The sequence below is a fragment of the Enterococcus sp. BWT-B8 genome, assembly GCF_020567625.1.
Taxonomy (GTDB): domain Bacteria; phylum Bacillota; class Bacilli; order Lactobacillales; family Enterococcaceae; genus Enterococcus_L.
In genome coordinates this window covers 311596-426938 of the sequence record NZ_JAJDJV010000001.1, presented here as the reverse complement: position 1 = coordinate 426938, position 115343 = coordinate 311596, and the positions used below count along the sequence as shown (strand labels likewise).

The window sequence follows — 115343 nt, the reverse complement described above, 5'->3', positions numbered from 1 at the left end:
CTCCGATTGGAACGGTTTCTCCACCACTGATTACAGCGAGTGTCTTTGGTCAAAAAAATTATCCCGAAGCCTTCGGTCTGGTTAGCAGTGTAGGAACTCTCGGGACAGCTATCGGTTCAGTGTTTGTTGCCAGGATTTTAGATATGACAGGTTCTTACAGTACAGCATGGCTGTTTATGATTGTTTTCACTGCATTAACACTATTTGGTTGGATTGGTTCTTATGTTACTTCACGTAGATATTTTGATGGTGCTCAAAAAGCTGACAGCGTAAATGCTGTGGAGTAGAGGGAGGAAAAAACATGAGTTTAAAAGAACAGTTATTTGAAAAATTACGTGAAAAAGAAAGCAGAATGATTGAAATTCGCAGATACTTGCATCAACATCCTGAGCTGTCTTTTTACGAAACAGAAACCGCAAAATATATTGCTGATTTTTATGAAGGTAAGGGTTTGGATGTTCAAGTTGAGACAAATATTGGTGGAGAACATGGCGTGATTGTAACCATTGATTCAGGAAAACCCGGGAAGACGTTAGCTATTCGAGCAGACTTTGATGCTCTCCCAATCAAAGAAGAAACCGGACTGTCCTTTGCTTCTGAAAATGAGGGTGTTATGCATGCGTGTGGTCATGACGTTCATACTGCCTACATGCTTGTATTGGCAGAAACTTTGGCTGAAATGAAAGATCAGCTGAATGGAAAGATCAAAGTGCTTCATCAGCCTGCGGAAGAAACTCCTCCTGGAGGTGCTGTGGGCATGATCAAAGCAGGATGCCTTGAAGGCGTTGACAATGTGGTCGGGATACATGTGATGAGTACGTTTCCATTTGGTAAGATTCTTTATAGAGAAGGCGAAGTTCAGTCTGCCCGTTCCTTCTTCAAGCTGACAATTGAGGGCAAAGGGGGGCATGGCTCTTCTCCGCATGAAGCAAATGATGCAATTGTTGCCGGCAGTTATTTTGTGACAATGCTGCAAACCGTTATCAGCCGTCGAATCAATCCTTTTGATATGGGTGTTGTGACAGTTGGTTCCTTTGATGCTAAAGGAATGTTCAATGTCATTAAGGATAAAGTTGTTTTGGATGGAGATGTACGGGCGATGAGTGAGGGTGCACGGAGTATCATTGATGCAGAAATCAAAAAAATCTGTGAGGGACTGGAAGCAGCATTCAGTGTAAACTGTGTACTGGAATATACAACAGACTATCCTGTTTTATATAACGATCCGGCATTTACAAGACAGGTTGCGGAAATCTTGAAGAACAGTCAGATGGATAATGTTGATAGTGTCGAAGTGACTCCGCCGTTACCGCCTTCAGAAGATTTTGCTTATTATGCTGAAAAAGTGCCAAGTACATTTATTTATGTGGGGGCTCAGGTAGAAGGAAAGCCAGCTTACCCACATCACCATCCTAAGTTCGATATCAATGAAAAGTCATTGCTGGTTTGTGCGGAAGCAATGGGCAGTATTGTTGTTGATTACTTGAATAAAGGATGAGTGGTTCAGAACATTTTAAAATTTTCTATTGCTGGACATTATTTATAAACTATCTTTTATTATAATTTATAATTTGGTCAGATCAGCAGTTATCTATCTTGTTTAAAAGATTATGTTGAAGTTTCCTGTTAAGGAAAGGTCTTCAATATAATCTTTTTTTGTGCAGAAATTTATAGTTTATTAATTTTTTCCTTCGAATTCACCCATTTTTCACTAAAAACCCTATTACATCAGTGGTTACATAAGCTGTTTTCTAAACAAATAGAATACGCTTCGGGAGACTGTTCGCTCAATGATTTTCTATATTGGTTTCTAAAATTTGAGGTAAATTCAAAATTTTTTCCATCTTTTATTATTTCTGGGAGTACGATAGAATAAAGGATAGTATTACAAAAAAAGGATTTTATTTGTTAAAATGAAGGGGTTTACGCAATGGAGAAAGAGTATTATATTTTGGAACCATCTTTAGCTTCTGCTGCAACAAAGCAAGAAAATATTGAAATGTGGCTGAAAGCAAAAGAAACAGATTTTTATAAAGCTCAGATTGAACAGGAAAGAGATTATTGTTTTTGGTGTTATATTACTGAGACTGCGAAACAAACATCGCTGGAAAGCCATACATCAATGGCGTATACATTGAATGATCCGCAAACTTTGAATGTTGCTGCTAAAACGAATTTTATTCTGAACAAGGATGAGGTTCTCTATATTCACACATTATCTGTAGTCCGAGACGGTCAAGTTATAGATAAACTGGATGATATTAATGTAAAAGTTCTGGATCATATACAGGAAGGCAATAATGGAAGTTTTTCAGATCAAAAAAATATAACGATTCTTATTCGGGATCTGCATTTAAATGATGTTTTTATTATTGAGACAACGATCAAATGCAAATACAGTGAAGACAGTCTTCGTAATCAATTTTTCCGCTATAGCTATTCCTATCCTGGGCCTTATTGGGCATATAGTGAATATCGGTTTCAGTTAAAAAATGAAAGCGGACAAGCCCTTGAAGGAAATTATCATTATTTTCGTGATGAATCAGGAAAGATTATCGAGAAGGAAAAAGTTGTTATTGCAGATCAGGGAACATTCGTAATTGAGGAAAAGCTGTTTAACGGAAAGGAAATAAAAGAAGGAGAGATTGAGCCATTTATTGATTTTTCCACTCAAAAAAATTTTACTGAGATTACTGAGGTATTGGCAGAACTATATCAAAAATTTTATCAGGCAGATGTGAATACTTTTGCTGCTGAGTTAATAAAAGAATTAGAACTGCTTCCTTCTTTGGAAAATAAAATCAGATATGCTATAGACTTTGTTCAAAAGCAAATCTATTATTTATATAATGCTTCTGAGATGGATGGACATGAGCCTCAGGCAGCAGATAGTACATTTAAAACAAAACAGGGGGATTGTAAGGCAAAGACAGTGCTTTTAAAAGTGCTTCTTGATTATTTAGGTATTCATTCCGAGATTGTGCTGGTAAATTATGAACGGGATATCTTTTTGCCGGTGTATACGCCATCTCCATTTATTTTCAATCATGCCATTCTAAAAATATATTATGAAGATAAAATTTATTTTGTAGATGCAACGGTGGAAAATGATCAGGGGGTGCTAGGCAAACGTCGAAAAGACAGTTTTATGTATTATTTGGAAATAAAGGCAGGGACTGAGCTGCAGAAACAGATGCCTTTTCAGGAGCAGCCGCCGGTTATTGAAGAGATCATTACCTGTAATGTAAAAGAAGATGCAGCAGATTTTAGCTTAAAAGGTACTTTGCGCGGAAGAGTTGCGAATACAACCAGAGATATGTTTAAAAACCAGACCAATAAAGATATTATAAAGACATTTAATGGTTCAATTTATAATAACATGGCCTTGCACAACAAATATGAAGCTGAAGAGATTGATAAGTACTTCAGTGATACATCTATTCAGATAGTTAATGATAATAAAGAACAAAATGAAATACAGGTACTCTATAAAGCTCGTATTTCCAGCCCTTATCTAAAAGAAGGGAATAAACGCTTTTTGCATTACTGGGATCGAACTTATTTTGTGGATGACGGAGCTAAAAATTTTCATCACCGAGATTTTCCATTTTGGATTGACCGCAATTCAGTGAAAATGGAAATTCATTTAACCACTGATTGTGCTATTGATCAGCAGGAGAAATTTACACGACAGGAATGCGATATCCAATCTGTCTGGCTGCAGCATCGGACGACTAAAAAGATTTCTGAACATGGTGTATCTTGCTATTTAGAGTATCATCCGTATCGCAACTTAGCTATTTCAGGAAAAGAGCTGGAAGAATATATTAAAGTGAATGATCAAATTAGAAACAGCAATTTGGGTGTAGGGATTGATATTGTTGAGGATACATTTTTCAAGAAAATCAGTCGACTGTTCAAAGGGAAATAAGTCCTTTTTATTGTATTCTTTGGAATAGGCCAAGTCAGAAGAATGATTTTATATCAGAAAATAGTTTATTAAGATAAAAAAACAAAAAAGATCAGTTTATGTAGTTAGAGGAAAAACGAACCTCTCAGGGGGACAAACTACGTAGACTGATCTTTTATGAAATTAAAATGACGACTGCATAAGGAAGAGTATAACAACATAAATATGCAAAACTAAAAATGTTTGATTAGCTGTTGTATTAATACGAATTGTTCAGTTTTGAGCTTTTTGGTATAATAAGCTATGTTTTCATATTGAATTAGCTGTTTTATATGAAAACTTCCCGGCATTATTGTTTTGCAGACTAAGTAGTGTCGGGATTGGAAAGAGTTGTTGATTTGTATAGCAGTTTTAAACTAAAAAGTAATATGTTTTTCGTACTTTTCCAATATAAAGGTCATTTTAATTTTAAGGAAGTAACCCCTCTGTTGGTAAATGTTATCAGACATTAAAGAAACGATAAAGTACATTTGAAGCGTTTTGATAAAACCGCACTAAAAAGTACTTTTTGTAAGCAAAAAAGATGAAAAAGCTTATTTATTTCTTTAATGTGTGTGTTATTGACACGAAATGGAGGAGATTTTTTGGAAATTGGAGAGACATTAAGATTTATTCGAAAAAAGAAAAAGTTCACTCAACAGGAGATTTCGAAAAGCTATCTGGATCGCACAGCTTATTCAAGAATTGAAGGAGATGAACGACCAGTTAGAATGAACGATTTAAGTGGGATTCTGGATGGTTTGTCTGTAAATGTGCATGAATTTTTTTCCTATATTATGTTTGATTACGATCAGCAATCTTTTAGAGAATTACTTCATAATTGCCTAGACCAATCCAACAATCATCACGACAAAGAAAAGCTGATCAGTTATTTTAAAAGATTAAATAACAAGACGAATAAAAACTTAAGAGAATTTTCCAACTATTTAGCAATTAAGCACTGCTTTCAAAATTTATGGAATGAAATCCCTCCGATTAATAAAAATGATGTTGAGATCGCTTATAGAAACGTAGCGGATAAAGATTATTATTTCCAATATGATTACGCAATAATCATGAATATTATTCCTTATTTTTCAACTGAACGGGCTGATTCGATTATAAAGCAGGTAATTCCAATCAAAGATGAGGCTAAGAGAGACAGTACAACAAAGAATTTTGCCTACAGTATTTTGATAAACTTAATTAATCTTAGAATTCATGACAATAATTTAAGTTCTGCAAAGGATTATCTTGAACTGGCAAAAAAGCAACCTAGTCTTTTTAGAAATTATAGTCACAGACTGGATTTAAATTATTTGGACAGTCTAATAGAATTTCTATCTAATGGAGATCCTTCTGCTTATACTAAGCTTTTAACTTTTGTAAATATGACCAGAGATATCGGAGATTATGAAAAAGCAGAGACAATGAAAGCAGAACTAAAGACATTGACACAAAAGAAATTTGATGAAAAATATAAAGAAAAGAGAACACATCTTCCAATCAACCTCATAAAAGAGGGATAATTTATAGGAAAGCAAGAAAGATACTGAGACAGCTGGAATTCTGTTTTCAGTAATTTTTATGTGCGCCCTGCATGGGTAACGACTAGTGTCTTGTTCTGAGATTATTCTTCTATAGAACGCAACTGCAAGAATCATCATGGTCAAGTATTTGGACAGTGGACTTCAAGCAAATCGTCTGTGAAAAATGGCTGCTCGACTCCATCGCTGAATCAAATCCAATCAGCTGTAATTAGCCTTGTAAAACAGCTCTGATTCCCGATTTTCCTTTGACACTGCGGAGATTTTTGACCAGTCGATCTTTTTGCTTTTCATTGACTAAAATGTAACTCCTATTATTTCTTGCTAGGAAAACTTTCTCTTACCAGACTGTACTTATTTAACAGTAATAGAGCGGGTCAATGTCCGGACAAGATAATAGGCGGTGAAAGTCTGCTACAGGTTTGGCAGTAGGAACTGTTGGATGGCAAGGCGACAATCGTGATGTTGTGGCTGAAGCTGGGCGCAAACTCCTGAACTGACGAACAATAAGGCTGAAGCAGGTCGGATGAGTCTGCATAACAAGACAAAATCTACTACTGATCGAAACCCATACAGTAAATTCAGCAGTTGCAATGAAAGAGAATTTCCTCTGGTAATTGTCCAGTATACTAAAATTTAAGTACCTCCGATGAATGATGTAGTAAGAAGTGTTTGTCTAAACGGAAGAAACAGACGATTTAAGCTATGAGTATTAGTATAATGAACACAAAAAGTTTTTTATCTGGGAATTGAAAATATTTGGACAAAAATTCACACTGGAATTCCTATGGTTTGTCAGCTTTTTAAATTACTTGATATCTATGAGGAGTAAGGCTCAGCGATAGTTGTGTATAGATGAAGAGGGTTTATGGAATAGTATGAAAACTTGAAAAGGATAGGGCTATGGGGATTCAATTAACATTAATCACAAATAAAGAACAGCTTAGTGAAGTACAAAACATATACCAAAAATCGTTTAGCGAACTGCTTGAGAAATATCAGGACGTAGAGACCAATCCGGCAATGGAAGAATTGGATAGTCTAAAAAGTAAATTTTTGCGTTCGAACACTTCGTTTTTCTTTATAGAATATACTGGCAAAAAAATTGGCGTTATCCGCGTATTGGTGGAACAGCCAATTGGACGTATTGCACCCATTGCGATACTACCGGAAGCGCAGGGACATGGTTTGGGCTATATGTCGATGCTGAAAGTAGAAAAACAGTTTCCAGAGGTGACCTGCTGGCAGCTGGACACGATTAAGCAGGAAGAAAAACTCATCTGTCTTTATGAAAAATTGGGCTATGCTCAAACAGGATTAGAAGTAAAAGTAACAGACAAGATGGATATCGTCTATATGGAGAAAAACATTTCTGTTCTTGGAATGTGAAGTAGCATTTTCAGACAATTATCTTCGACCTGAACCAAAAGTCAATACATAAAGACTCTTCTATTGACTCTTTTTCAGAAAATGACTATAGTCAGTAAGTACGAAAAAAATTAGAAATTAGGGATAGAATGAGTGGAAAGATTTTATGGGAGTTAGGAGAAATTTATACAGCGCCATTAAATTTCTTTCTGATTCTGTTGGGTATGTCGTTTGCAAAAGTAGAATATGGTGTTTTTTATAATTGGCGAGTTTTGGTTTTTACGATTACATTATTGTTTATTCATATCGCAGTCAATATTTTTAATAACTACATGGACTATCAAAATGCAGAGGATTTGAAGTATAAAGAAGTGACGAATATTATTGGCAGAGAACACCTATCACTTAAAACGGTTCGTTCTTCGTTCTTATTGATCCTGCTTTTATCTTTTTTTACAGGGGCATTTTTGACTTGGCATTCAGATATTTTTGTTTTTATTTTAGGAGTCTTTGGATATTATGTAGGACTGGGGTATTCAACCGGAAAGCATCCGATAAACAGTCTGCCGATTGCAGAAAGCATTCCCGCCCTTTTAAGCGGGTATATGATTCCAATGATGAGTGCATACTTAACAAGCTTTCAGTATCAGCAGGAATCAAAGGGCTTTTTATTAAAGACATTTATCGTCTGCATGCCTATGGTTTTCTGTATGTTTAATAATTTACTGGCGAATAATACCTGTGATTTGGAAGAAGATATTAAAAATAATCGAAAAACGCTTGTTTATTATATAGGGAAAAAGATGAGTGTTCGTTTGTTGCTTGTATTAACGGCAGTGCAGGCTGTTTCTATTGCAGCTTCAGTTTATTTGAAATTAGCTTCTCCGTTTCTGCTTCTTTCATTATTATTTTTACCAGTCATTTTCTTTATGTTGAGGCCTTATGTAAAACGACAAATCAAAAAAGAAACATTCCCAATTGTTTTGAAAGCCATGTCTTTGATGATGGTTGGTTATCCGTTAATTTATTTAATCACAGCATTTTTATAGTAAGTTTCGATTAGTATTAAAATTTAAATAAAGTTCAAGAGGCGGTCGGTACAAAAGCGATCAGCTCCGAGAATTAAGAAGGAATATCCAAAAATTGTCAAGGAACACTATTCATAGAATGAATAGCTGTGAATAGATACCTTCATGGAGCTTCTTATATTTTCAGAATCGTTCGGCTTAATTCCGAAGGAGTTACTTTTGTACCGCCGTTTATTCGGGGTTAGATACGAAGAGCGTTTGAAACTTTATTTTTGTCTTGCTCTCTTCTTGTTGCTTCTATGTAAAATCTGCAACAGCAATTTTTTTTATAAGCGTAGATTGATTGAATGACCATCAAGAAAATCATAAAAGTACTGATAGGCTTTGTTAGTATTTGTTGTGATTCTTTTATGAATATAACCATCATTTTCAGCATACTCAATTTCCTATTGCCCCTTTTCAAAAATACTCTGAATAAAATGATTTATTTCATTATTTGATAATGTAAAAAAATTGAAATTATCCAGAGTATGCTCCTCAAACACATAATCCAATGTTTTTTATTGACATTATGGAAATAGTCTCTTCCTTAAATGGATTGTAATTCATGTGATAGGGAAAAGTAAAAGTAGTTTTAATTCTCTTTTTTATTATGATAATTTGAAGTATATTCACTTAAAACCCCAAAAATACTTGACATACAAGGATTCATCCCCTGCTTTTCTCCACCTTATAATAATTTATTTAATAGGTTGTCTTAGGTCGCAAAGCGATCACCTATCTTTAATTTGGAGCCGCTGTTCATTTATATTGGTACATGTTTTATGGTCATGTAAGAACTTGCTTCTACGAATGCTTGTCATCTATCCAGTAGTCTTATATGTAAGACTACTGGATAGATGCACATTTCTTGGATTAGAAGCATAACTTAGGTTTAATCCGGTTAATATGCTAGCATTATTTTGTCAGAAAGATTAAGGTTAGGCGGATAAATTTTTAGCAGGATAATCAAACAGCTTGTTTTTAGAAACTTTTTTTAATGGAAACGATGAATTTTTGTGTTCTCTAGGCAGCAGCCCATATCTTTTAATTGACAATTTATGATAGGATAAGGAAAAGTATTAATGGATATGGAGGCATCAGTAATGATTATTCCGAAAAAATTAAAAAAGGGAGATCATATCCGAGTGATTTCTCCTTCGAGCAGTATGGTAAGAATCGGTGGAGCAGCAGGAAATCAGGAGGCAGAAAAAGTCTTGGGGAAATTAGGATTAACTGTCAGCTTCAGTAAAAACAGTATGGAAAACGATCAAATGGGCTCTTCATCTATTGAATCCAGAGTAGAAGATCTCCATGAAGCATTTCTAGATCCGCAGGTTCAGGGAATCTTAACTTCTATAGGTGGTTTCAACAGTAATGAACTGCTTCCCTATTTGGATTATGAACTTATTGGAGCGAATCCTAAAATATTTTGCGGGTATAGTGATATTACTGCTTTGAATAATGCAATTTATACGAAATCTGATTTAGTAACGTATAGTGGTCCGCATTATTCAAGCTTTAAAATGAAAATGCTTCAGGAGTATCAAACAGCTTCTTTTGAGGATGTGTTAATGAAGTTCGGACAGCATCAATTAACTGCTTCAGAGCAGTGGAGTGATGATCCTTGGTTTCTAGATGAATATAAACCGAATATTAGTTCAAATGGCTGGAAAGTCTATTCTGAAGGGACAGCAGAAGGTGTTAGTTTGGGAGGAAACATAGGGACATTCAATTTACTTTCAGGGACTGTTTATCAGCCTTTAATTGATCATCCTGTTATCTTTATGGAAATGGAAGAAGAAGGGGATTTTAGAGATTTTGCCCGTGACATGGCTTCAATCCTGCAAGTTTATCGGAAACCGGCTGCTTTAGTAATTGGCAGATTTTCTGCTGCAACAGAGATGACGGAAGAGCGCTTGATCATGCTATTGGATAAACATCCTGTAGCAAAAACGATTCCTGTTCTGTACAATGTCAATTTTGGACATACACAACCAATATTTACTTTTCCTGTTGGTCAAAAGATGACAATAAATACAGCAAACCAAGAAATTTCTTTCATGGACCATGAGGAAAATTGATTGCTTTCATTTACCATGAATAGGTATAATATAGAATGTTACTGTGTAAAGGAAAAAAGTTCTAATTAAGCCAGTGATTGACTGTGTAATGGCAAACTAGCGTTCTGCTCAAATTACGATAAAAGATAGTCTGTAGATGATGTCCAATGATAGAAAATAGTAACTTGTACGCTTCAATGACAAGAACGAACAGCTATAAAAGCAGCTGGAGAATCGTCAGTCCCACTGTTACAGGAACATCTAGTAGAATGGTATGTGAACCGATAATCTGATGAATTAGCAATAATTTATTCCTGTGTTAAAAGCTTGCTTCTACGCTTCTACGAATGATCGTCACATGTCTGAGGGTCATGCAAGACTTGCTTCTACGAATGATCGTCGCATGTCTTAAGGTCATGCAAGAACTTGCTTCTACGCTTCTGGTATATGCTGTACGTTTCTTGGACTAGAAGTATTACTTAGTTTTAATTTGGTCTATACATTAGGAAACTAAAATGACAATAATTCAATCTTTATAAATGATGAGGGAGTCTGCTGTATGTATAAATTTTATTTACTTGAAGAACATGAATTTGGAAAATTTACTGATGAAGCTGAGAATGGAAATTATCTCCAAACGAAAGAGATGGCTTCGCTGAAAAAATCAAGAGGAGCAGAGGTCTTTTTCCCAGGAGTCAAGGATGAATCTGATAATACCGTGATGTCAGCATTAATGACCAAAACGAAATTGGGCGTAGGTTTTGTTTTTGATATTGACGGACTTGAAATACCTAAAAATAATACAGCGTTGCTTTCTTACTTTCTGGAAAATTTAAAAGAGTATGTAAAAAAAGAAGGATGTTTGTATCTAACAATTAGTCCAAATTGTGCTTATGGTATGTATGATTACTATGGAAAATTGTTGAATGATAAAGATAAGTCAGTGATTCAGCAGTTTTCAAAAGAAGGATATATTCACGAAGGGTTTACAAGCGGCTATGCTACAGATGGGAATCCGCAATGGATTTACAAAAAATCACTTGAAGGTTTTACTGAGCCAGAGCTTCTGAAATCTTATGGTAAAGATGCAAAATACAGTTTAAATAAAGCAAAAAGCTTTGGAATAACAACAAAAGAATTGAGGTACGAAGAGCTTCCGCAGTTCAAAGAAATTACTGAACGTACAAGTATTCGAAGAAACTTCAAGGATAAATCACTGGATTATTATCAAGCTGTTTACAAAGCATACGGCGATCGGGCGAAATTTGTTGTTGCTGAAATAAATTTTAGAACCTATTTGGAGAGTCTGGTACAGCAGAAAGAGCAGCTGCAGAAAAAATTGGATGAAGTAGCAGCATTTTTGGCGATCAATCCTAATAGTCGAAAGAAAAACAACCAAAAACGTGAATTTTCAGATGAACTTTCAACATATGAAAAGCGCATTGAAGAAGGAAAGAAAATGCTTGAAACACATGGAGATGAAGTTGCATTAGCCTGTGCACTGTTCCTGAGCTGTCCCCATGAAACAGTTTACCTCTTTTCAGGAACAGAAGAAGAGTTTAAAAAGCTTTATGCGCCATTTTTAATTCAAGATAAAATGCTAAGATATTCAGTGGAAAAAAATATTCCTTTATACAATTTTTATGGAATTGAGGGTATTTTTGACGGCTCAGATGGTATTCTGAAATTTAAGCAGTCTTTTAATGGCTACGCAGAAGAAAAGATTGGTACCTTTAAAACAATTATTAATCCTGGTAAGTATAAAGCATATATGATACTGAAGCATGTTCGCGAGTTCGTTAATAAACTCAGAGGTAGAGGGTAGAATAAGGCGCCTACTATCAGTTTGTTGGTTTATACTTAGAGTGATGGGACTATGACAAACACTTTATCCTTGGTTTTTTTGAGGAATATTTCGTCTTTTTCTTTAAAAAATGTTTTTTGATACAGAAAAAACCTTTAAAGTTAAGTACTTATATCAGTTTTCTTGCTGATATAACATACAAAAGAACAGTTTTTCTCTCATTTTAGTTTTTTTTGTATTTTTTGAGATTATTTATGCAAAATTTGCAAAAAATAAGTGTATGTCTTTATTTCTTCATATTTGTTTGTTATTCTTTACTTAAGAAAATGGATGTTTGTAAACATGTTTTTTCTTAATTTGAGAAAGGGAGGCCGGAATGATAAAATTGCTCATGCAATATTGTCTAATACTGCTGCTTGTGAAATAATACAGTAGTCTAATGATTTACTTCAAATTACAACAGACTTTAAAGAACTATAAAGTGCAGACCAGATTAAGTTCAATTTTCAATTTAGAAAGTGCAAAAGTAAGCTATGGTGCCTGGGGAGGTGCTATAGCTTGTTTTTTATTTAGAAACCAGCTTATAGAGAATGAGAGATCAAGAGGTGCCGATGCCAAAGACAATTCATTTAGTGAAGAGGGTGCGTGGGATGGATATAGTTTTTAACCAAAAACGTATAAAATGGATACAAAGGATTTTAGAATACAAAAAAGGTATCAGATCTATTTATAGTCCTGATACCTTTTCTATTCCGTAGTGTTACTACTCAACTCGTCCATTGAACTGTTTTACTCCTTACTTTAAGCAGTTAATTTTAGTTGTTGTATAGCTTTTTCAATTGTGACACCATAGGCAACTTTGTTATGATCATTCGCATCATAGACCATAAAAATGTTTTTCTTTGTGTCTAGAGCTACACGGTAGTCAATGTTTCTTGTTTTGTATGTCATAGAAATCATACTCCTTTCATAATTGTTTCTTGAAAGGCAACGATAATATGATAACGAAATCCTAAATACATCATATCATTTTTTTCCTCTATTTACAATTGTTATTATTTAGATTATTTATTTTGTTTCTTTTCTTAAATGTTGGATTATTTTGCCTTTTCCACATTTCATAGTAAAATAGAACTATAAAGGGAGGGATTCATCATGGAACAAACATATCGAAATATCTTAGTAGCAGTTGACGGTTCAGCTCAGGCAGAACAAGCGTTTGAGAAAGCACTTGAAATTGCGAAACGAAATCAGGCAAAGCTTCATATTGTTTATGTTATTGAGGAAATCGGTAATTATTTTGGGGAGCTTACGGTTTCGGTAACCAATGCGATGGAAGTCCTTAGAAAAAGAGAAGAAGAAAAAATGCAGCAGAGAGCAGACTTGGCTCATGCAGGCGGGTTGGATAATGTGGCAACCTATGTTCTTTATGGTTATCCTAAAACATTGCTTTCTGATTTTTCTGAATCTGAAGAGCCGATTGATTTAGTTGTGATTGGTAAAACTGGGTTGAATGCATTGCAGCGTGTACTTGTAGGCTCAACAACCTCGTATGTGGTCAATCACTCTGACAGTGATGTATTGGTTGTTGCAGGGAAAGAATAGGTACTTAGGAGAAGTGAAAATAGTGAGGAGGATTCGCTTATTTTCACTTCTTTTTCTGTTATGGAAGTGATATTTTTTCTCAAAGCTTGTTTTCAAATCTTCTTAAAGATGTTAAGTTATTTATAACAGTAAAAAAAGAGGGAGTGAAAAGATGCTTTCCGAAGAGCCAATTGCTGTTTTGGAAAAGAAGAAGCTGCAGCTGTAATTGTCAGAGGCACAGAAGAAGCGCTGGTATGGAAAGAAAGTGCGGTGCTTAATTGAGATTGAACGCCCTGAGACGATTGATCCTATGCAACTGGATTGTCAAAACTGGATGACTGGCTGATTAGAGAGTATCGCTGATATCACAACTGCTGGAAATACTGAGGACTATAGAAATGTCTGCTTAACTAAATAAAGAGTTAGCTGTAGAAAAAATAACATTTCAACAACTGGTTTGAATTTCTGCAGTTTTTTTGTTAAAATGTATTTTATGTGAATGAATATAATGGTTGGGCGGAAGCTTCAAGGATCAGGTTCTTCAAGGGGTGAGAAGAACGACTTTTGAGTTCGGCCTCTTTTGTGTGTTCATTGAGAGGAATAATCCGTTTCCTTGTAAACAATCTTTAATTTTTATGCTATTTAGAAAATTGACAAAATTGACGAATGTTGGAGGTGAGAGGATGGTATTCAATGCATTGGAACAGATCAGACTGGCGGAAGAGCGTGTACAGGAAATGAAAAAGGATGTACAGCGTGAAATGGTTGAGTATGAAGCGAAAATGGAACAGGAACTGCTCCTTCTTCAAACGAAAAACCAGAAAGAAGTAGAAGAACTGCTGAAGGAGACAACAAAAATTCAACAGCAGCAGCTTCAAAATGAAAAAGAACTATTATTGAAAGAAGCAGAGGAACAGAAGGATCTTTTTAAGGAGAAATATGATAGAAATAAAGATGAAATGATTGATTATGTCATTGAAAGGGTGAATGTACTTTATGGCAGTCAATAAAATGGAGAAAGTAACGATTATAGCCGCGGCAGATCAGGAGGAGACGATCCTTCAGGCAATTCAGGGACTGCAGGCAGTAGAAATCAAAGATTTCTATCATTCCAGTGTGGACCAGTCCTATATTGATCACTATTTTTCTTTAGATCAGACAGCAAGCAACAGGCAGAGGAAAAAATTCTACGAAGAAATGCTGCTGAGGATTCATGATGTACTCCTGTTTATTGATTATTTTTCAAGTAAAGAAGGACATAAAAATGGTTTTAAGAGGAGAGTACAGTCATTGGATTCTCTGGAATCATCTTTTAATCAGGAGAAAATCCTAGGTTATCTGAGTGCTGTTGAAAGTTTAAAAAGGCGTCTGGATTATGTGAACAGTCAACGGAAAAAGCTTCTTACAGAAGAAGATTGGCTGACAAGGTGGCAGGCACTTGATGTTGTACCTCAGCAAGTGATACTGACCGAGGCTTCTCTGGTATCAGGTTCGATTAATGCAGCGAACAATGAAGAGTTTCAAGCAGCTTTAAAGAATATCCCTTCGATTTATTATGAAGAGTTGTATTATAGTACAAATCATGTTTACTACAGCCTGATTTATTTGAAAGAAAATGAAGATGAGATTGGCGGACTGTTAAACCGTTTCAGCTTTGAGCGAATGAATTATCCTTATGATGTTGTACCGAGCAAAGCCTATGAAAATACAAAAAAAGAACTGGTAGAGCTTGTTGATGAAGAGAAAACAATTAAGAAGGAACTTGGGGTATACAGAGATCATCTTGAGGAACTGTATCTTGCAGAAGAAATGATTTATGCTCTGATTTATCGGGAGCAGGCAAAGGACCATTTGTTAAATACACACTATTTCTGTCTGATGCAGGGGTGGATTCCTGAGGAAGAAAAAAATAATTTTTTGTCAGTCCTAAATAAAGCAGTCCCTGAAACCGAGGTATATCTGACATTCGAACAGCCGACTGCTGAAGAAATTCAGATGGATATTCCTGTTAAGTTAAAAAATAATAAAGTTGCAGCACCCTTTGAAATGCTGACAGAAATGTACAGTTTACCGAAATATGATGAAATTGATCCTACACCGGTGATGACTCCTTTTTATATGGTATTTTTTGGGATGATGGTTGCAGATCTGGGTTATGGACTGTTAATGTTTCTTATAACAATAGTTGTAAGAAAAAATATAGTTTTGAATAGAGTTAAAAAACGTTTTGTTGATTTTTTCTTTATCCTGTCATTTCCGACAATTGTTTGGGGAATTATCTACGGTTCATTTTTTGGTGTTGATTTTCCAAAAACACTGTTTAGTATACATCTGCCGTTTCCAATTCTTTCAACAACTGAAGATGTGAATACGATTTTGCTTCTGTCAGTGGCGTTTGGTTTTATTCAGCTGATGACCGGTTTGATTATTAATGGAATTGAATTGATGAAAAGGAAGCAGTATCTCACAAGTATTGGCGACAGCTTTGCCTGGCAGGGATTGCTAACAGGTATTCTGATTGCTGTTCTGGGAATGCTGGTAATGAACAACAATGGCTTTTTCATTGTCGGAATCACAGCAGCTGTAATTTCTGCCCTGTCAATTGTGGCAGTACCTGTGATTCAATCCAAATCCAAAGTAAAAGGGATTGCTAAAGGACTTTATGAACTGTACAATTTAACGGGTTATATTGGTGATTTGGTTAGTTATACACGTTTAATGGCACTGGGAATTTCAGGCGGAAGCATTGCTGCAGCTTTTAATATGCTTGTTGCATTCATGCCGCCGATTGCCAGATTTACTGTCGGAATTTTGCTGATTATCGCTTTGCATACGTTAAACTTGTTCCTGAGTTTGCTGGGTGCTTATGTTCACGGTGCACGTTTGCAATATGTAGAGTTTTTCGGAAAATTTTATTCAGGAGGCGGAAGAGCTTTTCAACCGCTGAAAGCAGAAGAGAAACATCTGAATATCGAAAAGACGAAATTGAAGAAATAAGTGGAGGAATGTAGAGATGATTGATTATTTAATTAATGAAAATGGCGGAATACTTTTTGCAGTTTTAGGAATGGCCATGGCAACAATTTTATCTGGTATTGGGTCTGCCAAAGGTGTTGGATTCACAGGAGAAGCAGCAGCAGCACTGACAACCGAACAGCCTGAGAAATTCGGACAAGCTCTGATCCTGCAGCTGCTTCCCGGAACACAGGGATTATATGGATTCGTTATCGCGTTCCTTATCTTTATCGACCTTGATAATAGTATGACAATGGTTCAGGGACTGAATTATTTTGTTGCATCATTACCAATTGCATTTGCAGGATTATTCTCAGGTATCTCGCAGGGACGTGTTGCTGCGGCAGGTATCCAAATTCTTGCTAAAAAGCCTGAACATGCAACAAAGGGAATCATTTATGCTGCAATGATAGAAACCTATGCAATTTTGGGCTTTGTAATTTCCTTCTTACTTGTGCTGAATGTGAAGTAAGGGAGGTTGACTATGGATGCAATTGAAAAGATTGTTGAGCAGATTCTCGAAAAAGGAACCTGCGAAGCAGAAGCAGTCAAAAAGAGCGAAGTAAACCGTATTGAAAGTAACTTTTATGAACAGATTGCTGCTTTGGACATTCAAAAAAAGCAACAAATCACTAAAAATGCGGAGCTGAGTAAAAAGATATTTAGGCAAAAACAAAATCGACAGCAGCTGGAAGTAAAGCAGGCGACATTAAACAGCAAGCAGGAGCTTCTCGGTCAATTGTTTAAAGAAACGACTGAAAAAATGAAGCAATGGGATACAGAAACCTTTCAGCAGTTTGCATCTGGAATGTTATCCAAGCTGGATTTATCCGGTGAAGTTGTATTCAACGCAGGAGAATACTCAAAAGATAAAATAAGTCAGACCTGGCTTGATCAATTTACAACAGATAAGCTGACATTACAGTTGTCTGAGAAAATCATCCCAAAAGAAAGCGGCTTTGTGCTTGCAAAGGATGGAATTGAATATAATTTCCTGTTTTCTACGTTGGTTCAGGAAGTACAAACGACGGAAATCTATAAAATAGCGGAGATGCTATTTGGTTAGGAGAGGATAGCGTTGAAAGAAACAGCATACAATCAAATCAATCCTTTAATTCGTCTTAAAGAAATGGAGCTGCTGACAGCATCCCAATATGAGCAGCTATTGAAGGCAGCAGATATGGAGGAGCTTCGTGATATTTTAAGAAATACTGTTTATGGAGAATATTTAAAAACAGATTTTGAGGAAAATTTTGAGTATATTTATTCAAAAGAACAGGGCAAGTTATTTGAATGGCTCTATCAGATGGCGCCTGAGCCTGAAATTATTGCTATCTATACTTCTCGTTTTACTTTTCATAATTTAAAGGTTCTGACAAAAGCAGAGGTCACAAATCAACATTTGGACCACCTATTTATTGAGGACGGGCGATATTCTCTATCAACTATGAAAAGTGCGGTTCATACAAAAATATCCAGTGAACTGCCGGAAGAGCTGCTGAGTACCATCAGAGAGGTATTTGATTATCTTCAGGAATCAACACTGCTTCAGGCGATTGACGTCATCTATGATCGGCTGTTTTTAACCTTTCAAAAACAACTGGCGGATAAATTGGGATACCCAGATATTATTGCAGAGGTTACAGCGTTTATTGATCTGACAAACATTGCTGTTATGGCAAGAGGGATTATTCAGAGGCAAACGAGAACTTTTTTATCCACTATCCTTTCTAGTTCGGGCAGTATTGCAAAGCAAGACCATTTGCCATATGCAAAAGAATCGTTGGAAGCATATACCTCATTTATTTTATCAACGAAATATGGTGATATGCTTTCTTCAATCGTGAATCCGGAAACGCATGTTTTGGATTTAACTGCCTTTGAAAAAAAGAAAGATGATTATTTAACAAACCTTTTTGTTAAAGGGCGTGTGACTGCATTTGGCCCGTTACCTTTGCTTGCGTATCTAAATGCAAAGGAAGTAGAGTGGAAAAACCTCCGTTTGCTTGTTGTTGGAAAGAAAAATCATTTTCCGACAGAACGACTGAAAGAAAGGATGCGGATAGTCCATGGCTCATAAAATTGGCGTTATCGGGGATAAATATTCTGTTATGCCCTTCAAACTGTTTGGCTTTGATGTTTGTTATGGGATGTCTGCTCGTCAAATTAGAGACAGCATTGAACAAATGGCTGCTGAAGATTATGGTGTAATCTTTATTACAGAGGAAGCTTCTGAACAGGTCTCAGAAACAATCAACCGTTACAGAAGCAGAATCCAGCCGGCCATCATACTAATTCCTAGTAATGCAGGATCAAAGGGGATTGGAAAAAAGGCTGTGCAGAAAAATGTTGAAAAGGCAATTGGACAAAATATTTTATAGAATTTATCTGTTGAATTCAAGAAGGATGAAGCTGAAGAAACTTTTTAACACTATGGAAATTTAGAGCCTAAAATAATAATAGAACAAATTACTTACGAGTATCATATGAATTCCGGAAATTTTGAGTTAAGCAGATGAAAACCCAATCTGACTTTGAATGGGAGGGGTTCGCAGTGCTGCTTTTAATGGAAAGCTGTAATGCGGTTAATGCCCTCTGATAAATTTTCAGTGAAAGCTCGGAACAGGAGGAATGATAGTGCAAAAAGGAAGAATTGTTAAAGTATCCGGTCCGCTGATTATGGCAGATAACATGTCCGATGCAAGTGTGCAGGACATCTGTTATGTAGGCGATTTGGGAGTAATAGGAGAAATTATTGAGATGCGCGGTGATGTCGCATCCATTCAAGTATATGAAGAAACAACTGGAATCGGTCCGGGTGAACCGGTGGCAACCACAGGAGAAGCTCTGTCAGTGGAGCTTGCTCCGGGACTCATCTCTGAAATGTTTGATGGGATTCAACGTCCATTGGATACCTTTGCAGAAGTGACTGCCAGTAATTTTCTCAGCAGAGGTGTAAAAATCCCTTCATTGAATCGAGAAAAGAAATGGCTGTTTGTTCCTGTCGCAGTGGCTGGTGAAGAAGTTTCAGCAGGTGACATCATCGGTACGGTTGAAGAAACGGAAGCTATTCAGCATCGTATTATGGTGCCAGTTGGTGTATCAGGTAGAATTACGGAAATAAAATCCGGCAAATTCACAATTGAAGAAGTTGTTTATGTTCTTGAGACAGAACAAGGTAGCAAAGAATTCACCATGATGCAGAAATGGCCGGTTCGAAGAGGACGTCCAATTTCTCAGAAAATGAATCCTGTTGCACCGATGATTACCGGTCAGCGAGTGGTTGATACCTTTTTCCCGGTAATCAAGGGGGGAGCAGCAGCTGTTCCGGGTCCGTTTGGTGCAGGTAAAACAGTAGTTCAACACCAAATTGCCAAGTGGGCAGATGTTGATTTGGTTGTTTATGTGGGCTGCGGCGAGCGTGGAAATGAAATGACGGATGTACTAAATGAGTTTCCTAAACTAATTGATCCAAATACAGGCAAATCATTAATGGAACGGACAGTATTGATCGCAAATACGTCCAATATGCCTGTAGCTGCCCGGGAAGCATCGATTTATACAGGAATTACTATTGCAGAATACTTTCGTGATATGGGCTATTCAGTGGCAATTATGGCAGATTCAACATCCCGCTGGGCAGAAGCACTTAGAGAAATGAGCGGGCGTCTGGAAGAAATGCCGGGTGACGAAGGCTATCCTGCTTATCTCGGCAGCCGACTGGCAGAATATTACGAACGTGCAGGTTATGTCGTTGCATTAGGAAAAGATCATCGGGAAGGCAGCATTACAGCTATCAGTGCTGTTTCACCATCAGGAGGAGATATTTCTGAACCAGTGACACAAAATACTCTGCGTGTGGTGAAGGTATTCTGGGGGCTGGATTCGGCATTGGCTCAGAAACGACATTTTCCATCAATTAACTGGCTTCAGAGTTATTCATTGTATAGTACAGAAGTCGGCAAATATTTGGATCAGCAGCTGCAGCAGGATTGGTCTGCAATGGTAGCAGACGGAATGAGAATTTTGCAGGAAGAATCACAGCTGGAAGAAATTGTACGACTGGTTGGAATTGATTCTTTATCTGATAAAGACCGTCTAACTTTAGAAACTGCTAAATCGCTTAGAGAAGATTATTTGCAGCAAAATGCATTTGATGATGTGGATACATTTACTTCAAGAGAAAAACAGTTTAAGATGATGCGTCTGATTCTGACATTCTTTGAAGAAGGAAAGAAAGCCATTGAATTAAATGCTTACTTTTCTGAAATTATGAAGGGAACGGAAGCGATTCGAGATAAAATAGCCCGAAGCAAATATGTTCCGGAAGCAAAGATTTATCAGATGGATGAATTGGCAGGCGAAATTAAAACAACGATGAAGCAAATTGTGGCAGATGGAGGGATGACCAATGATTAAAGAATATCGTACGATCAATGAAGTTGTCGGTCCCTTGATGATTGTTGAAAAAGTTGAAGGTGTAAAGTATGAGGAACTGATCGAAGTTCGCATGCAGAATGGTGAAATTAGAAGAGGTCAGGTACTTGAGGTTAATGGAGATAAAGCGATGGTTCAGATTTTTGAAGGAACCAGCGGCATTAATATTCGTGATTCGAAAGTTCGATTTTTAGGTCATCCTCTTGAACTGGGTGTTTCAGAAGATATGGTTGGTCGTATTTTTGATGGACTTGGACGTCTCAAGGATAATGGTGTGGCTATTCTTCCTGAAAAACAGGTGGATATCAATGGGGAAGTAATCAATCCATTTAATCGTGATTATCCAGATGAATTTATTCAGACTGGAATTTCTGCAATAGATCATTTAAATACATTAGTCCGTGGTCAGAAGCTCCCTGTATTTTCAGGATCAGGGCTGCCGCACAAAGAGTTGGCGGCACAAATTGCCAGACAGGCAAATGTGTTGAACAGTGAGGATGATTTTGCGGTTGTATTCGCAGCAATTGGAATTACCTTTGAGGAAGCAGAATTTTTCATGGAGGATTTTCGTCAGACCGGTGCAATTGACCGTTCTGTTTTATTCATGAATCTGGCCAACGATCCTGCGATTGAACGGATTGCTACGCCAAGAATGGCATTGACCGCTGCTGAATATCTGGCTTATGAAAAAGGCATGCATGTGCTGGTAATCATGACCGATATGACAAATTATTGTGAAGCACTGCGTGAAATATCAGCAGCTCGACGTGAGGTTCCTGGTCGCCGCGGGTATCCGGGATACTTGTATACGAATTTGGCAACATTGTATGAACGTGCCGGACGAATCAGAGGTCTAAAAGGCTCAGTGACTCAAATTCCAATTTTAACCATGCCGGAAGATGACAAGACGCATCCGATTCCTGATTTGACAGGCTACATTACGGAAGGTCAGATTATTTTATCCAGAGAGTTGTATAAGAAGGGGATTCAGCCGCCGATTGATGTATTGCCGTCGCTTTCTCGTTTGAAGGATAAAGGAACAGGCGAAGGGAAAACAAGAATTGATCATGCGCCGACAATGAATCAGCTGTTTGCTGCCTATGCACAGGGAAAACAGTCAAAAGAACTGGCTGTGGTTCTTGGAGAATCAGCACTTTCTGATGTTGATAAAATCTACGCGAAATTTGCAGATCGATTTGAAAATGAGTATGTCAATCAGGGCTTCTCTGAAAATCGTTCAATTCAGGAAACGCTTGATCTTGGCTGGGAACTGCTGTCCATCCTGCCGCGAACTGAATTAAAGCGAATAAAAGATGATATGCTGGATGAATATTTGACTGTGGGAGAGTGATTTTATGGTACGCTTGAATGTAAATCCTACCCGCATGGAGCTTACCCGATTAAAAAAACTGTTGGGAACTGCTGCCAGAGGGCATAAATTATTAAAGGATAAGCAGGATGAGTTAATTCGCCAATTTATTCTCCTGATCAGAAAAAACAATCAGCTGAGAATTGATGTGGAAGAAGAATTGAATGGTGCGCTGTCAAGTTTTGTTCTGGCAAGCAGTACCTTGAATGAAGCCTTTATTGAAGGGCTGGTTTCCATTCCTGCAAGTGAAGTAACGATGGATATCATCGAAAAAAACGTAATGAGTGTAACCGTTCCAATTATGAACTTTCATTATGATGAAGAAATCGTGGATTCGCCTTTAGATTACGGGTATTTAAACTCCAACGCAGAGTTGGATCGTTCATTTGATAAAATATCCTCAATCCTGCCTAAAATGCTTGAATTGGCAGAGGTTGAAAAAACTTGTCAGCTGATGGCAGAAGAAATTGAAAAGACACGCAGGCGTGTTAATGCATTGAAGTACTTGACGATTCCGCAGTTGGAAGAAACGATTTATTATATTAAGATGAAGCTGGAAGAAAACGAGCGTGGGGAAATCACCCGTTTAATCAAGATTAAAGATATGGGGAGTTAGATAATACAATCAGAGATCCGAGGAATCAGAGTTATTCCATCGGGTCTTCCTGTTGATCAAAGCTGAATGATAAGGATGCAGGGTTGTTCTTTTTAGCAGCAGAGGCCATAACTTGAAGAAATATTCTGCCCTTCGTTGTCAGTACCGGCTGGTTTGTGTGAGAAATATAGTAAATAGAAAAACCAATTTGTTTTTCGAGCGACTGAATTGTTTTAAGCAGAGAAGGTGTCAATGAAGAATTCATCCATTCTTTCGGATTGTCCATGTTCAAATATTCAAACTGTTTGAGAATTACATTAAATTCTTCCAAGAAAACATCTCCTTTCTTTTTTTGGACAGCGCTTACATTTATATGTAAGATATCACAAGATGATAAATATGTAAATGAATTCTATTTAAAAATAAAAAATTTATTTACTATAAGAATGCTATATTGATCAATAAATGTAACATCCCATTTTTGAATGAAAGAGACATTCATCTTTTCTGCAGGGAAATACAACATTTTTTTCTGATTAAAGGACTATTTAGATAGAGTGCTTATATTATTTGCAGCTGGGATTCAAGGGCTCTTTAAGTAACTCATACTGAATAAAACAGAAAATATATCTAATCTAAAGTGTTTATCCCAATTTTGTAAAATAAGTACACGATTTTGCTGTTAATTAAAATAAAAACTGTGCACTTTTTATAAATAAATCCTTATTTTATACACTAATCGTTTTCTAAAAAGTGTAAATAATTTCTGGAAAATATTTTTTATCAGAGATTAGCTAACTTTTTTTGCTTAACAATTAATTTATGCAGTATTTTTGAGTTATTCAGCAGGTATTAAGTAAGAGAAATCTAAATGCTGATTCTGTAAAAAGCAGATAGTTCTATACTTTTTTTGAAGTTTTGTGTATTCTTAGAGATATCTAAGGAGGTTGCTGTATTTTCATGAATAATTTGTCAATTGATAAAATGATAAAAAAATATTTGATTATAGGGACGATCATTGTCCTGGGGCTTTTAAATTTTCAGACGATACTGAAATGGGGGCAGAATCTTTTAGGTGCTTTTTCCAATATCATTTTTGCTATCCTGCTGGCTTATGTAATTAATCTGATTATGTCCCGAATTGAGAAGCTGTTTGAAAAAGTGAAGGAAAAGAAAATCTATCGCTTTAAACGAGCGTTGAGTTTGTTGGCATCGCTAATTCTGCTCATAATAATTATTGCAACATTTTTTGGATTGGTTTTTCCGACAATTTTTGAATCAATTAATATGCTGCTGGCTTCTTTGCCTAAGACGTTTAATCAGATTCAGGAATTTCTGACAGCAATCTTTAAAAATAATCCGGAAATTGAAAAAAATCTGAAATTACTTGAACTGGACTGGAAGTCTTTCCTTCAAAATATTTTTAGTTTTGTTGGGGGCGGTGTGGCGAATACTGTTGATATACTGATTAATTTAATCAGTACATTAATTGGGAGTCTGTTTAATTTTTTACTGATTTTTGTTTTTGCTATCTATTTGCTAGTTGATAAAGAAAGATTCATACATTTGTATAAACGCTTGTCCAAGCTTTATTTTCCAAAGAAAATTCAGCAGCGGACGAATCTGGTTTTGTTAATTATTCATCAGACATTCAGCGCATTTATAACAGGACAGTGTCTGGAAGCAGTGATTCTGGGGACACTCTGTGCAACAGGCATGTTTCTTTTCAATATGCCATATCCGGTACTGGTAGGGACTTTAGTGGGGGTTATCAATATTATTCCGATTGTCGGGGCATATGTAGGCGGAGCCATTGGTATGTTTCTGGTATTTACGGTTAATCCTGTATTGTCACTGTGGTTTCTGGTTTATCTAGTTATTCTGCAGCAATTCGAGAGCAATTTCATCTATCCGCGTGTGGTAGGCAATTCTGTTGGCTTGCCGGGTATCTATGTACTTGGTTCAGTCATAGTTTTTGGTCCGCTGGCTGGGATTCCAGGTATGTTTTTGGGTATTCCTTTTACTGCCAGTATCTATAAGCTGGGAAAAATATATATTCAAAGAGAAGAGACCCAAAAAAAGCAGGAAAAGGTATCTGAGTTGAATCTTTGAGATGTTAATGAGTCAGATGAAGACAAGCAACTATTGTTGGAGGCTGTCTTACAACCTTTTTGATTTGTTTAAATTTCGCAAATTTTAGTAAATAATCTTTAAAGAAAAACGTTGTTATTTCCCTTATTTGATAAATTCCGCTATGATAGAAATGTGCAACTATATCTTTCAAAGTAAGGTGGAGGGTCAAAATGAAATTTAGAAAACTAACAGCTGCAGTGACAGCTGCTTTATTAATGGTTGGTGGAATCAGTACAATGATGCCTTCCTTAAGTGAAGCGAGTGCCTCGGATACAGTGATTAATGAACGTTGGGGAAAACCAACATTTGTAGCAGGCGCAGGATTATCAGATGCCCAACGGGAAGAAACAATGAAAATACTTGGTATCAGTGCAGATCAGGTGAATATCCAAACTGCTACAGGCGCAGATTTAATTAAATATCTGGGCTCAGGAAGTGGTGATGATGCAGCAATGCTAAGTTCAGTCGTGGTAAACAGAGAAAATGAAGGTAAAGGAATCACTGTTGATATTGTGACACCTGAAAATATTACGTTGATTACAGCAGATCAGTACAAAAATCCGCTTGTTACAGCAGGTATCAGTGATGCAACAATCAAAGTAGGAAGTGTGGTCAAGGTAACTGGCGAAAGTGCATTGACCGGTGTTTACAAAGCTTTTGAAGCAAATGGAGAAGCAGTGGATTCAGATCGTGCACAGTTGGCGCAGGAAGAGTTAACAACTACAACCGATGTTGCCAATGATATTACGAACGAGGCAGTCAGGAACAATTCGAATATGACAGATGAAGAAAAACAGGCAGCGAATAAAGCTTATCAGACTCAGCTGAATCAGGCGCTGGTTGACATAAAAAGGGAACTTGCTGATTTGAAAAATCAGAAAGGGGATGCAGTCACTGTCGAAGAAGTGGAAACGGTTGTCAATAATGCCATTGAAAAAAATGATTTATCACAGTATATTTCTCAGGACAGCATCAACAGACTAATTGCACTGGCACAACAGTATCTTTCAATAGATGGGGTACTTTCTGCAGAATCTATTGCACAGCTTGATAAAATCAGTGAAGGCTTCCAGAATACTTTAAAAGATCTTGGCAACAGATTTGGTGATCTGACTGGTGCTTTAAAAGCTAATGAAGGTTTTTTTGCAGGCTTGTGGCAGTCAGTCAAAGATTTCTTCAGCGGACTGTTTAATTAGCAGCTGCTTTTATAGGCTCATTGTCAAATGGAACTGCTAACTGAAATACGTATGTTGGTTATTGAAAGTGGAAGATTTTCGATAACCAACTTTTTTGTATGTTATGAAAGGGCTTGTGATAAAAAGTCCATAATAAAATCCCAATGAAAGAACTGGAAAGGGTTCATTTCATTGGGATTTTTGAGTACAATAAAAGTGTTTGTCACAGGCTCTTTTCTGCATAAATTAATAAAAATCGCTCGTGATGCTTATGAAAACAGCCAGTAGCTCATCAGCAAGATACCAAGTACAATGCGATACCAGCCAAATGCAGTGAAATCGTGTCTTCGAATGTAGTTTAACAAGAATTTAATCACCATTACTGATACAAGAAAAGCAACAACTGCACCTACCAGTAAGATAAACAGCTCAGAAAAATTAAACGAATTACCTTTCATCAGATACTTCGCAATTTTAAGAAAGCTTGCACCAAACATTACAGGAATTCCTAAAAAGAAGGAAAACTCAGCTGCCACATAACGGGAAGCACCTATCATGATTGCTCCTAAAATTGTAGCTCCAGAACGGGAAGTCCCTGGTATTAATGATAAAACCTGGAAAAAACCGACAATCACTGCTGCTTTATACGTAAAGTTTTTCAAATTCGTACATTTGGGCTGTTTATTTTTATTCTGTTTTTCAATAACAATAAAGCCAATCCCATAAACAATCAGCATAATGGATACAGTGACAAAGTTATGAAAACGTGCGTCTAACCAGTCGTCCAAGAATATTCCGATTATACCAGCAGGAACACAGGCGACCAGCACCTTTTTCCACAATTCCCAGGTTTCCCTTTTTTCTCCCTCTGACTTACTGTTGGAGAAGGGATTAAGCTTGTGAAAATAGAGAACAACGACAGCCATAATCGCGCCTAATTGTATAACAACATTAAACATTTCCATGAAATCTGCACTTAAATTCATTTTTATGAATTCATCGGTCAGAATTAAATGCCCGGTACTGCTGATAGGAAGCCATTCCGTAATACCTTCAATAATACCAAGGATAATTGCTTTCCATAAATTAGATAACATAGGTTCATTCCTTTCTATGATAAATACATATAAAAATGCATATAACCTAGTATACCTTTAAGTCGAGAAAAAACCAACCAGTGATAGAAAACCAGATAAAAATTTTAGAGAATTATATGGTTTATTTGGTGTACACTTTATCCACTCTTTTATCCATTGAAAAAATTAAATAATAAGAAAAATGTTCTATATTTCTCTTGACTAATCGTAGGAAAGGGTCTGTGACATTAATATATCCTAAATCTTTAAAGCCGGATAAACGGTGTTCCAGTCTTTGTATGGTTCGAGCATTCGTAAGAAGCGTAGGAGCCAAGCCCCTCCATGCTTCGAGGATCGGAACGAAGTCCTTCAATTCTTAGCGGCTCTGCCGTTTAGAAAGTGATGAGATCAAAATGATGTGTAGTGTAGTGAGAACTGCAGACGCAGAATAACGGATACAGCGTAATGTTTTGTCTCAAGAATCGTTAGACTCGTAGAGACAACAGCTCTTCTACGCTCTGCTCCGTATAAAGTTCTACTACATCAAGTAAGCTAGTTTCATTCAAGGAATACTTATCGAAACTACACATACTATTCTGCTAAAGTACGAATATAAGCAGAAGTGGCAAAGTAGAACTAGTACTTGTCGGTCCTAATCTGTGACGAGTAATCGCAGGCAACATCTCGGAAATAAGCCGAAATTCACTAAAAATTTGTGGAGTACCAATTAGGAATCAATCAATATCGGAATGAAACATTCCGTGTTTCTTGTCATTTTCGGAATTTTCTGCTTATTGCTTGAAGCTGGGAACTTCTGCTCCTGCGGTTACTCGTCGCAGTTAAGGGCGTGCAAGTGCTCCTGCGATTACTCGTCGCAGTTAAGGACGTGCAAGTGCTCCTGCGATTACTCGTCGCAGTTAAGGACGTGCAAGTGCTCCTGCGATTACTCGTCGCAGTTAGGGACGTGCACAAGTGCTCTTGCGATTACTCGTCGCAGTTAGGGACGTGCAAGTACTCCTGCGATTACTCGTCGCAATTAAGGGCGTGCAAGTGCTCCTGCGATTACTCGTCGCAGTTAAGGACGTGTAGAAGTGCTCCTGCGGTTACTCGTTGTATGGAGAAGTTTTATCACAACTTCTTCAAAACTATTTTAATTTTCAGACTGACTCTCTTTTTAATCGTTCTACATCTTCTTCTGAAGGCGTGACAAATAATGTTTTCTGATTTTCATAAATTACATAGCCGGGCTTTGCCCCATTGGGTTTATGCACATGTTTGACTTGAACATAGTCTACTGGTATCTGAGCAGATAATCGGAATTTTGAAAAATAAGCGGCAAGAACTGCAGCTTCATAAAGTGTTTTTTCAGAGGGAGCCGAATTTTTTATAATAACATGTGATCCCGGTATATCTTTGGCATGTAACCAGTAATCTGTTTTCTTCGCTGTTTTTAGTGTCAACTGGTCATTTTGAAGATTGTTTCTGCCAACTAAAATCGTATCGCCTTCTGAAGAAATAAAAGACTCAGGTTTACTCTGCTGCTGTTTCTTTTGCTTATTTTGTCTTTGTTTTTTTATATAGCCTTCATTGAGCAATTCTTCTCGGATCAGACTAATATCCATAGGAGTGGCCAATTCCAGCTGTGAAAGAACAGATTCGAGATAAAGAATTTCCAGCTGTGTCTGCTCCAATTGTGCTTGTACAACACGGACAGCATTTTTCAGCTTCTGATATTTCTGGAAATATTTCTGAGCATTCTGATTTGGAGAAAAAGCAGGATTTAGTTTGATATCAATTGGCTGATTTTCTTCATAATAATTGTCCAGTGTTACTATTTCCGCTCCTTTTGGAACCTGTGTCATAAATGTGGTGAGCAGCTCACCGTTTCTGCGATAGAATTCTGCATTTTCAGTATCAGCCAATGTTTTTTCCAATTTGCCAAGCTTGGAATGATTCTTTTTTAGCTCATTCTCAATTTTACGAATAAGTTCGCCTCCTTGTTGCTTTACACGATCCTTTTCAGCTTTACCGCTGTAAAAAACATCAAGCAGTTGACTTAATGTGTCATAAGTTGTTTTTTCTCCAGACAATGTTTCGAATGGAACAGGAGTGAAAAACTCTTTTCGTTCTGTCTGTGTAAGGGTGGGTAAAGGACGTAATTGAATGTCCGCCCAAAAGGATGTCCATACAGGGATTTTATTATTCGGTTGTTGGACCAGACGGAAAGCCAGCTCTTCAGCAGTGTCTCTGCCTAAGCCCTGAAACTGCTGCTGTAAAAATGAACCGCTTAGTTCCTCTGCTTTAGACAGGATTTCAAAAACTTTCTCTTTTGATGCTGTGAATGGATTTAGTTGATTTTTATTGGGAGGTGAAACATATTCTGCTCCCGGCAACAGTGAACGATAGGTATTTTGAGAATTGCCGACATGTTTGATTGCATCATAAATTTTACCTGTTTCCTGATTAATAAGCACAATCGTACTATGTCGTCCCATCAATTCAACAATTAAAAGAATATTTTGAAGATCACCAAGTTCATTGCGTTTTGTGAATGATAGATGAATAATCCGATCATTTTCTACTTGTTGAATGGTTCCGAGGATGGCACCGTCTAAATATTTTCTCAGCATCATTAAAAAGTTCGGCGGTGTCTCGGGGTTTCCATAAACCATTTTGGTAAGTTGAATTCGAGCATAACTTGGGTGGGCAGATAACAACAATTTATGATTTTTTCCTTGAGAACGAATGACTAAAACAACCTCATTGGCATAAGGCTGATGAATTTTTGAAATACGTCCGGATATAAGCTGATCGGATAATTCATTTATTATTGCGTGGGTAAAAACTCCATCGAAAGACATGTTATTCCCTCATTTCTGTAATATCCATAACATTCTTATTATAACGAATACAGAGTTAATAATAAAGGAAGTAGTGTATGTATCCGATTTAAAAGAAAATGTTGCTAATTGTGAATAGCTGATCGTGAAAAAAATTCATTTGCATGATTAATATTCTATTGTCAATTTTCTTTTATTTCTCAGTTCAGTACAGTATACTTTAGGAGGTATATAATGAGGCATGGTTGGAGCATCAGCAGCAAAAAGTTTAAAAAATAGATTTCTGTTGTTATTTTCAACATAACATGTCCTAATTTTGGGAGGATGAATAATGGTAAAAAGACTTATTAGTGCAAGTTACAATGATATTTCAAAAATGTCAGCCAGTGAACTGAAACAGTCAATTAAGGCAAGTGAAGGCCGAACAATTCTGGCTGAAAATGTAGTAATTGCTTCTCCTCAGGCGGGAGATATTACGAATGCAGAAGTGGCAGCTGCCTATAGTGCTGATTTGATTCTGTTAAATGCTTTTGACTGCTTTAATCCAATTGTACAGGGATTGCCTGGAATGAATGAGGCGAAAGTATTTGATTATCTTCAACATCCGGAAAAAAATAAAGAAAATCCAATTGCTGAGTTAAAAAAGCTGGTTGGACGACCAATTGGCGTCAATCTGGAACCTGTAGATTCAGATTCCGAAATGTTTAGTGAAAAGCTTGAAATTTCTGCAGGGAGAACAAGTTCAAAAGAATCGATTCAAAGAGCAGAAGAGCTAGGTATAGATTTTATCTGTTTGACTGGTAATCCAGGTACAGGTGTAACAAATAAACAAATTGCGAAAGCAGTAGCTGTAGCAAAAGAAAATTTCTCCGGACTTGTAATTGCAGGGAAAATGCATAGTGCCGGTTCAGAGGAGCCTGTTGTTTCAAGTGAAGCAGTTGAAGCATATGCGAAAGCAGGAGCGGATATTCTATTACTTCCTGCAGTTGGAACAGTTCCGGGCTTTACCGAAGATAATTTGAAAGAAGCAGTTGCTATAGCAAAAAAATACAACTTGTTGACTATGTCTGCGATTGGAACGAGTCAGGAAAGTGCGAATAAAGAAACGATTCGCCAAATTGCATTAATTAACAAAATTTGCGGAGTGGACATTCAGCATATTGGGGATGCTGGCTATGGCGGTTTGGCACCGGCTGAAAATATTTATGAAATGTCTATAGCAATCAGAGGAATGCGCCACACCATTAATCGGATGGCTCGATCAGTAAACAGATAGAAAAAAATTATGAGTATGGATCAAAAAAAGATCTGTACTCATTTTCTATTTATAGAATTTGGAATTTACCTGCTTGTCACTAAGAACCCTATTATATCAGTAGCTGCAGAAGCTATTTTCTAAACAAATGCAATACACTTCGAAATACTGTTAGTTTAATAATTTTTTGTATCAGTTTCTAAAATTTGGGGTAAATTCAAATACAGAATGAATTGACAGAAAAGCGAAGTAGGTTATAATTATATTGTGAACGAAAAAAAATTTTTATTCATAGCATAGGAGAAGAGCGTATGTCCAGAGGTAGAAAAGGTACTATATGAAGGACAGACTATGTGCGGAATGTAAAAAAGATGGAGATTGTTTGGTTATAAAAAAATGAGTATCAGCGATGTAACTTCGGCTATAGGAACTTCAACAGGAGCTTTTTACCTGCTTTATCCTTCGTCTGTGATACTTTAATTCGTGTTTAAGGACGATTGAAGAGGCGGTCCTAAAAATAATTAGATTTATTAAATCTATGGAATAGCAGTTTCAGGAATATGAACGTACACCATTTCTCTATGATTTCGGTTCTCTGGCTTTTCTCTCATTTTTAAATAGAATTCCTGCAGAAGAAGTGGAAAAAATGAGATTTGACAGTAAATCATTCTTTTTTTAATGGTTAAAGAAGCCAGCCTGAAATTGAAAATAGACAGGGAGAAGGTTTACGCAGTTTCAAGTACATTATTATTTACTGTAGAGATGAAGAAGCAATTGAGCCGCAGATCCAGAGAAATATTTATGTTCATTTTAAACAGTATGATTGATGATTTGTTTGAGTAAAAATAGAAACATGGTTGAAGAAAAATTAATAAATGAAAAGAGGAGAAATTGATGAAGGAACAAAAAGAAGATTCATTATTTAGTGTACTGGATGATGCTCAGGAAATAATTCAAAAATCCATTGGAATGAATATCAGACTTCCGAAGCCTGGAAAAAGATCATTGGAAATAAGCACCATTACAAATGGTATAGTTGGAGCAAGTCTGGTAGCTTACGGATTGCTTTCATCTCGTAAGTGGACGATAATTTTAGGTGCAGCTGGAATTGCGAGCAGCATGGTGATGAATCAGGAAGCAAAGAGAGTACGGAAATAATATAGGCTAAAAACACTGTTTTCATCTTAAATGAAAACAGTGTTTTTTATCTTCACAATGGGACATTCGTTATTTTTCAGAAGTAAAGTCACTCAAAGATACCATGATTTTTTTCAATAGCTGAATAGTTTCGTATGGAAGTGCGTTGTAACCTGCCAACAGCTTTTGCTGTTCTTCTAGAAACGCAAGTCGATCTGCCAGATGACAGTAAATTTTGTTTAGATAGGTCTGATCTGAAAAATCTGGAAGATAATCCGGAATCGGAAGGTAAAACATACCTGAGATTGGAGAGAAAGGAACAAACTCAGTCTGTTCTTCTATAATTTGTTCAATACTGTCCAATGTCTGTTTGACAGTAATTTTCTTTCTGTTAAAGTGCCCAGTATTTAAAATATAGCAGGAGATTTTATCTTCAAATAAAGTTAGAAAGTCCTGATAGTCTTCTGCCAGAGGATAACATCTAAATGGGTTGGCAAATGGTTCAATAACTAGTTGCCCCTCGTCCGTTTTTTCTGTTAAGTGTTCAGCATTTGATCGTTTTGTAGCCAAAGTAACACCAAAAAGGGCGGCAAGCTGAGCATTGTCCACTCTTACAACCGGAGGAAGACTGTCATCTTTCATGATCCAATAAACTGCATCAATTTTTTCAGCAAAATAATTTTTTCTGTTTGGAGTAGCTAAATGTGATTTGACTGTTCTGCCATTGCCGTTTCGAACATCTTCCGTTACTAAAACTTTCTTGCCGTTCTCATTTAAGGTGACACCTACATTCTGACAGGTTAGAAAATGCTTAACAGCTGGATTATTCATTGGATAATCTTGTGTCTTATCGAAATAGGAGGGCTCTAATGCAATTGAGGAACCGTGTTTTTTTGAAATGATAAAGGCATCGTCATGAAGTACCGTGACAGGCTGATTATGATAGCTTGCCAAAGTAATTGTTGACTTACCGGAACCGGAAAGTCCAAAAGCTGCCATTGTATAAGTACGACTATTTAATTGAAACTGTTTCATTCCACCGTGACAGGCAACATAGCCGTTTCTATGAGCAATGGACCAGCTGAGTGTTAAAGCAGCCTTTTTTAATTCGCCAAAATATCGTAAACCTAGTATGGCAGCTGTATTATGAAGCGAATCAATCAGGACAAGACCATTTGGAAAATCTGGGTGTACCCAGTCAGGATCAGCCAGCAGAAAAAGGTCAGGTTCGTTGTAAAGAACAGAGTCCTGATATCTCTTTTGATATTCGAAATCAAAAAATTGAAAATTTAGTAAATAAGAATAAAGATTTCCTTCAAATCCTTTTGGCAGCAAAAGATGTCCCTGAAGCATAAACTCTTTTGCAAGACCTATTCCTACAGAAGAATGATAGCATTCCTTTTTTCCAAGTTTATAAACAGCTTCGCGAAGAATTCTGCTGTAATATTCTTCATCTATTCCAGGCTGGCCGATAATTCGGCGGGCGGATGCAGTTCTTCCGACTATTTCTCCGTCATTTGTGACAAGAATCTTACTGTTTTCAGGTAAACCGAATAAATCAGGCTGATCGATCGGTAAATCTGTGACGATTGTTCCGGGAGACTGTTGTGCCAACCGATAAGCCTGAGCAATTGTTGTAACTTCAGTTATGTTATTGGCATAAAAGGAAGTTTCAATTATACTTTTGATTTTTGAGAAAAACGGATTCGATTTTGTGATATCTTGAAGATTGTATTTTCTGATGGTGCTCATAAATAACACTCCTTTCGTCAGGTTTAATTCTAGTTTATCATAAGAATAACAGTTTTGTATGCGTTTTCTATAAAAAAATAATATAGTTTCTCTAGGCAAAAAAACAAAGTATTAGTATAATGAAAATGAGAAGGAATAAAATAATTCAGTGAATTCTATAGTTCACACAAGTTTAAAAGAGAAAAAATTCTATACTGAATTCTCGGTTGATGATTCTTTGTGATTTCACCCCGTAACAATCATTGTATCTACGGTCTCGCCGGACTGCGATCCTCGATACAAATGCGTTTATGAGAAGCCGAAACGTGTTGGCAGCCGGACCGTCCGAAAGAAAGCAAATAATCTACCAAACAGAGCTAAAGATTATTTGCTAACAAAAATTAAAAGGAGAGCCAATAGTTCTTTGTGATTTCACCCCGTAACAATCATTGTATCTACGGTTCTCGCCGGACTGCGATCCTCGATACAAATGCGTTTATGAGAAGCCGAAACGCATTGGCAGCCGGACCATCAGAAAAAAATCCATTAACCAAGAAACAACGAATGGACTATAATCAATTTAAAAGAGGAGAGAGTCATTTGCAAAACAATTCTACCCCAACCAATAAACCTAAAAAGGGAAATAAGAACCCCAAATTGCTGATTCAACTGGGGATTGCTGTGATCATTATTATTGCAGCACTATTCTTGGTCATTCCAAGAGTCCAGGCAAATATTCGTTTATCACAGGTCGAATCATTAGTTGATGTAGACTTCAGCAGTAAAAAAGTGAAGTTTGCTGATACAAAAACAATTGAAAAAGAGATTAAGGATAGCCGTGCAATTACAGTTGTATTTTCAGTACCAAGCGGAAAAACGTATGATCGGGTAATTTCACTGTTTGAAGATGAGGAAGAAATGAAGATGTTCAGCCGCAGTCTTACTGTTTATCCAATCATATATGATGCAAGTGAAATCGAAAAGCAGTATAATATAAAAAAAGAGGATGTCACAGTTATCTTTTTTGAAGGCGGCAAGGAGCGAAATCGATTTATTGTTGAGAGTACAATGGATGTCAAAACAGAGTTAATATTAAAGCTTAATGAGCTGCCATTAGCAATAGTTGAATCGGACGCGCCGATAGATACTCCCACAGATGCTCCAACAACAGAATCTGCTGCTCCTGAACCAACTGAACCGGAACCAACTGCAGAACAGCTGCATCAGGAAAAACTACAGACGGTACAGTAGACTGACAGAAAGAAGGGATTAAGATGAGATTTATGATTTTATTCACTTTAGGTGTTTTCTTCTTGTTAAATACACGCAGGAGTGCTGTTCCTGTATATGTAAGAAGTGGTTCACGTGATCGTTACTGATTTGAAAGAAAAAGCAGCAGTCTTATTAAAAAGAAAGAGGGTTCCGGATAATCAGGAGCCCTCTTTCAGGCAGTTTAAGAGTAGACGGGTATATTTAGGGAAACGAATTAGGCTGGTTCGCTTTGATAAGACTCGGGGAGAATCTCTTCGTTGGTATAGTGATCCGGAGAGTATGAAGAATATAGTCGGGACTGCAGCTGTTTATAATAAAAAACAAATTGAAGAAATGTACAATTGGCAAAATGAAAATGGGCAATTATACTATATAGAATATTTGAAAGATGATGAATATCAGACAATTGGGGATGTCTGGCTTGCAAAAGATGATTACGCAATTGTGATTGATCAGGATTTTAGAAGTCGTCATATTGGGCGGACAGTTACGAAATACTTTATTTATAAATCAAGAAAAATGGGCAGAGAATCAATGATTGTCAGCGAGATATTCAACTGGAATAAAGCTTCTCAGAAAATGTTCACCAGCCTGAAATTCTATCCCTTTAAGGAGCATAAAAACAGCTGGAGCTATCAAAAAAGACTGACTGTTTCTGAAAAACAGTGAAATTCCACCATCAAAAACTGAAATTTTTGATAAAAGGTTATTGACAGAATCAAGTAATTGACGGTAAAATAACTTTAACAAAAATTTGGGAGGAATCAAACATGACACAACTATCTATTACCAAAGCTCAATCATGGCAAAACTGGCGTAGATAAGTTGTATGTATGATTTTTCATAGATACAACTTTAGAAGATGGATTCTAAAATTTGTATCTATGCTGGCTTATTCAAATTATTTTGAAATTCAAACCACATAGATAATCATCTATGTGGTTTTTGCGTTGAGCAGCAACCATTCTTAAAAAGACGGTTGCTGTTTTTTGTTTAAAAAATGAAGATGATGATTTTAGAACTGCTTCAGAATTAAAGAGGTCATTGAAGTATAAGTTATTCATTTAGGAGGAAAGTGTATGAAATCGAAAAAATTAATGGGAACACTTGGCGTTGTTTTTTTATTTTTAATCATTGCTTTTTTTACAGAAAAACGTGAAGAAAAAGCTGAGGAAATTCCTGTAGTAGGTGTGTTGCAGTATGTCAGTCATCCGGCTTTAGATGAAATCTACAACGGGATTCAAAAGGGATTAAAAGAAAGCGGATTTGTAGATGGAGAGAACATAAAAATTATTTTTCAAAATGGTCAGGCAGATCAGAGTAAGCTGACGACAATGAGTCAGCAGTTAATTCAAAAAAATTCAGAGGTCTTAATTGGTATAGCGACACCAGCAGCGCAAGCATTGGCTAACAGTACCAGCGAAATTCCAATTGTACTTGGTGCGATTACAGATCCTGTAAGTGCTGGACTGGTGGAAACAAATGAAAAGCCGGGCGGAAATATCACCGGTGTCAGTGATAAATCGCCGGTCGATAGTCAACTTGACTTAGCAGTTTCATTATTGCCTAAAGCGAAGAGTGTGGGTATACTTTACTCTTCCGCAGAGGAAAACTCAAAGTATCAGGCCGCTGAAGCGAAGGAAGCAGCACAGGGACTTGGATTGACGGTTAAGGAGTATGTTGTTCCGTCCAGTAATGAGATTGCCCAGACAGTTCAGGTTATGTCGAGTGAGATAGACTTTATCTATATTCCAACAGACAATACCATTGCAAATGCAATGCAGACTGTTGTGAACGAGGCAAATAAAATGAACACGCCCATTATCCCTTCGGTGGACACTATGGTTTCTGAAGGTGGACTGGCCACTGTGGGAATTAATCAGTTTGATCTTGGGGTCCAAACGGGAAAAATGGCGGCAGATATCATTTCAGGGAAGTCAGATCCAGCAACAACGCCTATCTATACATTTAACACAGGAGACATTATTATTAATGAAGTTCAGGCGAAAAAACTTGGTGTGACGATACCGGAAGCAGTCTTAAAAGAGGCGAAGCTGGTAGGAGAAGAATAAAGCTGAATAATTTAAAACGAGCAGTAACGAGCGGTTAAAATAGATTTTTTCGTATTATAAAATGAAGAACAGGAGTGGATCACATGATTGTTTCAGCAATTGGACAAGGAATGCTATGGGCAATTTTAGGACTGGGAATATTTATGACATACAGGATATTGAATTTTCCGGATATGACAACGGAGGGCTCATTCCCATTGGGCGGGGCAGTTTGTGTCACTGCGATTACGCAAGGAATTTCACCGATATTTGCAACACTTCTGGGGATTTTAGCTGGTATGTGTGCAGGCTTTGTAACTGGACTCTTGTTTACTAAAGGGAAAATACCAGTCATTCTATCTGGTATATTGGTGATGTCAGGCTTGAATTCAGTGATTTTATATGTGATGCAAACACCCAATCTTTCATTGTTGAATCAACCCAAAATTCAGGATATTTTTTCTTCCATGGAACTGCCGAATTATTTTGACAGTGTTTTTCTTGGAGCAATCGTTCTGGTTCTGATTATCGGACTTCTGTTGTTTTTCTTTAATACGGTTCTAGGACAGGCGTACATTGCTACGGGAGATAATGAAGATATGGCCCGCTCAATTGGGATTAAAACAGATAACATGAAAATTCTCGGGCTGACACTTTCCAATGGTATTATTGCACTGTCAGGAGCTTTGATTGCACAAAATGATGGGTATGCAGATGTCAATAAAGGGATTGGAGTCATTGTGATTGGCTTGGCTTCTATTATCATTGGGGAAGTACTGTTCGGTGAACTGACATTTGCGGAGCGGCTTGTGGCAATTGTCATTGGCAGTATTATTTATCAGCTGCTGATTCTGGCTGTTATCAAACTAGGATTTGATACAACCTATCTTAAGATTTTCTCAGCAGGAATTCTTGCGATATGTCTGATGATTCCGCAATTAAGAAAAGCGTTGAATCTTCGTATTTTGCCAGAAAAGGGGGAAGAAAAATGAGTGCAATTCTGGAAATCAGCCATGCAACTAAAGTAATTGATAATGGAATAAATGAAAAGAAAGTAATTTTAAACGATGTTTCATTAACCATTAATGAGGGAGATTTTATTACTGTTTTGGGCGGTAACGGAGCTGGGAAAAGTACATTGTTTAATAGCATCACAGGAACATTGACCTTGTCTGGCGGGAAAATAAAAAGCGGAAGTGAGGAAATCACCTCTTTTTCTGAGGAAAAACGGGCAAATTATTTTTCACGAGTCTTTCAAGATCCGAAGCTTGGTACTGCACCAAGGATGACTGTTGCTGAAAATTTATTGTTAGCATTGTATAGAGGTCAAAAGAGGACATTAAAAAACCGACACTTGAATGAACGCCGGGACCTCTTTTTTGAAATCTGCAGTGAGGTTGGAAACGGACTGGAAGAACATTTGGATATGCCGACTGGAAATCTGTCAGGCGGACAGCGTCAAGCACTCAGCTTATTGATGGCCACTCTGACAAAGCCTCGACTTCTGCTCTTGGATGAGCATACTGCTGCACTTGATCCAAAAACTTCCAAACAGTTAATGAAGCTGACCGATCAGCGTATTACCGATGGAAATCTTACCTGTCTGATGATTACTCATCGAATGGAAGATGCGTTGCATTATGGCAATCGGCTGATTGTTATGCAAAAAGGAAGGATTGTTAAAGACTTAGACAGAGAAGAGAAGGCTGCTTTGAAATTGCAGGATTTGCTATTGTTTTTTGAAGAAGAACCGGAAGAGCTGTCAGTTGACTAGAGGTTAAATCAAAAAAAATAGTACTTTATTCTTTGTTCTCTATGAAACAGGTACATCAGCTCCTGGTTTATTATGAGGTTGTGTCAAACACTCAGGCCTGTTTTTTAGTAAACGTACAAGTGTTTCCAGATCGGCATTTTACTTTTTAAGAATATAAAAGCAAAAATAAGAAAAATTATCAGAAAATTCATTGTTGGCTTAGAAATTTGTTGTTATGCAGATTGTCCGGCAATGAATTTTTATTGTTGTTGATTCAGATGCTGAATGGCGTCTTGAATCGATACTTCTTCTCATGTTAAAATAGCTAACAGCGAGAATGGACGGGAGAATTATATATGACTGACAGTCAGAAAGTTCAGAAAGTATTGAAAGAAGTATTTGGGTATGATCAATTTAGGGAAGGTCAAAAAGAAATTATTGATCATGTATTGAATGGGGAAAATGTTTTGGGAATTATGCCTACTGGCGGCGGGAAATCAATTTGCTATCAGCTTCCGGCATTATTAATGGAAAATGTAACTCTTGTTGTTTCTCCTTTAATTTCACTGATGAAGGATCAGGTGGATGCTCTGAACCTGATGGGAATTCCTGCTGCGTTTATTAACAGCACTTTAACAACACAGGAAATGAATCAGCGGATTCAGTTAGTTGTAGATAAAGAAATCAAGCTCTTGTATGTAGCTCCTGAGCGATTGGAATCATTTGAGTTTCAACAGCTGCTTACACATGTAGAGATTGATCTTTTAGCTGTTGATGAAGCGCATTGTATTTCGCAATGGGGACATGATTTTCGTCCGAGTTATTTGCGGATGGCTGAAGTCGTTCAACAGTTCCAGCAGGTACCTGTAATCATTGCGTTAACGGCGACAGCAACGCCGCAAGTTGCTGACGATATAATCCAACAGCTGCATATCCCTGAGAAGAATCAGATTAAAACTGGTTTTGCCAGAGAAAATTTAGCTTTTCAGGTGATTAAAGATCAGAACCGGGATGTCTTTCTTTTAGAATATTTGAAGTTGAATGGAGATCAGTCGGGGATTGTTTATGCGAGTACCCGAAAAGAAGTGGAACGTATTTATCATTTGCTGAAAAGTAAAAATATTGCTGTCGGTATGTATCATGGCGGAATGAATGAAGGACTTCGTAATAAAAGTCAGGAACGTTTTCTTTTTGATGAACTGCGGGTAATGGTGGCGACAAATGCTTTTGGTATGGGGATTAACAAAAGCAATGTGCGTTTCGTTATTCACGCCCAAATTCCCGGCAATATAGAATCATACTATCAGGAAGCAGGAAGGGCCGGTCGGGATGGCTTGCCAAGTGATGCTATATTATTTTATGCTCCGCAGGACCTCCAAATACAACAATATTTTATCGACCAATCAGATTCTCCTATTGAATATAAGCAAAAAGAGTACATGAAATTGAGAGAAATATCACAATACGGCAATGCTCAAATTTGTCTGCAAAAATTTATTTTAAGATATTTTGGCGAAAAAGGAACAGATTGCGGGAGATGCAGTAATTGTCTGGATAATAGAGAACTGGTAGATGTGAGTCTCGAGGCACAGAAGGTTCTTTCCTGTGTAAAAAGAATGGGGGAACGCTTTGGAAAAGGACTGGTAACTAAAGTGCTGACGGGATCAAAGGATCAGAAGATTGATCAGTGGGGCTTTGACAGGCTGTCAACCTATGGGCTGATGAAAGATCGTACTCAAAAGGAAGTAGGACAGCTGATTGATTATTTGACTGCTGAACGGTATCTTTCTCCTTCTGATGGTCAGTTCCCTCTGTTATCCGTCTCTCAGTCAGGTGTTCAAGTACTGCTTGGTAAACAAAAGGTCTTTAGAAAAGAAGATCAGCGGATTCGGCGTCTTGAAGCAGTGGATGATCAGTTGTTTGAATTACTGAGGTCTTTGCGGATGGAGTTTGCTCAGGCAAGGAATGTACCCCCATACCTCATTTTTTCAGATAGTACATTGAAAGAGCTCTGTGAAAAGCAGCCTAAAAATTCGATTGAATTTTTACAGGTCAAAGGTGTTGGGCAAAATAAATTGGAGAAATATGGGGAGCAGTTTCTTCAAGTAATTAACAGCTATCCGCCGTCAGACAATACAGAATCGACAAAAAATTAGACTAGTCTTGAAAGCTTGTGTTTTTTTGAGAAACAACAGGTTATAAATATCAGATTTTTATCTTTTTTGATACTATGTATAAATGTATTTGGTATTTTTTTGAAATATTTTGATGGAAATCAGCCGAAAAAACAAATGATTTTTCATTAAAATTTTTTCGCAGCTGGTGAAGTTTCAGCTAGAGGTCAATACAGACAAGTCTGCTGCCGGAAAGTTAAAAAAGAGTATAGACTGTTGTTTTTCAGAAAATTTCTATTAATAATGCAAGGAAATATGCTATAATTACATAATTAAGATTAGGAGGTTGACTGCAGATGAAACCTATCACAAAAGAATTTGCGATGGAACTGCTGAAAGAGGATGCTGACAGAATTATGATGCTGATTCGCAATCAAAATAACAGCCTTTGTATTTCTCAATGTAAGGCATTTGAAGAGGTTGTTGACACGCAAATGTACGGCTTTTCAAGACAAATGACCTATGCTGTTCGACTGGGTATTATTAGTTCTAAAGAAGGTCACCAGATGCTTAGTGATTTGGAAAAAGAACTGAATCGATTATATACTGAAGTGTATGAAGTGACACAAGATAAAAATGAGAGTGGCAAGGAGGTTTAAACTTTGCCAAAGAAAGTAAAGAAAAGACATCTGCTGGATTATAGTATTTTGATTCCTTACTTAATTTTGAGCTGTGTGGGCTTGATCATGGTTTACAGTACAACTTCGGCAAAACAGCTTACAGAGGGAAAACCTTTAACTGCAATGGTGATAAATCAGGTTCAGTTTTGGATTTTGAGTCTGGTGGCGATGTTTTTTATTTACAAGATGAAGACAACTGTTTATCAGAATAAAGGGTTTATCATGTTTGCTATTGCAGTGATTTCAGCATTACTTTTGGCGGTCCGCTTCACAGATTTGGGGCAGACAATCAATGGTGCCAAGGGTTGGCTTGTTATTGCCGGCTTTTCCATGCAGCCTGCGGAGTATTTAAAAATTATGATTATCTGGTATCTGGCATATATATTGGCCAGACGCCAAAAATATATTGATAAAGAATTTAAAAAAGCCGTTTTCAGACCCATGCTTTTAGTTGCTGCTCTTATTTTTTTGGTTATTATTCAACCCGATTTAGGAAATGCAGCAGTGTTGACTCTGGTAGCCATTACTATTTTGTTGGCGAGCGGAATTAATTACATGTATACATATGTGATAGCCGGAGCAGGTATTTTGGGAAGTATTGCTTTTATTGAAGCTCTTTTACTGACAAAAGGAAGTTTTATTCCAGCCCAGTTTCAATATGTATACAAACGTTTTGAAGTTTTTTTGAATCCTTTTATTGACGAAAGAGAAACTGGACATCAGTTGATTAATTCCTATTATGCAATGAGTAATGGCGGCTGGTTTGGTCGAGGTCTGGGAAATAGCATTCAGAAAAAAGGTTTTTTGCCTGAAGCACACTCGGATTTTATTTTTTCGATTACGATTGAGGAGCTGGGACTGATTGTTTCAATTTTGATTCTTTTAGTTTTGTTCTTTTTGATTAGTCGGATTATTTTGGTCGGGGTTCGTTCGAAAAAACCGTTTAATTCACTCTTCTGTATCGGAATTGGCGCAATGCTGATGATTCAAGTGTTTGTCAACTTAGGCGGAATTACAGGAATCATTCCTTTAACCGGGATAACTTTCCCATTTTTAAGTCATGGAGGAAACAGCCTTTTGGTCGTCTCGGCAGCTGTTGGATTTGTACTGAACATCAGTGCGGATGAAAAGCGGCAGAAACTGATCGATGATTACCAGGTGGCTGAATCTGATATATAACGATTTGAGAGCAACTATAAATGAAGGTAGGAGTGGGAAAATGAAGAAAGTTTTAGTAGCAAACCGCGGTGAAATCGCTGTTCGTATTTTTCGGGCATGTACTGAATTAAATATCCAGACAGTTGCTGTCTATGCGGAAGAAGATGAATATTCAGTCCATCGGTTTAAAGCGGATGAAGCGTACTTGGTAGGACGCGGGAAAAAACCGATTGAAGCATATCTGGATATCGAAGGAATTTTAAAGATTGCTAAAAATGCAGGAGCTGATGCAATTCACCCGGGATATGGTTTTCTTTCTGAAAACCTTGAATTTGCGAAGCGCTGTGAAGAAGAAGGAATTACATTTATCGGGCCCAATATCCATCATTTAGATATCTTTGGTGACAAAATTAAAGCTAAAGAAGCGGCTGTAGCTGCTGGTATTGCGTCAATTCCAGGATCGGACGGTCCAGTTGATACGATTGACGAAGTACTTGAGTTTGGAAATACACATGGGTTTCCTGTCATGATCAAAGCTGCATTGGGCGGCGGCGGTCGCGGGATGCGAGTAGCTTATAATGAAAAAGATGCACGTGAAGGTTATGAGCGTGCAAAAAGTGAGGCCAAAGCAGCCTTTGGTTCGGATGAAGTATATGTAGAACGGTATATTTCAAATCCAAAGCATATTGAGGTTCAGATATTAGGAGATTGTCATGGGAATGTTATTCATTTGTTTGAACGTGACTGCTCTGTGCAAAGACGTCATCAAAAAGTTGTAGAAGTTGCTCCATGTGTTTCAATGGATGAAGCATTGCGCGAAGAAATTTGTAATGCCGCTGTTCAGCTGATGAGTCATGTCGGTTATGTGAATGCCGGAACTGTTGAGTTTTTGGTTGAAGGCGACCGCTTTTATTTTATTGAAGTAAATCCGCGTGTACAGGTTGAGCATACGATTACGGAAATGGTTACAGATATCGATATCGTAGTTTCGCAGCTTCTTATTGCTCAGGGGCTGGAGCTTCATAAAGAAATTGGCATTCCTAAACAAGAAGAGTTGCGCTTGAATGGTGCTGCTATTCAGTGCAGAATTACGACAGAAGATCCGCTGAACAATTTCATGCCGGATACTGGAAAAATTGATACGTATCGTTCTCCAGGTGGTTTTGGAGTTCGTTTGGATGTTGGAAATGCCTATTCAGGTTATGCGGTAACTCCTTATTTTGACTCACTATTAGTTAAAGTCTGTACGCATGGTATTACCTTTGAAAAGTCTGTGCAGAAAATGCAGCGTTGTCTGAAAGAATTTCGTGTTCGTGGTGTAAAGACGAATATTCCGTTTCTGCAAAATGTAGTAAGTCACCCATTATTCCGATCAGGTGAGGCACATACAACTTTTATTGACAATACACCTGAATTATTTGAATTTCCTCGTGTACGCGACCGTGGAAACAAAACAATGAAATTTATCGGTGAAGTAACTGTAAATGGTTTTCCAGGGATTGAAAAATTAGAAAAGCGTTATTTTGGTCAACCTAGATTGCCTGAAAATCTGGTTCTTAAGAAAGATTTCATTACTGCAAAGAATGTGCTTGATGAGAAGGGAGCAGAAGGAGTTGTTGAATGGGTAAAACAACAGGAAAATGTTTTACTGACGGATACAACATTCAGAGATGCGCATCAAAGCCTTTTAGCTACACGAGTTCGCACACAAGATTTCAAGGAAATTGCCCAGGCAACTTCAGAAGGTTTGCCTGAACTTTTTTCAACTGAAATGTGGGGCGGGGCTACATTTGATGTAGCTTACCGATTCTTAAATGAAGATCCATGGCAGCGATTGAGAAAACTGAGAAAGCTGATGCCGAACACATTGTTCCAAATGCTGTTTAGAGGGTCAAATGCAGTCGGTTATCAAAATTATCCAGATAATGTCATCAGAGAATTTATTAAAGAGTCAGCCAAGCAGGGAGTAGATGTTTTCCGTATTTTTGACAGCTTAAACTGGATTCCTCAAATGGAAAAGAGTATTCAGGCTGTTCGCGATTCAGGAAAAATTGCAGAAGCGGCAATTTGTTATACTGGAGATATCAATGATCCATCCAGAAATAAATATACTATTCAATATTATAAGGATATGGCCAAAGAGCTTGAACAGCTGGGCAGCCACATCATAGCCATTAAGGATATGGCAGGTCTGCTCAAACCACAGGCTGCCTATCGCTTAATCAGCGAGCTGAAGGATACTGTTGACCTGCCTATTCATCTCCATACTCATGATACAAGCGGAAATGGTATTATCACATATTCTGCAGCAACAAAAGCCGGAGTGGATATTGTAGATGTTGCGGCGAGTGCAATGAGCGGAGCAACAAGCCAGCCTAGTATGACTAGTTTGTATTATGCGCTGGTAAATGGAGAACGTACTCCGGATATCAATGTTGACAATGCTCAGAAAATCAATCACTACTGGGAAGATGTTCGTATGTATTATATTCCGTTTGAAAATGGCTTGAATGCGCCTCAGACAGAAGTTTATATGCATGAAATGCCTGGCGGTCAGTATTCCAATTTGCAACAGCAGGCAAAAGCAGTCGGTTTAGGTGACAAATGGGATGATATAAAAAAAATGTACCAGACAGTTAATTTAATGTTTGGTGATATTGTGAAAGTAACCCCGTCTTCGAAAGTTGTTGGGGATATGGCATTGTTCATGGTGCAGAATGATTTAACAGAAGAAGCAGTTTTTGAGTGCGGCAATCAATTGAGCTTCCCTGAGTCTGTAGTAACATTTTTCCAGGGAGATCTTGGGCAGCCGACTGGCGGATTTCCTAAAGAGCTGCAACGTATTATTCTTAAGGGACGTCCGGCCTTTACTGATCGTCCGGGAGATTTGGCTGAGCCTGTAGATTTTGCAGCGATAAGTAAAGAGCTTGCTGAGAAAATCGGATATGAGCCGAAAATGGAAGAAGTATTAAGCTACTTGATGTATCCTCAGGTCTTTCTTGATTATCGGACCTCTTATCAAAATTATGGCGATGTTACTCTACTTGATACACCGACATTCTTCCAGGGAATTCGATTGGGTGAAACGGTTGAAGTTCAGATTGAAAGAGGAAAGACGTTAATTGTTCGCTTAGACGAAATCGGTGAACCGGATGTGGAAGGAAATCGAACATTATTCTTTAATCTGAATGGTCAGCGACGTGAAATAGAGATCAAGGATCACTCAATCAAATCCAGTGTTCAAACGAAGCGAAAAGCTGAGCCGACAAATAAGGGGCAGATAGGGGCTACTATGTCCGGATCAGTTCTGCAGCTCCTTGTTAAGAAAGGTGACAAAGTTAAAAAAGGCGACCCTTTAATTATCACAGAAGCAATGAAAATGGAAACTAGTCTGGAAGCTCATTTTGATGGAATGGTAGATCATATTTATGTGTCAGAGGGCGAAGCAATCAGCTCAGGAGATCTATTATTGGAATTAGAGGAAAAATAAAGGCATTGAGGGAGGAAAAAATGAAAAGAGTTTTGGCTTTTCTTGCAGTACTTTCAACGGTATTGATTATTGGCTATCTTGAACCTGTGTTTTTTCCTCCTGAAAAAGCCGAAATCGATATAAGTAATAACGGGGGACAGGTTGTCTCTCATACGGCATTGCCCCACGAAGAGCTTGAAGCTTCGGGGTATGCCTTATACATAGGAAAAAAAATCAGCACGTTTACGCAGGAATTCGGCGAGCCGCTTACCAGATATTCCACAGGCTTAGGTTATGATTTGTTAATATTTGGTGAGGAAGATTCAGAATATATGGAAGTTAGCGTAAATAATGATATTATTCAGTCTGTTAAGGTGTTTAATACTACAGACAGAACTGCCCCGTTTAATTTTGAGATGACCTTGTCTGATATTTCAGAATTAACCACCATATTTTCAAATTTCTCCATTGATTATGAAGCAGAAGAGTATTCGATAGAGCTTACGGAAGAAGATATGAACTATCGACCGCTGATAGCCTTTGACAATCAAAGCTTTGCTGTTTTATTTTTTACGCATGGAAAAGAGAGTATTTCTGGGATTACATATGTTTCAAAAGAGTATCTGTTGACAGTAATGCCTTATCAGCTGACAATGGGACAGGCGCTGCCAATTACTATTGAAGAAACTGAAGCTGAGATAGCAGCGGAGAAGCAGAAAACAATCATTCGAATGATCAATTTATTAAGAATTAATGATGGTCTGGAACCCTACGCAATAAATTCTGAGACAATGAAGAATGCAGTTGAGTTATATCAGTTTTACGAAGAGAATGCTTCAGAATTCCTTTCTGTCGAACGGTTGGAATCTCTATCACAAGTCAAAAATGAAAGCCTTGGCGAAATTGCTTCTGCTTTTATATTTTCAAATACAGAATTTGAAAAAATGGCGGATAAAAGTAATCTGCCTTTGCGAAAGCCGGATGGGATTTATATGACCCCTGTCTATGATCCTTCCTTTGCTGCTCTTTTTTGGTTTTCAGATGGTGCCTATTACGCACGCTTTTCACAGGAGAATGCTCAGAACATTGGCGTTGCTTTTTCTAAAGAAGATGTGTTAGTCTTATTAGAGAATACACAAAATAATACAGAAGAAACAGAGGATAGCAGATAAGATGATAGTGAATGAATCACTTTTTAACATAGAGGATCAAACAGAGCTGCTGGTTCAAACTGTTTTGAGCAGCAGCAAACTTAAACAATATAAAGAAAATAAAAGAAAAATGAGTCAGTCAGAAACGGTGCAGGAGAGGCTGTCTGAATTTTTGTCTTCAAAAACAGCGTTTGAGCGTATAGAAAGCTATGGCTCGCATGCCCCTGATTTTAAAACGAAGCAAAGAGCACTTCGTCAGGCGAAAAGACAGCTGGATATGTGTGAAGAGGTTTCTGAATTCAGAATTTCAGAAACAGATATTCAGGATATTTTAGATACGATCAGTTCTGCAATCGCAAAAACAATTTCTGATGATATTAAAGTGGATGCTGGGAACCCGTTCTTTACCAAAGGAACTCAGCATGGATGCGGAGGAAGCTGTCATGCAAGTTAATGTAAATGAGGAAAAAGAATTGACTCTGCAAAAGCGCAGATCAATCATTATTTGGGTTTATTCTTTGAAGCAGTTGAAAACACTGAAGAGATATGGACTTATACAGTATGTTTCCAGAAGGATGAAATATATTGTTCTTTATATGAATGAAGAAGAAATTGAGTCAGCAGAAGCAAAAATTAACGGACTGCATTTTGTTCGCAAGGTGGAACGTTCTTATCGACCGGATGTTGAAATGAATTTTGCAGAAAAAATCGGGACAAAGGCGGCTTATCAATATGTTGAAGAAGAAGGTTTTGAAGTTGAAGAAATCAATACTCAGATTCGCTTAGCTGAAAATGTATAAATTTGAAGAGATGAAAAATGTGTAGGAACTTCAAACATTTTTCATCTTTTTTCCATGAAGAAAAGCTAGAATAAAGCTGATGACTGTTACTGTTTTGTTTGATGACTGCGGCAAAACGAGTGAATTCAGTTAGCTATAAAAAGAACAGGAGCGAGAAGATGCGAGTAGTTGCAGGTGAATATAGAGGTCGTCGTTTAAAAGCATTAACTGGTGATAGCACACGACCTACAACAGATAAAGTAAAAGAATCCATTTTTAATATGATTGGTCCTTATTTTGATGGAGAATATGTGCTGGATTTATATTCCGGCAGTGGAAGCCTTGCAATTGAAGCTGTTTCCAGAGGTGCAGCAAAAGCAGTATGTATCGAGAAAAATTTTTCGGCATTTAAAGTGATTCAGGAAAATATTGCTGTGACAAAAGAAGATGAAAAGTTCACTGTAAAAAAAATGGATGCGGACAAAGCATTGGACTATTTATCAGGTGAAGGCTGGCATTTTGATGTGATTCTTCTTGATCCGCCGTATGCGCAACAAAAAATTGAAGAACAGCTCAAAAAAATGCTTTTAACCCATCTGTTAAATGATCATTGTGTTGTGGTTTGTGAAACAGATAAAGAGGTTGAGTTGCCTGAAACAATCGATTCTTTATATAAAGCAAAGGAATCTGTTTATGGGATATCTAAAATATCGATTTATAGAAAGGACTCTGCTGATGACTAAAACAGCTCTTTTTCCAGGAAGCTTTGACCCTTTTACTAAGGGGCACCTAAATACTGTTGAGCGCGCAGCACAGATTTTTGATGAGGTAATTATTGGTATTTTTACAAATACCGGAAAGAATTCCTGGTTCAATGCGATAGAAAAAGAAGAAATGATTGTGAAAGCAACCGAACATTTGAGTAATATTCGTGTTATTCATCAGGAAAAGAAACTTACAGTAGAAACTGCATGTGCACTAGGTGCTGGATTTTTAATCAGAGGAATCCGGAATATTCAGGACTATGAATATGAAAAAAACATTGCTTTGATGAATCGGCATTTAGAGCCGAAGATAGATACTGTCTTCTTGCTGGCAGATGAAAAATATGCGCATGTCAGTTCAAGTGTGTTGAAAGAAATAGCAGTATTTGGTGGAGATGTTTCAGAATTTTTGCCAAATGCAGTAAATGATATGTTGGAGAAGAGAGCGATGATTGATGATAAATAATAAGAAAAAATTTTCTTTTATTCCCTTTTTTTTGATTCTTGTATTCATTCTATTGTTTGTTGTGAGAATTCCTTATTATATTGAAGGGCCTGGCTCGACAGAAAATCTGAAGGACTTTGTAACAGTGGATGGAAAGAAAGATGAAGGAGCCGGAGGCTTTTATCTGACAACTGTGAGTGTGAGAAGAGCAACTGCTGTATCAGCTATAGTAGCCCATTTTACGGATTTCAATGAGCTGCTAAGCAAAGAGGAGCTGATGGGCAGCAGCACAAGTAAGGAATACGAACAAATTCAACAATACTACATGGATTCTTCTCAAAATGCTGCAATTGAACAGGCGTTGAGGCTCGCAGGAATTGATTATCGGATGGAGTATAAAGGTGTCTACGTTTTGACGATCGATGAAGAATCAGATTTTAAGAATAAAATTGAAGTTGGTGACACAGTAACAGGAGTTGACGGAAAAATATTTGAGAACAGCGAAGAGCTGATAGAGTATGTAAAAAGCCAGGAAGTGGGTCAAAAAGTAACAGTAACGTTTTTACATGATGGGGAAGAAAAGGAAGCATCTGGCAGATTAATGGAGCTTTCCACAAAAAATCCGGGGATTGGTATTGGACTGACGGATCATACAGAGATTGAGACAGATGTGGATGTGAGAATTGATGCAGGCAGCATCGGAGGGCCCTCAGCCGGGCTGATGTTTACGTTGCAGACATACGAATTGCTTACAGGAAAAGAAATTCGGAAAGGTCATGAAATTGCCGGCACAGGTACGATTAATTCTGAAGGAACAGTTGGAAGAATTGGAGGAATCGATAAGAAAGTGGTAACTGCCAGTGAAAACGGGGCAGAAATCTTTTTCGCTCCAGATGATGAAATATCTGACGAATTAAAAGAAGAGTACCCAGAGACCAAAACCAACTACGAAGAAGCACTTGCTGCAGCCGAAAAAATTGGAACAGATATGAAAATTGTTCCTGTAAAAACCGTTCAGGATGCCTTGGATTACCTAAATGAGCTGGAAGAAAAATAGTAATAATAGTTATTGACTGAACATCGTGTTCACATAGTGGATGTAGATTTTTCCCAATTTACAAGTACAATTAGACGAACCTTTCATAAAAAAATACACCTGTGAGCCGTTTGAGGTATGGCATACAGGTGTATTTTTAGCGTTAGTATTTTGGTATCAAGTCGGCCCACGGACCAATATGAAACACAACTCCCAGCAAAAAGAAAAGTATAAAGAGAACAATCATTGAGTAGGATAAGAAAATACCAATTCGCAAACCCATTTGAAAATTATTAATCAGGAAATCAAATTTTCTTTTTCTGTAGACGGATTCTCTAATTGAAATATTTTTCATCTTATCAATTTCTGATATTTGTTCTAAGAAAAGCTGGGCATCTGCTTCATCGATCAACTCCGAAAAAATACTGTTTTCACATTCAAAGTCGAAGTAATAACTAATTAATTTTTTCCTGATAAATCGAAAACCACCTTCCCGCTCCCAATAACTGCTCTTCATTTTTTTCACGGTAATCACGCTGATCGCTTCATATGGGTAGCTGTAAAATAACCCCTGATCAATATATTCAATGATTGTCAAAAAGATAATCCTCTGATCAGTAAAGATTAATAATCTGTTTCCTCTCAAATCATGAAAATCTTTGATATATTTACGACCTTTTTCTGTTTTTGGATGATAAATGCCCAAATAACCAACATTCATAAAGCTGAGATTGGGGCCATCAGTTGTCAGAGGAAAGTAGGATTGGATTTCTTCCTCTGCCTCAAGTTCACCTTTGACTGACTCAAGCAGCTCCTGCAGGAAAATATACATCTTAGTCTGTTTGAAAAGTGCATTTTTCTGCTCGCTGGAAAAGAGTGCAGATGCGTCTTGATTCATCTGTTCCTGATTCAGTTTCCGGACACTTTTTCTAAAAGTATTCGCCATGATTTATTACTCCTTCCTGTAAATTTTTTTTGAGTTTTTTTCGACCTCTGGATAGGTGATTGTAAATTTGTGTGATCGGCAATTGCAGTTCCTCTGCAATCATTTGCGGAGTTTCCTGATAGTAATAATATTTAAGAAAAATCAGCTGATCTTCGCTGCTCAGACTGCAAATCAAATCCAGAAACTCTTCTTTTTCAAAGTATTGATCATATATTTTAGATTCTGCTGCTTGTTCAAGAGGTACAAGTTTTTGCTTACGGATAATAGTTCTTTTTTTATCAATGCAGCTATTACGGGTGATTGTCAGAGACCAGGTTTTCAGACTGCTTTTCGATACATCAAACTGATCTATTGATCTCCAAATTTTGTAGAAAACTTCATTTTCTGCTTCTTTATGGTAATTGTGCTCTTCAGTACGATTTAATACCGCATTAATTGTCTTGATAATTTCTTCTCCATAAGAGTTAATCAGCAATTCCAACCCCCTGAAGTCCTTCATCTTCATTAATTCTACAATTTTTGCATCCATATCTGGCCCTCCTTTCATCCTATTATACGATCGACAAACTATTTTTTTATCAACAAAAGCTAAAAAATGCGTATTATTTTTTAGGAGGGAGGATTATGAAGGAAAAAATCGTTACTTATCGTTATTGGCTGGGTGGGGGAGCTGTGATTTTCTGCTGTATCATTTTCTGTGTCTATCGCTTAATCTTCCTAAAACCCATCCTCAGTGAGCAACCGCAGGAAGAGTGGTACGCAGCTACTTCAACTTCTGAAGCAGCTGTACAGGAAAGCTCATTTGAAGAGGAGCAGGTGTATGTGGACGTAAAGGGAGCAGTTGCAGTTCCAGGGATTTATGAAGTTAGTTCAGAAATGAGAGTATGGGACGTTTTGGAAATGGCTGGAGGGCTGACTGAATCAGCTGATGAAAAGCAGATCAATTTATCTCAACGGCTGGAAGATCAAATGGTCATCTATGTTCCTGAGGAAGGAGAGGAAATTATAAGTGCTGTAGACGAAGTCAATAAAACCAATAATTCACAAAGTGGTAAGATTGATTTAAACACTGCAGATGAACAAGCTTTAATGACTCTATCGGGTATTGGGGAGAAAAAAGCACAGGAGATCATTAAGTACAGAGAAGAGAATGGCAGATTCAGCTCTATTGAGGAATTGTCTGATATTTCTGGAATCGGAGAGAAAACATTTGAGAAGTTAAGAGACTCTATTTTTGTCTCTTAATACGAATTATTTTGTAAATCCTATTGACGGCAATTTCTAATTCACGTACTATTTGTATAGCTTAAGTTTCAGCAAAAGAAGATTTATGAGATGGAGGGGAGCAATATTGACAGTGGAACGTATACCTTGGGATCAGTATTTTATGGCACAGAGTGTGCTGCTGGCCTTAAGAAGCACGTGTACTCGTCTGGAAGTCGGGGCAACTATTGTGCGGGATAAACGAATCATCGCAGGAGGCTACAATGGTTCTGTCAGCAGTGATGTTCATTGTATTGACGACGGCTGTTATGTCGTAGATGGTCATTGTGTAAGAACAATACATGCGGAGATGAATGCCATTTTACAATGCGCAAAATTCGGTATTCCAACAGATCAGGCGGAAATTTATGTCACACATTTTCCATGCCTGCAATGTACCAAAATGATCCTACAGGCTGGAATCAAGAAAATTCATTACCTGAAAGATTATAGAAATGACCCTTATGCAGTTGAACTGATTTCAAAAGCAGGGGCCGTAGCGGAAAAAGTAACCTTATCCAAAAAATACTTTGCTGAACTTCAATTAGGAGAAGAGGAACTCAGCTCATTTGAAGAGCCTGCTTCAGGAACTGACTAATTATTGGTTTTATCCAATTCTTTTTGCGGTTGCCGGAAATTGTGTGATTCTACAATTTAATAGTATTACCCTGATCTTATGGATATACAGTATCATCCGATTAGTAAGCACAGGAAAACGTAAGATTATTTATGCGGGTTTTCTGTGCAGTTTTTTTACTATTCTCATTTCGATTAATGTTTTGATTAAAGAAGAGGCTGAACAGAAGCTTGGAGGTCCGGTTACAGAAAAAATTCTGCGTATTCATCCTGATAAAATTAAAGTAGATGGTGATCTTTTACAGGTGGAAGGGGACTTGACTGAGGACAGACAGCTGATTGTAAAGGGAACTTACCAGCTGTCCTCAGAACAGGAGCAGCAATTTTGGCTTCATCAGACAGAAATAGCAGAGGTATGTGTATCAGGAAGTTTTGAACTTCCGTCAGGCAAAACAAATCTAAACGGTTTTGATTATGCAGAATATCTTAGACAGAATCATATAAATCAGATTCTGAGAATTGAAAAAATTCATAGTCAAAAAGATGTAAAGGCTCCATTCTTCTCTTTGTTTGAGCAACTGTCCGTAATTCGGAAAAAAGCGTTGCTATATTGTAATGAAGTACTCTATCCAACTACAGCCGTTTACTGTAAGATATTTCTGTTTGGAGAAAGAGCAGGAGATGATGAGCTGAACGAAATTTTTACAAGCTTGGGTATCTTACATCTTTTCAGTTTATCCGGTATGCACGTTGCTTTTTTTGCCAACCTGCTGCGATACACGCTGCTCAGACTGGGTGTTTCTATAGAGACATTTTTCTGGTGGCAGTTGCTGCTTTCTTTTCTTTTCGCAGGACTTACAGGTTTTTCTGTCAGTGTGGTTCGGGCGCTGCTTCAAAAAAATCTTTCAGAAGGCAGCAATCGCTTTCGGCTTCACCTCTCCACATTGGATATCTGGAGCTTGACCTTATTTTTTGCGGTACTCATTCAGCCTTTTCTGCTTTTTACTTTAGCAGGGCAGTACAGTTATTTTCTGTCTTTTTCCATTATTTATTTAAGTGAAGCGCTAAAAACGGTAAGCTCTCCAATTTTTCGGAAATTTCTTTTCTCTGCACTACTTTCTATCTTTACTATTCCGATCTTGGGAATGACTACTTATGAGTGGCAGCCGCTTGGGATTCTTTTAACATTTATTTTACTTCCTTTTTTTGAAAATCTGCTTTTACCGGCTTTGACAAGTGGATTTGTATTGTCTTTTATTTTAAAAAAGACAATACTCAGCCAGTTGCTGGAAATATGCCTCATTCAAATGAACAAAGTATTTGCCAGTATGAGTGAGGAGCAGTTCTTTTCTGCAGCCATTGGAAAGATACCGTTCATTCTTTTTGCGGCAGAAATTATCCTGGTTTTGCTTATTCTGTTTTATCTTCCTGATAAGAAAATAAAGGCTTTAGTGTATACAGGAATATTGGTGTTTCTTTTATTTCAGAAATATGTGCTGCAGTCAGGGATTGTAGCTTTTATAGATGTTGGACAAGGAGACAGTATATTCATTCAGGCTCCTTTTGGTGGTGAGTCAATTTTGATTGATACAGGCGGAAGGATCACATTTCAGACCGAGCCGTGGAGAACTCGTACAATGCAGAAAAGTCCAGCAGAATATACGGTGATTCCATTTCTTAAGAGCAGAGGGGTCAAAAAGCTTGATAAAGTTTTTATAACACACAGTGATACAGATCATATGGGCGACTTGCTGGCTGTTAGTGAAAAAATAAAAATTGAATCTGTTTATTTTTCTGAAGGAGCAGAACAGGATACTGCTTTTTTTCAAATAATTCAAGAAATGGAGAGGAAGGGAACTTCTTTCTATAGCATTAAATCAAAAGCTGATTTACCTGGGGAGTTAGATGTCAAAGTATTAGCTCCTATGGAAGCTGGCGCAGGAAGCAATGATGATTCACTTGTTCTTTATACCAATATAATGCAGAAGCGTTTTTTGTTTACAGGAGATTTAGAGGAGACAGGGGAGAAAAAGTTGGTTGAGGCATTTCCTGCTTTGTCAGCAGATATTTTAAAAGTCGGACATCATGGTAGTAAAACATCAACAACTCGAGAATTTTTAAAGGCTGTCTCTGCGCAGGAAGCAGTTATTTCCTGTGGACAAAACAATCATTTTAACCACCCGCATGAAGAAACACTTGAAAAGCTGAACGAAGAAAAAATGAAGATATATCGAACCGACAAACAGGGAATGATTTACTGTGAGTGGTCATTTTTTTCACCTGATCTGCAATTAAAAACAGTGACAGGATCAGACTAGCTTTTGACACTTGAGAATGTTAGGATAAATAAGAGAAAAGAGGGATCAGATGAGTTTGCAGACAGTATTGAAAGATGTTCGTGAGAGTAAGATTGCTCCGTTATATTTGGTTTTAGGAACAGAAACCTATTTGAGTGAACTGTTCAAGTTAGAATTACAGAACCACTTATTTCAATCAGGAGAAGAGGAATTTAATATAACTTCTTATGACATGGAAGAAATCTCTTTATCTGCAGCATTGGCTGAAGCAGACACGTTACCTTTTTTTGGGGATCATCGGCTGGTTTTTATAGAGAATCCTTATTTTTTAACCAGTGAAAAGAAAGCTGCGCCTGTCGAACATGATATGAAAGAGTTAACTGCATATCTTGAGCAGCCCTCATCTTCTACAGTGGTTGTTTTTCAGGCACATGTTGAAAAGCTGGACGAAAGAAAGAAGATAACCAAACTGCTAAAGAAACAGGCGGTGGTGGTTGATGTTTCTCCAATGGATGAGCGGGCATTAAAAGAGTACACTCAGCAAACTATTAAAAATGAAGGCTATGAGATTCAACCTAAAGCATTTGATAAGCTTCTTTATTTATCTGATTTCCAATTGACGAAGATTATGGGAGAGCTGCAAAAATTGTTTCTTTTTTCTTCTGAAGATAAAAGGATTACTTTGGAGATAGTGGAAGAACTGGTACCAAAATCCTTAGAGCATAATGTGTTTGATCTTACAGCAGAGATTTTGGCAGGCAATAGTGAAAAAGCAATTCAGACTTATCAGGATCTTTTGCTGCAGGGAGAAGAAACGATCAAGCTGACTGCCATCCTATTAAGTCAGATACGTCTGCTGCTCCAGACAAAGATATTGTCTCAGCTGGGCTATCAGCAGTCAAATATAGCCGAAGCATTGAAGGTTCATCCTTATCGAATTAAATTGGGTCTGCAGCAAAGCCGCAGCTTCAAATTACAGAGATTGGAAAAAATTTATGATGAACTGGTGGAAAATGATTTTTCAGTCAAAACTGGAAGAATGGATAAAGAATTACAATTTGAGTTGTTTATTCTAAAGATTTCAGATAAGGTTTTATAGAAAACAAATAAGAAAAAAGTGTTCCAAATAATAAAATCAGTGTTCTTCTGAGTCTGTAAATATCCAGAAAATCACTGATTTTGTTTTGAAGATATATTGTATTTATAGGCCAAAAGAAAATGATTGAATCAATCTAATCTGCCTGCTTATGGGAACTGTTAAAGCAGCTTTTTATCTGAATTTTTCTAAGCCTTCTAATAGTTATATCATTGGAATCGAGTAGAGGGAAAAGCTAACTGACTTTCCGCCCCCTCTCACACCACCGTAAAAGCCGTTCGGCATACGGCGGTTCAACTTTATATTGCAGTGTGTACGTTTAGATAATAATCTAAGGCAAAGGGGATTCCTCTTTGCTTTAGTCATTTAGTGGATGACGCTCTATGAACAACTTTGGATAATCCACTACTATGACCTCGGCTGACTTCTCACGCTAAACCTTTTTCGACCGATTTTCTTACTAGGGGACTCCTCAATCGTTCGTGAGACCTCCCAGGGTAAGACAACTAACTTTCTTCTTTTACTCGCCTGATTTACCCGATAAGTTTACGCACATCTTTTGGACTTTGGTTTGTATAGGAACCTTATCCACTTACCGAGCCTTGGTATCAGGTTTCTGTTCGTAGAGCCAAGAATTTGATACACGCTTCCTTCAGCCACATCCTCACGAATGCCGCCTTGCGTTTCTCTAGCGATTGGTCGATATGTACCCTCGCAGTGGACTTTCACCACCTAGGTAGTTGCTATGCTTGGCGCACTACAAAAAAGAAGCTGACTTAAATCAGCTTCTAAAAATCAATTATTTAGCTACTTTTTTGCTTAGGCGAGACTTGTCGCGGTTCGCTTTGTTTTTATGGATCAAACCTTTAGTTTCAGCCATATCAATAGCTTTTACAGCATCTTTATATAATGCATCCACGTTGTCAGCTCCGGCAGCGACAGCTTCTTCAAATTTCTTAATAGCTGTACGCATAGCGTTTGTTTGAGATGAATTTTTAGCATTCGCGTTTGCGTTAGTACGTACACGTTTGATTGCAGATTCAATATTTGGCATTTCTTTCACCTCCGATAAAATAAGGTCTTACAATTCAGGCGAGCCCAAAATGTAATTCAACAGTAATCATTATACCGAATCAAATCATTCATTGCAATAAAAGATGACAAGTTTTTTTCCTTAACAGTAAATTTTTTCATTTTACTGTTAGGTTCAGTTCGTTTCTCATCTTTAAAAGTGTAGAAGTAAAAAGTTTAATTATATAACAGATAGCTGGCTGTATATTCCAGAAATTCTCACAGGAGTAACGATTGAATGAGTCATTTCAATTACCACAAATGAAGAAGAGGCAGACTGTTCTCCTACTATATTGCCTGCTGACAGAATGAAAGAACTTCAAAAGGATGTGTAAGCTTAAATAGTTGATGAAAAACTGCTATAATTAACGATGGATATGAAACAGCAATATAATGTTTAAGAATAGTATAAGTATAAAAAATGAGCTGCTTTATCAGGAGGGGCGTATATTTATGAAAAAAGTATTATTAGTTTTTGGTACGAGACCAGAAGCAATTAAGATGTGTCCATTAGTAAATGAATTAAAAAGTCGAAAAAAATTGGACATAAAGGTCTGTGTGACTGGTCAGCATCGGGAAATGCTGGATCAGGTTTTACATGTTTTTAACGTGAAGCCCGATTATGATTTGGCTGTAATGAAAGAAAATCAGACGTTATTCGATGTTACATCAAACATACTTCTTAGTATTAAAGAGGTTTTGGAAAAAGAACGTCCAGATGTAGTGCTTGTTCATGGAGATACAACCACTACTTTTGTTACAGGGCTGGCTTGCTTCTATCTCCAAATTCCAGTTGGTCATGTAGAAGCAGGGCTACGGACTTACAATATTTTCTCACCGTTTCCAGAAGAGTTTAATCGTCAGGCAACCGGGTTAATCAGTAAATTTCATTTTGCTCCGACTGAAACAGCAAAGGAACATTTGTTAAACGAAGGGAAGAAAGCGGAGCACATCTATGTTACTGGTAATACTGGAATAGATGCTCTAGAAACGACTGTGACATCTTCATACAAACATGAGGAGCTGGACTGGATAGGGGAGGATCGTCTGATTCTGATTACAGCCCATCGAAGAGAAAATTTGGGCGGACCACTGGAACGCATGTTTAAGGCAATTCGCAGAATTATTGATGAACATCATAATGTTAAAGCCATTTATCCTATCCATCTTAATCCCAAGGTAAGAGAAACGGCAAATAGATACTTGGGCAGAGAGGAACGTATTCGCTTAATCGAACCTTTGGAAGTCGTTGATTTTCATAATTTTCTTGCCAGGAGCTACCTGATCCTAACTGACAGCGGCGGAATTCAGGAGGAAGCTCCGTCTTTGGGGAAGCCGGTTCTTGTTCTTAGAGACACAACGGAAAGACCGGAAGGCATTGCGGCAGGAACGTTGAAGCTCGTCGGAACAGACGAAGAAACCATTTATGCGAATTTTAAAAGGCTGTTGGAAGACCCTGCGGAGTATGAGAAAATGAGTCAGGCGAGTAATCCTTATGGAGATGGGCATGCATCTCAGAGAATTGCAGATATTTTGGAAAAAGAACTGTAAATCTGAACTTCATAGATAATAAAAAGGATTTTTCCTGATAATGATAGCATATTGAATGAATTAAAACTAAGTTATGCTTCTAATCCAAGAAATATGGAGCCTATCCAGTAATATTACATATATGACTACTGGATAGGTGACGAGCATTTGAAGAAGCGTGGAAGCAAGCTTTTAATACAGGTTTAAAGCTGTTTTGTTCTTGTCATTGAAGTATACAGGTTAACATTTTCTATCATTGAATATCATTTATAAACGACCTTTTATTATAATTTATAGCTTGGTCAGGGTGCTGGGAGAAACTCTTTTTGTTGCTGTTCCAGCAATTCGATTAACGATTTTCAATCAGCTTTCCAGTCATTTGTTCATGAGAACTTGAATCTTTAGATGTGGGAAACGGAATTGTTTTCAGCAATCTTAAACCGTTCAAAATCACCAGAATGGTACTTCCTTCATGGCCGATAACTCCAAGAGGTAAACTTATTACCTGGAATAAGTTGGATAGGATTAAAAGAAGGATAACTGCTGCTGAAAAAATAATATTTTGTGTAACAATTCGCTTTAATTTCTTGGACAAAAGGTGGCTCATCTGAAGTTTTTCAAGATCATTCTTCATCAAAACCATATCTGCCACATCCATCGCCACATCTGTTCCTTCTCCCATTGCCACGCCTATTGTTGCGTTTGCAAGAGCAGGGGCATCATTAATCCCGTCTCCAACCATCGCATTCACCTTATATTTTTCTTTTTGCTGCTTGATTAAGGCTGTTTTATCTTCAGGCAAACAATCTGCATGGATTTCATCAATAGGAAGGTCTGCTGCCACTGCCTGCGCTGTTTTTAAATGGTCACCGGTAATCATTGTTGTATGGATTCCTTCATTCTTAAAGTACTCTAAGACATTCTTTGCTTCCGGTTTAGGCAGATCCAGCAACCCGAAATAAGCTGCAATTTCTTTTTCTTTAAACAAGTAAATAACTGTTTTTCCTTCGCTGTGAAGTTTTTCAACTTGTTGAATTAATTCGGGTTTTAACGGTTCTTCATCAGAAAAGGATTGCTTTCCAACACGCCAAGTGATGCCCTCAACAACAGTTTCCATCCCAAATCCTACGATGTTATGAACAACCAAGTCTTCAATAATTTTTTCGTTATGATCTTTATAAAAAGACACAATCGCCTGTGCAAGCGGATGGGTAGATTGCTGTTCCATCGCCAGTAATATATCCAAACCATCACGATTTTCTGTCAAAAACAGTGCATCTGTGACCGCTGGGACACCTTTTGTCAGTGTACCGGTTTTATCAAATGCGATTGCTTTCAGATCAGCAATGTTTTCGAGATAAATACCTCCTTTAAACAAAACGCCGTCTTTAGCTCCAGTTGAAATTGCTGCAAGGGTTGCAGGTGTTGCCGAGGCTACGAGCGCACATGGGGAAGCAACGACCAACAGAACCATTCCCCGATAGAAACTCTCATTCCAACTCCAATCTAGAAAAAGGTAAGGAATAAAGATCATTAAGGGAACAATAATCAGTACAATTTTTACATAGATATTTTCTATTTTGTCAATAAAGCTTGCCGTTTGAGATGGCGTATTTTGCGCTTCATCAACGAGTCGAACAATTTTTGCCAAGAGAGTATCGTCACTTTTTTTGCTGACTTCCATGGTAAACACTTCACCCAAATTAATCGTTCCTCCAAACACTTCAGCACCGGCTTGTTTTTCAACAGGAATTGATTCTCCGCTGATTGCTGCTTCATCAATTGAACTGTCCCTTGCTAAAAGGATGCCGTCAATTGGAATGCTGGAGCCTTTTGGGACTAATACATGGTCTTTAAGTTTCAGCTCAGAAACAGGTATTTCAATCGTCTTTCCATCTTCCATGAGTTTCAAGGCAGTTTCCGGCTGCATATTAATCAGATTGGAAATTTCTTTTTTACTTTTGTTTGTTGCGTATTCTTCCAGTGCTCCGCTTAGACAGAAGATAAAAGTGAGCATGGCTCCTTCAAACCAGTTGCCGATAATGCAGGCTCCAACAGCTGCCAGTGCCATTAATAAATCCACATTCAGATGTTTATTTTTCCAGGTGTCTAAAATCCCTTCTTTCGTCTGCTTTGCCCCACCACTGATTATTGCTAAAACAAAACTGATTGGATAGATAGAACTTCCTGATTTTTCTAACAGCAGACCTGTGATCATAAATAGAAAACAAAAAACAGTGGATAATGCTGCTTGTTTTTCTTTTGATAATTTCATCATGATCCCTCCTCATATACAGAGTAGCATAAATTCAATTGCAATTGATAATGAATTCATCTAATTGAGAACGATAGTGGTTATCAATTAGGTTGAACCTTTGTTTTAATGTGTTTTTATTTGTGTTGTTTCTAATTTGTAATGATAATCATTATCAATTGTTAGGATAGGATAAAAAGAACAGCAGAAGGGGAAGGGTAACGGATAAAAAACTTTTTAGTATTTTTTTAGATTTTATAAAAATAATGATTAGCGCACAAAAAAACTCTGAACATGTATTATTGAATGTTCAGAGGTCTCTACTTTTTATGCACCTGCTTGTTGTATCAGCTGTTGAGGCGAAGCGGCAGAAGAAGGGTAGTGTTCAGACTGAAGCTTCCATAGTTGATCTGTCAGTCTTGAAATAGCTTCTGCACCGGTTCCGGAAACTTCTTCTTTTGTAAAAACAGAAAGAATAAATGGATGTGAAGTTTCCAAAATACCAATATCATGAATATAGTTATCGTAAGAACCGATTTTATGTGCGACTTTTCCTTCCGTTAATGAGGTTTCTAAGCGTTCGTGAAAAACAGTCTTTTTCATATAATCATAAATTTTTTGGTATTCAGCATTTTCAGCTTTTTCCTGATAAAGTATCTGAAGGATGGAAGCGGCTTCTTCCGATGTAAACTGGACATCTTCTACATCTGTTTCACGAGAAAAAAAGTATCTGTAAAGCTGACGTTTAGCCTGTTTTTCTCCGCCAAATAAGCTGTACAGCATATTTTTCGCAATATTATCTGAGTAAGTAATATTGTATTCCTGAAGAGTGTTTAAAGAATAGGAGGGTTGAATATTGTTGATTATCTTTCCAGTTCCTTCTTCATAATCTCTTTCTTTGTTATAAACAATTTTATCATTCCAGTGAAGGACACCTTCATTAACTCTATCTGCAACCATCATAGTCAGAGGGACTTTAATGGTACTTGCAGTGTAGAATTCTTTGTCGCCATTAACTGACAATTGTTTTCCAGTTGACAGGTCTATATATGTCACAGCGAAATCTCCGGAAAAATCAACAGAAGCTTTATTGATAATCGTTTGTATTTGATCATAAAAAACGTCCAGCTCTTCAGCATCAACTATTTCAATGGCTGTTTCAGGATTACTTTCCTGTTTTCCTGCAATGGGCTGAGCAGGAGGCTCTATCACTATATCAGGTTCAGAAGTCTGTGTTATTTTCTCTTCTTTTGCATAATCAACTGTATTCGTTGAGAAGAAATAGGTGAATATTAGAAACAAACAGACAAGGAAAACCACTCCATATAGGCTCATTTTCTTTTTAACCAATGTACTGTCCTTTCTATAAATAAATTGAGACAGTTCCATTTAAACATCTTTACCTTTTTTTTGCAAGGTGAAATTTTGTTATGGAATTTTAAGTTCTATTTAAGTTGGCAGGAATAAAGTAATGATAGTTCCGAAAGGATTATCTAGCTAGGAGGATTTTTATGGATTTTATTAGACGGGCATTGTTAAGTATGAAAGCAAAGAAAGGACGGACATTACTGCTGAGCGCTGTGTTCTCAGCGATTTTAATATTTGTTTTGGCAGGGCTGACTATTCGAAGCGCAGCCTTGACAGCAACTGAAAACGCAAAGAAAAGTGTAGGAGCAACCGTAACCTTGAGTACCAACCGAGAGAGCAGTATACAGAGAGCTGAAAGCTCTGACGGAAGCAGCGAAAGATTTGATCCGGGAAGTTTTAGCGTAACACCGGTAAATCTGGAGGATGCAGAAAAGATTGCTGCATTGGATAACGTTAAAAGCTACTCATTTATTTCTTCATCCTCTGCAGGAGCGACGGATGATATCATACCAATTTCCAGCGAAGACGAAACAACAGATTCTGCGTCAACAGAAACAGCTGAAGGCGGCACGAACGGCTTCGGAGGCGGCGGAATGATGGGTGGAGGCGAACAGACCGGTGACGGTGCTGCAATGATGCAAAGCGATTTTCAGGTAACTGGTGTGATGGATCTATCCATGTATTCAGGATTTTCTGAGGGTACTTCCACTATTGTTGAGGGAGAGGCAATAAGTTCTGCTGATGAGGATACAAATAATGTTGTTATTGAGCAGACATTAGCGGATGCCAATGAATTAAGTGTAGGCGACACATTTACTATTACAAGTCCTGATGACGAAGACACTACCTATGAAGTTATTGTAAAGGGAATTTTTGAAACGTCAGAAAGCGGGAGCAGCATGGGGATGATGTTCAATTTTCTGAACCCATCCAATACTTTGTACAGCTCGTATACATTTGCCAATACACTTAAGGGGGATGATTCAGAAGGGACAATTGATTCAGCAAGTTATAGCCTGACTGATCCTGAAAAAATGGAGGCATTTGTCGAAGAAGCAGAAGCACTGATTGATACTGACACTTTTAGTCTGCAAACGAATGATCAAATGTATCAGTCTATGCTGCAGCCATTAAATAATGTGGCAAGCTTTGCAAGAAATATTGTGATTTTGGTTGCTGTTGCAGGTGTAATTATTCTGACACTGATTGTTATGATGACAATTCGTGAAAGAAGATATGAGATTGGTGTTCTGCTTTCAATGGGTGAAGCAAGGGCAAAAGTCATTATGCAATTTTTTACTGAAATATTTGTTTGTATGTTGATTGCATTAGCAGTTGCCTCTGTTAGTGGAAATGTTGTCGGAAATGTTGTTGGTGAACAGCTGATTCAGCAGCAGACAGAATCAAGTCAGACAGCCGCGAATGGTAATGATAATGCTCAAATGGCAGGTGGAGGTCCAGGAGGTCAACAAGGTAATATGGGCGGTGGTCCTGGCAACTTTGGAAGTCTTGGAGCAAGCTCACAGGAAGCAGCTGCACAAATTGAAGATATGGATATTAAGGTTACTGCAGAACAAATTGCAATGCTGGCTGGAATGGGTCTGATGATCAGTTTTGGGTCAATTCTGTTATCTTCAATTGGAATTATTCGGCTGCAGCCGCGTAAAATTTTGACAACATAGGAGGGGTAAATAAATGTTAGAAACTAAAAATGTAGGATACTGGTACAAACAGGAAGAAGAATATTTATATAAAGATGTGGATCTGGAATTTCACAAGGGGAAGATGTACGCTATTTTAGGTGCCAGCGGATCAGGGAAAACAACTTTTCTGTCACTGATTTCAGGATTGGATGTACCAAAAACCGGAACGATTCAATACAATGGAGAATCTTTAAAAAATATTGGTTTGAGAAATTACCGCCGAAATGATGTATCGATTATTTTTCAGGCCTATAATTTACTTCCTTATATGTCAGCATTGGAAAATGTTCTTACTGCTATGGCTATTTCAGGATTGAAAAAGGATGACAGAAGGGGCCGTGCCCTTGAACATTTGGCTGCAGTCGGTATTGATGAAGCACTGGCAAAGAAAAATGTGACTCAATTATCCGGTGGACAGCAACAAAGGGTAGCAATTGTTCGTGCATTATGCTGTGATCATGAGCTGATTGTAGCGGATGAACCGACAGGGAATCTGGATGAAAAAACATCTGAGGACATTGTTAAACTTTTTCAAAAGGTTGCTCATGAAGAGCATAAATGTATCATTATTGTAACGCATGAACAGGATGTAGCAAATGCATGTGATACAGTGTTTGAACTGAAAAATCAGAAGTTTACCAAGAAGCGTAAAAATAAGGAAGCCAACGAAGCTGTCAGTTGAACAGGCGGAACATTGGAATATCAAAAAGGGAGCAGGAATTTAATTATTCCAGCTTCCTTTGTTTTTTTGTCAACACTTTTTGCAGATTTAAAGCATCTTCTTTCAGCGACTGACCAATCGTTGTATCTCTAACTTTAATGCGATTGTTTTTTCGATCAATGATTTGTCTGCTGGAAACAATATCATCGCTGTTGCGAATCGCTGCTTCTTTCTTTGTAAAAGGCTTGTGTGCTGCCAGATGCATGCCATAGGAGTTTGAAATAAGTGTATAGCCGCCAATTCCTGTAATCTTTTGGTAGGATTTAGAAAATCCGCCGTCAATGACCAGCATTTTTCCATTGGCTTTTATCGGTGCTTCACCATTCATCACTTTTACTGGGGTATGTCCATTAATGATGCTACCCAAAGCAGGGTCAGCATCGAATTCCTTCATTAATTTCATGCAAATCTGCTCATCTTCACGCAATTTGTAATAAGGATTTTTTAACTCCGCATGTGTTTCTTTCTCTTTTAGAAAGTATCGTTCAAATGTCTTCATTGCTTTTTTTCCAAAAAGAGAGGAGCCTTCGCCGCACCAGAGATACCAGATAATATCTGTTAGTTCTTCAATTTGACTGTGTCGATTATGGTATGCAGACAGGATACATTGGTTAAAATAGTCTAACAGCTTTTTTCCTGAATAGGTGTACTTTTTAAACTGAATTGGTTGAAACGTTCCATCTTCATTTAGCGGAATACATCCGTGAATCAGCAAATTATGATTATAATTTAAATACAGAGAGCCTTTTTCAACGAGAAATGACATGTGTTTTTCCAATAGTTTTGATTCTTTAAACTGTTGGGAGAGATCTTCCATAAGCTGATCCTCTTCATTGCTCAACTGATAAGGAAAGTCCATGTTGACTGTTTGAAAACAAGAGTTGACCGTAGAGTAGTTTTTTTGGTTCAATTTGAGGATATTTCCCTCAAGCTTGTCCAGCAAAAGGCGCCCCTCCATTTTAAAGTCAGGTCGGCGTATAATAATTTGTCCCTCAAGTTTCTGTTGAATAATGGTCATAGCCTGCTGAATCAGCATACTGTCGATTTTTTCTTCAGTGCTAAGCTGTCTGTAAGGATTGTTCTTTGGCTGGAAATGCAAATTATCTGTATAATGTTTTCTACTGAAATTGCGTAGTGACTCAAGATTTATTCCATACGAATCTTCAACCAGATCTAAATTGCCGTATCTTGCAGAGATTCTCAGAACGTTGGCAAGACAGGCTTTTGAACCACAAAAAGCACCTAGCCAAATAATATCATGATTACCGAACTGGATATCCACAGAATGATAATTGATCAGCTTTTCCATTATTTTGTCAGGGTAGGGTCCCCGGTCGTAAATATCACCTATTACATGAAGATGGTCCACAACCAATCGCTGGATCAGTTCACAAAGGGCAGCGACAAAAAATTCAGCTTCCTGAAGATCAATAATTTTCTCAATAATCTGTTTAAAATAGTCTTCCTTGTCAGCCTCTTCGTCGTAGGGATAGATGAGCTCTTCTAAAATATAGGCATAATTTTCCGGAAGAGCTTTGCGGACTTTCGAGCGGGTATATTTGCAGGAGCAAAAGCGCACGATGGTTAACAGCTGTTCAATTTTCTGTTGCCAGAAATCGGATGTCAGAATTTGTTCCTCTTTTAGCAAAGCAAGTTTCTCCTGAGGGTAGTAAATCAGAAAGCAGAGGGAATTGATTTCTTTATCTGTCAGTTTTTTTCCGAAAATAATCCTTACCTTCTCTTTGATACTGCCTGAACCATTTCGCAGAATGTGATCAAATGCTTCAAATTCTCCATGAAGATCGCTGACAAAATGTTCTGTCCCTTTTGGAAGATTTAAAATAGCTTCCAGATTAATAATTTCTGCTATTAATTCATTTCGTGTCAGTCTGGTCAACTGGATACGCCTTCTTTCCTGGAAATATTTAGAGATTTGTTTGTAAAAATTTTCTGTTTATTGGGAAAATAAGAGGTTGTGACTGTGACATAAGTATGTCTGACTCCGCTAAAGCCGAATAAACGGTGTTCCAAAGCCCCTCCATGCTTCGAGGATCGGAACGAAGTGAGAACCGTAGACTCAGAAAAACGGATACAGCGTAATGTTTTGTCTCGAGAATCGTTAGACTCGTAGAGACAGCAGTTCTGGAAATAAGGCGAACTATACTGAAAATATGAGTAGCTATTTTCGTATATTCCGACTTATTGACATAAATCACTACGATTGACTCGTCAGAGTAGATGATGCATGTTACCTACCTGGTTCTTGAGGCAGAACACTTCTGTCACAACTTCAGGCCCTCTTTCTGTGTCTATTTTATCTTCTTATATCTGGGTTTCTGTCATATTTTCAATTAATGAACAGGTTTCTTCAATTGATTTTTTATCAACATTAATGATGATTGTGTTGTATTTTTCAAAGACTTGATTCGCATAGTTTAATTCTTCCTTGATACGATCAAAGTTTGTATAGGCGGAGTCTCCTTTAAGTCCGAGAGAGTCCAGACGTGATTTTCTGATATCTCTCAGGCTTTCCATAGAAGTTGTCAAACCGATTATTTTCTTCGGATCAATCTGGTCCAGTTCTTTTGGCAAGGCTACTTCCGGAATAAGAGGCAGATTTGCTACTTTGTGATTTCGATTTGCCATATACATGCTTAATGGTGTTTTCGAGGTTCTGGAAACGCCAAGCAAGACATAATCGGCTTCCAGAAAGCCTTTAGAATCTTTTCCGTCATCATAGCGGACTGCAAATTCAATTGCAGCTACGCGGTTGAAATATTGTTCATTTAATTTGTGCAGTGCCCCAGGTTCCTGTAAAGGTGCGATGCCAAATGTTCCTTCAATGATTTCACTGAGCGGGCTCATGTAATCAATAAACTGAAGTCCTGTCCTTCTGGCAAAATTATTTACGAGAGCCACAAGTTTCTTATTTACCAAGGTCGTAACAACAATTGCTTTATCATGTAATGCATCTTTTAAAATCGGCTGCAGCAAATCCTCTTCAGTAATAAAAGGGAAACGTTGAATATCTCTCATATCGATATCTGGATATTGCGCTGAAACAGCTGAAATAATTTTTTGAGCAGTTTCCCCTACAGAATCAGAGATTAAATAGATTTTTACACTGTTTTTTTCCATAATAGTTAAACACTCCTAATAATTTTCATTTTCAATATCTTTACCTGCCAGGATAAAATATTCCATTAGTTTGGTTTTTGTTAATTTGCCGACTACTTTTCCCGGTTCTGCTTTATCAACTACCGGCAGTGTGTCCACACTGTGCTGAAGCAGAAGGTCGCCGGCTTCCAAAATAGTGTGTTCTCCGGTTATTGTAGTGATATTCGGCATTCGGGTCATTATTACCGCAACAGGTGTTTTTTCAGTATGAGGGTTGCTGATCGCCGCACGCAGTAAATCTTTTCGAGACAGCAGACCGATTAATTTTTCCTGATCATCTTTTACATAGAGCGAACCGACATCATACATAAAAAGATTGGTTACTGCATCGTAAATGGTTGTTGATTGGGGAATCAGTAGAGGAGGAATCATGATATCCTTTACTTTTTTTCTATAGAGTTTTTCGTATAGAAGCGGTTCTACTGTCTGTCCTGTGTAAAAATAACCTACTTTTGGTCTTGCATCGAGTAGACCAGTCATTGTTAAAATAGCTAAATCGCTGCGCAGAGTAGCTCTGCTTAAGCCTAATGTTTTTGCGATTGCTTCTCCGCTGATCGGCTCATTATTCTTTACGATTTTAATCATTTCCAGCTGTCTGGAAGTTAATTGCATAGTTGATAACCTACCCTCTTAAATGTGACATACTATATATTATATATAGGGGCATAAATAAAATCAAGTCAAATCTTCACTCGTCATAAAAACTGTTGACAGGAAATGTGACACACTATATAATTCGATTTATATCGAATGTGGCACACTATTTGGAACAGAGGAGGATATTCAATGGTTTTTGTTTACGATTTTTCAGAAGGGTCAAAAGATCAGGCTGGACTGCTGGGTGGAAAAGGGGCAAATCTGGCTGAAATGACAAGCTTGGGTTTACCTGTACCAAATGGCTTTACGATAACGACTGAAGCTTGTATTGATTACCTAAAGAATGAGCAGCACTTGCTGAATGAACTGAAAATGGAGATAGAACAGCACATTCTTTCTTTAGAAAAGAAGACAGGAAAAAAACTTGGAGATGTTGATCAGCCGCTGCTTGTTTCTGTTCGAAGCGGATCAAAATTTTCCATGCCCGGTATGATGGATACAATATTGAATTTGGGATTAAATGACGAGACAGTGGATGGATTGGCTGAAAAAACAGGAAACGGCCGCTTCGCTTATGACTGTTATCGACGTTTGCTGCAAATGTTTGGAGATGTTGTCTGGGGAATCAACAAGAATCGTTTTGAGGATCAGCTGAGTTTTTACAAAAATAAAAAAGGCTACAAAGAAGATACAGAAATGAAGGAAGAAGACTGGCGGTATTTAGTTTCTGCATACAAAGGCATCTATCAGGAAACTGTTCATAAACCGTTTCCACAGGAGCCAAAGGAGCAGCTGTTTCAATCTGTAGAAGCTGTTTTTCGCTCTTGGAATAACAAGAGAGCCAAGACATATCGGCGTTTGCATGATCTTCCTGACCATTTGGGAACAGCAGTCAATATTCAGGAAATGGTTTTTGGAAATGCGGGTTTTGAAAGCGGTACAGGTGTTGCATTTACGAGGAATCCAGCAACTGGCGAGAAGGGGATCTTTGGTGAATTCCTGCTTAATGCACAGGGTGAAGATGTGGTGGCTGGGATCAGAACACCGCAGCCGATAGCCGCATTAAAAGAATCAATGCCTTCCGTGTATGAAGAATTTAAGCAAATAGGTTCAAATCTGGAGAAGCATTATAAAGACATGCAGGATATTGAATTTACTATTGAAAACCAGAAGTTGTACATTTTACAAACCAGAAATGGGAAACGGACTGCAAAGGCCGCTTTTCGAGTATGTATTGATTTAGTTGAAGAAGGGGTTCTTTCAAAAAAAGAAGGGCTTGAACGAATTACACCTTCCATGATTACACAGCTTCTTCATCCAGTCTTTGAACCAGCAGCACTTGAAAAAGCAATCCCAATTGCCAAAGGGCTGCCGGCAAGTCCCGGTGCTGCCAGCGGAAATATCTATTTTACTGCTGAAACAGCGAAAGCAGCGAGTGAAAGAGGAGAAAAAGTAATCCTTGTTCGTCAGGAAACCTCTCCAGAGGACATTGAAGGAATGGTGGTCAGTGAAGGTATCGTTACTTCAAGGGGAGGAATGACCTCTCATGCCGCAGTCGTGGCACGGGGTATGGGTGTTTGCTGCGTAGCAGGCTGTGAAGCGCTTCAAGTAGATGAGTTTTTGGAACAGATCAGCTGTAACGGGCTGACTATGAAAGCTGGGGATGTTCTTTCTGTTGATGGGACAACAGGAACCTTATACCAGGGGAATATCCCAAAGAAACAAGGGGATGAACAGCTTCTGCTGGATAAAATTCTTGAATGGGCAAAAGAGAACAGTCATCTTCTTGTCTTTGCGAATGCGGAAACACCGGAAGACATTCAAGCTGCATTAAAGCTAGGTGCAGACGGTATAGGTCTGGCAAGAACAGAGCATATGTTTTTTGGAGAAGAACGAATCAGCGAAATGAGAAAAATGATTCTGGCAGAAGACAGGAAAGGTCTGCAGGAGCCTTTGGAAAAGCTGAAAGAGTATCAGAAAAAAGATTTCAAAGAAATTTTCTGCTTAATGGAAGGCCGTTCTTGTACTATTCGCTTGCTGGACCCTCCGCTGCATGAATTTTTACCAAAAACAGGAAAAGAAATAGAAGAGCTTGCAAAAGCAACGGGTCGGATGCCGGCACAAATCCGAAGAAAAATGGATAGTTTGGAAGAACAGAATCCGATGCTGGGGCATAGAGGCTGTCGTTTGGCGGTGACTACGCCGGAGATTTATCAAATGCAGGTTGCTGCTATCATTGAAACAGCTTTGGAATGTAATCAGAATGAAGCATTTACTACTATTCCAGAGATTATGATCCCTTTAATCAGTACAGCTGAAGAAATGGAAATGCTGAGGAAACTATTGGAAGAAACTATAGAGGATATTTTCAAACAGACCGGACAGAGCCTTCAATATAAGATCGGTACAATGATTGAAACACCTAGAGCCTGTTTAGTTGCAGATAAGCTTGCTCAAACTTCGGACTTTTTCAGTTTCGGAACCAACGATCTGACGCAGCTGACTTATGGCTTCTCCAGAGATGATTCAGCGAAGTTTTTAGGTGAATATGCAGATAAAGGACTTTTAAAAGATGATCCGTTTCAGCATTTGGATGAAAATGGGGTAGGAGAGCTGATAAAAATTGCGGTATCGAATGTATGCTCTATTTCAGATAGTGCTAAAATCGGAGTTTGTGGAGAGGTAGGTGGAGATCCCAAATCTATTCGTTTTTTGAGAAAGCTACCGATTACTTATGTATCCTGCTCACCCTACAGGATTCCGGCAGCAATTTTGACAATTGCACAGGAAGAAGCGCAGGAAACAATAAATTCTTGAGATCGTTATAAATTGTTTAAAAAAGGCTTCAGCTGTACAAAAGAGTAAAGCATACTATTATTCCCGCTTTTTAATCGGATAAAAGATAAAACAACAATGAACCAACTATTTATAACTGAGAGGTCTGGGACAGAAATAGTTCCCAGACCTATAATATTAGAAAAAAATCGGATAAATGGTGTTCCAGTCTTTATTATGTCTCTGTGGTCAGCTATCTCTTTATATAGAATAAATTCTGACAAATTTATCCCCGTCAGAGCCTTCGCATACTAACAACCTCTTAATGATGAACATATATTTACCTACTTTATTTCAATCAGAATTCTGCATACCATTCTGATAACTGACTTTCTACTACGGATGAATCTTGTATCTACGAGTCTTACCTTGTTTGATTCTCGATGAAAACGCATTAATTTGGAAAAGCGTAGGACATTAGACATGCGGTGAGCACGAATCTATCCTATAATGAAAGGGCAGGAGTGCGGATATGATCCTGGATTAAAAATGAACTTAGAAAGAATATCCGCATGTTTACAAAGAATGTATGAAAGCTATTCAGCTATTTTTGAAATATGATTGCTCCTCTGCAGCCGCTCTTTGAGAATTGGAGTATCTGTCTGTTGGTGCATTACGTAAATGGTTCAGAAAAGCATCCGCAGCTCCGGAATCAAACTGCAAGAATCAGCTTATCTAACGTAACGTTTTAAATATATTTCTAAAATCAAATCAATATTTACCATCAAAAAAGCACGTGAAGTTATATCATAATTGTGATAAACATTTGTCGGAATTCCAGTGGTAATGCTATGCATAGTAATATTATTTAAAGAATTAGCTCTGGAATTGGTAATAGAAAGAATTTTTCCGTTAGTTTGTTTAACCTTTTGAGCAGAGGTTAGCAAACTATTTGTTTCTCCGCTCATACTAATAAAGATTGCTAAATCATTTGATTTAATCAACTGGGGTAATAGATCCAGCATGTGGGATTCATAGATATACATTGAGGCTTTATTAATTTGATAGAGACGTTTACTTGTATATTCTGCTATGGGTTTGGTTAGCCCGACACCAACAATAAATAAATTTGCAGCAATATGAATTTGCTCAGCAAAAATTTCCAAGGAGTTCAAGGTTAGGGCACTTAGAGAATCTTGGAAGAAGCTCTGATATTGTGATAAGAGATCTTTTTCATTAATATAGGTTGTTTCTTTTATTAATCTTGCCAATTCATATTTGAATTGAGAATAACCTTTGAAGCCAAGTCGTTGTGCCAACCGAATAATTGTAGAGTTTGAGGTTGCTAGTACGTTTGCCAAGTCTGTTAGATTCAGTGTATTAACCAATTCTGGAGAATTGTCCAAATCATAAAACACATTTTTTTCTGATTCACTCATTTCATTAATGATGTTTCCATAATTTTCAATAAGAATACCCATAGTCATCGCCTTTATGTTAGTTTTACTTATTATATCAGTTGCTGGATAAATATCCAAGAATTGACTGAAACGGGTTACAAGAATTTGTTATATTGTAGCTGTAAACAAATTAATTTTTTGAAAAGGAGAAATAAAAATGGATATCATTAAAATGACAGAGTTAGACTTGATCCAAACAAAAGTCGATTTGACTTCCAGAGGTTCCATCTTGGAATACATGAGCAAGATGTTGTATCATGCCGGATATTTAAATGATCAAAAAGCATTTTTACAGGCTGTGTTAGAACGTGAGAATCATTCAAATACTGGTCTTGAAAATGGGTTAGCAATTCCTCATAGTAAAAGTTCAGCAGTAAAAAAAGCTGGATTTGCTGTAATAACTCTAAAAGAGCCTTTGAAAAATGAAGACTGGCCGTCAATCAGTCAATCTAATCAAGTTGAAGCTGTATTCTTATTAGCCATTCCGGAAGCAGAAGCTGGCAGCACTCATTTAAAATTATTATCAGAATTAAGCATTCGTTTAATGGATCAAAAATTTTTGGATAAAGTAAAAGCTGTGCATACTAGAGATGAATTATTTAAAGTTTTAGAATCCGGTATTGTGGAGGAACAAGTAAAGGATGAGAATAGGCAAATTAAATCATCTGATAAATATATCGTTGGAGTGACTGCTTGTGCAACTGGTATTGCCCATACCTATATGGCAGCTGAGGCATTAGAAAAGGCTGCCAAGGAATTGGGTGTAAAAATTAAAGTTGAGAAACAAGGAGCTAACGGTTTAGAAGATAAAATCACTGCAGTTGATGTTGCAAATGCGGATGGAGTAATTTTTGCTGTAGATACAAAAGTAAAAGATAAAGGACGATTTAATGGAAAGCCCTTTGTTGAAGTTAAAGTCGCAGAACCATTGAAGAATGGAAAAGCTGTCATTGAAAAAGTTTTGGCACAGCCTCAGGGTGTGGTGAATGAATCAGATGATAATTCCCAGACAGGATCAGCTAAAAAAGGGTTGAAATCTGAATTGATGGCCTCTGTCATGACAGGCATTTCTTATATGATTCCTTTATTGGTCGCTGCCGGATTAATGTTAGGTATTGCTAAACTAGTATGGATTTTAGTGCTTGGTATGGACCCTGGAGTCATCGGAGCTGCTGAGTACAATTCAGCTGGGGGCGTTGTTCAGTTTCTACATTATTTAGATAGCTTTGGTAATATGTTATTCAAATTTATCTACCCAGTTTTTGCAATGTTTGCCGCGTACTCGATTTCTGATCGTGTTGGTTTAGTATCAGGTTTTGCTGGGGGGTTATTTGCAGCGGGTCTTCACTATACTTTTTGGGGTATTGAGGGTGGTATTCCCAGCGGGTTCTTAGGAGCGTTGGTTTTAGGTATTGCAGCTGGATATATTTCCCGCTTCTTAAATGAAAAAATCAAGTTAAGTAAGAACTTAAATGCTATGAAGCCAATGTTCTTGGTTCCGGGAATTTCTGTATTAGCAATTTTTATACTGAATTTATTTATTGTTGATCCGGTATTTGGCGGGCTTAATAAAATGATAGCTGATGCTATTACTAGTATGAGCGGTTCCGGGAAGCTTGGGTTATCAGCAGTTATTGCGGCAGCAACTGCCTTCGACCTGGGTGGACCAGTTAATAAAGCAGCTGGCGCTATAGCAATTGGTTTATCTGCAGATAAGATTTTCCCGCTAACACCACGTGTTTTGGCAATTGTGATTCCACCATTAGGACTTGGCTTATCAACCATGATCGATAAGTATGTAGTTGGACGTCGTGTTTATCCAGATGATCTTCGTGTTGTTGGGGGAACATCATTCTTATTAGGATTCTTGGCAATCTCTGAAGGAGCTATTCCATTTATGTTACGAAATCCACTAATTACTATTCCTATCAATATCATTGGTGCAATTTTAGGCTCTTGTACAGCTGTTGCGATGGGAGCAGTTCAATGGCTGCCGTTGCCAGCAATTTGGGGGTGGCCGTTGGTTGAAAATCTACCAGCATACTTGGTTGGTTTAGTTGTTGGAACATTGTTTATTGCTTTTGCAAATATCTTTGTCCGCAATTACTTGATTAAAAGAAAAGAAGCAAAAAAATAATTTTTTAAATTGTAGGTATGGAGGTCGGGACAAAAGTGATCAGCTCCGAGAATTAAGAAAGAATATCCGAAAATTGTCAAGGAACACTATTCATAAAATGAATAGCTGAGAATTGATACATTCCGCTGTACTTCGATCACATCAACTTCTATGTATAAAACCTACTAGAGTTGGCTGGCTTCACCAGGTTTGCTTCAACAGAGTAGATGGAGTCCTGTTACCTACTTGGTGAAGGATCTGGAGCTCCGATCATTCGGCTTAATTCCGAAGGGGCTCCTTTTGTCCCGTTGTTTATTCGGGGATAGATACGAAGAGAGTTTGGAACTTTATTTCTGTCCCACTCCCATGCCTGTTTTATAAATCAGATAAGGTGAGTTGTTATGAAAAAGAAAGTTTATGTTGTCCCTCATAGCCATTGGGATAGAGAATGGTATTTTTCTATTGAAGATTCGAATACTTTACTGTGTGAGAATCTTGATTTTTTAATGGAATACCTAGAAAATAATCCAGAATTCCCAACTTATAGCTTTGATGGACAATATTCATTAGCAGAAGAATTTAATAAATATGTTCCTGAGAAGAATGATAAATTGAAAGAATTAATCAGCAATAATCGCATTCACATAGGACCGTGGTATACACAGTGTGATACTCTATTGATTCAGACCGAATCGATAATCAGAAATCTTCTGTTAGGACAACGTGGAGCTGAAAGTTATGGAAAATCTATGTCAGTAGGTTATCTGCCGGATATTTTTGGGCAGAACGCCTATCTGCCAGCAATTTTTAACGGTTTTGAACTAAAATCGAGTATCTTACAACGAGGAGTATATAATGATCAATTAGCAGAAGATCTTACTTTTGATTGGGTTGCACCAAATGGTGACAGTATTTTGACGAATAATCTCTTTTATGGATATGGGCCAGGAAAGTTTTTATCAACTGATGAAAGCTATGTGCAAGAAACCTTATTGCCGATTCTAGATAGATTGTCTGAAAAAACGAATCCAGAAAATCCCCTTTTATTACCAGCTGGCGGTGATCAAGTTTTAGTGCGAACTCATTTTCCAGAAGTAGTAGCTGATTTGAATAAAATGGACTTGCCATATGAATTTATCTTATCGGATTATGAAAGTTTTATGTCAGCTGTTAAGAATGCTAGTAATAATAAAGTAGAAGGGGAACTTATTGCAAGCCAGAAATCAAGAATTCACAGCACGATTCGTTCTCAGCGAGTGGATATCAAACTATTGAATAGTCGTGTAGAAGAAAAGATCTATCAACAGTTGGAGCCTCTGGGAGTTCTCCACCAAACACTAGGCGGGAGATATCCTCAAGCTTGGATTAATACTGCGCTAAAGCTACTGTTTGATGCACATGCACATGATTCTATCGGAGGCTGTAACTCTGATGAGACTAATAGAAATATTATTAATCGATTACTAAAGGCCGAACGTATTGCGGATGATTATATTACTATTTTGAAAAAACAGATAGCGAGAGCAATAAATCCAGAGGAAAACGGACTGGTCGTATTCAATTTACTGCCCAAAGAGGTAACAAAAACCATTAATGTTGTGGTCTTTACACGTTTTCAAAATGTTGTTTTAAAAAAGATTACAGGTGATCAATTACCCCAAACTATTATAAATCAAACATACCTTTCCGGTGGAAAACAAATCAAAGTGACTGCTGAGGGAGAGCAAGAAATTGAGTTGCCGGGATATTATCGTAGTGAGCTGGCGATTGAAGTTGAATTCAGCGGTTTTGGTTATCAGCAATTTTTTGTAACTGAAAGTTTGGCAGTAGACCTTCTAAGTGTTTCTGAAACAGAAGAAATTGAAAATAAATTTTATAAGATTCATTTGATAGATGGCAAAATTCAATTACAGCGAAAAAGTGATGGGCAAATAAAATCAAATTGGATCAAGTTTGAGAACACAATTGATGGAGGCGATTCTTATGATTATTCACCTGTGATGAATGCTTTGCCAATGTATAATGATTCTTTTTGTTTATTGGGGATTGAAACCTCTACGGAGTTGTCACGAATGACGTTAACTACTTCGATAAAAGTTGCTGCTTCACTTGAATATTTTCAGGAGCTGACGGACGACCTTGTAATTGAGACAACGATTGATTTACAGCGGAATTCTGATACGATTCTGATTAAACATCATATTTTAAATGAGGTTAAAGATCATAGAGTACGAGTTTTATTTGAAGGTGAAAATGCAGATGGTTTTAGTTATGGAGATCAAGGGTTTTCATTACAAAAGCGGTCCATTGTCAATCCACATTTGAAAACATGGAGAGAAGAAGGCTTTGCTGAAGCTCCACAGCCTATATTTCCTCTGGAACGATTGGCTGCTGTAAATGAAAAAGATGGAAATGTTATGCTGCTGACTAAAGGATTGAAAGAGTACGAAGCAACCAAATCATTTTTTGCATTAACATTGTACCGTTCAGTAGGGCTTTTAGGAAGAGATGATCTATCTTGGAGACCAGGTAGAGCTTCTGGTATTAATAATAAAATAGTGGAGACTCCAGAAGCACAAATGTTGGGAGAACTTAATTTTGCATACGGGTATCGTTGGAAAGAAGCTAAACTAGATGTGTTGGATGTTTACCGTGCATTTGAACTTTTTACGGATAGTCAATTGAGTTACCAAATACAAGATTTAAATAGTTTTGAAGAACGAATAGATCGCTTTGAATTGCCGCAACCAAGTGGTTTTTGCAACTTACCTGCAACGAAAAACTTACTGACAGTCCAAAAAGATGTTTTTGTATCAGCGTTCAAAAGAGCTGAAGATTCTCAAAAGGTCATTCTGCGTGTATTTAATCCACAAGAGAAGTTAGTAAAAATCGATGAATCTTTAGAAAATGTTCAGTTGGTAACGTTGGCAGAAAAAGTAGTGAATAGGACATTCAAAGAATTAAGAGCAAAAGATTTTGCCTCAGTTATTGTAGATCCGTTAATTAAGGAGAGAAATAAGGATGATTGATATGAATAAAATTCAAAGCTATTTATCAAAGCTTTATTCTGGTAATAAACTGGCAATTGCCGAAGAAGAATTCCGGAAAATGTTAGAAGGATTTTCGACTAGCAGCTTTGTTGAACGAGAGCCGCTATCTGAACGTAGTGTATATTTAATCACATATGGAGACTCATTTTTATCGGAAAATCAAAAACCATTACAGGTCTTGAAAGAGGTCATTGATAGAACGTTGTCTGATACTATTACAGATGTACACCTGCTCCCTATGTTTCCTTTTACTTCCGATGATGGGTTTTCAGTAGTGGATTATGATCAAATTAATCCTGATTTAGGCGATTGGACGGATATAGAGGAATTAGCAAAAAATAAGCGATTGATGTTTGATTTTGTAGCGAATCACATGTCAAAGGATAGTCTGTGGTTTAAAAATTATCTTAACCGTAAGCCAGGTTTTGATGAAGCTTTTGTAGCCTGCCAATCAGATTTCGATACCACAAAAGTGGTGCGTCCTAGAACATCACCTCTGTTTCATGAATATAAGAATACTCAAGGTGAGCTGGTTTCTGCATGGACAACTTTTAGTGAAGATCAAGTCGATGTTAATGTAAAAGATCCAATCATGTTGGTGCGTCTGACCAAAGTTCTGCTGAATTATGCTCAAAACGGTGCAGCTTCAATTCGCCTGGATGCAATAGGTTTTTTGTGGAAAGAAAGTGGAACGGTTTGTATGCATTTACCACAGACACATACGATTGTCCAATTATGGAATTACTTACTATCAAAATTAACACCAAATACTCAAATCATTACGGAAACGAATGTACCCCATAAGGATAATATTAGTTATTTTGGAGACACTGAGAATGAAGCGAATCAAGTGTATCAATTCCCTTTACCGCCACTAGTTCTTCATAGCTTTATAAATAGAAATTCTATCAAATTATCAGAATGGGCTAAAACTATTGATAAAGTATCCGAAACTGCGACATATTTTAATTTTCTTGCTTCGCATGATGGTATAGGGCTGCGTCCAACTGAAGGAATTCTGAGCGATGAAGAAAGACAAAAATTAGTGAATCGAGTGTTGCAAAACAAGGGAAAAGTATCTTATAAAAGCAATGCTGATGGTACCCAGTCTGTTTACGAGATGAATATTAATTATAGTTCTGCTTTGTCTGATGAAACGGAACCTGAAATGACACCTCAAAAAATGATTGCCGCACATCATATTTTACTTTCCGTTGTGGGTGTACCTGCTATTTATTCCCATTCAATATTTGGTTCAAAGAATGATCTGGAAGGATTGGAAAAATCGGGTATTAACCGACGAATTAATCGTGAAAAGTTACAAAAAAATGTTTTATTCGCAGAATTGAAAGAAGATGCTTATCGTAAAGCTATTTATGAGGGGATTACAAAGCTCATTAGAATCAGAGCTGATGAAGAAGCATTTAATCCGTATAATCCTCAAGAAGTTTTGGATATAAGTAAACAGGTTTTTTGTCTAAAACGAATTGGTAAAACTTCTGACATCACTTGTTTAACAAATTTAAGTAACCATGAAGTCATGGTCGAAGGTGTTAAGGGGAAAAATCTGATTACAGCTACTGAGGTAAACGGAGGCTTTTTATTGCCACCATATGGCTGTGCTTGGTTAAAGGAAGAGAAGTAAATGAAAATTGTTGCTGCAATTGATTCTTTTAAAGGGAGTGCAAGTTCAAAAGAACTAAATACTGCATTTTTTAAAAATATCACGAATACTACTATTGAAAAGGTCAATTTTCCTATCGCAGATGGCGGAGAGGGGACTATGGAGGCTATACATAGTTCTCTCGGAGGAATCTACCATCAAGCGAAAGTTCAGGACCCTTTAGGTAAACTTAGAAAAATCAATTTCTTGGTTGTAGATATAGACGGTGTTCCTACGGCAGTGGTAGAATCTGCAGAAGTTATTGGAATTCATCTTGTCTCACAAAATAATGAAACTCTTCGACAAAGCTCTACGTATGGGCTAGGAAAGCTGCTGTCTATTTTGATTGATAAAGGAATTAAACATATTTATGTGACTTTGGGTGGAAGTGGTACTTCTGATGGGGGTTTAGGCTTATTGGCAGGCCTAGGTGCTGAGATGAACTTCGAATGGGGAAGCAATCCTTTGATTACGGCGAAAGAGGTTAATTTAACTCCTGCGCTCTCAAAAGTAAAAAATATTAAAATTTCTACGTTAGTTGATGTAGACAATCCTTATTGTGGTGAGCGAGGCTTTTCAAGAGTTTTTGGACCTCAAAAAGGCGGCGATATGAATACTCTAGATGAGTTTGATAAAAAAGCTCATGACCTTTCAGTTTTATTTAAGCAAAAATCGAGTATCGATTTGAGCATTTTATCGGGTGCGGGTGCAGCAGGCGGATTGGGAGGTGCGTTGGCACTTTTAGGAGCTGAGCTTGTTCCAGGCTTTGCAACGATCAGCCAATTAATTGGTTTTGAAAAGACTATTTTGGATGCTGATTTGGTTATTACTGGTGAAGGTAAAATTGATGGTCAAACTGGAGGAGGGAAAGTTCCGCTGGGAGTTGCACAAGCTGCTAAAAAAATCGGACTTCCTGTGATTGCTATCTGCGGCAGTCGTACACCTGAAATTGGTGCTTTAGAAGAGTTGACTTTAGGTATATTTAGTATTCAACAAGGACCTATAAGTTTAGAGGAAGCTATCAATAAAAAGCGAACTTTAAATAATGTATCGATCTTAGGGAGATCGTTACTTGAGATTTGGTGTAGATATTAATTAGCATAATATTGAAATAATAATATATAGAACTTATACGCTTTCTTACTAATGCTTCGACAATCCATTGATTTTGTTAAAATTCACTTAATAGCTTCAATTGGCTATGCTCAGACTTTTATCTTAGCTCCAGCAGTTATTCAATTGGTATCACAAATACTTATTTTTGCTATTCACCCCAATCTGTTTTTCAGCAGAAAAAATACCTAAGCTGCTGGGTACAGGCTATATACGATTGGCTGCCTCCAAAATCTATGGCAGATGCAAAGGCTATGCGTTTCGCTCTATTACCAGAAAGTTTTGATATGATAATTAAGTCTTGGATTATTTTAAATGAGAAACTGATAGGAACTTCCCCATTTTTATGCTATCATTTTTAGTAACTAAAATGAAGTAGGTGAAAGAATGTCGTTATTATTTGGTACTGCAGAGTATAATGAAAAGAATCATTTAGCGATTGGCGGGTGTGATACAACAGAGCTGGCTGAAAAATATGGCACCCCTTTATTTATTTATGATGTTGCACAAATTCGGGAAAAAGCCAGAGGGTTCAAAAAAACATTGGATGAAATGGGCGTCAAAAATAAAGTCGTATATGCAAGCAAAGCATTCAGCTGTCTAGCTGTGTACAAGCTGCTGGAAGAAGAAAATCTAGGGTGTGATGTTGTTTCAGGCGGAGAACTGTATACTGCTTTAAAAGGCGGCATGAATCCTGATAATATTGAATTTCATGGTAATAATAAAACAAAAGAAGAACTTGAATTTGCCTTGGACAGCAAAATAGGTATGATTATCATAGATAATTTTTATGAGCTGGAATTATTGAAAGAACTGACGGCTTCGAAAGGGGTTAAGCAAGCAGTGATGCTTCGAATCACTCCTGGAGTCAATGCAGAAACACATGAATTTATTCTTACAGGACAGGTGGATTCTAAATTTGGATTTGACGTAAACAGCGGACAAGCTGAAAAAGCCTTGGCAACAGCACTTGAGATTGAAGGCTTGGATGTAAAAGGAATTCATTGTCATATAGGTTCCCAGATATTTTCCTCTGAAGGATTTATTATTGCAGTTGAGAAAATGATGGCGATTTTGCAAAAATATAAGGAAAATTATGGCTATATTGCGGATATCCTTAATATGGGCGGAGGTTTTGGTGTTAAATATGTAGAAAGTGATACACCATTAAAACCGGAACAGTTTGTTCAGGCAATTGTAGAAGCTGTTAAGGGACACTGCGCGATTCTTGAATATCCTTTACCGGAAATTTGGATTGAGCCTGGTCGTAATATTGTTGCAGAAGCAGGGACAACGCTGTATAAAGTGGGTTCACAGAAAGTGATTCCTGATATTCGTCATTATGTTTCAGTTGACGGTGGAATGGGCGATAATATCCGACCGGCGTTGTATGATGCAGTGTACACAGCTGCGCTTGCCAATCGGGTGAGCGAGGGAAACAAAAGCGAAGTGGCACTAGTTGGGAAATACTGCGAATCTGGAGATGTCCTCATTAAGTCGATTGAGCTGCCTGACCTTATTGCCGGAGATTTGCTTGCAATGAGCAGTACCGGAGCATATGGGTATTCAATGGCTAATAATTATAATCGTAATCCACGACCGGCAGTAATATTTGTTGAAGATGGCAAAGATACACTAGTGGTTCGCAGAGAAACCTATGAAGATTTGATTTCACTGGATTGCGAAGTTTAGCAGTAATCAAAAAATAAGATAGAATTTTTTTGTTTAAAGTAAGAGTGATATCAATGGATTTTGAAGAGCTTTGAGTCGATAAAATATTTGCAGAGAATATGATTTTTATCCTCGTGGTTGTTTTTCTTTATTTTGTAAATACTTTTGAGTGCAACAGATGATATAATAAAAATACGGAGATTCAGCGGCAAAGATTATTTTTTGCAAAGATCAAAATCATAAATAAGGTGAGAAAAAGATGAATTCAGACTTAGCACTACAGTTTTCTATTAGTCTTATTTTTATTGTAATAGGTATGCAGCTAATAAGAGGAAAATGGCTGATGCTTATTGCCGGTTATAATACGATGAGCAGTGAAAAAAGGAAGCGTATCAATGGACAGGCTTTGGGGAAAGCGATAGGTATATTTTTACTTTATTTTGGTGTTGTTATCCTTGCAACCACCTTGCTGCCTGCATTAGCTGATCTGTTTGGCTGGCTGATTTTGGTTCCAATAGGCTTTCTGCTAATTTATGTAAATACTTCAGCAAAATTTAAGAACTAACTGATCCGCTGCTGATGGATGAATGATGTTTCTTCTGCTCGGAGGAATGTTAATGACATCTGTCAGTTTTTTTTTGGATAGTGAAGAGTAAAGTTTTAGGAGTAAGGGAATGAATAAAATTTTTTAAAGGCGGTATTGAAAGAATGGATTTGCTTATGAAAGCAGTTCTGTTCTGAACTATTCAGTGAAAAATTAGATTGCTTTTTTACTGGAAATAAGTTTATTTTACGTATCTTATAAAAAACATAGAATTATCATTTAGCATGTTTGTGAAAAAATTATTTACCCCTGCTTTCTATTTAATTTGTGTTAAAGCCATGTATCTATAATTTGTATTAATAGAAATATTATAAAATGAAATTATATCAACTATAGGTAAAGATAGTAATGAACAAACAACACAAAAGTATTGACAAGATTCAGCTATTGAAGGCAATTATACCAGGTATTCTTCTGCTTAAAGCAGTTTTTAAAAGCACTACTAACTAGGAGGCATCTGAAAACTCAAGAGGTGAATATTTTGATGATTTTTATAGAACTTACCGTCATAAATACTCGCTTATGACCTACATAACCTGTGTTTTCTTCCTTGATTTTAACAAAAATTACTGAAAAATTTGAATTCCACTAACTTTTCAGACAGGCCCTAGTCAGAGCTGACAGAAACCTGAGAAGCCTTTATATTTTTGAATGAAAAAAGAGTAAGCAACAATAATTTAGCGCCAGATAAAAAGAGCTGCTGTTTTATAAAGGCGGCATCTTGTTTCTATCAGTCAAAGAAAAGGATGTATTTACTATGATGATTGTTGGGGTATTGTTTATTTCAGGTGTAGTAGTTTTTTTGTTTCGTTTCCTTCTTCGCCAATCAAAAAAACCGACTGGCCTTGTCGGAAGAATGATGATGCGTATTTGGAATCGTGTATATATTCCAATGACTGATTGGGCGATTAATATTCTTCCAAATAGTTCATATGATAGGATTTTGGACGTTGGTGTCGGAAACGGTGCGTCTAGCCAGTTACTGAAAAAAAGATTTCCAGCTAGTTTGATTTATGGGATTGATCTTTCAGAAGAAGCAGCAGCGGCAGCTGATCAACTAAATACAAAAGGTATTCATTTTAGTATTCAAACAATTGAACAGACTTCATTTCAATGTGGAGAATTCGACTTGGTTTCAGCTTTTCAAACGCATTTTCACTGGGAAAATCTGGATCAGGCTTTATTAGAAATACATAGAATACTTACTCCTGCCGGGCTTCTTCTGATTGCCTGTGAGTATTCGAAAATTCAATATTTTTTGAAGGACATAGCAAAAAAAGAGAGATTGGAAGATTATCTGAATGGTTTAGGCTTCAGGCTGACAGATATGAGAAAAGGGAATAATTGGGTGTGTTATTTGATAGAAAAAAAGACTGATAACGATCGGCGTATAAATTTTAGTAGATTGGAATAAAATGGTAATCCCAAGTGTTTCTGAATGTTGTATAATTCTATTTTTTGAGGAGTTGAAAAATGTCAATAAATATTGGAGAAACACTGCGTTTTTTTAGAACGCACTTAGGTTTAAAACAAAAAGAAATGCTTTCAGAATATACTGATGGTTCCGTTTATTCCAGAATTGAAACTGATACCAGACCTTTAAAATTAGATGAATTATTGGATATTTTGGATGTTGGATCAATAAATGCACATGAATTCGTAACCTTTAGCCATTTGGATAAAGAGCAGCGGCTATTTCGAAAACTACTTTCAGAAGCTGCGCAGAATTTGAGTCATAAACAAAAGAAGGAGAGTCTTATTAGTTATTATAATAAGCTGTCCAATTTAGGCTATCGAAATATACGTGAAACTTCTAATCTAATTTCGATAAAACTATCATTTTCAGAACATTGGGAAGAGATTGATGCGGTTGACCAAGAAGAGGTTGACAAAATGTTCCATTATTTAATGGAACGAAAGATACTTCTTCAATATGACTATGTTTTGCTGTCCAATCTCATGTTCAAATTTTCTGGGAAACAAAAACGGCTGATTGTAGAAAGGGCTTTTCCTGTTAAATATTATGAGAAAAGAGATTATATCACGCTGAATTTTTCATGTAATGCATTAACAAATGTAGTCATCAGCTGTTTATATAATAAAGAATTTGAAGATGCAAAGAGGTATCTGGAGACTTGTGACAAACAAGAAAAAACAATTTTCAATTTTCAGTTCCATTTAGAAGTAAAATACCTTAAGAATTTACTTGCGTATCTTGAAACAGGGAACATCAACTATTTGCAGAAGATACACAGCTTTATTGCGGTTTTAGAAGATAGTGGCTATTTAGAGCAAGCTGAAAATATCAGGGAAGAAGTTAAAATATTTACTCATGCTCCCTAAGAGCAAAAATATAGTTCTGGGAGAGAATAATGGGTATTATCTATGCGGATGGAAAGGCAAAGTTATCTCAATTGATAAATATTGATGAAAATCCATAAAAGTTGAGGATTTTACGATTATTCAGACATTGCTTTACACGTAGCATATCTGGCAGGGAACAGCAGTTGCTGTTATTCTTAAGCTATTTGGAAATGGATTTCTTTGACAGAGAGAAATTGATTAGAGATTACTGAAATCAGAAAAACTAAGAAAATGTTGCATTATGGAATACAAGGGAAGAGAAACTGCCTAATAATTATTTTTTGGTTATATGGAAAAAAGAGGACTGTGACGTAAGTAGATCTGAGACTCCTAAAGCCGAATAAACAGTGTTCTAGTCTTTGTATGATTCGAGCATTCGAAGAAGCGTAGGAGTAAAGCCCCTCCATTCTTCGAGGATCGAAACGAAGTCCTTCAATTCTTAGCAGCTCTGCCGTTTGGAAATTGGTGAGATCGAAACAAACACTCATGAGTGTTTGTCACAACCTCTTTTATTTTATATGTGTAGGCGGGGTATCAGGATGTCTTTTTTTATAGGTGAAATCCTTGATTTCCTGTATTGTTCTTTCCGCCTGACCAATATTACCAATTTCTTTTAATGTGTTGATATAATTATTCAGCTTATTTGCATAGTCTATATCACCTGTTTCAAGGAAAAGGATCAGATTTTTCAGATAATTAACCTCTAACTGGGCTTTCATATTATCCTGATTTTTAATGAGATTATCAGCAATCTTTATATATTTGAGTGCTGCTTTAAGGTTATTCTCATGCAGATATATTGTTATCAAGTTAGGAATAGCAGTATAGGCATACTTCAATGTTATTGGATCGCGCTTATCTTGATCTTTAATAGGATAGGCTTTCTCTATCAGTGCTTCTCTCTGAACTGGCGGAAGCAGATAAATCATATTGGACAATAATGTATAGTCATATTGCAGAAAATAGGTTTTATTTGAAAGTAGTGCGAATACTTGCTGTTTGTCCTCTTCAGTTATTGTTTCTATTTCAGGCCAGAACTGATGAAAGTACACTTTGATTGATATGTAATTTGATAATTCCAGCACATTTTTCATTTTTCTTGCAGACAACTTATTGTAATAATCCAATATTTTATTTTTTTTTACTGGATTTTCTATATCTGCAGAGGCTGCATAATAATCAGCTCTGAAGTCTTTCTGAAGTTTATCTAAGTTACTATATGAGATAAATTCATAGATGTTTATGTCTGCATTATCAAGAATTTCCACAAGCTCATCAATCTTTATAGTCCTGCTGTCACTTTCTATTCTGGAATAAGTGGAAGGATTTTTGGATGATGGCATCATCTCTTTTTGCATAAGATTCAGAGATGTTCTAAAAAATCTTAGCGTATCACCAATGTTCAGCTTCATATTAACCCTACTTTCCTTCTTTTATTATAGTATGCAATAATATTGAAAATAGAAAATATTTATCTTAATGTTTATTATATCATTACCAAGTATGTTCATTTTTTTAATTGCTCCCTTTATTTTAAAGTCATAATATGTTATATTTAAGTTACTTGATGGAAGGAGGGAGAAAAATATATGGTATCTTTAGCAGTGTTAGCAGGCTTATCAACCATTATTGGTTTAGGCATAATAGTTGGTCCCTAGTTATCTAAATCAGACAACCAATTATTCCTCAGTCTGTTTTAATTGATAGGGAGAATCATACCTATTTTACAGTTCGAATGTTTCCTATGAAAAATTAAGAAATATATTCTATTGATTAATTTGGATTTCTGAAAAAAATTATAACAGCTCAATTGTTTTTTATCGACAATGTTGCTTTAGTTAAAGAATTGGCCGGTCAATACAAAGCTAATGGGAATCAATTGGAATAAGCTGGAAATGTTTTTGCGTGATCAGCTCTTGTCAAAGAGTAAAAAACGTAATGATTATTGTGCAGCAAAAGTTGCTGGAAATAAACGAGGTCGTGACAAAACACTTCATACGACGAGTAAGCGCAGGAATAAAGCTCTTCGTGTAAGAATTGAAGAATATTGTTCCGATTCTCGAAGCATGGAGGGGTCTTGGAACACCGCTTGCTTGGTTTTAAGGGTTCTGGACATACTAATGTCACAACCTCGTTTATTGGTTTTTAAATTAATATATTTTCAAATACCCAGTTGACTTATAAATAAGCAGGCAAGGAGTTGCTTAAGAAGTACTTTATTTGAATTTACCCCAAACTTTAGAAACTAATACAGAAAATTATTGAACTAACAGTAATTCGAAATGTATTTTATTTGTTTAGAAAATAGCTTCTATAACTACTGATATAACAGGGGTTTTAGTGGGAAATAGGTAAATTCAAAGTACTTTACTATTGATGTTTACAGACATTTCATGTAAGTAAAAGCTGGGGAATAGCTTGTTGGAATATCAACTAAGCTGCTTTATTTTTATATCTGATTGCTGTGAAGTCAAAAAAAGAGTTGCAGAAAAACTCAGCAACTCTTGGAAAAGCAGAAACTATCTAATCCCCAATGCAATTCGTGCATAACGGGACATTTTATCTGTTGTCCAGGCAGGATACCACACAAGTTTTACTTCAACGTTCTTAACTTCGGGAATGTCAGCTACCGCCTGATGAATCTGTTCAGTTAAGATATCAGCCAACGGACAGCCCATTGTTGTTAATGTCATCTTTACGACTGTATTGCCTTCTGGATTAAAATCTATCTCATAAATTAAACCTAAATTTACAATATCAATACCTAATTCAGGGTCAATCACTGTTTCAAGCGCTGTTAAAATTTCTTCTTTGATCTCTTCAATTTCTGCTTCAGACCATTCTTTTGCTTCGCTCATTGTTTTTTCGACTCCTTTATTATCAGCTATCGTATATAATACCTTTTTTTACTCATTTTGTAAATGGAGAATCTTCAAGAGCTTTTTGAGACTTCATTAAAACTGCAAAGTAAAGAGAAGCAGCTCATCTTCCGTTTCATTCATGATGTTATGCTTTGTAAATGCACCCAGAAAAATTGTATCTCCCACATTTAATTGATGCTGTTCACCTTCAAGAAAAATTGTCGCCTTTCCTTTTATCACATGGTTAATTTCACTCAGATTATGAGAAATCATCTGCCCGCTGGAAGAAGAGTGGGCATCAATGTAAATTTTTGAAATGACCATATTTTCAGTATGTACCGGCAGATTAAACAGCGTATCATAATACGTTGAGTTTGACTGCCAGGGAGAGTAAAGAGTTTCACTGGAATTACGAATAATTCTATATTCATACTTCATTTTTTCCATCGATTGATTCACTGTTGGTGCTTCGTTTGCCATTAGGGAGGCAACAGATACATCAAGCGCCTCTGCTATTTTTCGCAATGCCTCCAAAGAAGGACGATTCACCCCTCGTTCAATCTGTGAAAGAAAGCTGGCAGAGTAGCCGGTTTTATCACCCAGTTCAGTTAAAGTAATCTTTTTTGATTTCCGCAAATCTTTTATCTTTCTAAATTCCATGAGTCGTTTCCACTCCTAAACTTCAATTTCTTCGCAAGAATATTATCTCTAATATCATTCAAAAAGACAAGAAATAAAAAAATGATGAGTGAATTTACAGAATATTCTAATATTCGTATTGACTTTTGTTAAAAAAAGATTAGAATTGTAACTGTAAATTCAAAAAATGGTTCAATTTTAACTATTAGATAATAAAAGGAGTGCCTTGGATGAAAATCACAGAAATAAAGGTGACAAAAAAAGCAGTTGAGCTAAAAGAGCCTGTAACGATTTCTTTGGGGACCGTCACAGAATCTATCAGTGCTGTGATTGAAATAGAGACTGATGAAGGGATAATTGGTTATGGTGAAGGTTCTCCCGGTATTTTGATCACAGGGGAAACACTGGATGGAACGACAGAATGCATAAAAATGTTCTCTCAGCAGTTGATAGGAACTGATCCGACTGATATAGAAAAAGTTCATTCGATTATGAATAAAATCGCTGCACATGCACCTTCAGCAAAAGCCGCAATTGATCTGGCCTGCTATGATTTGCTTGGAAAAAAAACAAGCATGCCGGTCTATAAACTGGTTGGGGGATATGACTCTGCTGTGGAAACAGATATGACAGTTGGTATAAATTCACCTGAAATAATGAGTAAGAACGCGAAAAGAGCAGTTTCACAAGGATTTAGTGTTTTAAAGGTAAAAGTAGGAACAGGAATGACGTCAGATATCGAAAGAATAAAAGCGATCCGAGAAGCAGTTGGCAATCAGATTAAGCTGAGATTGGATGCAAATCAGGCATGGGGAGCGAAAGAGGCTCTTCAAATGATAGAAAAGCTGTCGGAATATAATATAGAATTGATTGAGCAGCCTGTGAAATATCATGATATTGAAGGACTTGCTTATGTGAGAACACACTCTCCTGTCCCGATAATGTCTGATGAAAGCTGCTTTAATGCGGTAGAAGCATTAAGGCTTATCGAAAAAAGGGCAGTCGATATCGTTAATATTAAATTAATGAAATGCGGCGGGATTTATGAAGCGTTAAAAATTGTAAATATTTGTGAAGCAGCTGGAATTGAATGTATGATCGGCTGTATGATCGAGGAAAGTAATATTGGTGTAACTGCTGCTGCTCATTTGGCTGCAGGCAAGAAGAACATTACCCGAGCAGATCTGGATGCCTCTTTTGCATTACGCGAGACAGAGCTTACGGGTGGAGTTCCGCTGGAGCCTACACCATCAATTGTTCTGGATAATGTTCCTGGTTTAGGACTAAGAAGAAAATAAAGGAAGGTGTTTGAACGATGCCATTGGATTTAAGCTATTTGAGTATACCGTTGCCGGAAGAAGTCGTTCGGATAAAGCAGTATGGTGATTTTCAGGGAGCAGCAAAAGTAATTGACCATTTGCTGGAACGTAAAATCCCGTTTGCGCTAAAAAAACGTCTTGAAATTGAAAAAGAAATCATAAAAATGATCGGAATTAATGAATATCCGTTCTCAGTTAACGAAGCAATTCACCAAATGAGGGAAGCCTTTGAGCAGTTTGAATCGAAAGAATTAGACCAGCTTATGGAAGAATCTCTGGTGGACTGGATTTATGTAGGTGGGGAGCCTCATTTTCAAAGACGTTTCCTATTGAATCTGGTAAAGACACAGCCGGCATATGCTGAGCGGTTAATAAAAAAAGAAGACAGCGAAACAGATCAACTCCGAAAAATCGAATTAACTGAAAATATTCGATTAATGAAAGAAAATGGGCATCGAAAAGTAAAGATTCATATTCGTTCGTCTATCAAAATAAAAAAAGAACATGAACGAATTGGCGAGCAGGTAAAAGTTCATCTACCTGTTCCCAGAAATGCTCAACAAATTTCAGAAATAAAAATTTTAAAACATTCTGAAGCAGATAAAGTGACAACATCACCAGAAGACAGCTATCAGCGTACCATTTGTTTTGAAACTAGACTGAAAGAGAATGAAGAATTCTTTGTTGAATATGAGTATGTCAATGAAGTGCACTATATTGAATTGGATGCATTGAAAGCAGAGAAAGCAAAAGAAGAAATGTCTGATTTAGAAGAGCAGCTTCCTCATATTCGCTTTACTCCTTATCTTCAGTCTATTCTTGACGAAGTGCTTGATGGAGAAACAAATACTGTTATTCAAGCAAGAAAGATTTATGACTTTATTACGACCAATGTAAAATATTCCTTTATGAGAGAATATTTTACGATTGATAATATTTCAGAATATGCAGCAGTCAATTTAAAAGGAGACTGCGGGGTTCAGGCGATTCTGTTTATTACTCTTTGTCGAATGGCGGGGATTCCTGCTAAATGGCAATCAGGTCTCTATGTTTCACAGTATTATACTGGCTGCCATGACTGGGCACAGTTTTATGTGGAGCCCTATGGTTGGATTTTTGCAGATCTTTCATTTGGAGGGGGCGCTTACGCTGCAGGGGATATTGAACGGTGGAATTATTACTTTGGTAACCTCGACATTTTCAGGATGCCGGCAAATGATCGTATTCAAGAAGAGTTTATACCTGCTAAATTGCATGTCAGAGCAGATCCAATCGATAATCAGCGAGGAGAATGGGAATATGGGGATCAGGGAATCCCATATGCTTATTTAGAGGTTAAACAGGAACTTATTTCAATGAAGGAAATCTGGGGAGAAGGGGAACAAAAGGAATTATTCAGAAAAAGTCAATTGGATGATTCAGCAGAAAAAGTTCTGTAAAAAGAAAGGGTGGAACGTATGAAAATCGGGATAAAAAAAACGGCAGCAGTCGCTTTGTCAGCAATACTGATGCTGACAGCTTGCAGTACCGGAGGAAGGAAAACAACAGAGGATTCAGGGACAGAACAGACAGAGAAAACTTCCAGTAAAGTTCTTAATTTAATGGAAAGCTCAGAAATCAGTTCAATGGATACTATTTTTTCTCAGGATGAGCCTAGTATCGTTGCACAGTCCAATGTATTTGAAGGGCTGTATCAATTAGATGAAAATGATAGCGTGATTCCGGCAGTAGCGAAGGAAATGCCGGAAATTTCTGAAGACGGAAAGACATACAAGATTAAATTACGTGAAGATGTAAAATGGTCTAATGGAGACCCTGTTACTGCACATGATTTTGTTTTTGCATGGAAGAAAATGGCGGATCCGAAAAATCAGGCAAATTACTTTTTCCTGATGGATGGAACTATTGAAAATGGAACGGCTATTGTAAATGAAGAAAAAGAGGCAGATGAGCTGGGCGTGACTGCTGTTGGAGATTATGAGCTTGAAGTGAAATTGGCAAAGCCTGTTCCTTACTTCACCTCCTTACTGGCATTTTCACCATTTTATCCGCAAAATCAGGAATTTGTAGAAGAAAAAGGGAAAGATTATGGAACTTCGAGTGAAAACATTCTTTCCAATGGACCTTTCCTTATGGAAAATTGGGATCAATCTTCTATGTCTTGGGATCTTGTTAAAAATGAACATTATTATGATGCAGACAGTGTGAAGTCTGAAACAATTCATTTTGAAGTATTGAAAGAAACCAACACTATTTTTAATTTGTATGAATCAGGTGATTTAGATGTCGCTGTACTTTCCGGAGATTTTGCAAAGCAAAATAATGATAATCCTGATTATCAAGCAATAGAACGCTCGAAAGTATACTCTTTAAGAATGAACCAGTTAAGAAATGGCGAGCCATCTATTTTCGCTAATGAAAATGTACGCAAAGCTATTGCTTATGCTATTGATAAAAAAGGATTGGTTGAAAATATTCTGGCAGATGGTTCAAAAGAAATCTATGGCTACATTCCAAAAGATTTTGTCTTTAATCCTGAAACCGGTGAAGACTTTAGAGAAGAGGCCGGCGAATTAGTTGTAACAGATACGAAAAAAGCAAATGAATATCTGAAGAAAGCAGAAGAAGAGCTAAATGGTGAAGTGAAGATTGAACTTCTTTCAAGGGATGGCGATGGAGATAAAAAGGTTGCTGAATTTATCCAGGCTCAGCTGGAAGAAAGCTTGCCGGGATTAAAAGTTGAAGTGAAAACAGTCCCATTAAACAATGCGATTGAATTGATGAAAAAAGGGGATTATGAACTTTCTGTCAGCATGTGGGGACCAGATTATCAGGACCCTATGACTTTTCTTGAAAATTCAACGACAGGAAACACCAGCAACTATTCAAGCGAAACCTATGATCAGCTGATCGATGATGTAGTGAATAAATATGGGAATGATCTAGAAAAACGCTGGGAAACATTAATCAAGGCTGAAAAAGTACTGGTAGAGGAAGATGCAGCATTAATTCCGCTTTATCAGCAGGCACGAGCTCAGTTGGTTCGTCCGGGCGTACAGGGTATCCAATATCATAATTTTGGTCCTACTTGTATCTATAAATATGCTTATATCGAATAAGTTTTCATTCGTTGTAATAGACACTCAATTATGCGCGCTAATCATTTATTACCCCCAAAAATAATAAATGATGTATTGAAAAGAGGTCGGGATTTTATTTCTGTCCCGCTCTCTTTTCATGTCATCGATACTTTTGTATAAAAGGAAAGCAGTACAGCAAAAAAGATTACATGCGATCAGTTGATTGAGTAAATCAGATAGGTATTGGAAAATTAGTTTGTGAAAAAAAGTAGTTATTTTTTTAAAGTTTTTGGTTGACAAATGGTCTATATCTTTGTAAACTATCAATGTTAACAAGTTGAATAGCGTTTTCATGTGACTGGATAATACTAGGCATGGAAGAATTTCTATGTAATATGCTTTTTCATATTACCGTGGGATTTTTCTATGCTTTTTTGTTGCAGCGTTGAAACATTCAACCAACTTCTGCAGAAGAGGAAATGAGTATGAAGATCAAAAAAGTACTGAATCAAAATGCTGTTCTTGTCCTTGACGAAGGACAGGAGAAAGTTGCAGTCGGTAAGGGAGTAGGCTTCAATAAAAAGAAGAATGATCTGCTGCATGCTCATCAGGTGGAACGAATGTTCATTATGGAGCCTGAAGGGCAGAAAAAACTGCAGGTTTTACTCTCCCAAATCGATGAAAAATATTTTTTTGCTACGGAAGAAATCATTAACTACGCTGAAAATATTCTTGGAGAAAAACTGAATGCACATATTAACATTAGTTTAAGCGATCATATCGCTTTTGCTGCAGAAAATATTCAGAATAATATCATTGTTCGAAATAAATTACTGAACGAAATAGAGATATTGTACAGTGAGGAATTTGCCATTGCTCAATGGGCTGTGGACTATCTCACGCAAACTCTGGGGTTGCCGTTTAGCTATGACGAAGCTGGTTATATCACTATTCACATTCACAGTGCTCGCAGCGGACGAACGGACAACAGTAAAAGTATCCGTGAAGTCACTATTGTTTCAGAAATTATTCGATTAATTGAGCAGGAACTGGATATTGATATTTACGATGAGAAAATGAGCTTAAGTTATTCTCGTTTAGCCAATCATCTTCGGCTGTTTATACACCGTTTTGAGCAGAATCATTATGCCGTGTTGGATGATGATATTTTAGAGGTTGTTCGAAAAAAATATGCAGAGAGCTATGAGATTTCCAAAAAGATTCAAGTATTGTTAATGAAAGATTTCCACTATCAGGTCCCTAACGAAGAATTAGGATACCTGGCGATTCACATTGAACGATTACGAATGATAAAAGAAAAGTAGAGGAGTTTTGACTATGAAAGCATATATGCAAAAAATGGGCCGCTCATTAATGCTGCCGGTTGCGACATTACCTGTTGCAGCATTATTCATGGGAATTGGTTACTGGATTGATCCAAGCGGATGGGGAGGCAATAATCTGCTTGCTGCGTTCCTGATAAAAGCAGGAAGCACAATTTTGGATAATTTGGGTATTTTATTTGCAGTTGGATTGGCACTGGGAATGTCAAAAGATAAAGATGGATCTGCTGCATTAAGCGGACTGGTTGCCTTCCTTGTTCCTATGACACTGATTAATTCAGCATCTGTGGCTATGTTTCAAGGGATAGATGTAGAGAATGTTAATATTGCTTTTTCTGCTATCAATAATAAAAATGTCTTTATCGGTATTCTTTCCGGATTAGTTGCTGCTGCAATGTATAATCGTTTCAGCAATGTGAAGCTGCCAATGGCACTTTCGTTTTTCAGCGGAAAACGACTAGTCCCAATCGTCACAGCGGCAGTGATGCTGGTTCTTTCAGCAGGGCTGATTTTTGTTTGGCCGCCGGTCTACACTGGATTGGTTTCATTTGGAGAAGCTATTTCAGGAATGGGCCCAATTGGTGCCGGTCTATACGGTTTCTTCAATCGTTTGCTGATTCCGACTGGGTTACACCATGCATTGAATAATGTGTTCTGGTTTAACATTGCAGGAATCGACGATATTGGTAAATTCTGGGCAAGTGAAGGGGTTAAGGGTGTAACTGGTATGTATCAGGCCGGCTTCTTCCCTGTAATGATGTTTGGACTGCCGGCAGGAGCTTTGGCAATTTATCAGTGTGCCCGTCCTGAAAAGAAAAAAGCGACAGCTTCCTTAATGATGGCAGCAGCATTTGCTTCATTTTTTACCGGAGTAACTGAACCTTTGGAATTTGCATTCATGTTTGTTGCATGGCCATTATATGTGGTACACGCTATTTTAACGGGTATTTCAATGTTTGTTGCGGCTGCATTCCAATGGACTGCCGGTTTTAACTTCAGTGCTGGTCTGATCGACTTTGTTCTGAGCTTAAGAGTTCCTATTGCTAATCAACCATACATGCTATTACTGTTGGGCTTAGTTATGTCTGTCATTTATTATTTTACATTCATGTTTGTTATTAAGAAATTCAATTTGATGACTCCAGGGCGTGAAGAAGGTGATGGCGAAGAAACACCTGATTTAGATGTATCAGGCGACAGCAAATTTACTTCGATGGCACGCAGAATTTATGAAGGGTTAGGCGCTCAGGGAAATGTAACTTCTATAGACAATTGTACGACTCGCCTGCGTTTGACTGTAAAAGATACCGGGCTTGTTGATCAGGCGAAAATCAAATCAACAGGTGTTCCTGGGCTGAAAGTAATTGACAGCAGCAATATTCAAGTTATTGTTGGAACTGAAGTTCAGTTTGTGGCAGATGAGATGACGAAGCTGCACCATTCAGGCGGAATCTCAGAGAATCCAGTTGAGGAAACTGTAAAAAAGCCTGAATCAGCACCTGAAAAGACAGCAGTTTCTGGTGAAAAAGCTGATATTTATGCTGTTGCTGATGGGAAAGTAATCCCAATTTCAGAAGTTCATGATGATGTATTCTCAGCTAAAATGATGGGAGACGGCTATGCAGTTCTGCCAGAGAATGGAGAAGTCACTGCACCAGTATCTGGAAAGATTACCACCATTTTCCCTACGAAGCATGCAGTCGGTATTTTAACTGATACAGGAATAGAGGTCCTTCTGCATATGGGTGTTGATACAGTTGAATTGAAAGGTGAACCATTTACACTTCATATTTCAGCCGGTCAGACTGTGAAACAGGGAGATAAGATTGCAACGATTGATCTTTCCGCTCTGGAACAAGCCGGTAAGAAACCTGATCTGATTGTTGTATTTACGAATCAGGATATTGTAACTGCCTATGAGCTTGCAAAATCCGGACAGATGGTTTCTGCAAATGAAGTTGTAGGAAATGTCACTGTTTAATTGAAGAATACAAGACCAGCCTTAAAATGAACATTTAAGTTCATTTTAAGGCTGGTTTTTGATTTCCCTTTAATCATTTTGAACAGTAACGAGCAAAACTGTTGTTAAAAAATAGAAGTTTCCCGTAAGCATAGAATTGATAATGTTCAAATAACAGATAGTAAATAAAACAAGATCAAGAAATTTTTGTTTTAGATAGATTTTAATTTTATTTGTATGAAAAACCGCTTGATGTTGAGCTGATTTACTCTGCTGCTGTCGAACAAGATACAACATTCTCTATTATTATGAAGGTAGCTGGACAGTATGACCTGACAATGTGATAGAAATTAAGGAATAGAGAAAAATCAATTTTTAGAAAAAGAAGAAGAGGCTGTGCGTTGAAAGTGTGTCTTTTTATTAAATTACTCAAAAATATTTTAGGAGAAATAAGAATCTCCAGCTCCATTTAAATTTTGTTGACGATAAAAATATTATGTAAACAATAAATCTTGGACAACCTTTCTATATGAGAGGAGAACAGCAATGCTTTGAAACAAAGAGAATCGATCCTTTCTGTATTTTTCTATGCTATAATCTTTCAAAAAGGGAGAGATACAGTTATGGAATGTATGGTGAACCAAATAGATGCTTTTACCAGCGAACCGGGGCAGGGGAATCCGGCTGGTGTTATTTTGAATGGTGATGATTACTCAGAGGAGCAAATGCAAAACATTGCTGCGGAAGTGGGGTTTAATGAGTGTGTATTTGTCTGTGCGAGTAACGAAGCGGATATAAAACTTCGCTATTTCACTCCAGGTCACGAGACACCTTTATGTGGTCATGCAACTGTTGGGGCGATATATTTACTTTCTCAGCCAATGGCAAAAGATCAAGAATGGAAAATTGAAACAGGTGCTGGAATTTTGAATGTATTGTATCAGAAGGAGACTCAAAGTATAACAATGGAGCAATCTGCAGCAACCTTCATTCCATTTGAAGGTGAACCTGAGAGGATCGCTCAAATTTTAGGAATTCAAATGACTGATTTAGCTGAAGGGCTGCCTTTGACATATGGAAATACAGGATCATGGACATTTATTGTTCCTGTAAAAAATGAAGCTGTTTTAGACAAAATGACGCCTCTGGAAAAAGAATTTCCAAAAATTTTATCTGAAATACTCCGATCTTCCATTCATCCGTTTGCATTTGTAGAAGGAGAAGAAGATGTGTATTCGGCACGACATTTTTCCTCTCCTTTTTCTGGGACTACAGAAGATTCTGTAACTGGAACAGCTTCAGGAGTAATGGCGGCTTATCTTTTAAATCACCGATACTCTGAAGAAGCAGAGAAGCAAATTTTCATTCGTCAGGGAAAGCACGTTGGACGAGAAGGTGAGCTGACTGTTTTAGCCAAAAAATCAGAGGATGGCCATCATAACGTATCAATCACAGGTACGGCTTGTAAAAATAAAACTTTTTCTGTGAGAATTAACTAAGCTGTCCTTTAGAAGAGGAATGCTGGCAAAGGAACGCGATTCATGAAATGAGTAGCTGTGGATTGATACACTTACGCTGTGATCACATCAACTTCTATGCATGAAATATGCTGGAGTTGAAGGGCTTGGAACTTTGCCTATTTTTGAGAGTGTTCAGCTTGTTTCTGAGATGCTGCCTGCAATTAATTTTCTCCTTTTAATGCGTATTGCCAATTCATTGAATTATAGAGTTGCCAACGCTTTTCCAAGTAAACACGTTTGTATCGAGAATCGAACAATATCCTTCAATTCTTAATAGCTTTGCTATTTAGAAATTGTTGAGATCGAAACGAAGTCCTTCAATTCTTAGCAGCTCTGCCGTTTAGAAATTGATGAGATCGAAACGAAGTGTAGTGTAGTTGTAGTGAGACTTGTAGATACAAGGATTTCCCACTGGTACAGGAACAACAAGAGACGAGAGTATGCAAAGCTCTGACGGGGATAAATTTATTCCATATACAAAGAGATAGCTGTATACAGTTTAGTTTATACAAGTACCAGTTCTATTTTGCTGCTTCTGCAGTTCTCAGGTTGTTGCAATCCTTCGAAGAAGTGTTCATATACCTTGACCTGCCGGTTCTCCTTGTAATAGTAGCAGAATGGTATGTGAAAAGACGATCTCGTGACTACGTAGACCTTCAATCTTAAATAGGAGATAACTAACTGTAGAGGTATATAAAAACTGGAACACCGTTTATTCGGTTTTAGGAGGCTGCGACCACTAATGTCATGCTTCCTTCTTTTATTCAAAAGATTAGTGGCTTTTCTTTTCTCTGACAGGTGCGTTATCAATTATTAGCAAAGCAATCATTGCATAGAGAAGTGAACTCTTTCGAGAGTAAAGCGTATACCGAGGGCTCCATTCAGATGCAAACTTGTCTTTATAGGCCTTTAGTCCCTGAAAGGAGTAAAAAATTGAACCAAATTCGTAAACCAGAAATGCGATTCGTTCTTGAAAAAAGCTTTTTTTGGATGTACCAACATTGGCCAGCGGAGCCATTCCCATATTGAAAACGGAGACTCCGTTTTCTTTCATGTAATTAAAGATGGAGATGAAAAGAAAATCCATTACACCCGGCGGAGCCTCCTTTTTATAACGCATAAGATCGATTGTGCCTTCCTCTTTTGTGTATGTAGGCATAATATTAGCGAATGCAAGAATTTCATTTCGTTGGTTTTTAACTATTGCAATTTCTGACATCTGTAAATATTCTTCCGAGAAAAAACCTAGTGAGAAACCTTTTTCTTTTCGATTTCCCAACCATTCATTTGAAATGAGTCTTAATTCATGCATTACTTCTGGCAAGTAAGGAGGGGAGAGTATTTCAAATGTATACTTTTCTTTTTCAAACCTATTCATAATTGCTCGGTCCCCGCGTCTCTTTTTACCGGATAAAGTGAAATCACCCAGCGAAACATATGCTTCTTCACCCATCTTGATAAAATCATAACCGAACGAATGAAGAGTCAGAACAATGGGTGCCGATACTTCGTAAAATACTGGCAGATAGCCCCAGCAGTCGCATTCTTGGATGAATTCTGCGATTGCAGATGCAAAATCTTCCTTTTTTCCCGAAGGATCTCCCATTACGATACATTTGTCATTTAATGTTTTAAACTGTAAAAAAACAGTTGAAATTCCGGCGTTGTCTGTATAAACATACATATTTTTGTCGTTAAGAAAAACCAGTTGGCTGTTCGCATTCCCGCCGAAGTGATTCAATATATTTTTCGCATTCTCAATGTTTAAAGGCTCGCCCATAATTCGCTGTTCACCTTTCAGATAACGAATAAAGAGAAAGGTAAATAAGGCAATGAGAATAATAGCAAGTAATCCGGAAAACCAGATTTTTTCTGAAGGGAACAAAAAGAATGAGATAAAATGTTTTTTGTGATGAGGAAAACTTGGAAGATTATAAACCCCAATAATAATATAAAGCAACGTTAAAACAGTAAAAATAATTCCATCCACTGTTATCATTTCCCATGAGTATACCAGCTGTTTGCGATACAGCTCATCTTTTGAAAAAATGACAAAAATCAGCAACAGTATAAGAAGGATAAGTACTCCTAGATTGAAATTTTTTACACTTGAATAAGCCAGCGTGATTGAAATCAGCCCAATCGCAGGAGCATATGCCCGTCCTACTTGGGCAGCAATCCCTCGTCCCATAATAACCAAGGCAAATCCTAAAAGAAGAGTCGGAAACTGAGTGAATAAGTGTGAAGACCAAGGATTCAGCCTGCTTAACCAGTGTATTTGGTTGAATGCTTCTGGAACAGTAGCAGAGAGGACAACCATGATACCTGAGAAGTACATTAAAAAAACTAATAACTTATGGCTGATTTCTCTAGAAAGCTCTGTAGGGATTCCCGAAAAACGTTCGTTTAAATTTTTTCCCAAGTTTTTTATCAGGAGAAAAATGCCAATGGAAAAGGGAACAATATAGTAGAACAGTCGAAACAGCAGCAGCCAGACGATGACCGTTTCTCTTGGAATTCCCAGTGAAGGCAGGCCTAAAATGATCATCACATCAAAGCTTCCCAGCCCACCAGGGATCATGGAACTCATTCCCATGATTGAAGCTGCAACGTAAAGAGGAATGACTTGTAAAGGATGGAAGGAAGCATTCATTAAAATACCAATCAGAAGAAAGAAGCTGAGCACACCTGTCCATTCAAAAAAAGAAATTAAAATTAACTGCAGTCTTGCAGAAATGGAAATATTTCCAATGTAGTGGTCCTTTTTTATACTTGTTATTAAGAGAACCAGCGGAAAATATAAACTTCCTATAATGAGCCAAATCAAATATTGCTGCAGGTACAGATTTTGTTTTCCAAAAAAAACAAGTAAAAAAGAAAGAAAGCTCCAAATGGACAAGCCGGATAACAAAAAAATAACAATTTTAGATAATGATTGAGCAACTTTCTTGCCGGAGTTTTTTTTCCTGAAAAAAGCCGTTCGCAACCCAATATTGATAATACCGCCGAATCCAGCAATATTGTTGATGGAATTAATCATCCAGCTGGTTTCCAGCAAATAGGAAGGTTTCATTTTATTCTGCAGCATGCGGTTGAGCGTAATATCATAACCAAACATTGGAATAACTGCTGCTAATCCGACAATCAGCATGATAACAATTTTCCAGACTGGAATAGACTGAAAGATTTCTTCCAGCTGGTTGAATGAGATGGTTTTGCTGATGCTCAGCAACTCTCCTGCAACGATGATTAAAACAGAGAAAATAAAGAGTGTCTTAAGAAGAGCAGTTTGCTTTTTTACCCGCATTACAATTTTTTTCATATCATCACCTGTTCTCCAATAAGAATGTTAGAATACTTTGATTAAAAAGCAGAGGATTTTTTTTTGCAAATAGATGTCCCTGACCGGAGACAAGCACAAAAGAGGAATCTGGTATTTCTTCTGCGATGTAGAGTGAGTGGCTGAGCTTGATAATATCTTGTTTTCCGACGATGACCAGCGTCTTTGCAGAAATGTGCTGCAGGTCCTCTGTAGTAATACCTGTATCTTTTAGCATCAATTTTGTTCGCTCTTTGTACTGCTTCCATTTTTGACTGAAAAGTCCCAGAAAGGAATAAAATGAATACTCGGCATGTATTCCCAGTTGTATAAGAAAAGATAGACCTTCACTACTTGTGTTTCCGGCATTCAGAATTAATTTATTTACTTTATTTGGATACTTTGAGGCAAAAAACATTGCAGCATTTGCTCCATCGCTAAAACCTAGAATATTCAGAAAGTGAATCTTTTCTTTTACTGTGATAAGATAAATATCATCAGAAAGTAAGTCGAATGAAAAAAACTTTTGAGTGTTCGTGGATTTTCCGTGACCACGAAAATCGATGGTATACACTTTAAAATATTGGCTGAAAACGGGAACCTGATGCTTAAAGTAATCACTGCTCCCTCCATTTCCGTGGAGAAGAAACAAAGGGAAACCGGAACCGCTGACCTCATAGAAAATTTTACTGCCGTCAGGAGTTAAAATGGATTTCTTTTCAATTGTCATGTTATCATCACCTATCATTGCTAGTATAGTCTGTTCCTGAGGAATTTAAAAATAATAAGCCAGAAACTAATTAGTTTTTTTTAAAGAATCATCTTTCAAGGAGCTATTTATAAAAGAGTAAAGTATGATAGATAATATTTCTCTTATGTTTGGAGGACTTAATTTATAGAATATGAAAATCATAAAAAAATTGGGTGTTTTTTTCTTACTGCTGATAACGATCACAGTCATTATTTTAGGCTATAAGATTCGAGAAAACGTGCAGCAGGTTGCACAGTATGAGGAACAGGTTGAACTTGCAGTTGAACAAATGGGGATTCCAGAATATAAGCAGTTGATTTTGGCCATAATCTATACAGAGTCAAAAGGCCGCTCTGTTGATTTGATGCAAAGCAGTGAAAGTGTCTACGGCCAGCAGTCAGTAATTGATAATCCAGAGGAAAGCATTGAATACGGCGTGAAATTTCTTGCTGAAGCCATTCAACAAAATAGAGAGGCGGGAAATGATTTATGGACCGCTGTCCAGGCTTATAATTATGGTTTGGAATACATTCGATTTGTAAAGGAACGCGGAGGTAAGAATACAATGGCTTTATCTGAAGAGTATTCAAGGGAATTTCTATCGCCTTTACTAGGAAATGAAAATGAAGAAACCTATCGCTACTATCGTTTGCAGTCAATTATTCACAACGGTGGATTTCTTTATAGGAATGGCGGCAACATGTTTTATGCAGATATTGTTAAAATGAATCAAAACTTTATCCACTGGTTCAGCTGACCAGTGGAGCAGGTATTATAGAACGAATGTTGTTCACAAAAAGAATCAGCTCATTTAAATTCTAAAGAATAAATCCTCAAGGATTATTTTTGGGGATTTTCTTGCAGTTCTTTCTTTGAACAAGTAAACTAAAGAGGATGTGTTTTTTAGCAATGAGTAGGAAAGTAGGGATTTTGTGTCACTAGATCAATTTGAAATGAAAAAAGGGTTGAGTTCTCAGGGAGTTGAGAGCAGGAAACAGCAAGGGCTTCAAAATGATTATGAAGAAAATGTAGCAAAAACTACCAAAGATATTATCTATGACAATGTCATGACACTATTTAATTTTTTAAATTTCGGGATTGCACTTTGTTTACTTGCAGTGGGCGCATATTCCAATCTGGCTTTTTTAGCCATTATTTTAGTCAACATGACCATGGGTATTTATCAGGAAATACATGCACGTAATTTAGTTCAAAAACTTTCTATTGTGGCGAAAGAAAATGTCACAGTTATTCGGGATGGCAAACGACAGTCAATCAGTACAAAAGAACTAGTTATGGACGATGTTGTTCTTATTTCTGCGGGAGAACAAGTGCCGTCTGATATGAAAGTAATTGATGGAAAAGCAGAAGCTAATGAAGCCTTACTGACAGGTGAATCTGATTTAATCGAGAAAACGGATGGAGATGTGCTGTTATCCGGAAGTTTTTTATCAAGCGGACAAGTCTATGCGCAGGTTATTCACGTAGGTGCTGATAATTATGCCGTTAAAATCACTTCAGAAGCGAAAGTACATAAACCTATTCGTTCAGAGCTGATTCAGTCAATTCGCAAAGTATCAAAATTCACCAGTTTTGTTATTATTCCATTGGGAATTATTTTATTTATCGAAGGCTATTTTATTCGAGAGTCTGGAATGAAAGGGTCTGTTGTTGCTTCTGCTGCAGCATTGTTGGGGATGCTGCCAAAAGGGCTGGTTCTGCTGATCAGTATTGCTTTAACTACCGGTGTTATTAAACTGGCAAAAAAACGGATTTTGGTTCAGGATATGTATGCTGTGGAAACACTGGCACACGTAGATACCCTGTGTCTGGATAAAACAGGAACAATCACTGAAGGGAAAATGAGTGTCCAAAAAGTTGCAATTTTGCATTCAACATTTAGTGACAGTTTTCCATTGATTATTGGCAGTTATCTGGCTGAAAGTACAGACAACAATATTACTATGCAGGCAATTCGCAATCATTTTGAGATATCCAATCGATATGGTGCAGTAAAAACACTGCCCTTCTCATCGGAAAAAAAATGGGGAGCTGTTCAGTTTAATGAGATAGGAATTGTTGCACTTGGGGCACCGGAGAAACTATTTCCGAAAGATCGTCTGCCAAAAGAAGTTTTTGAAGCTCAGGAACAAGGCTACCGCACATTAATGATGGGAATTTCTCCTGATGGTGTTTTAAATGACAATGGTGAATTGCCGCCGTTGGAACCCTTGGCGCTATTTGAGATTGACGATCCGATTCGTCAGAACGCAAATGAAACCTTGGCCTATCTTCGTGAAGAGGGGGTAGATTTAAAAGTAATTTCAGGAGACAACCCGATTACAGTTTCCAATATTGCACGGCGTGCCGGACTGCACGGTTATGAGTCATATGTGGATTTATCAACTAAAAAGACAGAAGAAGAGGTCCGACGAGCTGTTCATGAATATACCATTTTCGGTAGAGTTTCTCCTCAGCAAAAGCGGACGATTGTAAGGGAATTAAAAGCGAATGATCATGTCGTCGCCATGACTGGGGACGGAGTAAATGATGTTTTGGCTTTGCGTGAGGCTGATTGCAGTATTGCCATGGCAGAAGGGGACGGGGCAACTCGACAAATTTCTAATTTGGTACTGTTGGATTCTGACTTCACTACACTGCCGGACGTGCTATTTGAAGGACGCCGTGTAGTGAACAATGTAACCAGAGTTGCCAGCGTCTTCTTTATCAAAACCATTTATTCACTGATTTTATCAGTTATTTGTGCATTAACGACAATTGCTTTTCCCTTTATCCCTATACAAATCACTTTGATTGATTTGGCAATCGAAGGGTATCCGGCATTTTTCCTGTCTTTTGAAGGGGATAAAAGAAAAATTAATGGTAAATTTCTACCTACTTCGCTTAGGAATGCCTCGGTGAATGCAGTTCTTGTTGTTATCAATGTTGTTGCTGTTTATCTGATTGCTCAAAATCAGGGAATTAATCAATTGGATACGACTACATTGATGTATTATTTGTTAATTGGAATTAGCTGTATGGCGGTGGTTCGAGCATGTTTACCATTAAATCGCTTACGAATTTTCTTAATTGTTACAACCATTTGCGGAATTTATGTAGCTGCGATGCTGTTTCACCATATTTTGGAGGTTGGCTTCTTAACAAGTACTACTTTGCCGATCTTTATTGTTATGATGGTTCTAAATATTATCGTTCGTACGACGATTGGGCTGTACACAATGAAGAAAAACGGCTTAACCGTAAAAGATTTGTAGTTCGAAGGTATAGAAGGTAAAGAAAATCCCTTGTTTTACAGAATTACGAAGGCGCTAAATACTTGAAATAAAAGAATTTTGTGATACAATGAATGATGTGTAACTGTGTCATTTTAAGACGTACTGAAAAAAGATCAGTGCGTCTTTTTACCGACTATTCACATGAAGATGTTTTTCTGTTCTTGGAGGTGAGGAACATGGCACAAAGAATACCTCAGGAAGTAATTGATGAGGTAAGACAGCGTACAAATATTGTTGAGATTGTAGGACAGTATGTCCAACTGAAGAAATCCGGTAAGAGCTACATGGGTCTATGTCCGTTTCATGAGGAACGCTCACCTTCATTCTCAGTTGCAGAGGATAAACAGATTTACCATTGCTTTGGCTGTGGAAAAGGCGGATCTGTTTTTAACTTTATACAGGAAATTGAGGGTGTTAGTTTTCCGGAAGCTGTACAGAAAATTGCAGACATGGAACAAATTCCGCTGCAGATTGATTTATCTGAACATATCGAAGGAAATGTGCAGGACAGAGATCCGCAACGTCGCCAGCTTTTAGAATTACATACAAAAGCAGCTGCGTTGTATCATCATGTTTTGTTGAATACCCAAATTGGCGAACCTGCATTGAACTACTTGTTGGAACGGGGACTGACTAAAGAAATCATTGAAGAATTTCAGATTGGTTTTGCTCCTCAAAAAAGAGACTTTCTCAGTCAGGTTTTTTCAAATGAAAAAATTTCCGACTCGCTTTTTCAGGAAACAGGATTGTTTATTCAGCGGGAAAGCGGCGAGTTTTTAGATCGGTTTTATCAAAGGATTATGTTCCCAATCTCTGATGCAAAAGGAAAGATTATTGCATTTTCAGGAAGATTGTTGCAGACAGAGGATTTTTCCGGTGAGGATATGCCTAAATATCTGAACAGTCCGGAAACGAAGCTGTTTAATAAACGGGAAACTTTGTTTAACTTTAATCTTGCAAGAAAAGAGATTCGAAAAGAAAATACAGTCTTCCTGTTCGAAGGATTTATGGATGTAATTGCTGCGTGGCAGTCAGGGATAAAAAGCGGTGTAGCCTCTATGGGGACCAGTTTAACGAATGAGCAGATTAGACAGCTTGAACGTGCTGCCGGAGAGCTTGTGCTGTGTTATGATGGTGACAAGGCGGGAATAGAAGCAACAAATCGTGCAGTGTCTCTTTTAAGTGAGCACAGCAGATTCCAATTAAGTATTGTAAATATTCCGGAAAAACTTGACCCAGATGATTATCTGCGAAAATATGGTCCGGAGGCTTTTAAAGAGTTGGCTCTTCATGGAAGAGAAACAGTTGTTTCATTTAAAATGCGTTATCACAAGCTGACTCGTAATATGAACAATGAAAAAGAGCAGCTTGATTATGTAAATACAATGCTTATGGAATTATCCTCCGTGGATTCTCCGCTGGAAAAGGATCGTTATCTGAACCAGCTGGCTGAGGAATTTCATCTTTCCATTCACAGTTTGGAAGAACAGCTTCGGCTGATAGAAGCAGAGAAGCGGCACTCATCCCGTGAGAAGAGACAACAGCAGTCAGCACAAAACTTTGACGAGTCTTTTCCAATTATGGATGAGACGGCAGCACCAGCTCCAACGAAAAAAAAACTTTCTCGAGTGGAAAAAGCAGAGCGGATGCTGCTGTACCGGATCATGAATGAAGGAAATATTCGAGCTGCGCTTCAGCAAAACGAAGCGTTCTCATTTGTGCATACAAGCTATCAGGAACTGTATTTGCTGATTGACAGTTTTTTGTCAACTTATCCTGAGTTTGTGCTTGCTCAGTTTTTAGAATACCTGCAGCAGGAAGAGTTGCGCAATCTGGTTATTGATATTTCCTATCAGGAACTGTCTGAAGAAGGATCTGAAAGGGAACTGGAAGATCTGCTGAAAGTGATTGAAAACTCAGTGATTGATCTGGAAATTCAACAGAAGAATTTTGAAAAACAGGAAGCATTGCATATGGGAAATAGAACCCGAGTGGATGAATTGTCACTGGAATTAATTAAACTGGCGCAAAAAAGACAAAAAACCAGATAATTTAAATAGAAAATGATTAACAAACCAGCAGCAAATGTTATATAATAACTAAGTATGTAAAAATGTAGGGGGCCTTCTTTCATGGAAAAAGAAACAGAAAAAAAATACGCAGCGGCCGTTGCAAAATTCATTAAAGAAAAGAAGCCGAAAGGCACAGCTTTTTATGACGACTTGTCAAATACGCTTGCAACACCTTTTACACTGAATGCAGATGAAATGGAAAAACTGATTCAAAAAGTTGAAGATGCAGGGATAAGTGTAGTGGATGAAAATGGCGACCCAAGTGAACACAGTTTGAAAAAAGACGAAAAAGAAGCGACCAAAGCTCAAATGGAAGATTTATCTGCCCCAACAGGAGTTAAAATCAACGATCCGGTACGTATGTATCTGAAAGAGATCGGACGTGTTCAATTACTGACTGCTGAAGAAGAAGTAGAGTTGGCATTGAAAATAGAAGAAGGCGATCAGGAAGCAAAACAACGCTTGGCAGAGGCTAACTTGCGTTTGGTAGTTTCCATTGCTAAACGTTATGTCGGACGCGGTATGCAGTTCCTTGATTTAATTCAAGAAGGAAATATGGGATTGATGAAAGCTGTAGAAAAATTTGACTATCGCAAGGGGTTTAAATTTTCTACTTATGCAACCTGGTGGATTCGTCAGGCAATTACTCGTGCAATTGCTGACCAGGCAAGAACAATCCGAATTCCGGTTCATATGGTTGAAACGATTAATAAACTGATCCGAATTCAGCGTCAGCTCCTTCAGGATTTGGGAAGAGAACCAACACCGGAAGAAATCGGTGCTGAGATGGATCTTCCAACAGAGAAAGTTCGTGAGATTTTGAAAATTGCTCAGGAACCAGTATCACTTGAAACGCCTATTGGTGAAGAAGATGATTCTCATCTGGGTGATTTCATCGAAGACCAGGATGCAACCAGCCCAGCTGAGCATGCTGCTTATGAGCTTCTAAAGGAACAATTGGAAGATGTTTTGGACACCTTGACTGACCGGGAAGAAAATGTTCTTCGTCTTCGCTTTGGTCTTGACGACGGTCGTACAAGGACACTGGAAGAGGTTGGGAAAGTATTTGGTGTAACAAGAGAACGGATTCGTCAGATTGAGGCAAAAGCATTGCGGAAATTAAGGCATCCGTCACGTTCAAAACAACTGAAAGATTTCTTGGAATAAAAAAGATTTTGAAAACAGTTCTGACTTGAAACTGCTCAAGTGAATGAGTCATTTCTATTTAACAGCTCTTTTCGAAGCATACGAAAAGAGCTGTTTTTCAAAATGTTTTAATAAAACTTAACATAAAAGTTAACTTGTACATATTGGAACAACACGCATTTTGTGATAGATTAGATTTACTTGGTAGAGTAGAATGTGAGGCGAAAAAATGACAATGCATTGTCCGAATTGCGGAAATGAAGTTGATGATAAAGAACAAACATGCCCTGAGTGTGGATTCAAACTTTCAAAGGAAGCCGCTGATCAGGAAAAGAAAGAAAATACAGAGCAGAAAAATCAGAAACATTTATTTAAAGATTCTTCTTCAAATTTCTCAACTGCTGAGGAAAATGAAAATATTGAATGGGCTGATCTGAAAGACCTTAGTATTGGTCATGTAATGGACTTATTCAATGAGCAGCAAAGCTTGGGCAGCAAGAATGCAACTCCTGTTGATGCTGATAAAGAAATAATTGAAAAAGAACCGTCTGATGAGGAAAGTATTGAAGAAGCCCCTTCAGTTCAGGAAAAAGATTCCCCGGAACTTCTTTCTGAGGTTGTCGATGAGGATGAATCTCTTTCAAATGAATTAGAGGAGCAACCAGACAATCAGGGAGTTGAAGATGAAGTAGAGCCTTCTTCGGAACTATCAGATACTGCAACTTTGAAAGACTATATAGAAGCACACAAAAGGGAAGTCGAAGCAGCAGAGAAAAGGAAGCTTGAAGGAAATACAGACCTCGAATTTGTTTCGGAAATTTCTGATGAATCTGTTGAAAATGAAGAAGCTTTAAAAGAAAATCAGGAGAAAGACGATAAACTATCGTTCAACGATCCGATCGTTGAAGCCGATACAGTGAATCTATTGGAGACAGATGGGGTTTTTGAAGAGAAAGAACAAATCGATGATTCTATTGCAGAAGAGAGTCTATCTGTCGAAAAATCCAAAGTCAAAGAACCGTTCATCCCTTCAAAAAGCAAGAAGCCGGAAGAAATAGAAATGGATCAGGCACCGATCTTTTTTAAGGAAACGGATGTATTACCTACTGAACTGGGACCTAAAAGACGTCCGCAATCTCAATTTGCTGATCTTGATAAAGCAGAACGTCCAAATAAGAAAAGAGCTACTGAAGCAGCTAACCGTCAGAAACCTCCAAAGCAGCCCAAAAAGAAACTTCCGATTGCTATAGCAACAGCGGCCGTTTTGGTGCTGGGGGCAGGAGGCTGGTATTACAGTCAAAATCAGACGAAAGATTCTCCGGAGACAACACAGTCTTCTTCAAAAGAAAAGCTGGCTGATGAAACAAAAGCTTCACTAAAGAGCTACTTCTTAGATGATAATCAGCTCTATTTGAAACCTGATATGGTTTCTGTAAGTACAGAGTCGATTGAAGCAAATATAGAAAAATTAAAAGAAGATAATGAGTATGAAAATCTAAATAAATTGCTTGAAAAGGTGAAATCTAAACAAGCAACAATTAAAGATGTCAATACTCTTTTTACTGCGACAGCAATTACCGGAGACAGTTACAAAGAACAGCCCCTTGCGGCAGATAAAGAAGTAACATTGAAAAAAGAGACTGGAACAGACGGATTTTCAAAATTGATCAATCAGGCAATCGATGGTGCAACATCGCAATATGATCAATTACAAAATGCTAAAAGTGCAGTTGACGCAATTTATAAAGATGATCAGGCACGTGCGATATTATCGGACGAAACTTATGCAGCTGCTGTTGCAGAAGTAGATAAAATTAAGAATGAAGCGTTGAAAAAGCCATTAACAGAGAAGCTGACAAAGGCAAAAGCAGCCCTTGATGCAGATAATGCAGCTCAGCAAAACGCAGCCTCAGCTGCAGTTGAGACTGAAGCTGCAAATGTTGAAGTTTACAGCCAAACTGAAGTTTCGAACGAAGCAAACTCTGCAGCTGCGAACAATACTGCCGGAAATGCTAATACGGCTGTTGACAGCAGCGGATTTTCAGCAGCTGATAGTAATGGCGTTTATACAGCCCCTGTCTATACTGTAAATCCGGCTGATGTTGCTGATACCGGAAATGCGGCTTGGATATGGGCAGCGGGTGTGAAGGAACGAGTAATTGCAACATGTATTGAACGCGGCTATATGGTAGAGGGCGGCTATTATTTGGAGCCTGCCCGCATCGTAAACGGACAAGGTTACTATAATTTGTATAGAACAGATGGTACTTATTTAGTGACGATCAATGCACAAACGGGCTGGTTCAAAGGAAATGCCTCCAGAAATGCAGGGAACTGATTCCAGCAATGGTTTGTATAAAAAAGTATCAGGCTAAAAAAATTTTATGAGAACCAAGTATGATTAAGATACCTCTGTACTTGGTAAGAAAACACGTAGTATTCTGTTTCATAAGGGCTTAAAGAGTTTGGAAGATATTCTCTTCCGGACTCTTGTTCTATTAAGGAGACAAATAGATTAAACAAAAGGGGAGGAATTCTTTGGATGGCAAAGAAGAAGTATGAAACATTTCGGGAAGGATTCCATGCTTGTCTGCCAACTGTACTTGGGTATGCAGGAATTGGCATTGCAGCGGGAGTTGTAGGGAAGAGTGTTGGTTTATCTGTAATTCAGGTCGCTTTGATGTCGATACTGGTATATGCAGGCAGTGCTCAATTTATTATTTGCGGGATGCTGGCGATTCAGGCCCCCATTTCAGCAATTGTTTTAACCACATTTTTGGTAAATTTAAGACATTTTTTAATGAGTATGTCTGTAGCCAGTCATTTTAAAGAGGAACCCTTAGTAACCAATGTGGGAATTGGCAGTCTGCTGACGGATGAATCTTATGGTGTCTTAATGACAGCGATTTCCAATGATCATAAGATTACTTCAGCCTGGACTCATGGATTGAATATTACGGCTTATCTTACATGGATACTCTCAACAGTTGTCGGTGCACTTCTGGGGAACTGGATACCTGATCCTTATGTGTTGGGTCTGGATTTTGCTTTAGTGGCTATGTTTGCCGGACTGTTTGTCCTTCAGGTGGATACTGTCATCAAAAAAAAGACAAAGCAGACGATTATTGTATTAATTTCCGTCTGTGTATCATTATATGTATTGATGAAATTTTCTTCACCAGAGGTCTCAGTTATCGCAGCAACCTTGATTGGCTGCGGAGTGGGGGTGGCAGTAACTCATGATGAATAGTTATGTGCTTATGACGATTTTGGGATGTTCCCTGGTTACATGGATTCCGCGTATTGTTCCATTTATTTTGACAAAGAAAATGGATTTCCCGGAGTGGCTTTTAAAATTCCTGTCCTATCTTCCCATTTGTATATTAACAGCTTTGCTTTTACAAAGTATGCTGACTTATAAAGAGGGCAGTTTTCCTACACTAAAAGTACTGGAGGCTGTCAGTTGTATCCCAACATTATTGGTAGCGGTCAGAACTAAGGATTTAATGCGCACGGTTATTACAGGAATAGTAACAATTGCGTTACTGAGACTGATTTTTTAAAACAGATAGGATGAAAAAGAAAATGAATGAATTAATAGGAAATATTTTTACTGCATTGGTTATTGATCAAAATGATACCCATTACTTTTTACAAAAAAATGGTGTTACTTTCCGCCTTGCAAAAGAAGAAGGCGAACATCAGCTGGGAGAAGCAGTGGAAGGTTTTGGCTACCTGAATCAAAAACAGGAAACAGTGATGACTACAGCTGTTCCTGAGAGCAGAGTGGATAATTATGCTTTTGGAACAGTGACCGGGGTCAGGAGAGATTTAGGTGTGTTTGTTGATATCGGGCTGAAGGACAAGGATATTGTTGTCTCTATGGATGATCTTTCAACGATGAAAGAACTTTGGCCTAAAAAAGAAGATCGCTTAATGGTTTCACTTAGAGTAGATGAAAAGGGAAGAATATGGGGACAGCTGGCAGATGAAACGTATTTTAAAGCATTGTCTCAGCCTGGAACAGATGAATTGAAAAATAAAAATATTACTGGTACCGTTTTTCGTCTGAAAATGGCAGGTACTTATGTCTTAACAGATGATTTAAAATTGGGTTTTATCCATCCTTCTGAAAGATACCGGGAACCGCGTCTGGGTGAACAAATAGCTGGAAGAGTTATTGGTATCCGACCGGATGGCATACTGAATCTTTCGTTAAAACCTAGAGCACATGAAGCAATTAGTGATGATGCTGCGATGCTTCTGACTTTTTTGGAACGATCTGCAGATGGAAAAATTCCATTTACTGATAAATCAGATCCGGAAGAAATTAAGCAATATTTCGGTATTAGCAAAGGTCAATTCAAAAGAGCCCTGGGCAGTTTGTTAAAAGCTAAAAAAGTAAAACAAGAAAAAGGCTTTACGATTTTGTTGGAAGAAACAAAAGAACAGCATCCTAATTGAGAATCACTTGCAAATATATCTAAATTAATTTATAATAATTATTATTTAGTTAAATAGAAACTTATTCTAGATTATAATTATTTTAAATAAGGGGTTTTTTTATGGCTTCTATGACAGCTTTGAAAAAAATTAAACAACAACTACATGAATCTGGGTTTAAACTGACTCCTCAGAGGGAAGCGACTTTACTCGTTCTGCTTGAAAACGAAAAAGACCACATGTCTGCAGAAGAAATCTATTTTTTAGTTAAGCGGAAAAGCCCAGAGATTGGTCTGGCTACCGTATATCGAACGCTCGAAATCCTAACAGATATCAAAGTGATAGATAAGGTGAGTTTTAATGATGGACTTGCCCGGTATGATCTGAGAAAAGAAGGTGCCAAACACTTTCATCACCATCTTTTATGTCTTGAGTGCGGGAATATTGAAGAGGTGGAAGAGGATTTGCTTGGGGCAGTCGAAGAAATTGTTGAGCAACGATATCATTTTATTGTGAAAGATCACCGGCTAACGTTTCATGGGATTTGTCAGGAGTGTCAGCAAAAGAAAAAAGAAGAAGTTAAAAGCCAGTAATACTAAAGTTAAAATAGAAGAAAGTTCGAATTTCTACTTTGTTAGCAGAATTTGAACTTTTTTGTTTGTCAAAAATTGGTGTTACTGTTGTATTTAAAGGGCACTGAATTTATATCAGTAAATAGCAATTTTATTTCTTGTAATTGAAAAAAGAGACTGGTAAACTTAATTCGGAAAATGTAAAATATTGTTCACTGAGATAAAAAACAGAGTAATAACACTATCAAAAAATATCTCTGTTATTTATTTTTAGATTAAGTGATCGAAAAAGGAGAGATAGTTTATGAAGTTAGGTAATTTCTCAGTTAGTTTCCCTGTAAAAGACTTACATGCTTCTATGAAGTTTTATGAGGTGCTAGGATTTAAACAAGTAAGTGGAGATGTGCAACAAAATTGGTGCGTATTGCAAAATGGAGAGGCAAGAATTGGATTGTTCCAAGGGATGTTCGATGAAAGTTTTCTTACTTTTAATCCAAAGTGGAATGCCAATAAAGAAACAGAGGACGGGATGGAGGATATTCGAAAAATTGCTGGCAAGATAGAAAAAGAAGGGTACTCTTTGGAATTAGGAGCATCATTGGATGGGGAGAATGCAGGTTATTTCTTCATTAAAGATCCAGATGGGCACAAAATATTATTTGATCAACATGTATAATCAAAGAAAGGAATTAAATTATTGTGAGGTTGTGACAGAGCTCTTCATGCGACGAGTAACCGCAGGAGCAAAGGTCTTCATGCGACGAGTAACTGCAGGAGCAAAGGTCTTCAT

The 115343-nt window shown here is 37.4% G+C and carries 88 protein-coding genes (1 of these 88 running past the window's edge); 69 read left to right on the top strand and 19 right to left on the bottom strand.

The genetic code is table 11. From position 1 onward, the window contains the following. From LI951_RS01870 to LI951_RS01835, 8 genes are all read left to right on the top strand, one after another. On the top strand, positions 1-287 hold the final stretch of the coding sequence (locus LI951_RS01870; protein ID WP_229441085.1) for an MFS transporter. Its footprint begins 997 nt before the window's first position; the window shows 287 of its 1284 coding nt (coding positions 998-1284); the start codon falls outside the window, past its left edge; it ends in the stop codon at positions 285-287. A 14-nt stretch (positions 288-301) separates the two neighbouring features. Then, entirely contained in the window at positions 302-1498 is a 1197-nt protein-coding gene (locus LI951_RS01865) for an amidohydrolase (RefSeq protein ID WP_202068461.1), read from the top strand. A gap of 432 nt (positions 1499-1930) precedes the next feature. After that, positions 1931-3931 carry a transglutaminase domain-containing protein gene (locus LI951_RS01860; RefSeq protein WP_202067413.1) on the top strand — a complete coding sequence of 667 codons (2001 nt, stop codon included), beginning with the start codon at positions 1931-1933 and terminating at the stop codon, positions 3929-3931. 623 nt (positions 3932-4554) lie between these two features. Continuing rightward, positions 4555-5478: a helix-turn-helix domain-containing protein gene (locus LI951_RS01855; protein ID WP_202067414.1), complete on the top strand. Its 924-nt coding sequence runs from the start codon at positions 4555-4557 to the stop codon at positions 5476-5478. Between the two features lie 921 nt (positions 5479-6399). Beyond that, the gene (locus LI951_RS01850; RefSeq protein ID WP_202067415.1) at positions 6400-6885 is read left to right on the top strand and encodes a GNAT family N-acetyltransferase; all 486 of its coding nucleotides are present in this window, start codon (positions 6400-6402) and stop codon (positions 6883-6885) included. A gap of 128 nt (positions 6886-7013) precedes the next feature. Next, positions 7014-7913 (top strand): prenyltransferase, encoded by a 900-nt coding sequence (locus LI951_RS01845; RefSeq protein WP_229441084.1) that lies wholly within the window; start codon positions 7014-7016, stop codon positions 7911-7913. A 1124-nt stretch (positions 7914-9037) separates the two neighbouring features. Continuing rightward, complete coding sequence (locus LI951_RS01840; RefSeq protein WP_229441083.1) at positions 9038-10015, top strand: S66 family peptidase; 978 nt, start codon at positions 9038-9040, stop codon at positions 10013-10015. A gap of 538 nt (positions 10016-10553) precedes the next feature. Beyond that, positions 10554-11819 carry an aminoacyltransferase gene (locus tag LI951_RS01835; RefSeq protein ID WP_229441082.1) on the top strand — a complete coding sequence of 422 codons (1266 nt, stop codon included), beginning with the start codon at positions 10554-10556 and terminating at the stop codon, positions 11817-11819. A gap of 780 nt (positions 11820-12599) precedes the next feature. On the opposite strand, the gene LI951_RS01830 is transcribed toward LI951_RS01835, so the two are convergent. Next, positions 12600-12749 carry a hypothetical protein gene (locus LI951_RS01830; protein ID WP_229441081.1) on the bottom strand — a complete coding sequence of 50 codons (150 nt, stop codon included), beginning with the start codon at positions 12747-12749 and terminating at the stop codon, positions 12600-12602. 204 nt (positions 12750-12953) lie between these two features. Here LI951_RS01830 and LI951_RS01825 point away from each other — a divergent pair, with 204 nt between their 5' ends. The 10 genes from LI951_RS01825 to LI951_RS01780 all read left to right on the top strand — a co-directional run bounded on the left by LI951_RS01825 (position 12954) and on the right by LI951_RS01780 (position 22819). Then, positions 12954-13403: a universal stress protein gene (locus LI951_RS01825; RefSeq protein WP_229441080.1), complete on the top strand. Its 450-nt coding sequence runs from the start codon at positions 12954-12956 to the stop codon at positions 13401-13403. Positions 13404-14065: 662 nt separating this feature from the next. After that, on the top strand, positions 14066-14392 hold the full coding sequence (locus tag LI951_RS01820) for a hypothetical protein (protein ID WP_202067421.1): 327 nt from the start codon (positions 14066-14068) through the stop codon (positions 14390-14392). Then, positions 14379-16379: a V-type ATP synthase subunit I gene (locus LI951_RS01815; protein WP_202067422.1), complete on the top strand. Its 2001-nt coding sequence runs from the start codon at positions 14379-14381 to the stop codon at positions 16377-16379. The genes LI951_RS01820 and LI951_RS01815 overlap by 14 nt, the downstream gene beginning before the upstream one ends. A 16-nt stretch (positions 16380-16395) precedes the next feature. Further along, entirely contained in the window at positions 16396-16869 is a 474-nt protein-coding gene (locus tag LI951_RS01810; protein ID WP_202067423.1) for a V-type ATP synthase subunit K, read from the top strand. Between the two features lie 12 nt (positions 16870-16881). Continuing rightward, on the top strand, positions 16882-17463 hold the full coding sequence (locus LI951_RS01805; RefSeq protein ID WP_229441079.1) for a hypothetical protein: 582 nt from the start codon (positions 16882-16884) through the stop codon (positions 17461-17463). A 12-nt stretch (positions 17464-17475) separates the two neighbouring features. Next, positions 17476-18477, top strand: a complete 1002-nt coding sequence (locus LI951_RS01800; protein ID WP_324254772.1) for a V-type ATPase subunit — start codon at positions 17476-17478, stop codon at positions 18475-18477. Next, positions 18467-18778 (top strand): V-type ATP synthase subunit F, encoded by a 312-nt coding sequence (locus LI951_RS01795; RefSeq protein ID WP_229441078.1) that lies wholly within the window; start codon positions 18467-18469, stop codon positions 18776-18778. Before LI951_RS01800 ends, LI951_RS01795 begins: the two co-directional genes overlap by 11 nt. Positions 18779-19034: 256 nt before the next feature. Next, entirely contained in the window at positions 19035-20816 is a 1782-nt protein-coding gene (locus LI951_RS01790) for a V-type ATP synthase subunit A (RefSeq protein ID WP_324254771.1), read from the top strand. Beyond that, positions 20809-22185, top strand: coding sequence for a V-type ATP synthase subunit B (locus tag LI951_RS01785; RefSeq protein WP_229441076.1), 1377 nt, complete (start codon positions 20809-20811; stop codon positions 22183-22185). The genes LI951_RS01790 and LI951_RS01785 overlap by 8 nt, the downstream gene beginning before the upstream one ends. A 4-nt stretch (positions 22186-22189) precedes the next feature. After that, positions 22190-22819: a V-type ATP synthase subunit D gene (locus LI951_RS01780; RefSeq protein WP_202067429.1), complete on the top strand. Its 630-nt coding sequence runs from the start codon at positions 22190-22192 to the stop codon at positions 22817-22819. Positions 22820-22850: 31 nt separating this feature from the next. On the opposite strand, the gene LI951_RS01775 is transcribed toward LI951_RS01780, so the two are convergent. Next, positions 22851-23129 carry a hypothetical protein gene (locus LI951_RS01775; protein ID WP_202067430.1) on the bottom strand — a complete coding sequence of 93 codons (279 nt, stop codon included), beginning with the start codon at positions 23127-23129 and terminating at the stop codon, positions 22851-22853. 629 nt (positions 23130-23758) lie between these two features. Between LI951_RS01775 and LI951_RS01770 the strand changes: the two genes are divergently transcribed. Beyond that, entirely contained in the window at positions 23759-24910 is a 1152-nt protein-coding gene (locus tag LI951_RS01770; RefSeq protein ID WP_229441075.1) for an AI-2E family transporter, read from the top strand. A gap of 191 nt (positions 24911-25101) precedes the next feature. Continuing rightward, complete coding sequence (locus tag LI951_RS01765) at positions 25102-26127, top strand: DUF1002 domain-containing protein (protein ID WP_420705900.1); 1026 nt, start codon at positions 25102-25104, stop codon at positions 26125-26127. 248 nt (positions 26128-26375) lie between these two features. On the opposite strand, the gene LI951_RS01760 is transcribed toward LI951_RS01765, so the two are convergent. Beyond that, positions 26376-27203 (bottom strand): undecaprenyl-diphosphate phosphatase, encoded by an 828-nt coding sequence (locus LI951_RS01760; RefSeq protein WP_202067432.1) that lies wholly within the window; start codon positions 27201-27203, stop codon positions 26376-26378. A gap of 1136 nt (positions 27204-28339) precedes the next feature. Next, positions 28340-30043 carry an NFACT RNA binding domain-containing protein gene (locus LI951_RS01755; RefSeq protein ID WP_229441074.1) on the bottom strand — a complete coding sequence of 568 codons (1704 nt, stop codon included), beginning with the start codon at positions 30041-30043 and terminating at the stop codon, positions 28340-28342. A gap of 310 nt (positions 30044-30353) precedes the next feature. Between LI951_RS01755 and LI951_RS01750 the strand changes: the two genes are divergently transcribed. Beyond that, complete coding sequence (locus tag LI951_RS01750; protein ID WP_229441073.1) at positions 30354-31298, top strand: haloacid dehalogenase-like hydrolase; 945 nt, start codon at positions 30354-30356, stop codon at positions 31296-31298. Positions 31299-32171: 873 nt separating this feature from the next. Continuing rightward, on the top strand, positions 32172-32435 hold the full coding sequence (locus LI951_RS01745; protein ID WP_202067435.1) for a hypothetical protein: 264 nt from the start codon (positions 32172-32174) through the stop codon (positions 32433-32435). Positions 32436-32504: 69 nt separating this feature from the next. Here LI951_RS01745 and LI951_RS01740 read toward each other — a convergent pair whose 3' ends face one another. Then, a complete protein-coding gene (locus LI951_RS01740; RefSeq protein WP_229441072.1) occupies positions 32505-34166 on the bottom strand; it encodes a phosphoenolpyruvate carboxykinase (ATP) in 1662 nt (553 codons plus the stop codon). Between the two features lie 405 nt (positions 34167-34571). On the opposite strand from LI951_RS01740, the gene LI951_RS01735 reads away from it, so the two are divergent. From LI951_RS01735 to LI951_RS01665, 15 genes are all read left to right on the top strand, one after another. After that, positions 34572-35396 (top strand): hypothetical protein, encoded by an 825-nt coding sequence (locus LI951_RS01735; RefSeq protein ID WP_229441071.1) that lies wholly within the window; start codon positions 34572-34574, stop codon positions 35394-35396. 114 nt (positions 35397-35510) lie between these two features. Continuing rightward, positions 35511-36086: a GNAT family N-acetyltransferase gene (locus tag LI951_RS01730; protein WP_229441070.1), complete on the top strand. Its 576-nt coding sequence runs from the start codon at positions 35511-35513 to the stop codon at positions 36084-36086. Between the two features lie 410 nt (positions 36087-36496). Further along, the gene (gene trpX, locus LI951_RS01725; RefSeq protein WP_229441069.1) at positions 36497-37489 is read left to right on the top strand and encodes a tryptophan ABC transporter substrate-binding protein; all 993 of its coding nucleotides are present in this window, start codon (positions 36497-36499) and stop codon (positions 37487-37489) included. Between the two features lie 83 nt (positions 37490-37572). Next, complete coding sequence (locus tag LI951_RS01720; protein WP_202067439.1) at positions 37573-38460, top strand: ABC transporter permease; 888 nt, start codon at positions 37573-37575, stop codon at positions 38458-38460. After that, positions 38457-39242 (top strand): ABC transporter ATP-binding protein, encoded by a 786-nt coding sequence (locus LI951_RS01715; RefSeq protein WP_229441068.1) that lies wholly within the window; start codon positions 38457-38459, stop codon positions 39240-39242. The genes LI951_RS01720 and LI951_RS01715 overlap by 4 nt, the downstream gene beginning before the upstream one ends. Positions 39243-39577: 335 nt before the next feature. After that, on the top strand, positions 39578-41377 hold the full coding sequence (gene recQ, locus LI951_RS01710; RefSeq protein WP_229441067.1) for a DNA helicase RecQ: 1800 nt from the start codon (positions 39578-39580) through the stop codon (positions 41375-41377). A 314-nt stretch (positions 41378-41691) separates the two neighbouring features. Beyond that, a complete protein-coding gene (locus LI951_RS01705; protein ID WP_229441066.1) occupies positions 41692-41994 on the top strand; it encodes a YlaN family protein in 303 nt (100 codons plus the stop codon). Positions 41995-41997: 3 nt separating this feature from the next. Then, positions 41998-43194: an FtsW/RodA/SpoVE family cell cycle protein gene (locus LI951_RS01700; protein WP_202067443.1), complete on the top strand. Its 1197-nt coding sequence runs from the start codon at positions 41998-42000 to the stop codon at positions 43192-43194. A 40-nt stretch (positions 43195-43234) separates the two neighbouring features. Continuing rightward, on the top strand, positions 43235-46663 hold the full coding sequence (locus LI951_RS01695) for a pyruvate carboxylase (RefSeq protein ID WP_229441065.1): 3429 nt from the start codon (positions 43235-43237) through the stop codon (positions 46661-46663). A gap of 20 nt (positions 46664-46683) precedes the next feature. Further along, the gene (locus tag LI951_RS01690; protein ID WP_229441064.1) at positions 46684-47814 is read left to right on the top strand and encodes a CAP-associated domain-containing protein; all 1131 of its coding nucleotides are present in this window, start codon (positions 46684-46686) and stop codon (positions 47812-47814) included. Position 47815: 1 nt separating this feature from the next. Continuing rightward, entirely contained in the window at positions 47816-48247 is a 432-nt protein-coding gene (locus tag LI951_RS01685; RefSeq protein WP_229441063.1) for a YlbF family regulator, read from the top strand. Then, entirely contained in the window at positions 48237-48593 is a 357-nt protein-coding gene (locus LI951_RS01680; RefSeq protein ID WP_202067447.1) for a YlbG family protein, read from the top strand. The genes LI951_RS01685 and LI951_RS01680 overlap by 11 nt, the downstream gene beginning before the upstream one ends. Before the next feature lie 101 nt (positions 48594-48694). Continuing rightward, positions 48695-49315: a 16S rRNA (guanine(966)-N(2))-methyltransferase RsmD gene (gene rsmD, locus LI951_RS01675; protein WP_267491466.1), complete on the top strand. Its 621-nt coding sequence runs from the start codon at positions 48695-48697 to the stop codon at positions 49313-49315. Further along, a complete protein-coding gene (gene coaD, locus LI951_RS01670; RefSeq protein ID WP_202067449.1) occupies positions 49308-49802 on the top strand; it encodes a pantetheine-phosphate adenylyltransferase in 495 nt (164 codons plus the stop codon). Before rsmD ends, coaD begins: the two co-directional genes overlap by 8 nt. After that, positions 49792-50838, top strand: a complete 1047-nt coding sequence (locus LI951_RS01665) for a SepM family pheromone-processing serine protease (RefSeq protein ID WP_229441274.1) — start codon at positions 49792-49794, stop codon at positions 50836-50838. Before coaD ends, LI951_RS01665 begins: the two co-directional genes overlap by 11 nt. A 142-nt stretch (positions 50839-50980) precedes the next feature. Here LI951_RS01665 and LI951_RS01660 read toward each other — a convergent pair whose 3' ends face one another. Further along, on the bottom strand, positions 50981-51763 hold the full coding sequence (locus LI951_RS01660; RefSeq protein ID WP_229441062.1) for a hypothetical protein: 783 nt from the start codon (positions 51761-51763) through the stop codon (positions 50981-50983). Next, the gene (locus tag LI951_RS01655) at positions 51747-52292 is read right to left on the bottom strand and encodes a sigma-70 family RNA polymerase sigma factor (protein WP_229441061.1); all 546 of its coding nucleotides are present in this window, start codon (positions 52290-52292) and stop codon (positions 51747-51749) included. The genes LI951_RS01660 and LI951_RS01655 overlap by 17 nt, the downstream gene beginning before the upstream one ends. Positions 52293-52387: 95 nt before the next feature. Here LI951_RS01655 and LI951_RS01650 point away from each other — a divergent pair, with 95 nt between their 5' ends. The 4 genes from LI951_RS01650 to holA all read left to right on the top strand — a co-directional run bounded on the left by LI951_RS01650 (position 52388) and on the right by holA (position 56998). Further along, positions 52388-53008 carry a helix-hairpin-helix domain-containing protein gene (locus LI951_RS01650; RefSeq protein WP_202067453.1) on the top strand — a complete coding sequence of 207 codons (621 nt, stop codon included), beginning with the start codon at positions 52388-52390 and terminating at the stop codon, positions 53006-53008. 112 nt (positions 53009-53120) lie between these two features. Then, positions 53121-53624 (top strand): ComE operon protein 2, encoded by a 504-nt coding sequence (locus tag LI951_RS01645; RefSeq protein ID WP_202067499.1) that lies wholly within the window; start codon positions 53121-53123, stop codon positions 53622-53624. Then, a complete protein-coding gene (locus LI951_RS01640; RefSeq protein WP_229441060.1) occupies positions 53596-55920 on the top strand; it encodes a DNA internalization-related competence protein ComEC/Rec2 in 2325 nt (774 codons plus the stop codon). Before LI951_RS01645 ends, LI951_RS01640 begins: the two co-directional genes overlap by 29 nt. A gap of 49 nt (positions 55921-55969) precedes the next feature. After that, the gene (gene holA, locus LI951_RS01635; RefSeq protein WP_202067455.1) at positions 55970-56998 is read left to right on the top strand and encodes a DNA polymerase III subunit delta; all 1029 of its coding nucleotides are present in this window, start codon (positions 55970-55972) and stop codon (positions 56996-56998) included. Positions 56999-57794: 796 nt separating this feature from the next. Here holA and rpsT read toward each other — a convergent pair. Continuing rightward, complete coding sequence (gene rpsT / locus LI951_RS01630; RefSeq protein WP_202067456.1) at positions 57795-58049, bottom strand: 30S ribosomal protein S20; 255 nt, start codon at positions 58047-58049, stop codon at positions 57795-57797. Between the two features lie 470 nt (positions 58050-58519). Between rpsT and wecB the strand changes: the two genes are divergently transcribed. Further along, complete coding sequence (wecB, locus tag LI951_RS01625; RefSeq protein WP_229441059.1) at positions 58520-59617, top strand: non-hydrolyzing UDP-N-acetylglucosamine 2-epimerase; 1098 nt, start codon at positions 58520-58522, stop codon at positions 59615-59617. Positions 59618-59945: 328 nt separating this feature from the next. Here the strand turns inward: wecB and LI951_RS01620 are convergent, their stop codons facing one another. Together LI951_RS01620 and LI951_RS01615 are read right to left on the bottom strand one after the other, a co-directional pair. Beyond that, entirely contained in the window at positions 59946-61871 is a 1926-nt protein-coding gene (locus LI951_RS01620; protein ID WP_229441058.1) for a heavy metal translocating P-type ATPase, read from the bottom strand. 306 nt (positions 61872-62177) lie between these two features. Then, entirely contained in the window at positions 62178-63185 is a 1008-nt protein-coding gene (locus tag LI951_RS01615; RefSeq protein ID WP_420705905.1) for a serine hydrolase, read from the bottom strand. A 176-nt stretch (positions 63186-63361) separates the two neighbouring features. On the opposite strand from LI951_RS01615, the gene LI951_RS01610 reads away from it, so the two are divergent. Beyond that, a complete protein-coding gene (locus LI951_RS01610; RefSeq protein WP_229441057.1) occupies positions 63362-64900 on the top strand; it encodes an ABC transporter permease in 1539 nt (512 codons plus the stop codon). Positions 64901-64913: 13 nt separating this feature from the next. Continuing rightward, on the top strand, positions 64914-65603 hold the full coding sequence (locus LI951_RS01605; protein ID WP_202067460.1) for an ABC transporter ATP-binding protein: 690 nt from the start codon (positions 64914-64916) through the stop codon (positions 65601-65603). 43 nt (positions 65604-65646) lie between these two features. On the opposite strand, the gene LI951_RS01600 is transcribed toward LI951_RS01605, so the two are convergent. The 3 genes from LI951_RS01600 to LI951_RS01590 form a co-directional block, all read right to left on the bottom strand. After that, complete coding sequence (locus tag LI951_RS01600) at positions 65647-67539, bottom strand: fructose-1,6-bisphosphatase (RefSeq protein WP_229441056.1); 1893 nt, start codon at positions 67537-67539, stop codon at positions 65647-65649. 425 nt (positions 67540-67964) lie between these two features. Further along, positions 67965-68780 carry a pyruvate, water dikinase regulatory protein gene (locus LI951_RS01595; RefSeq protein ID WP_202067462.1) on the bottom strand — a complete coding sequence of 272 codons (816 nt, stop codon included), beginning with the start codon at positions 68778-68780 and terminating at the stop codon, positions 67965-67967. Between the two features lie 15 nt (positions 68781-68795). Then, the gene (locus LI951_RS01590) at positions 68796-69431 is read right to left on the bottom strand and encodes a helix-turn-helix transcriptional regulator (RefSeq protein ID WP_202067463.1); all 636 of its coding nucleotides are present in this window, start codon (positions 69429-69431) and stop codon (positions 68796-68798) included. Between the two features lie 174 nt (positions 69432-69605). On the opposite strand from LI951_RS01590, the gene ppdK reads away from it, so the two are divergent. Continuing rightward, complete coding sequence (gene ppdK, locus LI951_RS01585) at positions 69606-72233, top strand: pyruvate, phosphate dikinase (RefSeq protein ID WP_229441055.1); 2628 nt, start codon at positions 69606-69608, stop codon at positions 72231-72233. Positions 72234-72922: 689 nt separating this feature from the next. On the opposite strand, the gene LI951_RS01580 is transcribed toward ppdK, so the two are convergent. Further along, on the bottom strand, positions 72923-73672 hold the full coding sequence (locus tag LI951_RS01580) for a MurR/RpiR family transcriptional regulator (protein WP_229441054.1): 750 nt from the start codon (positions 73670-73672) through the stop codon (positions 72923-72925). A 136-nt stretch (positions 73673-73808) separates the two neighbouring features. Here LI951_RS01580 and LI951_RS01575 point away from each other — a divergent pair, with 136 nt between their 5' ends. The 8 genes from LI951_RS01575 to LI951_RS01540 all read left to right on the top strand — a co-directional run bounded on the left by LI951_RS01575 (position 73809) and on the right by LI951_RS01540 (position 86211). Continuing rightward, positions 73809-75788, top strand: coding sequence for a fructose PTS transporter subunit IIA (locus tag LI951_RS01575; RefSeq protein WP_229441053.1), 1980 nt, complete (start codon positions 73809-73811; stop codon positions 75786-75788). Positions 75789-76168: 380 nt separating this feature from the next. Beyond that, positions 76169-78796, top strand: a complete 2628-nt coding sequence (locus LI951_RS01570) for a glycoside hydrolase family 38 C-terminal domain-containing protein (RefSeq protein WP_202067468.1) — start codon at positions 76169-76171, stop codon at positions 78794-78796. Then, the gene (locus LI951_RS01565) at positions 78789-80462 is read left to right on the top strand and encodes a sugar phosphorylase (RefSeq protein WP_229441052.1); all 1674 of its coding nucleotides are present in this window, start codon (positions 78789-78791) and stop codon (positions 80460-80462) included. Before LI951_RS01570 ends, LI951_RS01565 begins: the two co-directional genes overlap by 8 nt. Then, positions 80463-81575 (top strand): glycerate kinase, encoded by a 1113-nt coding sequence (locus LI951_RS01560; protein ID WP_202067469.1) that lies wholly within the window; start codon positions 80463-80465, stop codon positions 81573-81575. A gap of 405 nt (positions 81576-81980) precedes the next feature. Beyond that, a complete protein-coding gene (gene lysA / locus LI951_RS01555; protein ID WP_229441051.1) occupies positions 81981-83285 on the top strand; it encodes a diaminopimelate decarboxylase in 1305 nt (434 codons plus the stop codon). Between the two features lie 238 nt (positions 83286-83523). Further along, positions 83524-83829: a DUF3784 domain-containing protein gene (locus LI951_RS01550; protein WP_229441050.1), complete on the top strand. Its 306-nt coding sequence runs from the start codon at positions 83524-83526 to the stop codon at positions 83827-83829. A gap of 796 nt (positions 83830-84625) precedes the next feature. Beyond that, positions 84626-85282, top strand: coding sequence for a class I SAM-dependent methyltransferase (locus LI951_RS01545; protein WP_229441049.1), 657 nt, complete (start codon positions 84626-84628; stop codon positions 85280-85282). Positions 85283-85341: 59 nt separating this feature from the next. Then, positions 85342-86211 carry a helix-turn-helix domain-containing protein gene (locus tag LI951_RS01540; protein ID WP_229441048.1) on the top strand — a complete coding sequence of 290 codons (870 nt, stop codon included), beginning with the start codon at positions 85342-85344 and terminating at the stop codon, positions 86209-86211. Positions 86212-86741: 530 nt separating this feature from the next. Here the strand turns inward: LI951_RS01540 and LI951_RS01535 are convergent. The 3 genes from LI951_RS01535 to LI951_RS01525 form a co-directional block, all read right to left on the bottom strand. After that, positions 86742-87644 carry a helix-turn-helix domain-containing protein gene (locus tag LI951_RS01535; protein ID WP_202067473.1) on the bottom strand — a complete coding sequence of 301 codons (903 nt, stop codon included), beginning with the start codon at positions 87642-87644 and terminating at the stop codon, positions 86742-86744. Between the two features lie 1107 nt (positions 87645-88751). Beyond that, the gene (locus tag LI951_RS01530) at positions 88752-89090 is read right to left on the bottom strand and encodes a metal-sulfur cluster assembly factor (protein WP_202067474.1); all 339 of its coding nucleotides are present in this window, start codon (positions 89088-89090) and stop codon (positions 88752-88754) included. Between the two features lie 96 nt (positions 89091-89186). Beyond that, positions 89187-89753, bottom strand: coding sequence for an XRE family transcriptional regulator (locus tag LI951_RS01525; RefSeq protein WP_202067475.1), 567 nt, complete (start codon positions 89751-89753; stop codon positions 89187-89189). A gap of 209 nt (positions 89754-89962) precedes the next feature. Between LI951_RS01525 and LI951_RS01520 the strand changes: the two genes are divergently transcribed. The 6 genes from LI951_RS01520 (at position 89963) to LI951_RS01495 (ending at position 98933) form a co-directional block, all read left to right on the top strand. Further along, positions 89963-91030 (top strand): dipeptide epimerase, encoded by a 1068-nt coding sequence (locus LI951_RS01520; protein WP_202067476.1) that lies wholly within the window; start codon positions 89963-89965, stop codon positions 91028-91030. Between the two features lie 17 nt (positions 91031-91047). After that, positions 91048-92490: a transglutaminase-like domain-containing protein gene (locus LI951_RS01515; RefSeq protein WP_229441047.1), complete on the top strand. Its 1443-nt coding sequence runs from the start codon at positions 91048-91050 to the stop codon at positions 92488-92490. A gap of 18 nt (positions 92491-92508) precedes the next feature. Then, on the top strand, positions 92509-94170 hold the full coding sequence (locus tag LI951_RS01510) for a peptide ABC transporter substrate-binding protein (protein ID WP_420705899.1): 1662 nt from the start codon (positions 92509-92511) through the stop codon (positions 94168-94170). A 446-nt stretch (positions 94171-94616) separates the two neighbouring features. Further along, the gene (locus LI951_RS01505) at positions 94617-95456 is read left to right on the top strand and encodes a PRD domain-containing protein (RefSeq protein WP_202067479.1); all 840 of its coding nucleotides are present in this window, start codon (positions 94617-94619) and stop codon (positions 95454-95456) included. 13 nt (positions 95457-95469) lie between these two features. Further along, positions 95470-97455: an N-acetylglucosamine-specific PTS transporter subunit IIBC gene (nagE, locus tag LI951_RS01500; RefSeq protein WP_229441046.1), complete on the top strand. Its 1986-nt coding sequence runs from the start codon at positions 95470-95472 to the stop codon at positions 97453-97455. Positions 97456-98057: 602 nt separating this feature from the next. After that, on the top strand, positions 98058-98933 hold the full coding sequence (locus LI951_RS01495) for a PhzF family phenazine biosynthesis protein (RefSeq protein ID WP_229441045.1): 876 nt from the start codon (positions 98058-98060) through the stop codon (positions 98931-98933). A gap of 793 nt (positions 98934-99726) precedes the next feature. On the opposite strand, the gene mprF is transcribed toward LI951_RS01495, so the two are convergent. Both mprF and LI951_RS01485 read right to left on the bottom strand, forming a co-directional pair. After that, positions 99727-102276 carry a bifunctional lysylphosphatidylglycerol flippase/synthetase MprF gene (mprF, locus tag LI951_RS01490; RefSeq protein WP_229441044.1) on the bottom strand — a complete coding sequence of 850 codons (2550 nt, stop codon included), beginning with the start codon at positions 102274-102276 and terminating at the stop codon, positions 99727-99729. Between the two features lie 4 nt (positions 102277-102280). After that, positions 102281-103003, bottom strand: a complete 723-nt coding sequence (locus tag LI951_RS01485) for an alpha/beta fold hydrolase (RefSeq protein WP_229441043.1) — start codon at positions 103001-103003, stop codon at positions 102281-102283. 172 nt (positions 103004-103175) lie between these two features. On the opposite strand from LI951_RS01485, the gene LI951_RS01480 reads away from it, so the two are divergent. The 10 genes from LI951_RS01480 (at position 103176) to LI951_RS01435 (ending at position 115229) form a co-directional block, all read left to right on the top strand. After that, positions 103176-103781 carry a lysozyme family protein gene (locus tag LI951_RS01480; protein ID WP_229441042.1) on the top strand — a complete coding sequence of 202 codons (606 nt, stop codon included), beginning with the start codon at positions 103176-103178 and terminating at the stop codon, positions 103779-103781. 196 nt (positions 103782-103977) lie between these two features. Then, positions 103978-106299 carry a cation-translocating P-type ATPase gene (locus LI951_RS01475; RefSeq protein ID WP_229441271.1) on the top strand — a complete coding sequence of 774 codons (2322 nt, stop codon included), beginning with the start codon at positions 103978-103980 and terminating at the stop codon, positions 106297-106299. Between the two features lie 197 nt (positions 106300-106496). After that, positions 106497-108371 carry a DNA primase gene (gene dnaG / locus LI951_RS01470; RefSeq protein WP_202067484.1) on the top strand — a complete coding sequence of 625 codons (1875 nt, stop codon included), beginning with the start codon at positions 106497-106499 and terminating at the stop codon, positions 108369-108371. An 81-nt stretch (positions 108372-108452) separates the two neighbouring features. Further along, entirely contained in the window at positions 108453-109559 is a 1107-nt protein-coding gene (rpoD, locus tag LI951_RS01465; RefSeq protein WP_202067485.1) for an RNA polymerase sigma factor RpoD, read from the top strand. Positions 109560-109767: 208 nt separating this feature from the next. Continuing rightward, the gene (locus LI951_RS01460) at positions 109768-111876 is read left to right on the top strand and encodes a cell division site-positioning protein MapZ family protein (protein ID WP_229441041.1); all 2109 of its coding nucleotides are present in this window, start codon (positions 109768-109770) and stop codon (positions 111874-111876) included. A gap of 204 nt (positions 111877-112080) precedes the next feature. Further along, on the top strand, positions 112081-112788 hold the full coding sequence (locus LI951_RS01455) for an AzlC family ABC transporter permease (RefSeq protein ID WP_202067487.1): 708 nt from the start codon (positions 112081-112083) through the stop codon (positions 112786-112788). Further along, a complete protein-coding gene (locus tag LI951_RS01450; RefSeq protein WP_202067488.1) occupies positions 112778-113101 on the top strand; it encodes an AzlD domain-containing protein in 324 nt (107 codons plus the stop codon). Before LI951_RS01455 ends, LI951_RS01450 begins: the two co-directional genes overlap by 11 nt. A 22-nt stretch (positions 113102-113123) precedes the next feature. Next, positions 113124-114002, top strand: a complete 879-nt coding sequence (locus tag LI951_RS01445) for a S1 RNA-binding domain-containing protein (protein ID WP_229441040.1) — start codon at positions 113124-113126, stop codon at positions 114000-114002. Positions 114003-114103: 101 nt separating this feature from the next. Then, positions 114104-114574: a Fur family transcriptional regulator gene (locus LI951_RS01440; protein WP_229441039.1), complete on the top strand. Its 471-nt coding sequence runs from the start codon at positions 114104-114106 to the stop codon at positions 114572-114574. Between the two features lie 283 nt (positions 114575-114857). Next, positions 114858-115229 (top strand): VOC family protein, encoded by a 372-nt coding sequence (locus LI951_RS01435; RefSeq protein ID WP_202067491.1) that lies wholly within the window; start codon positions 114858-114860, stop codon positions 115227-115229. The last annotated feature ends 114 nt before the right edge of the window (positions 115230-115343 follow it).

Excerpts from the sequence above, each read along its gene's own strand:
- LI951_RS01840 (WP_229441083.1), top strand. The coding sequence starts at position 9,038 with ATGATTATTCCGAAAAAATTAAAAAAGGGAGATCATATCCGAGTGATT.
- LI951_RS01845 (WP_229441084.1), top strand. The coding sequence starts at position 7,014 with ATGAGTGGAAAGATTTTATGGGAGTTAGGAGAAATTTATACAGCGCCA.
- LI951_RS01510 (WP_420705899.1), top strand. The coding sequence starts at position 92,509 with ATGAAAATCGGGATAAAAAAAACGGCAGCAGTCGCTTTGTCAGCAATA.
- LI951_RS01655 (WP_229441061.1), bottom strand. The coding sequence starts at position 52,292 with ATGGATGCAAAAATTGTAGAATTAATGAAGATGAAGGACTTCAGGGGG.
- LI951_RS01550 (WP_229441050.1), top strand. The coding sequence starts at position 83,524 with ATGAATTCAGACTTAGCACTACAGTTTTCTATTAGTCTTATTTTTATT.
- LI951_RS01480 (WP_229441042.1), top strand. The coding sequence starts at position 103,176 with ATGAAAATCATAAAAAAATTGGGTGTTTTTTTCTTACTGCTGATAACG.
- LI951_RS01835 (WP_229441082.1), top strand. The coding sequence starts at position 10,554 with ATGTATAAATTTTATTTACTTGAAGAACATGAATTTGGAAAATTTACT.
- LI951_RS01620 (WP_229441058.1), bottom strand. The coding sequence starts at position 61,871 with ATGAAATTATCAAAAGAAAAACAAGCAGCATTATCCACTGTTTTTTGT.
- LI951_RS01475 (WP_229441271.1), top strand. The coding sequence starts at position 103,978 with ATGAAAAAAGGGTTGAGTTCTCAGGGAGTTGAGAGCAGGAAACAGCAA.
- LI951_RS01565 (WP_229441052.1), top strand. The coding sequence starts at position 78,789 with ATGATTGATATGAATAAAATTCAAAGCTATTTATCAAAGCTTTATTCT.
- mprF (WP_229441044.1), bottom strand. The coding sequence starts at position 102,276 with ATGAAAAAAATTGTAATGCGGGTAAAAAAGCAAACTGCTCTTCTTAAG.
- LI951_RS01440 (WP_229441039.1), top strand. The coding sequence starts at position 114,104 with ATGGCTTCTATGACAGCTTTGAAAAAAATTAAACAACAACTACATGAA.
- LI951_RS01760 (WP_202067432.1), bottom strand. The coding sequence starts at position 27,203 with ATGTTATCTAATTTATGGAAAGCAATTATCCTTGGTATTATTGAAGGT.
- LI951_RS01530 (WP_202067474.1), bottom strand. The coding sequence starts at position 89,090 with ATGAGCGAAGCAAAAGAATGGTCTGAAGCAGAAATTGAAGAGATCAAA.
- LI951_RS01580 (WP_229441054.1), bottom strand. The coding sequence starts at position 73,672 with ATGGGTATTCTTATTGAAAATTATGGAAACATCATTAATGAAATGAGT.
- LI951_RS01740 (WP_229441072.1), bottom strand. The coding sequence starts at position 34,166 with ATGAGCACCATCAGAAAATACAATCTTCAAGATATCACAAAATCGAAT.
- LI951_RS01690 (WP_229441064.1), top strand. The coding sequence starts at position 46,684 with ATGAAAAGAGTTTTGGCTTTTCTTGCAGTACTTTCAACGGTATTGATT.
- trpX (WP_229441069.1), top strand. The coding sequence starts at position 36,497 with ATGAAATCGAAAAAATTAATGGGAACACTTGGCGTTGTTTTTTTATTT.
- LI951_RS01450 (WP_202067488.1), top strand. The coding sequence starts at position 112,778 with ATGATGAATAGTTATGTGCTTATGACGATTTTGGGATGTTCCCTGGTT.
- lysA (WP_229441051.1), top strand. The coding sequence starts at position 81,981 with ATGTCGTTATTATTTGGTACTGCAGAGTATAATGAAAAGAATCATTTA.
- LI951_RS01825 (WP_229441080.1), top strand. The coding sequence starts at position 12,954 with ATGGAACAAACATATCGAAATATCTTAGTAGCAGTTGACGGTTCAGCT.
- LI951_RS01485 (WP_229441043.1), bottom strand. The coding sequence starts at position 103,003 with ATGACAATTGAAAAGAAATCCATTTTAACTCCTGACGGCAGTAAAATT.
- LI951_RS01865 (WP_202068461.1), top strand. The coding sequence starts at position 302 with ATGAGTTTAAAAGAACAGTTATTTGAAAAATTACGTGAAAAAGAAAGC.
- LI951_RS01810 (WP_202067423.1), top strand. The coding sequence starts at position 16,396 with ATGATTGATTATTTAATTAATGAAAATGGCGGAATACTTTTTGCAGTT.
- LI951_RS01615 (WP_420705905.1), bottom strand. The coding sequence starts at position 63,185 with ATGAGCCTATATGGAGTGGTTTTCCTTGTCTGTTTGTTTCTAATATTC.
- LI951_RS01695 (WP_229441065.1), top strand. The coding sequence starts at position 43,235 with ATGAAGAAAGTTTTAGTAGCAAACCGCGGTGAAATCGCTGTTCGTATT.
- rpoD (WP_202067485.1), top strand. The coding sequence starts at position 108,453 with ATGGAAAAAGAAACAGAAAAAAAATACGCAGCGGCCGTTGCAAAATTC.
- LI951_RS01715 (WP_229441068.1), top strand. The coding sequence starts at position 38,457 with ATGAGTGCAATTCTGGAAATCAGCCATGCAACTAAAGTAATTGATAAT.
- LI951_RS01495 (WP_229441045.1), top strand. The coding sequence starts at position 98,058 with ATGGAATGTATGGTGAACCAAATAGATGCTTTTACCAGCGAACCGGGG.
- LI951_RS01545 (WP_229441049.1), top strand. The coding sequence starts at position 84,626 with ATGATGATTGTTGGGGTATTGTTTATTTCAGGTGTAGTAGTTTTTTTG.
- LI951_RS01685 (WP_229441063.1), top strand. The coding sequence starts at position 47,816 with ATGATAGTGAATGAATCACTTTTTAACATAGAGGATCAAACAGAGCTG.
- LI951_RS01745 (WP_202067435.1), top strand. The coding sequence starts at position 32,172 with ATGAAGGAACAAAAAGAAGATTCATTATTTAGTGTACTGGATGATGCT.
- LI951_RS01660 (WP_229441062.1), bottom strand. The coding sequence starts at position 51,763 with ATGGCGAATACTTTTAGAAAAAGTGTCCGGAAACTGAATCAGGAACAG.
- LI951_RS01515 (WP_229441047.1), top strand. The coding sequence starts at position 91,048 with ATGCCATTGGATTTAAGCTATTTGAGTATACCGTTGCCGGAAGAAGTC.
- LI951_RS01455 (WP_202067487.1), top strand. The coding sequence starts at position 112,081 with ATGGCAAAGAAGAAGTATGAAACATTTCGGGAAGGATTCCATGCTTGT.
- ppdK (WP_229441055.1), top strand. The coding sequence starts at position 69,606 with ATGGTTTTTGTTTACGATTTTTCAGAAGGGTCAAAAGATCAGGCTGGA.
- LI951_RS01540 (WP_229441048.1), top strand. The coding sequence starts at position 85,342 with ATGTCAATAAATATTGGAGAAACACTGCGTTTTTTTAGAACGCACTTA.
- LI951_RS01610 (WP_229441057.1), top strand. The coding sequence starts at position 63,362 with ATGGATTTTATTAGACGGGCATTGTTAAGTATGAAAGCAAAGAAAGGA.
- LI951_RS01680 (WP_202067447.1), top strand. The coding sequence starts at position 48,237 with ATGCAAGTTAATGTAAATGAGGAAAAAGAATTGACTCTGCAAAAGCGC.
- LI951_RS01520 (WP_202067476.1), top strand. The coding sequence starts at position 89,963 with ATGAAAATCACAGAAATAAAGGTGACAAAAAAAGCAGTTGAGCTAAAA.
- LI951_RS01705 (WP_229441066.1), top strand. The coding sequence starts at position 41,692 with ATGAAACCTATCACAAAAGAATTTGCGATGGAACTGCTGAAAGAGGAT.
- LI951_RS01605 (WP_202067460.1), top strand. The coding sequence starts at position 64,914 with ATGTTAGAAACTAAAAATGTAGGATACTGGTACAAACAGGAAGAAGAA.
- LI951_RS01805 (WP_229441079.1), top strand. The coding sequence starts at position 16,882 with ATGGATGCAATTGAAAAGATTGTTGAGCAGATTCTCGAAAAAGGAACC.
- dnaG (WP_202067484.1), top strand. The coding sequence starts at position 106,497 with ATGGCACAAAGAATACCTCAGGAAGTAATTGATGAGGTAAGACAGCGT.
- LI951_RS01750 (WP_229441073.1), top strand. The coding sequence starts at position 30,354 with ATGGTAAAAAGACTTATTAGTGCAAGTTACAATGATATTTCAAAAATG.
- LI951_RS01525 (WP_202067475.1), bottom strand. The coding sequence starts at position 89,753 with ATGGAATTTAGAAAGATAAAAGATTTGCGGAAATCAAAAAAGATTACT.
- LI951_RS01785 (WP_229441076.1), top strand. The coding sequence starts at position 20,809 with ATGATTAAAGAATATCGTACGATCAATGAAGTTGTCGGTCCCTTGATG.
- LI951_RS01765 (WP_420705900.1), top strand. The coding sequence starts at position 25,102 with ATGAAATTTAGAAAACTAACAGCTGCAGTGACAGCTGCTTTATTAATG.
- LI951_RS01570 (WP_202067468.1), top strand. The coding sequence starts at position 76,169 with ATGAAAAAGAAAGTTTATGTTGTCCCTCATAGCCATTGGGATAGAGAA.
- wecB (WP_229441059.1), top strand. The coding sequence starts at position 58,520 with ATGAAAAAAGTATTATTAGTTTTTGGTACGAGACCAGAAGCAATTAAG.
- LI951_RS01780 (WP_202067429.1), top strand. The coding sequence starts at position 22,190 with ATGGTACGCTTGAATGTAAATCCTACCCGCATGGAGCTTACCCGATTA.
- LI951_RS01795 (WP_229441078.1), top strand. The coding sequence starts at position 18,467 with ATGGCTCATAAAATTGGCGTTATCGGGGATAAATATTCTGTTATGCCC.
- LI951_RS01665 (WP_229441274.1), top strand. The coding sequence starts at position 49,792 with ATGATAAATAATAAGAAAAAATTTTCTTTTATTCCCTTTTTTTTGATT.
- recQ (WP_229441067.1), top strand. The coding sequence starts at position 39,578 with ATGACTGACAGTCAGAAAGTTCAGAAAGTATTGAAAGAAGTATTTGGG.
- LI951_RS01435 (WP_202067491.1), top strand. The coding sequence starts at position 114,858 with ATGAAGTTAGGTAATTTCTCAGTTAGTTTCCCTGTAAAAGACTTACAT.
- LI951_RS01770 (WP_229441075.1), top strand. The coding sequence starts at position 23,759 with ATGAATAATTTGTCAATTGATAAAATGATAAAAAAATATTTGATTATA.
- rsmD (WP_267491466.1), top strand. The coding sequence starts at position 48,695 with ATGACTGCGGCAAAACGAGTGAATTCAGTTAGCTATAAAAAGAACAGG.
- LI951_RS01535 (WP_202067473.1), bottom strand. The coding sequence starts at position 87,644 with ATGAAGCTGAACATTGGTGATACGCTAAGATTTTTTAGAACATCTCTG.
- LI951_RS01650 (WP_202067453.1), top strand. The coding sequence starts at position 52,388 with ATGAAGGAAAAAATCGTTACTTATCGTTATTGGCTGGGTGGGGGAGCT.
- LI951_RS01815 (WP_202067422.1), top strand. The coding sequence starts at position 14,379 with ATGGCAGTCAATAAAATGGAGAAAGTAACGATTATAGCCGCGGCAGAT.
- LI951_RS01720 (WP_202067439.1), top strand. The coding sequence starts at position 37,573 with ATGATTGTTTCAGCAATTGGACAAGGAATGCTATGGGCAATTTTAGGA.
- LI951_RS01830 (WP_229441081.1), bottom strand. The coding sequence starts at position 12,749 with ATGACATACAAAACAAGAAACATTGACTACCGTGTAGCTCTAGACACA.
- LI951_RS01460 (WP_229441041.1), top strand. The coding sequence starts at position 109,768 with ATGACAATGCATTGTCCGAATTGCGGAAATGAAGTTGATGATAAAGAA.
- coaD (WP_202067449.1), top strand. The coding sequence starts at position 49,308 with ATGACTAAAACAGCTCTTTTTCCAGGAAGCTTTGACCCTTTTACTAAG.
- LI951_RS01575 (WP_229441053.1), top strand. The coding sequence starts at position 73,809 with ATGGATATCATTAAAATGACAGAGTTAGACTTGATCCAAACAAAAGTC.
- LI951_RS01860 (WP_202067413.1), top strand. The coding sequence starts at position 1,931 with ATGGAGAAAGAGTATTATATTTTGGAACCATCTTTAGCTTCTGCTGCA.
- LI951_RS01445 (WP_229441040.1), top strand. The coding sequence starts at position 113,124 with ATGAATGAATTAATAGGAAATATTTTTACTGCATTGGTTATTGATCAA.
- holA (WP_202067455.1), top strand. The coding sequence starts at position 55,970 with ATGAGTTTGCAGACAGTATTGAAAGATGTTCGTGAGAGTAAGATTGCT.
- LI951_RS01595 (WP_202067462.1), bottom strand. The coding sequence starts at position 68,780 with ATGGAAAAAAACAGTGTAAAAATCTATTTAATCTCTGATTCTGTAGGG.
- LI951_RS01755 (WP_229441074.1), bottom strand. The coding sequence starts at position 30,043 with ATGTCTTTCGATGGAGTTTTTACCCACGCAATAATAAATGAATTATCC.
- nagE (WP_229441046.1), top strand. The coding sequence starts at position 95,470 with ATGAAAGCATATATGCAAAAAATGGGCCGCTCATTAATGCTGCCGGTT.
- LI951_RS01850 (WP_202067415.1), top strand. The coding sequence starts at position 6,400 with ATGGGGATTCAATTAACATTAATCACAAATAAAGAACAGCTTAGTGAA.
- rpsT (WP_202067456.1), bottom strand. The coding sequence starts at position 58,049 with ATGCCAAATATTGAATCTGCAATCAAACGTGTACGTACTAACGCAAAC.
- LI951_RS01590 (WP_202067463.1), bottom strand. The coding sequence starts at position 69,431 with ATGCAATTAACTTCCAGACAGCTGGAAATGATTAAAATCGTAAAGAAT.
- LI951_RS01560 (WP_202067469.1), top strand. The coding sequence starts at position 80,463 with ATGAAAATTGTTGCTGCAATTGATTCTTTTAAAGGGAGTGCAAGTTCA.
- LI951_RS01505 (WP_202067479.1), top strand. The coding sequence starts at position 94,617 with ATGAAGATCAAAAAAGTACTGAATCAAAATGCTGTTCTTGTCCTTGAC.
- LI951_RS01820 (WP_202067421.1), top strand. The coding sequence starts at position 14,066 with ATGGTATTCAATGCATTGGAACAGATCAGACTGGCGGAAGAGCGTGTA.